We start from the raw sequence: 109472 nt of genomic DNA, 5'->3' as shown, positions 1-109472 counted from the left end.
CTTGTGAGGAGAATAATGACCGCAAGGGAAAGCGGTAAGCAAGACCGAATGCGACATGCCGTGGCGTAAATCGTACGTCGCATTTGGACCAACCAGCTCCGTGGTCACAGGAGGGCGCGCGGCACCCTCTCCTCGAAGCTACGCTCGAAAACGAGAGTTTCGCCCTCATAGGCCTCGATTCTGGCGCTGACGATGAAGTTTTGCGCGTCCGATCTCATTTCGGCGAATGTTTCGGTGCGCACCGACCATCCATTTCGCGACAGGGTCTGCGTCCAGTGCGTTTTTCCCGAGGCCGCCAGGGGATCGTCCGGATGGATCGTCCAGGTCTCGCGGGCGATGCTGCCATTGGCTAGGCCATGGGCAAGATCGCGCACCTTGCCGAAATCATCCGTTATGGAAAGCGTCACAATTCCGGTCTTCTCGTCGCGATCGACATGACGCTCGGAATTGGCGGCGCGGATCGTCTCGGTCGCCCAGGGAGTGGCGCTTTCCGGCTCGGCAAACGTCACTTCGTTGCCTGTCGCCAGCGGCCGCAGCGGCAGGGCCAGCACGGCGGCCGACAAGGCGAGCCGGACCGGCTCCGGCGACGGCCAGATCATCGGCCAATAGGCATTCGACACGGCGATGCGCAGATGGTGGCCTGCCGGCACGCGATAGGCGCATTGATCGAGCACCACGCGCGCCGACAGGGTTTCGCCCGGTACCAGCGCCTCGGGGAATTCGTGCGAATTGCGATGTGTCAGATTGAGCACGCCGTAGGAAATCAGTTCCGAGGCACCGTCAGGGTGCACGTCACACAGCCGGATCGCGATATTGGCCTGCGGGCGGTCGGAGGACAGCCGCACCTCGACTTCGGGCGCGCCGACGATGTCGATCGCCTCAGTGAGTTCCGGCTGGTCGAAACACACCGACAAAGCGTCGTCGGGGCGCTGGTCGCCGGGCAGTTCGGGGCCGAAGGTGAACGGAAAATACTCGCCGCCGGCAAGGCCGCAGCTCTGCGGCGAGGCAACGATGGCGGGCTTGCTACCGTCAGCGACAAGCTCGATCGATTGCGTCTTGATGGCAGGCGACGGCCATTCCCGCTCAGCCACCCAGCGACCGGGCCGCTTGGGATGCCAGCGCGCGGGGCGGACACTGTCCATGACATAGGCACGATAGGCTGGATCGGCCTCGACACCGGTGTCGATATCCTTCAGCCAGCGGTCCCACCAGCGCAGGGCCTCCTGCAGGAAACCGATGCGCGGTGCGGGTGCCGCGTAGTGCGGGTATTTGTGGATCCACGGTCCGATGATGCCCTTCACCGGCGCTTCGATGTTGGTGGCCAGATGCGAGACGGTGTTGCGGTAGCCGTCGTGCCAGCCGCCGATCGACAGCACCGCGGCCTGGATGGCGGAATAGTCCTCACAGATTGAGCCGCGCTTCCAATAGGCGTCGCGGTGCTGGTGCTTCAGCCACAGAGGCGCGAGAAAAGGCTGGTTCTCCAGCCGGGTCAGCCAAAGGTCGCGCCACCTTTTTTCGCCGGTGAAGAGCGGGTCCGGCGGCCGCGATGAATAGGACAGCATGGTCGACGCCCAGCCGAAATTCTCGATCAGCAGGCAACCGCCCTTGTAGTGGATATCGTCGGCATAGCGGTCGGAGGTCGAGCACAGGCTGATAACCGCCTTCAGCGCCGGCGGCTGCTTGGCCGCCACCTGCAGGCAGTTGAAGCCGCCCCAGGAAATGCCCATCATGCCGACATTGCCGTTGCACCAAGGCTGCGAAGCCGCCCAGGCGATGACGTCGCAGGCGTCCTGCAATTCCTGTTCGGAATATTCGTCGTCCATCAGTCCTTCGGAGTCGCCATTGCCGCGCATGTCGACGCGGATCGACGCATAGCCGTGGCCGGCGAAATAGGGATGCGTCAGCTGATCGCGGAAAATGGTGCCGTCACGCTTGCGGTAGGGCAGGTGCTCGAGGATCGCCGGTACCGGATCGTCGCCGGCATCTTCCGGCATCCACACCCTCGCCGACAGCCGGCAGCCGTCCGGCATGACAATCCCCATTACTGGAAATTCGACGACTTTGCGGGGGAACTCGGTGACGATTTTCATGCGGGACTCCAGGATCGCCAGATGATGGAGCCCGTGGCATCGCGTCGTGGGCCAGCCAACGAATTCGGCTGGTCAGTCCGCGTCAATTCAGCGGAATGTCGTTGTCGCCCTTGCTCGCCTGGTAGGCGCCGGACAGGTCGTCATAGCGTGCCGAGATCTTGCCGATGCGCGTTTCCAGCCGCTGGCGCTCGGCCTCGGGCAGTGACCGTACCAATCTGCGGATCGAAAAGCTCTTCCAGTAGGCGTTCTCGGCATTGTAGCCGCCGGGATCGAGGGTGAAGACCTCCTTCAGGATCTTCAGATCGTGCGGGATGGCGAAGCTGTCGCGCGAATCCTCATGGCTGAACAGATAGTAGAAATTGTCGAAGCCGGTCCAGGTGATCGCCGACAGGCAGAGCGAGCAGGGTTCATGCGTGGCGATGAAGATGGCGTCTTTCGTATCGACGCGCTCGGCCTTCGGCATTTCATAGAAGCGCTTCAGGCAATGCACCTCGCCATGCCAGAGCGGGTTTTCCATCTCGTTGTTGGTCTCGGCCAGCACCAGCGAACGGTCGTCCTTGCGCAGGATCGCTGCGCCGAACAGCTTGTTGCCGTAGGCAACGCCGTCGGCCGTCTTCGGCACGATGTCGTGCTCGATCACGTCGAGCAGGCGGTCGATCAGGGAAATGTCGGTCATTACAGGCTCTCGTCGGGGAGATGGATCTCGTAGGCGTGCGAGAAATGGAATTCTTCCAGGTTGGAACCGTCGCCGCCACGGTCGACGATCAGGAAATCCTGCGCCTCGCCGAGCGGCGTCAGCACGCCGTGCCAGAGGTTGCGGGAATAGTTGATGCCTTGTCCGGGCGCGGTGATGAAGGCCTGCGGTTCACCTGGTCCCCCATCGCCGTCGTGGCAGACGACGACAAGGAACGGCCGCGGCGACAGCGGAATGAAAGCCTGGCTGCCGAATGGATGGCGCTCGACCATGGTCAGCTTCAGCGGCAATTCATAAGGCGTGCCGCGCACCATCGAGATCAGCACGCGGGCGTTCGGCCCTGTCGCTTGCGCCGTGGCAAGATCGTGGTAGCGCTCGGCCTTGCCGCCATTGATCGGGTAGTGATTGTCGCCGCCCATGTCGATGACGTCGCCGAAGGCGGCAAAGCTCTCGCGGGTCAGCGGCCGCGCGACGATGCGGGTCACGGCGCCCGCCTAGCAATGCCGGCGCCGCCGAGCTTGGCGTGGCGGTTGACGTCCTTGTAGAGCAGATAGCGGAATTTGCCCGGGCCGCCGGCATAGCAGGCCTGGGGGCAGAAGGCGCGCAGCCACATGAAGTCGCCGGCCTCGACCTCGACCCAGTCCTGGTTGAGGCGGTAGACCGCCTTGCCTTCCAGCACATAAAGCCCGTGCTCCATGACATGCGTCTCGGCGAAGGGAATGACCGCGCCGGGCTCGAGCGTCACGATGGTCATGTGCATGTCGTGGCGCAAATCGGCCGGATCGACGAAACGGGTCGTCGCCCAGCGGCCTTCGGTGCCGGGCATCGGCGTTGGCGCGATGTCCTGTTCGTTGGTGAAGAAGGCTTCCGGCGCCTCTAGACCGTCGACCGCCTCGTAAGCCTTGCGGATCCAGTGGAAGCGGACGTCGGTCTTGCTCTCGTTGCGAACCGTCCAGCCGCTGGCCGGCGGCAGGAAGGCGAAACCACCCGGTCGCAGCACATGCTTCTTGCCGGCAAGCAGAACGGTCAACTCGCCTTCGACCACGAACAGGGCGCCCTCGGCGCCAGCATCGGGCTCCGGCCGCTCGCTGCCGCCACCGGGCGCGACCTCGACAATGTATTGCGAAAACGTCTCGGCAAAGCCGGACAGCGGCCGCGACAAGATCCAGACGCGGGTCTTGTCCCAGAACGGCAACGCGCTGGTGACGATGTCCTGCATCACCCCTCTGGGGATGACGGCATAGGCTTCGGTGAAGACGGCGCGGCCGGTCAGCAGCTCGCTCTGGCCGGGGTGGCCGCCACGTGGCGCGTAATAGGTTCGGTCGGGCATCCTGATCGTATCCATGGTTAAACCTATTGCGGAAGCATGTCCTTGAGGCGGAGCAGCGCGATGCGCTCGACCTGTTTGCAGGCGGTCTCGAATTCAACGCCGCGGCTGTTGCCGATGCGTGCCTCGAATTCCGCCAGGATCTCCTCTTTGGTCTTGCCTTTCACCGCGATGATGAACGGGAAGCCGAAGGTGGTGACGTAGGCGGCGTTAAGCTTGGAAAACAGTTCGCGCTCCTTGTCTGTCAGCGCGTCGAGGCCGGCCGAGGCCTGTTCGCGAGTCGATTCCGCCGTCAGCCGTTTGGCCTTGGCCAGTTTGCCGGCAAGGTCGGGATGGGCGTTGAGCACTGAAAGCCGCTCGGCCTCGCTGGCGGAACGGAAGATGCGGCAAAGCGCGTTGTGCAGGCCGCCGGATGAGTCATGCGCCGGGCCCAGCTCCAACTCGAAGGCGCGTTCGGCAATCCATGGCGAATGTTCGAAGACACCGCCGAAAGTGTGGACGAACCTCTCGAATTCCATCTTGGACGGTCTGAGTGCTGCGGGTCGATAGGGATGGTTTTCTTGCCAGTGGCGGGCGATATCGATGCGCCGCGCCAGCCAGACCTTGTCGTGCGACTTCACATAGTCGACGAAGCGCTTCAGCGCCGCCACCCGGCCCGGCCGCCCGACGAGGCGGCAATGCAGGCCGATGTTCATCATCCGCGGCCGGCCGGCCTTGCCCTCGGCATAGAGCGTGTCGAAACTGTCCTTCAGATAGGCAAAGAACTGGTCGCCTGAATTGAAGCCTTGTGGCGTCGCGTAGCGCATGTCGTTGGTGTCGAGCGTGTAGGGGATGATGAGCTGGGCGCCGCCTTCGTGCTCGAACCAATAGGGCAGCTCGTCGTCATAGGTGTCCGACACATAGGCGAAGCCGCCTTCCTCAGCCACAAGCAGCACCGTGTTGACCGATGTGCGCCCCGTGTACCAGCCGGTCGGGCGCTGGCCTGTCACCTCGTAGTGCAGGCTGATCGCCGCTTCGAGGTCTCGGCGCTCGTCCTCGGCGCTGTGGTCGCGATAGTCGATCCATCTCAGCCCGTGCGACGCGATCTCCCAGCCCGCTTCCTGCATCGCCGTGACCTGGTCGGGCGAGCGGGCGAGCGCGGTGGCGACGCCGTAGCAGGTCACCGGCACCTCGGCCTCGGTGAACAGCCTGAGCAGCCGCCAGAAACCGGCGCGGGCGCCGTATTCGTAGATTGATTCCATGTTCCAGTGGCGCTGGCCCACCCAGGGTGCGGCGCCGACGATCTCCGACAGGAAGGCTTCCGACGCCTTGTCGCCATGCAGCACGCAGTTCTCGCCGCCCTCTTCGTAGTTGACCACGAACTGCACCGCGACATGCGCACCGCCGGGCCATTTCGGATCCGGCGGATTGGCTCCATAGCCGCGCATGTCTCTGATGTAACGCATCGTCCCTCCCGCCGGGCATTGCCCGATGTATGATCAGGRTATCGAAAGGGCTGCTCGCGCATTCCCCCGAAAATTTTTGAAAGTGTTTTTGTCGCACTCCGCTCGACCGGGACTTATGCATCGCCTTTAATTGGCGCACAATTCATCAGCAATGTTCGACTGTACCGGGCCGGTTCGCTCGTACAGGAAATGGGAGGCGGCCAGTGGCAGAAACGTCGAAAGCCGATGGCGGGCGTCTGACGACCCATGTCCTCGACACCGCGACCGGCATGCCGGCGGCGGGATTGTCGATCGCGCTCTATCACCTCGAGGGCGACGCCCGGACACATCTGAAGACCGTTGTCACCAATGATGATGGCCGTTGCGACGCACCGCTGCTTGCCGGCGCCGAGTTCCGCGCCGGCGAATACGAACTGATCTTTGCCGCGGGCGACTATTTGCGCCAGCAGGGGACGAAATTGCCCAAGCCGGCCTTTCTCGACGTGATACCGATCCGCTTCGGCATGGCCGAACCCGTGCACTATCATGTGCCGCTGCTCGTCTCGCCCTACGGCTATTCGACCTACAGGGGGAGCTGACGCATGGCCAAGGCCCGTATCCGCAACGAGATCCGCTTCATTCTCAATGGCAGGGATGTCGCGCTGTCGTCGGTGGCGCCAGACGCGACCCTGCTCGACTGGCTGCGGCTCGACCGTTCGCTGCGCGGCACCAAGGAAGGCTGCGCCGAGGGCGATTGCGGCGCCTGCACGGTGCTGGTCGGAAAGCTCTCGGCAGGCGGTCTCGTCTATGAAAGCGTCAACGCCTGCATCCGCTTCCTCGGCTCGCTGGACGGCACCCATGTCGTGACCGTCGAGCATTTGCGCGGTCTTCCCGGCCAGTTGCACCCGGTGCAGCAGGCGATGGTCGATTTCCATGGTTCGCAGTGCGGCTTCTGCACGCCGGGCTTCGTCATGTCGCTCTATGGCCTGTGGATGAGATCATCAGACCCGTCGAATGAAGCCATCGAAAAGGCGCTGCAAGGCAATCTCTGCCGCTGCACCGGCTACGAGGCGATCATGCGCGCGGCCCGCGCCATCTCCAGCTACGGCAAGGCGGCGAAGGACCCGCTGGCGGTCGAGCGCAAGGCAATCACGGCAAGGCTCCAGGCCATGCATGACGGCGCTCGGATCGAGATCGGCGCCGGCAAGGAGCGGCTCGTCGTGCCGGCCAACGTCGACGATTTCGCCGCCGTGCTTGACAAGGAACCCGGCGCCACCATCGTTGCCGGCTCGACCGATGTCGGCCTGTGGGTGACCAAGCACATGCGCGATATTTCGCCGGCGATCTTCATCGGTGATCTCGACGGGCTTTGCACCATCGCCGAAGACAAGGGCGTCATCACCATCGGCGCCGGCGTCACCTACACCGAGGCGTTCTCGACGCTCGCCAAGCGCATCCCGGTGATGGGGCCGCTGTTCGACCGCATTGGTGGCGAACAGGTGCGCAACATGGGTACAATCGGCGGCAACATCGCCAATGGTTCGCCGATCGGCGATACGCCACCGCCCTTGATCGCGCTCGGCGCGCGCCTGACGCTGCGCAAGGGCAAGAAACGGCGGACGATCCCGCTGGAAACCTTCTTCATCGCTTATGGCAAGCAGGACCGGCAGCCTGGCGAGTTCGTCGAGGCGGTGCATGTTCCCATCCCCGCCAAAGGCACGAGATTCGCTGTCCACAAGATCACCAAGCGCCGCGACGAGGACATCACGGCTGCCCTCGGCGCCTTCTTCCTGAACCTGGCCAAGGATGGCACGGTCGCCGATGTGCGCATCGCCTACGGCGGCATGGCGGCGATACCGAAGCGGGCGTCGGCTGTCGAAAATGCGCTGGTCGGCAAGCCGTGGACCGAACAGACGGTTGTGACTGCGATGGCGAAGTATGCTGATGATTTCACCCCGCTGACCGACATGCGGGCCTCGGCCGAATATCGCGCCCTGGCGGCGCGCAACCTTTTGCTGCGCTTCTTCGCCGAGACCAGCGGTACCAGTGAGCCGATCCAGGTTTCAAGGCACGAGGCGGCATGATGAACAAGCACGCCACCCCCAATCCCAGGGCTGAAAAGATTGCCGGCGGCGTCGCCACCGACCAGCGGCATGATTCGGGCCACAAGCATGTCAGCGGCACCGCCGTCTACATCGACGACATGCCGGAACCAGCCGGCACGCTGCATGGCTGCCTTGGGCTTTCGGCTGCCACCCATGCCACCATCACCAGCATGGACCTGTCGGCGGTGCGCACCGCCCCCGGGGTCGTCGACGTGCTGACGGCCACGGATGTGCCAGGCGAAAACGACATTTCGCCGACGGGGCGCCATGATGAGCCGGTGCTGGCTGACGGCAAGGTGGAGTTCCACGGCCAGCCGATCTTCTGCGTCATTGCCGAGACGCGCGAGCAGGCACGCCGCGCCACCAGGCTGGCCAAGGTCGAATACAAGGAATTGCCTTTCGTCACCGACATCGGCGAGCTTGATCCCCGCAAGGACAGACTGGTCACGCCGCCACTGACCCTGAAGCGCGGCGACGCCGCGGCAGCGATCAAGGACGCGCCCCGCCGGCTCAAAGGCCAGATGCGCGTTGGCGGTCAGGAGCATTTCTATCTCGAGGGCCATATCGCCATGGCCGTGCCCGGCGAGGACGAGGACGTCACCATCTATTCCTCGACCCAGCATCCGAGCGAAGTCCAGCACATGGTCAGCCATGCGCTCGGCGTGCCGAGCAACGCCATCACGGTGGAAATCCGCCGCATGGGCGGCGGTTTCGGCGGCAAGGAAACGCAAGGCAACCAGTTTGCGGCATTGGCCGCCATCGCCGCGAAGAAGCACCATCGCGCCGTGAAAATCCGGCCCGACCGCGACGACGACATGATCGCAACCGGCAAGCGTCATGACTTCCTCGTCGACTACGAAGTCGGCTTCGATGACGAGGGCAACATTCTCGGCGTCGATTTCATGTTCGCGGCGCGCTGCGGCTTCTCCTCGGACCTGTCGGGTCCGGTGACCGATCGCGCGCTGTTCCACTGTGACAACACCTATTTCTGGCCGGCGGTGCATGCCCAGTCAGCGCCGCTCTACACCAACACCGTGTCGAACACCGCTTTCCGTGGTTTCGGCGGTCCACAAGGCATGGTCGGCGCCGAGCGCGTCATCGACGAGGTTGCCTTCGCCGTCGGCAAGGATCCGCTCGAAATTCGTAAGAAGAATTTTTACGGCACAAGCGACCGCAATATCACGCCCTACCACCAGACGGTCGAGGACAACATCATCCAGCGCATCGTCGCCGAGCTTGAGCAAAGCGCCAGCTATGCGCGGCGGCGGCGCGAGATATCGGCCTTCAATGCCAACAGCCGTTTCATCAAGCGTGGCCTGGCGCTGACGCCGGTCAAGTTCGGCATCTCGTTCACGGCCACGCACTACAACCAGGCCGGCGCGCTGGTGCATGTCTACACCGATGGCTCGGTGCATCTGAACCACGGCGGCACGGAGATGGGGCAGGGCCTCTACGTCAAGGTGGCGCAAGTGGTGGCGGAAGAGTTCCAGATCGATCTCGATCAGGTGAAGATCACCGCGACGACGACCGGCAAGGTGCCGAACACCTCGGCCACCGCAGCGTCATCCGGTTCCGATCTCAACGGCATGGCGGCGCAGAATGGCGCTCGCCAGATCAAGGATCGGTTGACCGATTTCGCGGCCGAAAAATATCAGGTGCCGCGCGACCAGGTGCTGTTCCTGCCCAACCGGGTGCGCATCGGCAACCAGGAGATCGCCTTCGCCGACCTCGTCAAACAGGCATATATGGCCCGTATCCAGCTTTCGGCGGCGGGCTTTTACAAAACGCCAAAGATCCACTGGAACCGTGACAAGGGCCAGGGCCGCCCCTTCTACTACTTCGCTTATGGCGCCTCCTGCTCGGAAGTCTCGGTCGACACGCTGACCGGCGAGTACATGGTCGAGCGCACCGACATATTGCATGACACGGGCCGCTCGCTGAACCGCGCCATCGATATCGGCCAGATCGAGGGCGGCTTCATCCAGGGCATGGGCTGGCTGACGACCGAGGAACTGTGGTGGGACGGCAAGGGCCGGCTGCGCACGCACGCGCCCTCGACCTACAAGATCCCGCTGGCGTCGGACCGGCCGAAGATCTTCAACGTCACCTTGGCCGACTGGCCGGAAGCAAGCGAGCCGACGATCCACCGCTCCAAGGCAGTCGGTGAACCGCCGTTCCCCCTCGGCATGTCGGTGCTGCACGCGCTGTCGGACGCGGTGGCCAGCGTCGCCGACCACAGGATCTGCCCGCGTCTCGATGCGCCGGCGACGCCGGAACGGGTGCTGATGGCGATCGAGCGGCTGAAGAACGAGGTCAAGACCGAATGAAATCGGCAAAACGTGCAATTCAGGCCGAAAAAGCCTACATTTCCCATTCGGGAACGTGAGAAATGAACTCGAAAGTGCAAAGTCTGAAAGCCTTTCTCAGTACCGCCGGCCGGGTTGCCCTGGTCGAAGTGGCGGGCACCAAGGGCTCGACGCCACGCGAGAAGGGCGCCTTCATGCTCGTCTCGCAGGCGACGATCTTTGGCACGATCGGCGGCGGCCAGCTCGAATACATGGCGATCGACAAGGCGCGGCAGATGCTTGTCTCCCCCTCAAGGGATGCCCGCATCGCGGTCGACGAGGTCTGCGCGACCCTAGACGTGCCGCTGGGTCCCGAGATCGGTCAGTGCTGCGGCGGGCGTGTCGAAGTGTTGATCCGGCTCGTTGACGCAGGGCTGGCAGCCGAGCTGGTCGCAGCGGCTGAGACCGAAGAGGCACACCTGCCCTATGTCTATATCTTCGGCGGCGGCCATGTCGGCCAGGCGCTGGCCTCCGCGGTGGCCCTTCTCCCTGTGCACGCCGTCGTCATCGAGACGCGGGCCGAGGCGCTCGAAGGCATGCCGCAAACCGTCGAGACCCGGTTGACGCCGATGCCCGAAGCGATGGTGCGCGATGCGCCGGCCGGCACCGCTTTCGCCATCCTCACGCACGACCACGCGCTGGATTTCCTGATCGTCGCCGAAGCGCTGAAGCGCAACGATACCGCCTATGTCGGCATGATCGGCTCGAAGACCAAGAAAGCGACGTTCAAGAACTGGTTCCTGAAATCGGCGGACGGCAGCGAGGCCGAGTTTGCCCGCCTCGTCTCGCCGATCGGCGGCGATGCCGTCAAGGACAAGCGCCCGCCCATCATCGCCGCACTCGCGGCCGCAGAAATCATGACCGCGGTGGTCATTCACAGCGCAGCGTCAAACGCGGGTCGTCAGGTCCAGCGTGACAGGGTGTTAGCCGGCTAATCTTACATCGCGGCTACATCGGCCGCTTCAAGCCCAGATGGTCGCGCAGCGAGCGGCCCTCGTACTCCTTGCGGAACAGGCCACGCCGCTGCAGTTCCGGCACGACCAGTGTCGCAAAGGCATCGAGTTCGCCGGGGAAATATGAGGGCATGACGTTGAAGCCGTCGGCAGCACCTCCTTCGAACCGCGCCTGCAGCTCGTCGGCGATCTCGGCCGCCGTTCCGACGATGCGCCAATGGCCACGCGCGCCGGCGAAATGCCGCGCCAGCTGGCGGATGGAGAGGTTGTCGCGGCGCGACTGCTCGATGACCAGCGCTTGCCGGCTCTGCATGCCTTCGCTGGGCGGCAGCTCGGGCAGCGGCCCATCGATCGGATAGCGCCACAGATCGGCGATGCTGAGGTAGCTGGACAGCAGTGCAACGCCGACATCGTTAGGGATCAGCTCCTGCAGTTCCTCATATTTTTCCTGGGCTTGCGCCGCGGTTTCAGCCACCACGGGAGCGACGCCGGGCATGATCTTGATGTCCTCAGGCTCGCGCCCATAGGCCGCCAGGCGCCCCTTGAGATCGTCGTAGAAGGCCTTTGCTTCCTCGAAGGTCTGCGCTGCCGTGAACACCACATCGGCGGTGCGGGCGGCAAGGTCGCGGCCGACATCCGAGGCGCCGGCCTGAACCAGCACCGGTGCGCCCTGCGGCGAACGCGGCAGGTCGAGCGAATCCCGAACCGAAAAGCTCTGGCCATCGTGACCGGAGCCCCCATCTGGGTTGCCGCGCCAAAGTCCGGTGACCACATCAGCGAACTCACGCGCCCGCTCGTAGCGATCGGCATGCGGCCGTAAGCCGGTCGAACCGAAATTGGCGGCCTCGATGGGACTGGCCGAAGTGACCAGATTCCAGCCGGCCCGACCCCCGCTCAGATGGTCGAGCGACAGGAAGGTCCGTGCCAGCCCGTAGGGCTCGTTGTAGCTTGTCGACGCGGTCGAGACGAGGCCGATGCGGCTGGTCTGGACGGCCAGTGCCGACAGTAGGCTGATCGGCTCGAAGCCGATCGAACGCGAGGTCTGGCTAGCGATGGCGACATTGGCTTCGCGCAGGCCGGCGGCATCCTCGCAAAAGACCATGTCGAACTTCGCGCCCTCCGCGGTGCGCGCCAGCTGGATGTAATGGTCGATGTCGATGCCGGCGGTCACATGTGCCTTGGGATGGCGCCAGGCGGCAATATGATGGCCTGTCGCCCACAGGAAGGCGCCGAGTTTCATCTGGCGGGAAGCGGCGGTCATAGGTCACCTCCACCGGCAATCCCAAGATGCGAGCGTAAATTTGTCCCGCGATAGCTTTCTCCAAACAGGCCGCGTCGCCGCAGCGCCGGCAAAACCAGATTGACAAAACTGTCGAGTGCCGAAAGCTGCGCCGGCATCTGCATGTTGAACCCATCGCAGCTTTTCGACCGGAACATGTCTTCGAGGCGGTCGGCGGTGACGGCCAGCTTGTCATCAATGACCGACGAGACATTCACCAGTACCTTCACGGTATCCGGGTCGCGTCCGCAGGCGGCAACGCGTCGCTTCAGATCGTCATAACGAGTTTTCGCGCTCTCGATCGGTTCGTCGTCCAGCAGGACGACATCGGCGGTGCGATCGGCAATATCCATGTCTGCCGCTGACAGGCCGGACAGCACCAGCACCGGCCTGTCCTGTGGCGAGCGCGCGACGTTCAGCGGCCCGCGCACTGAAAAGAATTCGCCCTTGTGGTCGAGCAGGTGCATCTTTTCGGGATCGTGGAAGCGGCCGCTGCTCTTGTCGAATTTGAGCGCGTCCTCGTCCCAGCCTTGCCACAAGCCCTGAACGATGCCGATATATTCCTCGCTGCGACGGCGAAAATCGTCGCCGGAAAACCCCTCCGGCCGGCTGAAATTGGCTGCCTCGCGCGGGGCTTGCGCCATGGTCGCGTTCCAGCCGGCGCGGCCATGGCTGATGATGTCGAGCGAAGCAAAACGGCGCGCCAGATTGTAGGGCTGGTGGGCAACAGTCGAGGCCGCCGCGACCAGCCCGATCCTTCTTGTCACCGTCGCCAGCGCGGCCACCAAGGTCGTCGCTTCGAAGGGCATCGTCGCGGCATCGCTGCCGGAAGCCGGCGCGGAATCGGCGAAAATCACCATGTCCAGACCGGCCGCTTCGGCCCTTTGGACAAACCGCGCCAGAAGGCTGAAGTCCGGCTCGGCTCCTGGCGATGGCTCGGAGATTCCCGGAAGCGGTGAAACGGCAAGATGCATTATGGCGCCGTTGTCCATCGATGGTCCCTGCAAGGCGAAATACCATCGGAACTATGTTCGTCGCGTCCAGCGATGGCAACCGCTGGCGCTGGGCCAACGGCCGGTCACTTGCCAGCCAGCCATCACTTGCTAGCCAGCCCTTGTTTGCCAGCCATTACTTGCCAGCGAGAAGATCTTTGATCAGTCGCTGGCAGCGCTCGGCCATGAAGTCGAGCAGCAGCCGCACCTTGGGGTCCTGCAGCTTCTTGTGCGGATAGACGGCGGCGAACTGCACCGGCGTCGGCGGCGTGTTGCTCAGGATCACCTTCAGCCGCCGGTCGCGGATGAACGGCTCGACCTCGAAGCGCGGCTTGTTGATGATGCCGCGGCCGGACAGCGCCCAGCCGGTCAGCACGTCGCCATCGTCGGTGTCGTAGGGCCCGTGCACCTCGAATTTCTGCTGGCCGGTGGGGGTCTGCAACGTCCACACATACTCGCGCGCGCCGGAATAGCGCAGCATCAGGCAGTCGTGCTTCTTGCCGATCAGTTCCTGCGGCTCAACGGGTTCGCCGCGCGCTTCCAGATATTTCGGCGCTGCCACCAGTACGCGTTCGCATTCCATGATGCCCCGCATCCTGAGGCTGGAATCCTCGATGATGCCGAGCCGGAAGGCGACGTCGATGCCTTCCTTCATGATATCGACATTGTGGTCCGAGAGCCTCAGCCGCACCTCGATATCGGGATATTTGTCGTGGAAATCGGGGATGCCCGAGGCCACCAGCCGGCGGCCGAGGCCGAGCGGTGCCGTCACGCGGATGGTGCCGCGCGGTTGTCCGGACAGTGCCGAAACGGCGGCTTCCGCTTCGGTGATCGCCTCCAGCACCTGCTTGGCGCCCGAATAGAACACCGTGCCATGCTCGGTCGGCATCAATTGCCGTGTCGTGCGGTTGAAGAGCCGCACGCCCAGATGCTTCTCCAGCTCCTTGATGCGGTTCGAGGCGACCGCCGGCGAAATGCGCATGTCTCGGCCTGCCGCCGACAGATTGCCGAGCTCGACGACGCGAACGAAGACGGCGATGTTGTCGAGATAGGCCATACGGTTTCGTGGCTCTCATCCAGCTGCGTCTAGCAACCCTAGTATTTTCCATTTTTTTTTGAAAGTCATCGCGCACCTCGCCTCTTTCCGTTTGCGCGCGACACCGTAAAGTCGCGTCATCGGCAGGGACGACTTCAATGATGGATTTCGCGATTTTCTGGGACTGGCTGAGCTTCGCCGTGCGTTGGCTGCATGTCATCACCGGCATCGCCTGGATCGGTTCGTCTTTCTACTTCGTGGCGCTCGACCTCGGCCTGCGGCAGCGCCCTGGCATGCCTGTCGGTGCCTTCGGCGAAGAATGGCAGGTGCATGGCGGCGGCTTTTACCACATCCAGAAATATCTGGTGGCGCCGGCCGAGATGCCTGAGCACCTGACCTGGTTCAAATGGGAATCGTACGCCACCTGGCTGTCCGGTTTTGCGATGCTGTGCGTCGTCTATTATGCCGGAGCCGATCTGTTCCTGATCGATCCCAATGTGTTGCCAATGTCGGTGCCGGTCGGCATCTTGCTGTCGCTGGCGACGATCGGCGTCGGCTGGGTGGTCTATGATCTTTTGTGCCGTTCGCCGCTGGGAAAAAGCGACACCGGCCTGATGCTGGTGCTCTACTGTGTTCTGGTGTTCATCGCTTGGGGGCTCACCCATCTGTTCACCGGACGCGCCGCCTTCCTGCATCTGGGCGCCATCACCGCGACGATCATGTCGGCCAACGTCTTCATGGTCATCATCCCCAACCAGAAGATCGTCGTTGCCGACCTCATTGCCGGCCGCAAGCCCGATCCGAAATACGGCAAGATCGCCAAGCAGCGCTCCCTGCACAACAACTACCTGACGCTGCCTGTGCTGTTCCTGATGCTGTCGAACCACTATCCGCTGGCGTTCGGCACGCAGTTCAACTGGGTCATCGCCTCGCTGGTGTTCATCATCGGCGTGCTGATCAGGCACTATTTCAACAGCGTCCATGCGCGCAAGGGCAACCCGACCTGGACCTGGCTGGGAGCCGTTGTCCTGTTCATCATCATCATCTGGCTGTCGACCGCGCCGAAGGTGCTGACCGGCGAACCGAAAGAATCGGCCGCGGCGCAAGTCTATGTCGCCTCGGCGCATTTCCCGGCCGTGCGCGATACGGTGCTCGGCCGCTGCTCGATGTGCCACGCGGCGGAGCCGGTCTATGAGGGCATCTACCACGCGCCAAAGGGGGTGATGCTCGACACCGACGCCGACATCGCCAACCATGCCCGCGAGATCTATCTGCAGGCCGGCCGCAGCCACGCCATGCCGCCGGCCAACGTCTCGCAGATTACCGACAAGGAACGGGCGCTGCTGGTGGCCTGGTTCGAAGGCGCAGGGAAATAGCATGACCTCGACACTTCTGCGCGGCCGCACGCTGTCCTTCGTGCGCTGGCCGCAAACCATCGATGACCATTCCGCCTGGCGCTACGAGGAGGATGGCGGCCTGCTGATCCGCGACGGCCGAATCGTCGCCGCCGGCGCCTACGCTGAAATTGCCAAGCAGGCAGGCGAAGCAGCGAAAAAGATCGACCATCGGCCGCATCTGCTGCTGCCGGGCTTCATCGACGCGCATGTGCATTTCCCGCAGATGCAGATCATCGCCTCCTATGGCGCCGAACTGCTCGACTGGTTGAACACCTATACCTTCCCGGAAGAGACGAAATTCGCCAACGCGCAGCATGGCCGGCGCGTCGCACGGCTGTTCCTCGACGAGATGGTGCGCCACGGCACCACGACGGTGGCCGCCTACTGCTCGGTGCACAAGGCGTCAGCCGAGGCCTTCTTTGCCGAATCGCATGACTGCAACATGCTCAACATCGCCGGCAAGGTGATGATGGACCGCAATGCGCCCGACGGCGTGCTCGACACGCCGCAATCCGGCTACGACGACAGCAAGGCCCTGATCGCGCAATGGCACGGCAAGGGCCGCCAGCACTATGCGATCACACCGCGCTTCGCCATCACTTCGTCACCGGAACAGATGGAGATGGCCGGCGCGCTGTGCCGGGAGCATCCCGACCTGCACATGCAGACGCACCTGTCAGAAAACCACGCCGAAATCGCCTTCACCCAGGAACTCTATCCGTGGTCGCGCGACTACACCGACGTCTACGAGCACTATGGGCTGTTGGGGACAAAGAGCCTGTTCGGCCATTGCATCCATCTGTCGGACCGTGAGGCGGATGCGCTATCGGACAGCGGTTCGGTGGCAGTGTTCTGTCCGACCTCGAACCTGTTCCTCGGCTCCGGCCTGTTCGACTATCAGCGTTTTCGCCGCCGCGGCAAGCCGGTCAGGATCGCCGCCGCCACCGATGTCGGCGGCGGCACCAACTATTCCATGCTGCGCACCATGGACGAAGGCTACAAGGTGATCGCGCTGAACGGCGAGAAGCTCAATCCCTTCCAGTCCTTCTGGCAGATGACACGCGGCAATGCCGAGGCGCTGTCGGTGGCGGAAAAGGTCGGCTCGCTGGATGAAGGCAGCGACGCCGACATCGTCGTACTCGATGCCAGGGCTACACCGGCGATGCGGCTCAGGATGGAAACGGTCGAGACGCTGGCACAGGAATTGTTTCTCTTGCAGACGCTGGGCGACGATCGCGCCGTGCGCGAGGTCTATGTGGCCGGGCGGGCCGCCAAATCCGATATGGCGATTTAGGCACCCTCCGATGTGTTTCCTTGCTTGACCCCGCGGCAGCCATCGGTCAAAGCGTGCGGCGAGGTTGACAGGGGAACGAAATGGCCGTTGCCGAAGACATCGCTCTGATCAAGAGACAGGAAGACGTTCTTGTCTTTCCCGCCTTCGATGAGGCCGTGGCCTTCAAGATCGGCTCGGTCATCCGTGATCGAGCCTTGGCCGAGAACCTGCCTGTTATCATCGACATCAGGACTTTCGACCGCCCACTGTTCTATGCCGCGATGCCAGGTTCGAACGCCTCCAATCCCGACTGGGCGCGGCGCAAGATCAATGTGGTCAAGCGGTTCCTGAAAAGCACCTACCGCATGGTGCTGGAACAACAGCGCCCCGATCGCACCTTCAAGATCGGCGAAGGGCTGGATATTGCTGATTATGTGCTGGCCGGAGGTGGTTTCCCGGTCACGGTCAAGGGCGCCGGCGTCATCGGTGTGATCGCCGTTTCCGGCCTGCCGGAGCGCCAGGATCACGGCGTCGTCGTCGAGGCGCTTTGCGATCATTTGGGCATCGACAAGCGCGGTCTGGCACTGCCCCCGGAAGAAAAATGAGCGACCCCAAGACCTTCCTCACCTCCATATTCAACGCCGCCGTCGCCGCCGCCGATCCGGAGCGAACCATCCGGGATCATTTGCCGGCGAAGCCCAAGGGCCGTACCATCGTCATTGGCGCGGGAAAAGGCTCCGCGCAGATGGCGGCGGCCTTCGAGAAGGTCTGGGACGGGCCGATCGAGGGGCTGGTCGTCACCCGCTACGGTTATGGCGCGACATGCGAGCGCATCGAGATCATCGAGGCGGCGCATCCGGTGCCGGACGCCGCGGGCCTGGAAGCCTCGCAACGCCTGCTCGCCAAGGTCCAAGGGCTGACAGCGGACGATCTGGTCGTGGCGCTGATTTCCGGCGGAGGTTCGGCGCTCCTGCCATCGCCGGCCGGCAGCCTGACGCTGGCCGACGAGATTGCCGTCAATGAGGCGCTGCTCGCGTCGGGTGCGCCGATCGCGGCGATGAACACCATCCGCAAACATCTTTCCACCATCAAGGGTGGACGGTTGGCGGCCGCCGCCTGGCCGGCCAAGGTGGTGTCCCTGGTCGTTTCCGACATTCCCGGCGACAATCCTGCCCTGGTTGCCTCCGGTCCGACCGTGCCGGATACCGGCAGCCGTCAAGACGCGATGGCGTCGATTGCAGCCTATGGGATGAAAATGCCGGCAGCGGTGATGGCGCATATCAGCACGCCTGCCGCCGATGCACCAAGCCCCAATGATCCCTGCTTTTCACGCAACGAGGTACATCTGATTGCCTCGGCCGGCGTCTCGCTCGAAGCAGCGGCCACTGAGGCGAAACGGCAAGGCATCGAAGCCGTCATCCTTTCCGATGCCATCGAAGGCGAGGCGCGTGAGGTCGGCGGCGTCCATGCGGCCATCGCGCGCGAAGTGGCGAMGCGCAACCGGCCATTCGCAAAGCCAGTGCTGATCCTGTCCGGTGGCGAGACGACAGTGACCTTGCGCGCAAAAGGCAAGGGCGGCCGCAATTCGGAATTCCTGCTCGCCTTCGCCATCGGCATCAACGGCGTGGACGGCATCCACGCGCTCGCCGCTGACACCGACGGCATCGACGGTTCGGAAGACAATGCCGGCGCTTTCGCCGATAGTTCGACCGTGTCGCGCATGCGCGCAGCCGGCGTCGACGCCAAGGCGATGCTGGCCGGCAACAATGCCTGGACGGCGTTCAATGCGGTTGGCGATCTGTTTGTGCCTGGCCCGACCGGCACGAACGTCAACGATTTGAGGGCGATCCTGATCCGGTAGACGACCGGTTCAGGCGGCCATAAGCCGCTTCACCTCTTTCATATCTCTGAGAAACCGGTCACGCTCCGCTTCCATGTCCGCGGGCTCTTGGATACGCAGGATAAAGGAGGGGTGGATGGTGATGAAGACACGCAAGCCGTCCTCGCGTTCGATCACCTGGCCGCGCATTTTTGTCACCGGGATCGCCTTGCCCAGCAGCGACAAGGCCGCCGTTGCGCCGAGTGCCACGGCCAGATTCGGCTTGATCAGCTCGAACTCCTTGTCGATCCACCAGCGGCAGGCCTGAACCTCGCCGGCATTCGGTTTGGAATGGATGCGTCGCTTGCCGCGCGGCTCGAACTTGAAGTGCTTGACTGCATTGGTGACGTAGACCTTCTGGCGGTCAACCCCCGCGTCGTCGAGGATCGCATCGAACACCTTGCCCGCCGGGCCGACGAAAGGTTTGCCGGCCAGATCCTCCTGGTCGCCGGGCTGTTCGCCGACGAAGATCACCTTGGCGCCGTCAGGCCCTTCGCCGAACACGGTCTGCGTGGCGTCGCGCCAAAGCGGGCAGCGCCGGCAACCTTTTGCCGCCTCTCGCAATTCGGAAATGGTCTTGGCGGCCTGATCTTCCAGGGCCTCAGCCGGCTCATTCTTCGGCCAATGCTTTGCCTGCAGCCTGGCGTGGTGCGGCGCGGGTGTCGTTGGCATTCTGGCAATCATGTCCTTGGCGGCCTTGTCCGCTCCCGAGATCAGTTCTGGAATGAGCGAGGCCTCGGGAAGGTTCCGCCAATATTTCTTCGGCATCTCCTTCTGCATGGCTTTCACCTTCAGCCGCGCCGGGTTGAAGATGTTCTCGAAATAGGTTCGCCACAGGGCTTCGGTATCGTCCTGCGCCGGCGCATCGCCCTTGACGGCGCCAGGCCCGATCGCCAGCCTGTCGCCATCCCAGTCGGCAGAGGCATGCGGCGTCAAAATGGTCCAGCGCATGCCGGTGAAGCGCCTGACGAAGAAAGCCGCGTTGCGCTCGACGATGAAATGATCCGGCTCGAACCAGGCAACATAGCGCTCCTCGTCACCGTCGCCGATCTTCCGGAAGCGTACGAAGGCGCGCATCTTGTGGATGTCGCGCCGCACCGCTTTCTCCATGGTTTCGAGACGCCTGATGTCTGGATCCGATGCAATTGCCAGCAGCTTCGGCTCGCTGCGCAGCCGCCAGAGCAACCGGTAGAGAAAAGCGAACCGGCCGGGGTCTGAATGGCAGAAGGCGATTTCGGCATGCTCGACGAAGTCGCGCGGCACCACCAGTTGCACGCCCGCAGGCACGTCCGGCAAATCGGTTTGATTGGAGCCCGGCTCGACATGCCAGCTGATGTCATCGGGCCCGACTTCATTCAGGGCCAGCCGGCGTGCCGCGTCGCGCCAGCCGGAAAAGTCGGTCTCCGCGTCGAGCCGCACCGTATATCTGGCAAGATCGAGCTGTGCCGGCCGCATCGTCAAAACAGGGACAGTTGTTCGCAGGAACGCACGATCTTACCGCGCAAACCTGCTTCGTCGGTGAGCGCGCCCGGCGACCAGTCTTCGGCGACGATGAATGGCCTGAGCTTGGCGATCGACTGGCAGAGACGGCCGATATCTTCCAGCCGCAGCCGCCGGTGACGTCGGGTCTCCAGGATTTTGGCGATCACCTTGGTGCCGAGACCGGGCACGCGCAACAATGCCTCTCGATCAGCGCGGTTGATATCGACGGGGAACCGTCCCCGGTTGCGCAGCGCCCACGCCAGTTTCGGATCGATGGCGAGGTCGAGCATGCCGTCGCTGCTGCCGGCCATGATCTCCGGCTGCGAAAATCCGTAAAATCGCATCAGCCAGTCTGCCTGGTAGAGCCGGTGTTCGCGCATCAGCGGCGGTTTCTGCAAGGGCAGGGACGACGACGAATCCGGGATCGGGCTGAACGCGGAATAATAGACGCGCCGCAGATGGTAACTGCCATAGAGCCGCGCGCTGGTATGAAGGATGCCGTCATCGGTGGTCCTGTCGGCGCCGACGATCATCTGCGTCGACTGCCCACCCGGCGCGAAGCGTTCGCGCTTTTTGGTCCTCAGCGTCGGCTCGGCCTTTTCCTCCATCTTCTGGCGCAGCCTGGCCATCGAAAGCCGGATCGTTTCCGGCTTCTTTTCCGGCGCCAGTCTCTTCACCCCTTCGTCGGTGGGCAGTTCGACATTGATCGACAACCGGTCGGCGTAGAGGCCTGCTTTCTCGACCAGTTCCGCTGAACTTTCCGGAATGGTCTTCAAATGGATATAGCCGGAGAACTTCTCTTCCAGCCGCAGCCTTCGCGCCACCTCGACCATCTCGCCCATCGTCTCGTCGGGCGAGCGGATGACGCCTGAGGACAGGAAAAGGCCCTCGATGTAGTTGCGCCGGTAGAAATCCATGGTCAGCTTCACCACCTCGTCGACGGTGAAACGGGCGCGCTGCACATTCGACGACGAGCGGTTGATGCAATAGCTGCAATCATAGATGCAGAAATTGGTCAGCAGGATTTTCAGCAGTGAAATGCAGCGCCCATCCGGCGCATAGGAATGGCAGATGCCCATGCCTTCGGTGGAGCCGATCCCGCCGGATTTCAGGGAATCCTTTTTCGCCGCGCCCGATGAGGCGCAGGAGGCGTCGTACTTGGCGGCATCGGACAGGATCGCTAGCTTTTCGCGGACGGTAAGTGCGCTCATATGTTCATGATATGTTCTTGAAGGCGGGCGCGCCACCTCATTTGATGGAGGCGGCGAAAAAGTGATCGCCGCCTGATCAAAAAGCTCTCAGACCTCGTGCAGGTAGAGGTGATAATCCAGTTCGCTCACCGTGCGCGCCACGCGCAGGTACTCGGACTGCTTTATCGCCACGAAGGTGCGGTGCAGGTCTTCGCCGAGCGCGCCCTTCAGGAAGCTGGATGCTCGCGCGGCCTCGATGGCGGCGCGCCAGTCGACCGGCATCGTCGTGCGCGTCACCGCTGCCTCATAGCCGTTGCCGGTGGTTTCCGGGCCGGGATCGAGACCTTCGTCGAGACCTTTGATGATGCCGGCGAGCACGGTCGCGGCGATCAGATAGGGGTTGGCGTCGACGCCCGACGGCCGGTGCTCGATGCGCCGGTTCTTCGCGTCGCCGGCCGGCACGCGCAGCGCCACCGAGCGGTTGTTGACGCCCCAGGTCGGCGCCACCGGCGCATAGGATTGCGACACGAAGCGCCGCCAGGAATTGGCATGCGGCGCAAACACCAGCATCGATTCGGCCATCGTCTGGATCAGGCCGCCAAGGCCGCGCAGCAGCGGCAGCGACCAGCTCTCGCCGCCGGCTTCGGCAAAGACGTTTCGGCCCGCTCTGTCCTGCAGCGAGACGTGGAAATGCATGCCCGAGCCGGCATATTTTTCGATTGGCTTGGCCATGAAACAGGCGGTGACGCCGTGTCGGCGCGCCTGTGCCCGCACCAGCCGCTTCAGCATGACCAGGTCGTCTGCCGCCCGCATCACGTCCTTGCGGTAATTCAGCGTCAATTCGTACTGGCCAGGCGCATATTCGGAGATCACCGTCTCGGCCGGAATACCTTGTGCCTTGGCAGCCGCATAGATGTCGGAAAACAGCGGCTCCATGCCGTGCAGGTGATCGACGGAATAGACTTCCGTCTTGCCCGAGACGCGGCCGTCGAGCACGGCGCGCGCCGGCTGCACCTTGCCGTCGGCATCGCGCTCGTTGGCCAGGAGAAAGAATTCCAGCTCGAAGGCGCCGGCGGGATGAAGACCCTTGGCGGCCAGGATCTCCACTTGCCGTGCCAGCGCCAGGCGAGGATCCGACGACATCGGCTGGCCGTCGAGGTGATACATCTCCATCAGCAGCTGGCCGCGTGGCGGGTTCGTGCCGTAGAGCGGCACCAGCGTGCCGGGGATAGGCCAGGCCCTGAGGTCGCCGTCACCGGTCGTCCAGATCAGCCCGGTTTCGTGCACATCCTCGCCGGTGATATCGAGGCCGAGGATCGAGATCGGCATGTGCCGGCCGCCCTCGAAGATGCTTTTCAGCTCATGCCGGCGCACGATCTTGCCGCGGCCGACGCCATTGGCGTCGGTCAGCACGATATCGAACGCCTCGATCTCGGGATGAACCTCGAGGAAGGCTTGCGCCTCGGTGGGCGTCGAGCCCGAAGGTGAGGTCATGATCTGTCCGGCTTTGCTTGGCGCGCCCATGTGTTAGCCGCTTGTCTCATGCCGCAAGCTTTGCCGCAACCGCGCCGAAGGCGGTGATCAGCCGGTTGACCTGAGCAGCGGTAGTCGCCGGCGAGATCAGCATCATGTTGTGGAAGGGCGCGATCAGCACGCCGCGATTGACCAGCGCGACATGGATGGCCGCTTCCAGTTCCGGCGCATGCGCCGTCTCGGCCTCGGCGCCATTCCGCAGCGGGCCGGGCGCACAGATGAACTCGACGCGGGCGCCGACGCGGGCAACATGCCAGGGCAAGCGATAACGGTCGATGACGCCGGTCAGCCCGGCGTCGAGCCGCCGCGCCAGATGGTCCATGCGGGCATAATTGTCTTCGGTCATCACCTCTTCGAGCGTGGCGCGCATCGCCGCAAACTGCAGCGGATTGGCTGAGAGCGTCGTGCCCATGCCGGAATAACCCGGCTCCTTCGCCCTGTTGTAGGCCGCATAGCGCGAGGCGACACCGTCGCTCATGCCCCACACACTGGCGGGCACACCGCCGGCGATCGGCTTGCCCAGCACGAAGAAGTCCGGGTCCAGCCCGTATTTCCTGGTGTAACCGCCCAGGCCTGTCGAGATGGTGTGCGTCTCGTCAATCAGCAGCAGCGTACCGGCTTCGCGCGTCAACCTGCGCAACGCGTCATGGAAGCCCGGATCGGCCAGCACCATGCAGGAATTGGTCAGTACCGGCTCGGCGATGACGCAGGCCACGTCCTTATCCCTAAGCGCGGCCTCCAGAGCGGCAACATCGTTGAACTCGATCACCTTCGCCGTGCGGGTCAGGTCGCGGAATTCGCCCGCCAGTCCTGGCCGGTTGACCGGAACACCATCCACCAGCCGCACCATCGTCTCGTCGACCGAGCCGTGATAGCAGCCGTTGAAGACCAGGATCTTTTCGCGCCCGGTGACGGCGCGGGCGACCCGCAGCGCAAAGCGGTTGGCATCGGTCGCCGTCGTCGCGATCTGCCAGAACGGCAGGCCGAAATGCTGCTGCAGCAGCGGGCCGATGGCGAGTGCGTCTTCGGAGGGTAGCATATAGGTCAGGCCCCGCCCGGCCTGGCGGCGAATGGCGCGCGCCACCGGCGTTGGCGAATGGCCGAACATCGAACCGGTGTCGCCCAGACAGAAATCGTCGAGCCTGATACCGTCGATATCGGTGATGGTGGCGCCCCTGGCTCTGTCGACCAGGATCGGAAACGGCGTCGGCCAGTCGTTCATCCAGTGCATCGGCACGCCGCCGAAGAAGCCGGGCAGGCCATTGCCGACCTTCGCCTGCGATTTCGGCCGCGCCTTGCGGAAGGCTGCCGCCTCGATCTCCAGCAGGTCGGCAATGCGATCGCGATCGATGCCGCCGATGGATGTCCTTGAACTGCCGCTATGCATGAAAACCCCTCTGGTCGTCTCTCATAGCCAATCCATGTCCGCGACCGCAATTGGCCGCGCGTCTATCCTGCATTGGCTCAGCCGCTGGTGGCAACGCTTGACGCTGCTGGCGAAACCAGCGCCAATGAGGGKCAATTGTGGGTGCGGGGGGGAAAAATGCGGACGATCATTTGCGCGACGGGGCTGCTTTTGTCGGCCAGTATGGCCTGCGCCTCAGGTGGCATCTGGTGCAACGTCGACGATGCGGCGGTGGCATTCGAGGTCGGCGCCGGTGTCACCAGAGGCATGGGCGGCCCGACTTTCAACTTTCGCGGCGACCTCGAAATCAAGGCAAGGTCCGCTGACGACCATCTGCGCAAGACCGTGTTCGAGGATGCCAACCTCACCCAGTACTGGCTCGACGACAAGGATCTGCGGCTGAACATCTATCATGAGCACGAGGTGGCCAAGACCTTCAGTTCCGTCGAACTGACGATCCTGACCAAGGCCAGCGATGAAGGTGTCTATGACGGGCAGTACACGCTTGCCGTCTATGACAGCACCGCCGACAAGGACGGCGATGGCAAGACCACCGATCTGACCGGCAAGGTATCCTGCGGCGCCGAGTGATCCCAGACCAGGGTGTGTTGAGATTCAGGTCAGGCCGAGCCGAAAATGATGGCTTTCGAGAACTGGAGCGGAGCGGACGTTCGGGTCCGTGAGCACCGGAAGCGCAGAGAGCTGTCGTTTGCAGGCCGGCCTCACCTGAATTTCAGCACACCTTACGCCGTGATGTCGATGACGCCGCAATCGCCGGCCGCGCTGCCGAAGGCGACGCGGCGCTCTTCCTTGTCCCACATCATCGAGGTTATGGCGCCCTTGCCCGGTCGCCGCAACAGCACTTCCTTGGCATCGGAAAAGCGTACCGCCATCACCATGCCGTCATCATAGCCGACGGCGACGACATCCTGGCTCGGGTGGCAGGCGACCGCCGTCACCATGGCGTTGCCGCGCGTGCCGAGTTCCAGGGGCGCCTTGCCCATCGGGCCGTCCTTGCCTGAAAACGGCCAGACGATCGCCGCCGGTGCACCGGAACTCGCCAGCCACTTGCCTTTCGCGCTCCATGATAGGCTTTTGACCTTACCGGGATAGCCGCTCATACGCATGTGTTTGCCGTCGGCAAGCTTCCAGCCGTGCAGGGCGTTCTCCTGCATCGTGGTGACTAGGAACGCACCGTCGGGCGAGAAGGTGATGCCGGTATGGGCGCCGGCCCATTCGAGCTCCGCCGGCTTGCCTTCGGTGGCCGGGAAATGCAGCGTCGCGCCATTGTAGCGGGCAACACCGAAGCGCATGCCTTTGGGCGAGAACGCCAACCCCTCGACCGAACGCGGATGGGCAAATTCCCTGGTCTTGCCGTCGGCGAAACGCACGAAGGCGTTCTTGCCTGAGGCATAGGCGATGGCGCCCTGCGGTCCGGCGGCGACGCTGGTGATCCATTTTTTCCCGGCTCTCGCCAGTTCCTGGAAGCTGCCGCCCGCGGTGACAGAAAAAATCTTGCCATCCTCGCCGCCGGTGATCAGCCGGTCATTGGTCGCATCGTGGAAGGCGGCGAGCAGCCCGTCATTGGCTTGAATTGTCTTGTGGCCATGGTCGAGCCGATGGACGGCACCATCGGCCAGCGCGAAATGCGGCACGTCGCCGAGGAAGACGGCGGCGACGCAATGGCCTTCGAGATCAAGCGGGGCGACGGTGGGCATGGGCTAGTTCATTTTCCTGCTTTTGGCGAACAGAGGTGAGTAGGTTTCCAGGTAGGCTTCATGCATGACGACGTAGAACCTCGTCCAAAGATCCGAAGTGTCGATGAAGTTGACGATTCGCCGATCGTCATCGTCATCAAAGGAACCCCAGGAAACCACGATATTCTCGCCAGACCGAGTCAACTCGGGAGCAAGGTCACCAAGACGGAAGAAGCGTCCTCTCTCTCGCGAAAAAAGTTGGATGACGTAAGGATAATATTCTATCTCGGTTGCGAAATTGGCGCACAAGTCCGACCTGCGCACTCGCTTTGTCATGAAATTTACCGGGCATCCGGCACGCAGTTTGCCAACAAGTCGTAAGGCTATCGGCCTTTAGACCGATAGCTTCTTTTTCACACTGCCCTGCTTGGCGTCAAGCTGCCGCCTGGCAGGCGTCAAAACTCTTCTTCAGCCGCTCGGCATCGAGTTCGCGGCCGATGAAGACCAGCCGGCTCTCATGCTTCTCGCCGTCCTTCCAGGCGCGCTGGTGATCACCCTCGATGATCATGTGCACGCCCTGGATGACGTAGCGCTCGTCATCGCCCTTGAGCGCGATGATGCCCTTCAGCCGCAGGATGTTGGGGCCTTCCATCTGGGTGATCTTCTCGATCCACGGGAAGAACTTTTTCGGGTCCATCTCGCCGCCGCGCAGCGACACCGACTGCACCGTCACGTCATGGATGTCGGACGGATGCGCGTGATGGTGGTGGTCATGCCCGTTATGGTCATGATCATGATGGTCGTGGTCATGGTCGTGATGGTCGTGATCGTCATGCGCCTCGAGGAAATGCGGATCGTTTTCCAGCGCCCTTGAAAGGTCGAAGGCGCCGCGGTCGAGCACTTCCGTCAAGGCGACGCCGGCGCGCGTCGTGCGATGGATCTTCGCCGCCGGATTGATGGCACGGATCGTCGCTTCGACCTTGGCGAGTTCTTCGGGGGTGACGAGGTCGCTCTTGTTGAGCACGACGACGTCGGCGAAGGCGATCTGGTCCTCGGCTTCCCTGGAATCCTTGAGCCGCAGCGGCAGATGCTTGGCATCGACCAGCGCCACCACCGCGTCGAGCCTGGTCTTGGAGCGCACATCGTCGTCCATGAAGAAGGTCTGCGCCACCGGCACCGGATCGGCGAGGCCGGTGGTCTCGACCACGATGGCGTCGAAACGGCCGGGCCGGCGCATCAGGCCTTCGACGACGCGGATCAGGTCGCCGCGCACTGTGCAGCAGACGCAGCCATTGTTCATCTCGTAGATTTCCTCGTCGGATTCGACGATCAGTTCGTTGTCGATGCCGATTTCGCCGAACTCGTTGACGATGACGGCGTAGCGCTTGCCGTGGTTTTCCGACAGGATGCGGTTGAGCAGCGTCGTCTTGCCGGCGCCGAGATAGCCGGTGAGAACGGTTACGGGGATCTGCGTCTGTGCGTCGCTCATGACTTGCCTCGAAAAATCTGGGCCTTGAAAAAAGCCTCGAAAAGGGATTGTCGGCTCCATATAGGACGTGTGCTGGGCTTTTGCACGAGGCAAACCGATGGGCCAAACCGGCTTGCCGGCATTGCCGAATTTTCATTTGGCGGGAGCCGCCGTCACAGCCTAGATCAGGAGACGGGGGGCCAATTCGAGAGGCACGATATGTCCGGAAAGCCATTCTCCATCTCATTGAGCCGGCGCAAGGCGCTCAGCTTGATCGCGGTGACTGCCGGCGGTGGTGCCTTCCTGCCGGCCGCGGCAATCGCTGCCCAGTCTTCGTCCTATGCCGGACTGACCCTGTTCCAATCCGGCGCCGGCGTTTGTGCCATCACGCCCGAGGTGACCGAAGGGCCGTTCTATTTCGACCCGAAACTCGAACGTGCCGACGTCACTGAAGGCAAAAAGGGCGTTGCCCTCACTGTAAGGCTGCAGGTTGTCGACGCGACCTGCCGGCCGCTTGCCGGCGCCCGCGTCGACATCTGGCATTGCGATGCGCAAGGTGCCYATTCGGGCTACCCGGGACAAGGTGACGGCCGTGATGTCGACACGTCGGGCCAGACGTTCCTGCGTGGCTGGCAGAAGACCGATGCAAGCGGCATCGTTTCCTTCGCCACCATCTATCCCGGCTGGTATCACGGCCGCACCACCCATATCCATTTCAAGGTCTTCCCTGACGAGAATTCGGTGATGACCGGGCAGTTGTTCTTCCCCGACAGCGTCAGCGACCAGATATTCACCACTGTCGCGCCATACAACGACAGGCCCGGCAAGCGTGACACCTCGAACGCCGGCGACGGCATCGCCAGGCAGGCCGGACCGCTGTCGCGGGCCGCACTGCGCCAGGTGGAGGATGCCTATCAAGCACTGATGATCGTGGCAGTGAAGCCCGGCTGAGCGACATTCCCTCACGCATCTGGTCCGCGGCGAAAACTCCGCTCGCGAAAAGTCGTTTGTCATCTAACTGAAATAAACATCTGGCATTAGCCACGGCGGACACCGCAATGCTTGCCGGCAAAGCTGTTTGGAGCGCCGGAATCTTTTTGATTGTCGATTGCCAACCGGCCGGCTGAGTCTATGCTGACCGCACCGGTACGGCCGAAGAGGGATGACCATGGCCAAGGCGGACAAGACTGCAACAATGAGCCGGCTGCATTCGGCGGCAAGGCTAGCAAGAACCGCGCTCGCGGCGCGGCTTCTGGCACACGGCTTCTATGCTGGCCAGGACCAGATCATGCTGGCGCTCGACCGTGAAGACGGCCAGACGCCGGGCAATCTCGCTGGACGCCTCGGCGTGCGCCCGCCAACCATCACCAAGACCATCAACCGCCTGCAGGCGCAGGGCTTTCTGGAAAAGCGCGCCTCCTCGGCCGATGCTCGCCAAGCCCATATTTTCCTTACCGACACCGGTCGCGACATCATCCACGCCATCGAGAAATCGGTGAAGAAGACCGAAAAGCAGGCGTTGAAGGGCCTCGACAAGAAGGACCAGAAGGCACTGTTCAAGCTGCTTGCCCGTATCGAGGCCAACCTCTCGAATGAGGAATTGGTGTTGATCGACGACGACGCCGAGACGGACGACTGATCGCCTGGTCCCGGCGTAAAAATCAAGCCGCCTCCGTTGCAGCGCCTTGGATCAGCGATGACCAGCGCCCCGGCGTCATGCCATACGCCTTCTTGAATTGCCTGATGAAATGGCTTTGGTCGCTGAAGCCGGCCTCGATGGCGATCTGCGCCAAGGGCTCGCCGGCGGCGATCATCCGCCGTGCGCTCTGAAGCCGGCGCATCACCAGGAAGCGATGCGGGCTGGTGCAGAAGGCGGCCCGGAAATGCCGTGACAAGGCATAGCGGTCGAGCCCGGTGATCGCCTCCAGTTCGCCCGAGCTGACGGGGCGGCCGAAATTCTCCGTGAGATAGTCGCGGGCCAGCGTAGCCGCCCGCCATGCCGTCCTGGCAATCGGCTTCGCCGGCTGGCCGGCATGCCGGGCCAGGCTTTGCATCAACTGGGTGAGGAAGTCGGCAACGAACAGCTCGTCAAGTTCCTCCTCCAGCGGCCCCAGCGCCGAAAGCAGCGTCGTGCAGAAGCTATCGTCCGTCAGCACGCCGTCCCTGACAAAGGGCAAAGACGCGCCGCCAAGGCAGTCGAGCATCAGCGACGGTTCCAGATAGAGCATCCTGTAGCGCAATCCGTCCTCGGTGCCAGCACCACCGTCATGCAATTCGTCGGGATGCAGCACGATGATCTGGCCAGGCAGGCTGTGGCGCGTCGCGCCGAGGTAGCGAAACCGCTGCACGCCATGCAGCGTCACCCCGATCGCATAGGTGTCGTGGCGATGCAGGTCGAAGGCGCTGCCATGGAACCGCGCCTCGATCCGCTCCATGCCGGCCGGATCGGAGGCGGAGATGATGCAGTTCTCCGCCGCGTCAACGCACAAACGTCCAAGACCCTCGAATGCCCTGCTGTTTAGATCGTGCGACATCTTCTCCTTCAGCCTCGCATTGGGGCACAAGCTCGAATGGTCAATGTCTCATGTTCGATACGAAATTTGCAATCGTGCTCAGGCAGGATCTGCCGGTCTGGCAGAAACTCAACGTCACCGCCTTCCTGACCAGCGGCATCGTTGCCCAATTCCCGGACATCATCGGCGAACCCTACCGCGACCACGCCGGCAATCTCTACAATCCACTGTCGATCCAGCCGGTCATCGTGCTGTCGGCCGACCAGGCGACGCTGGGCACAATCCACCGGCGCACGCTAGAGCGTGGCGTGACGACCTCGCTCTATGTCGAGGAGATGTTCGCGACCGGCCACGACACGGCCAACCGTGCAGTCTTTGCCGAATTCGCACCTGAAGAAGCCAGGGTGGTCGGTATGGCGCTTCGCGCCGAGAAGAAGGTGGTCGACAAGATCACCAAGGGCGCCCGCATGCACGACTAGGGTGCGCTGAATATGCCGGCCTGATCGGGGTTTCGACGCACCTTCGCTCCAAAAGACTAAGCCTGCCGGGCGCTGTTGTTGTGCCAGCCGGCTTTGGCGTGGTGGCAGCCGACAATTGGCTTGCCGGCAAGCGGCATTTCCCGCAAAGGTGGGCTCCAGCCCAGCTTCCCATCCGGCCTGCAAGTGAGTGCTCCCCAAAGACATCCAGAAAGCGCAACGCCCCCGGTGGCGATCCTCTGCATGCTTTCCACCTACATCTTCTTCACCTTCCTCGACACCAGCAGCAAATATCTCGTCCTGGCCGGCGTATCCGTACTGGTCGTCGCCTGGGTGCGCTTTGCCGTGCATGTGGTGCTGGTCGGCACGCTTTTGCGCAGCTGGCGCCAACCGGTACGGTTTCGCCCGGTCAACCTGCCGGCCCATGTTCTGCGCGGTCTGTTCCTGTTCGGATCGACCATGTTCAACATCCTGGCGCTACGGTCCCTGCAACTGGCCGAAACCACCTCGATCTATTTCTTCGGGCCGATGGTGATCACCGCACTTGCCGGCCCGCTGCTTGGCGAATGGGCCGGCTGGCGGCGCTGGCTGGCGATCCTGGCTGCTTTCGCCGGGGTTCTGATCATCACCCGGCCAGGTGTCGGCGTTTTCGGCATCGGGCATCTCTTTGCGCTCGGCTCGATGCTGTCGAACTGCTTCTATGTCATCATGACGCGCCGCATGTCGGCGAGCGAGACGTCGGAAAGCCTGATCCTGTTTTCGGCACTGGCGCCGGCGGTGCTGCTTTTGCCCCTGCTGCCGTTTTCGTTTTCCCTGCCGCATGATGGCTGGCACTGGTTCGTCCTGCTCATGCTTGGCGTGTTCGGCGGCGTCGGCCACTGGCTGCTGGTCCAGGCCTACCGGCTTGCGACCACCACCGCATTGGCGCCCTATCCCTATTCGCAGATGGTGTGGATGATCATTTCCGGCTGGATCGTCTTCAAGCAGTTTCCCGACCGTTGGACATTGGTCGGCGCCGCCATCATTGTCGCCAGCGGCCTCTACATCGTTCATCGCGAGCATCGGCTTCGGCTGCAGAGCCGCGCGGCCTCCGATGTCGAAGCGGAGGCGTTGGCAAAAAAACTTTGATTTACTGCCGATCGATGGCATAACCCCGCCTTTAAACTGTTTAATGCATGTGGGAACCGGTTTCGGGACAACGACATGCATAAGGACTGAAGCCGGTCGGGGAGCACAGGTCGCTGGCACAGAAAATCAAGCTTTCGACGATCGCGGATGCGCTCGGCGTCTCCACGGCCACGGTGTCACTGGCGCTGCGCGACAGTCCACTGGTCGCCGGCACCACCCGCGACCGCATCAAGGAACATGCCCGCGCAATCGGCTATATCTACAACCGGCGCGCCGCCAGCCTGCGCACCTCGCGTTCGGGCATTGTCGGCGTCGTCGTCCACGACATCATGAACCCGTTCTTCGCCGAGATCCTGCGCTCGATCGAAAGCGAACTCGACCGCAGCCGCCAGACCTTCATCCTGTCCAACCATTATGACCAGCTCGAGAAGCAGCGCACCTTCATCGATACGCTGCTGCAGTTGGGCGCCGACGGCGTCATCATGTCGCCGGCCATCGGCACGCCGGCTTCCGACATCCTGATGGCCGAGGAGAACGGCCTGCCGGCGGTGCTGATCGCACGCACGGTCGAGGGTGCCGATGTGCCGGTCTTTCGCGGCGACGATGCCTATGGCACCGGGCTCGCCACCAACCATCTGATCTCGCTCGGCCACAAGCGCATCGCCATGATCGGCGGCACCGACCAGACCTCGACCGGCCGCGATCGCTACCAGGGCTATGTCAACGCCATGGAGGCGGCCGGGCTTGAGGTCAGGCCGTCCTGGCGCATCGCCGGCCCGCGCACCAAGCAAGCCGGCTTCGAGGCCGCCGGGCAGTTCCTGGCGCTGAAGGACAAGCCGACGGCCGCCTGCTGCTGGAACGACCTTGTCGCCATCGGCCTGATGAACGGCATCGCCCGTGCCGGCCTGGTGCCGGGCGTCGACATCTCGGTCACCGGCTATGACGATCTCGAAGAGGCGGCGATTGCGACGCCGGCGCTGACCACTGTCTGGAACGGCCAGCGCGAGGTTGGACGCCGCGCAGCCAGCGCGCTGCTGGACAAGTTGAACGGGCAGACGGTGCGGCCGTCGCAGGAACTGATCAAGCCGGAACTGCATGTGCGCCAGTCGACCGGCAAGCCGGTGGAGCGTGCATGACCAAGGCCGAACAATTGCAGACCGTCGCCATTCTGGTGCCGGGCGACTTCAACGATCATGCGGTCAAGCGCATCGACAACACCTTCAACCCGGTCAGGATCGAACGAGCCGATCCGGCGCTGGTCACCGAAGAAATGCGCAGCAACGTGCGTGGCATTGCCTCGTTCGCCGGCATCAATGCGGCGATGATGGATGCATTGCCCAATCTCGAACTCATCGCATCTTTCGGCGTCGGCTATGATTCGGTCGATGTCGGCCATGCGGCTGCCAGAAACATCATGGTCACCAACACGCCCGACGTGTTGACCGAAGAGGTTGCCGACACCACGATCGGGCTGCTGATCAACACCATCCGCGACCTGCCGCGTGCCGAGACCTGGCTGCGTGACGGCAGCTGGCTGCGCAAGGGCAACTATCCCCTGAGCCGGCTGACCTTGCGCGGGCGCCGCGCCGGCATTTTCGGCATGGGCCGCATCGGCCAAGCGATTGCTCGGCGGCTAGAAGCTTTTGGCCTGTCGGTCGCCTACCACAACCGGCGCCGGGTCGAAGGCGTGAGCTACCAGTACCATCCGACGCTGAAGGGCCTTGCCGAAGCGGTCGACACGCTGATTTCGGTAGCGCCCGGCGGCGCCTCGACGGAGAGGGCGGTCAATGCCGAAATCCTGTCGGCGCTGGGCGCCAACGGCGTCTTCGTCAACATCGGCCGCGGCAGCACGGTCGACGAGGCAGCACTGGCGGCAGCGCTCGCCAGTGGCACCATCGCCGCCGCGGGCCTCGATGTCTTCGCCGACGAACCGAACGTGCCCAAGGCGCTGCTCGACGCGCCGAACACATCGCTGTTGCCGCATGTCGGCTCGGCCTCGGACCATACACGGCGCGCAATGGCGGATCTGTGCGTCGACAATCTGGTCTCTTGGTTCGCAGAACGTCGTCCGCTGACGCCGGTGCCGGAGACTGTGAATGTGAAGGCCAAAGCTATTCCAGGAAAAGCGTGAAGCGCCTTTCCGTCCGGACAGGCGGCAGGTTGCCACACTTATTAACGTCCGCTTAACCATCTGAAATCATTCTTCATCCTGTCCGTGTTCGAGGATGAAGAATGATAAAAACGCTTTCCCTCGTGACAGCTGCCGCCGCGCTGTTTGGGAGCTTTCATCTGCTTCACGACGGCGGCGGTGACAGTGCCGCCGATGCGGTCGCGCCATCCAACAGCTACAGGCTGGTGGCCAATGGCGACCAAGGCAACTGCGCGGTCACGCGCGGTGCGTCGGTTTCGGATGACCTGTCGCTGTTGACGATGGGGCCGAACTGCCGCCGGCTCTTGCCCGGTATCGAGCGGGCAAAGTTCTGGCGCCAGGAACAGGAAGGCACGGTCGCCTTCAGCGCCAATGGCGTCGATCCGATCGTCACCTTCGCGGTTGCTGACGGTGACGGCTACGAATCCTATGCGCCGGCCGCACCATTGCTGTCGCTGGCGGCGACAGGTGATTTTAGGGACTGATTATTCCGCTGCGGCGCGCGCACCCGCTTTCGCCACGGCGTGCAGCCGCACGGCATCGCCGAAGGCACGGAAAATCTTGACCGAGTTGCTGTCCGAGTTGACCCAATATTCCGGATGCCATTGCACGCCGACGGCGAAGGCGCGTGAGTCGCGCACCGAAACCGCCTCGACCGTGCCGTCACCGGCGACCGCCTCGATCTGCAGTTTCGAGCCCAGCCGGTCGATCGCCTGGCGGTGCAACGAATTGACCTTGATGTCTCCGGCGCCGAACACGCCGGCTAGGCAGCTGCCCGGCTTGATCGAAATGGTCTGGTGGATGGCGAAGCGCTCATCCTGATTGTCGCTCACCGGCGCGCGGTGGTCGAACGAACCCTCGCGCTCCTGGATCTCGGTGCCCAGCGTGCCACCGAGCGCCACGTTCATTTCCTGGATACCCCGGCAGATGGCGAGCAGCGGTACGCCGCGCTCTATCGCCCTGCGAATCAGCGGCAGCGTGGTGGCGTCGCGCGCCGGGTCGTAGGGCCCATTGGCCTCGCTGGCGTCGCCGTCATAGAGCGAGGGGTGCACATTGGATTTCGACCCGGTGACCATGACCCCGTCGACCGACGAGAGAAGTTCGTCGAAGTCGAGCCTGTCGCCGAACGATGGCACCAGCACCGGAAACACGCCGGCACCGGCAATCGCCGCCTCCAGATATTGCTGCGGGGCGGCATGCCAGGTGTAGTTGTCGAACTGACGTACGTCGGTCGATATGGCGACGAGCGGCTGATGCATTTTGGCTCTGTTTTCCATCTGCAAAGGATGTCCTGCCTCCAAAATAGGCGATCCGCCGCCATTTTTCCATGACAAGTTTCACGTGTCGCATGGGCCACGAAACAGCCTGTTAGACTATAGTTGCAAGGCGGCTGGGCTTCGCCGTCAAATCGGGCCGCCGCGCTGGACTCGACCTCTTGCCTGTGTATTGTTTCGCGCCAACCGACACGGAAGCGAGGATTTTCCGAACGTCGGTCTGTCTGGTCCAAAAGGGAGGAACTTCATGGATCGTCGTTCATTCATTAGCAAGGCTGGTGTTACTGGCGTCGGTGCTGCGGCGGCGGCGGCCACGCTCGCGGCGCCGGCAATAGCCCAGTCCAATCCCAAGGTGACGTGGCGGCTTGCGTCGTCCTTCCCGAAGTCGCTCGACACCATCTATGGCGGCGCTGAGGTGTTCTCCAAAATGCTGTCGGAAGCCACCGATGGCAACTTCCAGGTCCAGGTCTTTGCCGCCGGCGAACTCGTGCCCGGCCTGCAGGCCGCCGACGCCACCACGGCCGGCACGGTCGAGGCCTGCCACACGGTGGCATATTATTACTGGGGCAAGGACCCGACATGGGCGCTCGGTGCGGCGGTTCCCTTTTCGCTCAACGCGCGCGGCATGAACGCCTGGCACTACCATGGCGGCGGCATCGACCTATTCAACGAGTTTCTCGCCACGCAGGGCCTTTTCGGCCTGCCGGGCGGCAACACCGGCGTGCAGATGGGTGGCTGGTTCCGCAAGGAGATTAACACGGTTGCCGATCTGTCCGGCCTCAAGATGCGCATCGGCGGCTTTGCCGGCAAGGTGGTGCAGAAGCTCGGCGTCGTGCCGCAGCAGATCGCCGGCGGCGACATCTATCCGGCGCTGGAAAAAGGCACCATCGACGCCGCCGAATGGGTCGGCCCGTATGACGACGAGAAGCTCGGCTTCTACAAGGTCGCGCCCTACTACTACTATCCCGGTTGGTGGGAAGGCGGTCCGACCGTCCACCTGATGTTCAACAAGGCGAAATACGACGAGCTTTCGCCGGCTTACAAGTCACTGCTGCGCACCGCCGCCCAGGCTGCCGATGCCAACATGCTGCAGAAGTACGATTATCTGAACCCGGCAGCGGTGAAGCGGCTGGTGGCCGGTGGTGCGAAGCTGCGCCCATTCAGCCAGGACATCATGGCCGCCTGCTTCGAGAAGGCCAACGAGGTCTATGCCGAAATGGAAGCCTCCAACGCGCCGTTCAAGAAGATCTGGGAATCGATCAAGGGCTTTCGCAAGGAGCACTATCTCTGGGCGCAGGTGGCCGAATACAATTACGACACCTTCATGATGGTCCAGCAGCGCAACGGCAAGCTGTAGGCCCTGCAAACGACTCCAGTGCATTCATTCAAGGACCCCGGGCCCGTTCGCCCGGGGTCTTTCTTTCAGGCTGGCGAGGAACTCACCTCGATCAGTATTCCGCCTGRCGCAAGGCAGTAGAAGGTGGTCGAATTGACGCCGCCTCGCGTCAGCTCCTGGACTTCGCCAGGCGCGAGGCCCGCATCGGCAAGCTCGGCCTGCTTTGCGTGCACAGTGTCCGGTTTGCCGACGAAGAAGCCGACGTGAAAACCATCGGGATAGCTGGCTGCCTGTCCCTTGCCTGGTGTCATCAGGTTGAGGGAAAAACCGTCGGTGCCGCGTAGAACCGCGAAGGCATCCTTGCCGCGCATGGCGACAAGCTCGAAGCCGAAATGGCTGGTGAAGAAGCCGGCAAGAGCCGCGACTTCGGTGGCAATGAGATTGGCATGGTTCAGTTTCATGGTTCTTTGTCCTGTCGTTGATTGAAGCGCGGACAGGCGTGGCTGCAGACTGTGAACCGGCGGGCCGTGGCATCAGGAAATCCGGACATGACCCAACCGGCTCGCGGGCTTTGGCCTCGCTTGCCGGCCGTGGGTTCTCCCGCAAATCATGCGGTGAACAGGCCTCCGTTCAACAACGGAAGAGACCGGACTACCGAACCGGTCATGTCTTTTTCGGCGCGCACCCAATAACCGATCGATGGGTTGCCGGCAAGCGCGCACGGCCAAGCCGCAGCCGCTCAGCCAGCGTGCGGCACCACCAGCACCTTGACCTCGCCGGGCGCCGGCGGATTGGCGATCACCGCTGCCGCGTTTTCGAGCGTCACCTGCCTGGAGATCAGCCGGTCGATCTCGACTGTGCCCGATGCAATGAGTTCGGCGGCGCGGCGATGGGTGTAGGGATTGAGGAAGGAGCCGAGCACTTTCAATTCCCGGAACAGCAGGTCGAAGGGCTCGAATTCCGCTTTCATGCCTTGCGGCGTCACGCCGACGATGACCACCGTGCCGCCGGCGCGGGCCAGCCGCATCGACTGCTCGACGGTCTCCCGCACGCCCGCGCATTCGAAGACGACGTCGACACCGCCTGGCGCCAGGCCCGTTGGTCCGGCGACGGCATTGATGACATCGGCGGCGGTCGGATCGACCGTCGCCGTGGCCCCGAGATCTTCGGCGAGCGCGCGCCGCGAGGCCTGCCTGGTCGACAAGATGATGGTCGTGGCCCCGGCCAGGCGCGCCAGCTGCACGGTGAGCAGGCCGATCACGCCGCCGCCAAGCACGGCCACCGAGCTGCCTGGCCTGATCTCGGCCAGGTCCACGCCATGCAGGCAACAGCCGAGCGGTTCGCAGAAGGCACCATGCGTCGGCTTCAGGTCGGCAGGCAGGATGAAGGCCTGCTTCTGCGGCAAGGCAAGGTATTCGGCAAAGCCGCCATCGCGATGAATGCCGATGGCACGCAGGTTGCTGCAGAGGTTGACCCGCCCTGCATGACAGTGCGCGCAACGCCCGCAGGCGATGTTGGGGTCGCCGGTGACGCGGTCGCCAACGGCAAAGCCGGATACGGATTTTCCGAGTGCCTCGACGATGCCGGAGAATTCATGCCCGGGCGTCACCGGCGGCGTGCACGGGAATTCGCCGTGGAACAGATGCCGGTCCGTGCCGCAGACGCCGCAGGCTTCAACGCGCACCAGAAGCTCATCCGGCCCGATGTCGGGCTTGTCGACCTCGCGCAGCGTGATGCTGCCCACCGCTTCCAGCCGCACCGCTTTCATGATCCTGGCCATGCCGGGTTCAGTTGAAGCTTGGCGGTTGCGACAGGTCCGGCTGCGGTGCCGCCGGTTTGGCCGGCGGCGTGTCGCCGAAATTCGGTGGTTGCGACAGATCAGGGGCGGCAGGAGCGGCCGGCGCCGAGCCGCCGTCGGCCGGCGGTGTGCCAAGCGGCGACAGGCCGGGGACTTCCGGCACCTTGTAGTCGATCGTGCCGGGATCGACCACCGTGCCCTTGTAATGCATCACCATCTGCGGGAAGGCGATGGTCAGCCCGATCATGATCACCTGGATGCAGACGAAGGGCACCGCTCCCCAATAGATCTGCCCGGTGGTGACCGGTGCGATCTGTTTGCCGGTGATGCGGTCGAGATAGGGCACGCGCGCGGCGACCGAGCGCAGGTAGAACAGCGCGAAGCCGAAGGGCGGATGCATGAAGCTGGTCTGCATGTTGACGCCCAGAAGCACGCCGAACCAGATCAGGTCGATGCCGAGCTTGTCTGCGGCCGGCGCCAGCAGCGGCACGATGATGAAGGCGAGTTCGAAGAAGTCGAGGAAGAACGCCAGGAAGAAGACCAGCATGTTGACGCCGATCAGGAAGCCGACTTCGCCGCCCGGCAGCGAGGTCAGCAGGTGCTCGACCCAGATGTGGCCGTTGACGCCGTAGAAGGTGAGCGAGAACACCCGCGCGCCGATCAGGATGAACAGGACGAAGGACGACAGCCGCGTCGTCGAGGTCAGTGCCTGCTTGATCACGTCCAGCGACAGCCGCCCCTTTGCCGCCGCCATGATCAAGGCGCCGACAGAACCCATGGCGCCGCCCTCAGTTGGGGTGGCGATGCCGAGGAAGATGGTGCCGAGCACCAGGAAGATCAGCGCCAGTGGCGGGATCAGCACGATGATCACCTGCTGCGCCAGCCTGGACATCATGTTGAAGTTCAGGCGTTTGTCGGCAATTGCCACGACGTAGATGAAGAGCACGCCGGCGGTGGCGCCGAGAATGTCGGCATTGTCGCCATGCGCCGGCGCGAGATAGCGATACGCTGCGTAGGAAACCGCCAACGTGACCAGCAATGCCGCCAGCAGCGACAGAACGCCGTGGCCGAGCGTGCGGGCCTCCAGCGGCAGCGCCGGCACCGATGCCGGCCGGACGATCGACATGATCAGGATGTAGAGCGCGTAAAGGCCGGTCAGCACCAGGCCCGGGATCAGCGCGCCCGCATACATGTCGCCGACCGAGCGGCCGAGCTGGTCGGCCAGCACGATCAGCACCAGCGACGGCGGGATGATCTGGGCGAGCGTGCCGGATGCCGCGATGACACCGGATGCCAGCCGGCGGTCATAGCCGTAGCGCAGCATGATCGGCAGCGAGATCAGGCCCATGGCGATGACGGACGCCGCCACCACACCGGTGGTTGCCGCCAGCAGTGCACCGACGAAGATCACCGCATAGGCAAGTCCGCCGCGGATCGGTCCGAACAGCTGGCCGATCGTGTCGAGCAGGTCTTCGGCCATGCCCGATCGCTCGAGCACGATGCCCATGAAGGTGAAGAACGGAATGGCAAGCAGCGTGTCGTTCGACATCACCCGGCTGCCGTAGAAATTATCCGGCAGGGCGTGCAGAAGCGGCCAGGCGAGATTGATCGATCCACCGGAATAGGGCGAGAGAAGCACGCCGATGAAGAAGAACATCAAGCCGTTGGCGGCCAGCGAAAACGCGACGGGGTAGCCGATCAGCAGGAAGATGATCAGCGAGGCGAACATGATCGGCGCCATGTTCTGGGCGATCAACTCCATCATGAGCGCACCCCGTCGGCCAGCGCCTTGGCTTCGAGTTCGGCCTGCTCATGTGCCGATATGAACGGATTGGGGTCGTCCATATCGCCGCGCATGATGGCGATCTTCTTGATGATCTCGGAGATGCCCTGCAGAGCGAGTAGGAAAAAGCCGACCAGCAGGATGGCCTTGGCCGGCCAGATGATCAGTCCGCCGGAATTGTTGGACATCTCGCCGCTGCGAAACGACAGCGACACATAGGGAACGAAATAGATCACCATCAGCGTCACGAATGGCATCAGGAAGAGGATGTGGCCGAGCAGGTCGATCCAGTGCTGCACGCGGCGCGAAAACATGCCGTAGACGATGTCGATGCGGATATGTTCGTTCTGCTTCAGCGTATAGGCGGCAGCCAGCATGAAGGCGGCGCCGAACAGATACCACTGCAGCTCCAGCCAGGCATTCGAGGATATGTCGAAGATCTTGCGGATGATGGCGTTGGCGGCGCTGACCAGGATCGCCAGCAGAATTAGCCACGACACCCATTTGCCGATGAATTCGTTCGCGCGATCAATGGTCCTGGATAGAGCGAGAAGCCCTGCCATGCATTCCTCCCAGTGCCGGAGGCGTGCCGGCTTCCCCCTCAGGTCCGTCACGCCGCGTGGTCCAACGGTATGCCGCGCGTGGATTGACGGGTCAACAAGGTGGAGGCAGCAAACGTCATCGCATCGGAGGGCAGGTCCGGATATTGGCGCTCTGCCCCAGCGTCATGCAACCAAAGTCTGATGGTTTCAGGCGATTTTGCTGGTGTCGCGGCCGGCGCCGATCAGCACCAGCATGGCGACCAGGAACAGATACATCCAGGCGTCGCGCCATTCGACCGGGAAATACCCGGCCCACAGCGATTCGGCCATGCCGAAGGCGGCCGCACCGAGCGCTGCGCGCGGCGGCGAGAGATAGCCGCCGACCGCGGTCACGAACAGGATCTTCAAGCCGTAGACCAGGCCTGACCCGAAGCTGACGTTGCCGTAATAGAGGCCGGCCATGACGCCGGCCAGTGCAGCGCAGAAACCGCCGAACAGCACCGCATGCCGGAACACCGCGCGCACGTCGACACCGCACATGGCGGCCGCCTTGGGATCGTCGGAGACGGCGCGCCAGCGCCGGCCGAAGCTCGAACGGGCAAATGCCCACGCAGCCAGCACGATTGCAGCCAGCACCACCGCGCAGTCGATGAGCTGGATGAGCGTCAGCGTTGCCTTGAAGGTTGCGTCCTGCGCGAAAACGACGGGCTGTGCCAGCATCGGCGGCAGCCACAGATCATGCGTGTCGGCGGCGATACGGCTTGCTTCCGACAACAAAAGCAGGATGCCGAGCGTCGTCACCACGATCGCATTGGGCGAGCGGTCGGCCAACGGTTCGAAGACGCTGCGCGACAGCACGTAGCTGACCAGCGCGGAATACAGGAAAGCCGCGGCGACGCCGAGTCCCACCGCAGCCAGCAGCGTCAGCCACAGCACCTGATAGCCGAAAGCCGCGGTGAGGATCATCGTCTGGCCGCAAAACGCAAACAGTGCGCCATAGGCAAGATTGGTGCGGTGCAGGATGCCGTTGGTCAGCGCGTAGCCGAAGGCGAGCAGCGCGTAGAGCGCCCCCGAATGCAGCCCGTTCAGCACCTGCTGGAAAAAATAGAGCATGCAAAACCCTCGGATCATGCCGTCCCGAAGCAACGGTTTTGACGACGACATGTTCAAAAAGGCTGCGGGAACCGCATCCTCACGAAGGTTTGCATCGCTGAATCTAACTTGTCAAATGCGATTTATCGGTTAGATTTCGAGCATGACGGTATCCTGGACCCCGCACCGCTTCACCGGCGGCCTGCTTGCGCTCGACACGGCGAACACCGTGGTGCTGCGCGGCGATCCGGAGAAAACGTTCGACCGCTTCGATGATCTGGCCGAGATCGCCCGCTTTGCCGACGCGGCGAGCGGCTTTCGCGCCGCCGAACTGGGCGACCGGCAACTGGCGGTATCGTCGCCCGTCGCAATCGCGCCCGTCGTGCTGTCGATCCGCGAGGCGACGGACCGGCTGTTTCGTGGCGCGGTTTCGAAAGGCACGGTTGCCACCGCCGATCTGCCCGGGTTCTTGAGCGCCTGCGCGGAGGGGCTGGCTGGCAGCCAGACTGAAATCGGGGCGCCGGGGAGGCCGTTCGGCGACCCGGTGACACCGATCGCCTTCGAGGCGGCGCTGGCGGTTTCCGCCCTGTCGCTGCTGCGCGACGACACCGTCGCAAGGCTGAGGATCTGTCCCAACTGCACCTGGCTGTTCGTCGACAGAAGCCGCAATTCCAGCCGTCTTTGGTGCGACATGGCGGTATGCGGCAACCGTCAGAAGGCAAGTCGTCACTATCGTCGCCGCCGCATGGCGGCCAATGAGGTCAAGGATGCTTAGAAGTCTTTCCCGCTCGATCGTTGTCGGCGCTGCATTGATTGCCGCCGTTGCGCTCGGTGCCTGCCGCGATACCGGCAACGACGAAGGCAAGCTGTTCGAGATTTCCGGCAAGATATTCGTCTTCAACTACCGTCTCGCCAGGGCGACCTATGTCGTCACGCTGCGGCCGCTAAAGCCAATGGGAGACGGCCAGGTGGCGGTCGCCAGCTTCCAGGATCCCGCCGGCGGCGCGCCTTTGATGGTCGAGCAGAAGGTCTGGCCGAAGCTCGACAAGGTGACCCTTGAGAGCCCGGCCCTGACCTGCGTCGTCAAGAACAAGCCCTATGCGATCGCCATCAGCATCAAGGGCGCCGATGGCGCCATCCTGCAAAAGATCGACACCACGTTGATGTCGACGGAGGACCAGTCGGTGCTGCCCGACCGGCCGCTGGTCATCGATCAGCTCTACACGGCCAATCCCGATCTCGTCGGCCATCCCGACGGCAAGTTGCCGGGTGAACCGAAGCCGGATTGCTCCAAAGGCATCTGACGCGCAGAAATTTAGTGCGCTAGGCAGCGTCCGTGGAGTGGTTTCGCACCCAATTCGAGATCGCCTCGGACCGTTCGTTGCGGGTTGCCTGGTACCTTCGATTTTGTTTGACCTGCCTTGCAAGGGGAGAAAGGATGCGTCATCCGACTCCGAACGTTGGCTGCCTGCTCCCACGCGGCCTCCGCAGAGGAAATGCCTGATGACGCTGCACGATGTCGCGCTCGACGACAAGTTCGACCTCGCAAAGGAGCGCATCTTCCTGTCCGGTGCGCAGGCGGTCATCCGCATGCTTCTGATGCAGCGCGAGCGCGACCGTCGCGCCGGCCTCAACACGGCGGGCTTCGTTTCCGGCTATCGCGGCTCGCCGCTCGGCGGGCTCGACATGCAGTTGTGGAAGGCCAAGACGCATCTGGCCCAGGCCGACATCGTCTTCCAGCCCGGCCTCAACGAGGAGCTTGCCGCCACCGCTTGCTGGGGATCGCAGCAGGCGGAACTGCTGGGCGAGGGCACCCATGATGGTGTCTTTTCGGTCTGGTACGGCAAGGGGCCGGGCGTGGATCGTTCGGGTGACGTGTTCCGCCACGCCAATCTCGCCGGCTCGTCCAAACATGGCGGTGTGCTCGCCCTGATGGGCGACGACCACATGGCCGAATCATCGACCAACGCGCACGCCACCGAATTCCTGTTCGTCGACACCATGGTGCCGATCCTCAATCCGGCCGGCGTCCAGGAGATCATCGATTACGGCCTCTACGGCTTTGCCATGTCGCGCTTTGCCGGCACCTGGGCGGCCATCAAATGCGTCAAGGACAACATCGAATCGACGGCTTCGGTCGATGCCTCGCTCGAACGGCTGAACATCGTCGTGCCCGATTTCGACATGCCGCCCGGCGGTCTCAATATCCGCCACGAGATCGACATGCTCGGCCAGGAGGAGCGGCTGCATGAATACAAGCGCGCCGCTGCCTCCGCCTTTATCCATGCCAACGGGCTGAACCGCATCGTCTATTCGGGCGGCCGCAACCCGAAGCTCGGCATCATCACACTGGGCAAGAGCTATCTCGATGTCCGCCAGGCGTTGGAGGACATCGGCATCGACGAGGCGGCCGCCAACCGCATTGGCGTGCGGCTGTTCAAGGTCGGCTGTCCCTGGCCGCTCGACCTGCAGCATATCGCCGACTTTGCCCGCGGCCTCGACACCATCGTCGTCGTCGAGGAGAAGCGCTCGCTGATCGAGGTGCAACTGCGTGAAAGCCTTTACGGCACCGCCTCGCAGCCGGTCATTGTCGGCAAGAAGGACGAGCGCGGCGACTGGCTGTTTCCAGCCAAGGGTGCGCTCGACCCCAACGAGATCGCCATCGCGCTTGGCGAGCGGATCGTGCGGACGATCGGACCGTCGGACGAGATTTCGGCGCGGGTGGCAAAGCTGCGCCAGTTCCAGGCGATGTTGGCGGATGCCACCGACATCGGCTCGCGCACCCCGTTCTTCTGTTCCGGCTGTCCGCACAATTCCTCGACCAAGGTGCCGGACGGCTCGATCGCCGCTGCCGGCATCGGTTGCCACTTCATGGCGCTGTGGATGGACCGCAACACCCTCGGCTTCACCGCGATGGGCGGCGAGGGCGCGCAATGGGTTGGCCAGGCGCCGTTCTCGAAGCGCGACCACATCTTCCAGAATCTCGGCGACGGCACCTACAACCATTCCGGCACGCTAGCGATCCGCTTCGCACTGTCGACCGACGCCAACATCACCTACAAGATCCTCTACAACGACGCCGTCGCCATGACCGGCGGCCAGCCGCACGAAGGCGGCCTGACCGTCGACATGATCGCCAGGCAAGTGCGCGCCGAAGGGATCAACCGCATCGCGATCGTCACCGACGAGCCGGACAAATATGCCGGCAAGGCCGAATTCCCAGTCGGCGCCACCATCCATCACCGCGACGACCTCGATCTCGTCCAGCGCGAGCTGCGCGGCGTCAAAGGCGTGTCGGTGCTGCTTTACGACCAGACCTGCGCGGCCGAAAAGCGCCGCCGCCGCAAGCGCGGCACCTTTCCCGATCCCGACAAGCGGGTCTTCATCAACGAACTGGTCTGCGAAGGCTGCGGCGATTGCGGCGTGCAGTCGAACTGCGTTTCGATCCAGCCGGTCGAGACCGAATTCGGCCGCAAGCGCAGGATCGACCAGTCGAGCTGCAACAAGGATTTCTCCTGCGTCAACGGCTTTTGCCCGTCCTTCGTCACCGTGCACGGCGCCAAGATCCGCAAGGCCGAGGGGACGGCCGGCAAGGCCGACCCGCTGGACGGCGTGCCGACGCCCGCCGAATTCCCGCTTGGCGAGCAGGGCTGGGCGGCGATCATCGATGGCGTCGGCGGCACCGGCGTCGTCACCGTCGGTGCGGTGCTCGGAATGGCGGCCCATCTCGAGGACAAGGGCTGCGGCATGATCGACATGGCCGGCCTCGCGCAGAAGGGCGGCTCGGTGTTCACCCATGTCCGCATCGCCCGCACCCCGGACGACATCCATGCCATCCGTGTCTCGGCCGGCAAGGCCGATCTCGTGCTTGGCTGCGATCTCGTCGTGTCGGGCGCCAAGAAAGTGCTGACGGCGGTGCGCGAGGGCCACACCATCTTTCTCGCCAACACCGCCGAGATCATGCCCGGCGAATTTGCCCGGTCGGCCGATTTCTCGTTGCCGATCGAGCGCCTGAAGAAGGCGATCCGCGCCGCCGCCGGCGACGGCAAGGCGCATTTCTTCGACGCCACGCGCACGGCCACCGCGCTGTTCGGCAATTCGCTCGGCGCCAACATGTTCATGCTCGGCTTTGCCTTCCAGCACGGCGGCTTGCCGCTTTCGGCCGAAGCTGTCGAGAAGGCGATTGAGCTCAATGGCGAAGCCGTGGCGATGAACATCGCCGCCTTCCGCTGGGGCCGCCGTGCCGCCCATCAGCCGGATTTCGTGCGCGGCCTCGTCGCCCAGCCGGGCAAGACCGGGCAGGCCGCGGCGATCGCCGAGACGCTGGATGACATCATTGCCCGCCGCGTTGCTTTCCTGACCGCCTACCAGAATGCCGCCTACGGCAGGCGTTATGCCGAAAGGATCGCCGTCCTGCGCACCGCCGAAGCCAAGGCCGTGCCCGGTTCGACCGCGGTGTCGGAGGCTGCCGCCAGGAACCTGTTCAAGCTGATGGCCATAAAGGACGAGTACGAGGTGGCGCGGCTCTACACCGATGGTTCCTTCGCCGCCGAATTGGGCAAGCAGTTCCAGAGCTACGAGAAACTCGAATTCCATCTCGCCCCGCCGATCATGGGCCGCCGCGGCAATGACGGCACACCGAGGAAATCGAGCTTCGGCCCCTGGATGATGAAGGGTTTTCGCCTACTGGCGGCGATGAAAGGTGTGCGCGGCACCGCCTTCGACCTGTTCGGCTACACCGCCGAGCGGCGCATGGAGCGGCAACTTCTTGTGCAGTACGAGGCGGATCTGGACCTCGTCGCCAGATCGCTGGCGCCGGCCGGGGTCGATGCGGCAATTGCCCTGGCCTCGGTGCCGGCTCTCATTCGCGGCTATGGCCACGTCCGCCAGGCCAGCGCCGAAAAGGCGGCCGGCGAACGCAAAAGGCTGCTCGAACGTCTGTCGAACACGTCGGCACGGCCGAAACTTCAAGCTGCCGAATGATCGATACGCCTTGTTTACCTGAAGCCCAGTTTCCCAGCCGATCCTGCATCTGCGCGCCCTCGGCAACCGAGCCGAAACCACTGTTCTAAGCCTTTCTTAAGGCGGACGTGGCATGACAGGGCTTAGCGTTGGGCCGACGATATGGGCAGGACAAAGACCGAAAACATCCCACCGGATGTTTATATCCAGTTTGTGCGGTCGTTGTTCGACAACGCCCACATGCTGGTGATTGGCGGCGTGTGCTACTGGATCCTCGGATTCATGATCTACTTTCGCACGCACAATCCATTGTTCCTGGCTTTCTCCTTTACTCTACTGTCCATCAGCCTCTTCCGTTACTTCGGCATTCGCGCCTTCCGCAAGGCGGGCGGTGTCATAGCCAATGTCGACGAGGCGCGGCGGTGGGAGCGCAACTACATCCTCAAGGGCAGCCTGCAGGGCCTCGGGTTGGGCGCGCTCTGCTTCATTTCGATCTATGTGTACCCTGACCCCTTTGCCGAACTGGCCGCGACGTCGCTGGCCATTGCCACCCTGGTCACGGTTGTTGGCCGGAACTACGGATCTCCGCGCATGGTGCGGATTTTTTCCGTGACCTTCATTGGTCCGGCGGCACTTGCACTCTTGCTGCGCATGGATGTCCCTTCGGTCGTTCTCGGGTTGATGATCATCCCGTTGACTTTCATCACCATCAACAGCGCCGATCACGTCCGCAACGTGCTTTTCTCGGCCGTCATTGGCCACAAGGAAGCGAGGAAGCTCGCCCTCAGGTTCGATCGCGCCCTCAACACCATGTCGCACGGCCTTGTCATGCTCGGCCCCAACGGCCGCGTGGCGGTGGCCAATGCCGAGGCCGCGCATTTGATGTCGCTCAAGTCGCCGGATGCGCTGCTCGGGCGGTCGATCCACGGTCTGTTGATGCGCGGTGTCGCCGGCGGCATGCTGGCGCCGAAGGATTGCCGCTATATCGAGGCCCAGTTGACGCGCGCCCTGCGCGAAGGCCGCGACCGCAAGGTGCTGGTTTCGCTCGCCAACGGCCAGCACTATGAATTCTCGGCTCGCGAGGGCAGCCAGGAGTTGGGCGTCATTACCTTCGAGGACGTCACCGCCCGTGTCGAGGCGGAAGACAAGATCCGCTTCATGGCCCGCTACGACAACCTCACCGGCCTGCCCAACCGCGCCTATTTCCACGAACTGGTCGGCGAGGCCATGGCGTCCGGCGACGGCGACCGTCTCTGCGGGCTGGCAGTGCTCGACCTCGACGATTTCAAGAGCGTCAACGACACGCTTGGGCACCCGATCGGCGACGGGTTGATCTACGCCGTCGCCGAGCGCCTTGCCGCCATTGCCGGGCAAGGCATCACGGTCAGCCGTTTCGGCGGCGACGAATTCATGATCTTCTTCGACCGCGTCGAGGACGAGAGCCATCTGACCGGCCAGCTCGACGAGATTTTCGCCGGCCTGCAGGGGGAGGTCGACGTCGCCGGTCACGGGCTGCGCATCCAGGCCAGCGGCGGCGCGGTGCTGTCGCGGGTCAAGGATACCGATGTCGACGCCATGATCGTCAAGGCGGACCTGGCGCTCTACAAGGCCAAGGAACTCGGCAAGAACAGCTGGCGGCTGTTCGAGGCCTCGATGGATGCCGCCTTCCGCAACCGTCAGCTGATGAAGGCAGATCTGCGCACCGCCGTGGAAAGCAAGGCGCTGCGGGTGGTCTATCAGCCGATCGTGGCGATGAGCACCATGCGTATCGCCAGCTGCGAGGCGCTGTGCCGGTGGGATCATCCAGATCTCGGGCCGATCTCGCCCAGCATCTTCATTCCGCTGGCCGAGGAAATGGGCATCATTTCCGAGATCAGCACCTTCGTGCTGCAGGCGGCCTGCACCGAATGCGCCAAATGGCCGGACCAGACGACCGTCTCGGTCAATCTCTCCGCCAAGGATTTCCGCAGCCGCGACGTCGTCCAGAAGGTTCGTGATGCGTTGACCAGCTCCGGCCTCGCCGCCGGCCGGCTGGAGATCGAGGTCACCGAAACGGCGTTGCTCGACGACAAGTCGCTGACGCGCCAGTACATCGAGGAGCTGAAGCAGCTTGGCGTGCGCATTGCGCTCGACGATTTCGGCACCGGCTATTCGAGCCTGAGTTACCTGCACAAGCTGCCGCTCGACAAGATCAAGATCGACCGTTCGTTCCTGATAGACGTCACTCAGAACAGCCGCTCGCTCGAACTGCTCAAGGGCATTGTCAATCTGTCACGGCCGCTCGGACTTTCCGTGACCGTGGAAGGTGTAGAGACCTTCGAGCAGCTCAAGATCCTGGCCTTGCAGGTCAAACCGGATCTCGTGCAAGGCTTCCTCTTCGGCGCCGCGCTTAGTGCGTCGGGTATCGAGACGATGTCGAGTGCCACCTGGCCATTCGTCGCTGACCTGCGTCTCACCGGCAAGCGGACAGCCAGTTAGTATCCTGCTTTTCGAAGTTGGCTCTTGGCCTCCTCCTCCTCACGCGAGTTATTCATCAGTAGACATTTCCAAACGGACGTCCGGCCGTTAACGTTAACAGAAGGTAAATGAACAATATCGGAATTTCAGCTTGTGTCTCATTTCAGCTCGAATAGCCTATCCGCAGGCGGAATTTTCGAGGACAGACAATGGATGCTGCACGGGCTGTAGGGAGTGCGTCTGGCGGGGTCAGCACGGCTGGGGATTCGGTGTTGAACCGATCGATCATGCAACTGCTGGAGCATGTCGATTATCGCCTTATTACAGGAGGCGAGGATCTGGAGGCGATCTACCGACTTCGCTATAAATCCTACCTGCGCTCAGGCATGTGCGGTCCGATCGACAGCGGGATGTTCGAGGATCGCTGGGACAATCTGCCCAATTCCTACCGGTTCGGTGTCTATTGCTATGGCGAATTGGTCAGCACGATCCGCTTCCACTACATTTCCAGCGAGCACCCGTATTCGCCCTCCGTCGATGCCTATCCGGAAATACTGATCGAGCGACTTGCCCGCGGAGAAACCTTCATCGACGGAACCCGGTTCGCAACTGATCCCGACAGCGCGCCGGCGCCCGGAGTGCTGCCTTTTCTGACACTCAGGCTTGCCATGGTGGCCTCGCGCTACTTTGGCCAGGACTCGGTGCTTACGCCGGTCAAGATCGAGCATTCCAATTTTTATGCCCGTTACTTCAATGCCGTGCAGAGGACTGAGGGCAAAGAGTTTCCCGGCGTTCTTACTCCGATCGCACTGTTCGAAATCCCTGCCGGCGAAAACATGCGCCTGACACTCGAACGGTTCCCATTCTTCAGGTCGACGCCGACCGAACAGCGGCTGATGTTTGCCAATCCGGCCATCAACCGACTGACACCCTTGTCCATCGTGCCGACAGCGAAATATTATCGCGAAGCCGCCTGAGGCCGCGCGATTTTCGCGAAGCGCCTGGAGCTTTCCGGCCACTTCCGCGTTCTGGATGACGTCAAGGGCGCTGCCGCGCCCCGGGCGTCGCCGCGAAGTCTTTGAAGGAACCCGACATGCACATCTCGCAGCTCGCGCTCACGCCGCTCATCTCGCTGATCGCCGGCGTGCTGATTCTCATTATGCCTCGGCTGTTGAACTACATTGTCGCGCTCTATCTGATCGTCGTCGGTCTTCTCGGGCTTTTCCCCCATCTTGCCGGCTGAAGGGTCCGTCAGCCGGCGAAGAAACGCAGCGTCGCGGCGACGATCGCCTCGGGCGCATCTTCCTGCGTGAGATGGCTAATGTCGCCGAAAATGTGAAATTATCACAGCGCGTTCAGTTCTGCTGACAGGGTCGCCGGTGCCGCCTGTGGTCGGGCTCCGGGGAGCCGGCTTCAATTTTCCTTTGAGGCAGTTGTCGGCTGCGATGCGGCAATAGCGCCATTGCTCTCGGCCCGGCTTTTCGCTATGTGCCTGAAAGATGTCTTCGAAGGGGTATTGCAATGGCTGATCACACGCCGACCGGTCCTGTCGAACTGGGCGCGAAGATGGACTATGCCGAGCATGACCGCACCTATGCGGGCTTTCTCATGCTGGCCAAATACGGATCGCTCTTTTGCGGCGCCATACTCCTGGCGATGGCTTTCGGCTTCTTTGCGGGCGGCTTCTTTTCGGCGACCATCCTGTTCATTCTGATTCTGGCCGCCGGCGCCTTTATCCTCCGATAGATTTTTCCGACACCTTGTCCACGGCGCCGCCGCGAGGCCGGTCGGCGTCTTGCGGGAAACAGCTTCCGGCCGAAAGGATCATGCGGTGGGACAGACGGTTTTCATCCCTCGTGAACTCGATGCCAACGAGCCGCGCGTAGCGGCTTCGCCCGACACGGTGAAACGGCTGGCGGGGCTTGGCTTCGATATCATTGTCGAGACCGGTGCCGGCACGAGGTCGCGCATCCCCAACGAGGAATTCGCCAAGGCCGGTGCCGCCATCGGCAAGGCCGGCGATGTCGCAAAGGCCGATGTGGTGCTGAAGGTCCGCCGGCCGACGGATGCCGAGCTGAAGGGCTACAGGCCCGGTACGGCTGTCATCGCCATCATGGATCCCTATGGCAATGATGCCGCCGTCGCGGCCCTGGCCAAAGCGGGTGTCACCGCCTTCTCGATGGAGTTCATGCCGCGCATCACCCGGGCGCAATCGATGGACGTGCTGTCTTCGCAGGCCAATCTCGCCGGCTATCAGGCGGTGATCGACGGCGCTTCGGAATACGATCGCGCCTTGCCAATGATGATGACGGCGGCGGGCACGGTGCCGGCGGCAAAGGTCTTCATCATGGGCGTCGGCGTCGCCGGCCTGCAGGCGATCGCCACCGCGCGTCGCCTCGGTGCGGTCGTCACCGCCACCGACGTGCGCCCCGCCGCCAAGGAACAGGTCGCCTCGCTCGGCGCAAAATTCCTGGCGGTCGAGGACGACGAATTCAAGGCGGCCGAGACGACTGGCGGCTACGCCAAGGAGATGTCGAAGGAATATCAGGCCAAGCAGGCGGCACTCACCGCCGAGCACATCGCCAAGCAGGACATTGTCATCACCACCGCGTTGATCCCCGGCCGGCCGGCGCCGAAGCTGGTGTCGGCGGCCATGGTCGCCTCGATGAAGCCGGGCTCGGTGCTGGTCGATCTGGCGGTCGAGCGCGGCGGGAATGTCGAGGGCGCTGAAGCCGGCAAGGTCGTTACCACGGCCAACAACGTCAAGATAGTCGGTCACCTCAACGTGCCTGGCCGCATCGCGGCGTCCGCCTCGCTGCTCTACGCCAGGAACCTGTTCGCTTTCCTCGAGACGCTGGTCGACAAGACCACCAAGACGCTTGCGATCAATCGCGATGACGATCTGGTCAAGGCAACGATGCTGACCGATGGCGGCAAGGTGGTCCATCCGGCCTTCGCCAAGGCCGACCAGCAGCCTCATGTCGAGCCGGCCGCGATCCCGGCCACCACCATGGTCGCCGATGCTTCGGCCAAGCCGGCTGCAAAGAAGGCCGCGCCCAAGAAACCGGACGCACCCAAGTCGCCCTCGTCGAAGTCGAAAGGCATTGCGTGATGGATCAGACCCTGCAGAAAGCCCTCGATCAGCTCGACCAGGCCTCCGCCGCCGTTCGGCTGGCGGTACAGAACATGGCGACCGCGCCCGGTGGTGCCGAAGCGGCGGGTGATGCCGCGCACGCCCTGTCGGGCGGCGCCATCGATCCCTTCGTCTTCCGCTTCGCCATCTTCGTGCTGGCGATCTTCGTCGGCTACTACGTCGTCTGGTCGGTGACCCCCGCTTTGCACACGCCGCTGATGGCCGTCACCAACGCCATCTCCTCGGTCATCGTCGTCGGCGCCCTGCTTGCCGTCGGCATCGCCGCCTCTGGCATTGCCGCTGGCTTCGGCTTCGTCGCGCTGATGCTGGTGTCGGTCAACATCTTCGGCGGCTTCCTCGTCACCCAGCGCATGCTGGCCATGTACAAGAAGAAGGACAAGTAGAGCGCCATGAACGCCAACTTCGCGTCCTTCCTCTATCTGGTTTCCGGCGTCCTTTTCATCATGGCGCTGCGTGGCCTGTCGCATCCGACCACCAGCCGCCAGGGCAACCTCTACGGCATGATCGGCATGGGCATCGCCATCGCCACCACGCTGGCGCTGGCAACTCCGTCGGCCGGCCGTTTCGGCCTGATCGTGCTTGGCCTTGCCATTGGCGGCGGCGTCGGCGCCGTCACCGCGCGGCGCATCGCCATGACCTCGATGCCGCAGCTGGTCGCCGCCTTCCACTCGCTGGTCGGCCTTGCCGCCGTCATGGTGGCCGCAGCAGCCATCTATGCGCCGGAAAGCTTCGGCATCGGCACGGCTGGCGACATCCATGCCCAGGCCCTGATCGAGATGAGCCTTGGCGTCGCCATCGGCGCCATCACCTTCACCGGCTCTGTCATCGCCTTCCTGAAGCTCGACGGACGCATGTCGGGCAAGCCGATCATGATCGGCGGCCGGCACTTCATTAACGCCGCCCTTGGCATCGCTTTGATCGTGCTGATCGTGCTTCTGGTCGGCACGGAATCGAAGCTGGTGTTCTGGCTGATCGTCGCGGCATCGCTGGTGCTGGGTATCCTGCTCATCATTCCGATCGGCGGCGCCGACATGCCGGTCGTCGTCTCGATGCTCAACTCCTATTCCGGCTGGGCAGCCGCCGCCCTCGGCTTCACACTCGGCAACCTGGCGCTGATCATCACCGGCGCGCTGGTCGGCTCGTCCGGCGCGATCCTGTCCTACATCATGTGCAAGGGCATGAACCGCTCGTTCATCTCGGTCATCCTCGGCGGCTTCGGCGGCGAGACGGCGGCGGCCGCCGACGACGGCATCGAGCGCACGGTCAAGCAGGGCTCGGCCGACGATGCGGCCTATCTGATGATGAACGCGCAGAAGGTCATCATCGTGCCGGGCTACGGCATGGCGGTCGCCCAGGCGCAGCACGCGCTGCGCGAGATGGCCGACAAGCTCAAGGCCAACGGCGTCGACGTCAAATATGCGATCCACCCCGTCGCCGGCCGCATGCCGGGCCACATGAACGTGCTCTTGGCCGAGGCCAACGTGCCCTACGACGAAGTGTTCGAGCTCGAGGACATCAACTCCGAATTCGCGCAGGCCGATGTCGCCTATGTCATCGGCGCCAACGACGTCACCAACCCGTCCGCCCGCGACGACAAGTCGTCGCCGATCTATGGCATGCCGATCCTCGACGTCGACAAGGCGCGCACCTGCCTGTTCGTCAAGCGCTCGCTCGGCTCCGGCTATGCCGGCATCGACAACACGCTGTTCTACAAGGACGGCACCATGATGCTGCTCGGCGACGCCAAGAAGATGACCGAGGAGATCGTCAAGGCCATGGATCACTGATCAGGGGATCAGCACTGAGATGCGCCAAGAAACGCCCGGCCTCGCGCCGGGCTTTTTCTTGGCTTGACGGCGATTTCGGGGCTACGATGACGAATGCCCGTCCCGTCGACGGGATTGTCGTCAACGGAGACGTTGGTGCCCGACCCCATCGCATCGCAGGCCACCCCAAAAGCGCCGCGCAAGCTCAGCCAGGCGGTGGTGATCGTGCATGGCATGGGCGAACAGCGGCCCATGGATACGCTGCGGGGCTTTGTTCAGGCGGTCTGGAGCCATGACCCCGCCCGTGCGCCGTTTTATGCCCATGTCGCCGATCCGGTCGACCCCGCTGGCGCGAAGATCAACCAGAGCTGGATCACACCCGACAGCCGGACAAACTCGTACGAACTTCGCCGCATCACGACGCCTTACGATGTCGATGGCCGTCGCACCGATTTCTACGAGCTTTACTGGGCCGACATCACGCAAGGCACGACACGGGGCCGGCTCGCGGCCTGGGTGACGAACCTGCTGTGGCGCAAGCCCGCCGACATTCCGCGCGACGCCCGCAAGCTCTATCTCGTCACCCTCTTTGCGGTCATCGTCGTCCTGTGCGCGACGCTGGCGCTGGCGACGTCGGTTTGGCAAGGCTACATGTCCTGGGCCGCCGGCGTGCTCGTCACGATCCTGGCCTCATTCGTCATCTGGTCGGTCGACCGGTTCGGCCTTCCCTATTTCGGCGATGTCGCCGCCTATGTGCGCGCGGAAGCGGCGACAGTCGAGAAGCGCGCGCTGATCCGCGAGCGTGGCCTCAGGCTGCTGAAGCGCCTGATGTTGGACGATACCTACGACCGGATCGTGCTCGTCTCGCACAGTCTGGGATCGATGATCGCCTATGATCTCTTGCAGATATTGTGGGCCGATTTCAGGCCCCGAAAACTGGAGGCCATCCGCGACAAGGCGAAACTCAAAGCGATCCGCGCCATCGACAAGGCGACGCTCAGTTCCGACGGTTCCGCGTGGCCCGATAGGCTGGACGACCTCGCCGGTTTGCGGCGTGATCAGTGGGAGCTCTACCGACAGCTGCGCACGAAAGACGCCGACCATCCGCTGCCGTGGAAGATCAGCGATTTCGTCACGCTCGGCAGCCCGCTGACCCACAGCGAGTTTCTGGTGACGTATGACCTCGCCGAGTTCCAGCGCGGCATCGCGGAGCGCCTGTTCTCAGCCTGTCCGCCAATCGCCGAAGGGGCAGCAGCCGGAGGCACGATCCTCTATCAGGAAGGGCGCAGTCCTTCAGGCAAGCCGGAACGGGCGGTGCATCATGGCGCGGTGTTTGCCGCAACACGATGGACCAACATCTTCGACAGGGGCAATGGCTGGCTGACCGGCGACCCGATTTCCGGACCGATGACGGAGAATTTCGGCCCCGGCGTGGAGAACGTCCAGGTCGAACTGCACGGCTCCCTCGGCCGCATCTTCACGCATACGCTCTATTGGTCGCTGGCGGCAACCGGCGTCGAGGTCGCCGCGTCGGCCGGCGCCGAGCCGCGCACGCATCTTGCCGTGCTGCGCGACGCTGTCGACCTTGGCCGCAAGCTGGAGCCGAGCCAAGCGCCGGCGACTGCCAAACGATAAGAACAGAGAGATCCCACCGCGCTGCACGGCAATTCAAACAGAAATCCACTCCGGGCTTGGCCCGGAGTGGATTGATTTGCTTCGGCCCCAGAATCACCGGCTGGTCAGGAACACCGCCTCCTCGTCGTCGCGCTGCCTGCCGCCGAGGGCCGCCGCAGCACTTGCGATGAAGGCACCGATGGCCAGCGACAGCGCACCAAGCAGCGCAAAGGTCGCGCTCCCCTTCCTGGCGGTGTCAGCCGCCTGCTTGGCCTTGACCTTGGCGTCCTCGACCTTCGCAACAAGAGCATCGACACGCGCCTTGGCGTCGGCCTCGGACAGACCGGTGCGGGCAACGACCAGTTGCGACAGATAGGTCTTGTCGTCCGCCGAAATCTCGCCGGCAGCAGCGCCGGCGATCAGGATGCGCGAGGCTTGCCCGACCGCGGCGGCATTACTGTCCGGATTGGCTACTGCGAGCTTGCCCGCATCGGCCGGGCGGAACAGCGAATCCACCAGATAGGACGTCGCATTGTCGGTCGAAGCGCCGCCGGCGGAAGCACTGGCCGACGCGCCCATGACGGCGCCCGAGGCAACGGTCGAGACCGCCTGCACGCCGGACCCCAGCGCAGTGGACAGGGCCGAGCCAAGCACCCCGACGACGAGCAAGGTGGCCAACGCCCAGGCGAGGAAGCCGTGGGCGGTGTCGCGGAAATAGACCTCGTCGGTATGGATGCCTACCCATTTGGTGCGCAGGCGCCCTGCAAGGTAGCCGCCGACACCGGAGGACAGCCATTGCACGACGATCAGCCAGATCGCGGTGGACACCGCGAAGGTGGTGACCGACGCGCCTGAGCCCGACCAGGGTGACACCATGGTGAGACCGAGCCCTGAGCCGAGCAGCATCAGGATCAAGGTCAACGTCGAGGCCGCGAAGGCACCGGCGATGATCGGTCCCCAACTGACGGCAGGAGTGGAGGATTCAGTGGAAGCGGAAACGTCGACAGCCGATAGGGTGGACTGCATGAATTTCCCCCTACCGTACGAACAGCATGATCAGAATGATGATTGGAATCGGGATTCCAAGTAGCCAGAGCAAGATACCGCGTCCCATGAAGGCCTCCTGTGAGAAATTGTGATCGATACTGTCACAATGTCCCTCGGGAACTTCCGTTCCGGCGGGTTATGAAATGATTTTGTTTGCCTCGGATGGAACAAATTGGCGCGCCGCAGCGCGCCAATGCCGGAGATCAATATCCAGGGAGATCAAATATCCAGGTTGGCGACCGACAAGGCGTTGTCCTGGATGAACTCCCGCCTCGGCTCGACCTCGTCGCCCATCAGCCGCGAGAACAGACTGTCCGCGTCGGTGGCGTCATTGACCTTGACCTGCAGCAGCGAGCGCACGTTCGGGTCGAGGGTGGTTTCCCAGAGCTGCTCGGCGTTCATCTCGCCGAGACCCTTATAGCGCTGCATGGTCAGCCCCTTGCGGCCGGTCGCAAAGACCGCGTTGAGCAGCGCCAGCGGCCCCGAGATGGTTTCGGCGACATCCTTGCGGCGCAGCACCGGCGGCGTCCCGTAGACCTCGCTGAGGCGCTGTGCGTAGCGGTCGAGCTGACGGGCATCGGCCGAATTGATCAGCGCCAGGTCGAGATGCGCGTATTCCTTGACGCTGCGCACCGTACGCTCGAACACATAGCCGCCGACGCCTTCGTTCGAAGTCGACATGCGGCCGGTCCAGCCGCGCTCGGTATCCTCGGCGATGATGTCGAGGCGTTTTGCAATCCGCTCCGCCATGGCATCGGCGCGGCCGAGATCTGTGAAGACGTCGGGGTTGAGCCCGCCGGCGATCGCCGCCTGTTCGACCACGCCTCTGTTGTAGCGCGTGTGCAGCCCGTTGATCAGCTGCCGCACCGCCAGCGCATCGTCGATGGCGCTGCGCAGGTCCTGTCCGGTGCGAACTTCGCCCGAGCCCAGAGAAAGCGATGCTTCTTCGAGCCCCGAGCCGATCAGGAACTCCTCGAAGGCGCTCTCGTCCTTGATGTATTGCGAGCTCTTGCCGCGCGTCACTTTGTAGAGCGGCGGCTGGGCGATGTAGAGATGGCCGCGCTCGATCAGTTCTGGCATCTGCCGGAAGAAGAAGGTGAGCAGCAAGGTGCGGATGTGGGCGCCGTCGACGTCGGCGTCGGTCATCAGGATGATCTTGTGGTAGCGCAGCTTGTCAGCGTTGAACTCGTCCTTGCCGATCGAGGTGCCGAGCGCGGTGATCAGCGTGCCGATCATGTCGGAGCCGAGCATGCGGTCGAAGCGGGCCCGTTCGACATTGAGGATCTTGCCGCRCAGCGGCAGGATCGCCTGGTTCTGGCGCGAACGGCCGCCCTTGGCCGAGCCGCCGGCGGAATCGCCCTCGACGATGAAGATTTCGGATTTCGCCGGGTCGCGCTCCTGACAGTCGGCCAGCTTGCCGGGCAGCGAGGTGACGCCGAGCGAGCTCTTGCGGGTGATATCGCGCGCCTTGCGCGCGGCTTCGCGCGCAGCCGCGGCCTGGATGACCTTCTCGATGACCACCTTGCCCTCGCTCGGGTGTTCTTCCAGCCAGGTGCCGAGCGCTTCGTTGACCAGCCCTTCGACCACCGGACGGACCTCCGACGAGACCAGCTTGTCCTTGGTCTGCGAGGAGAATTTTGGATCGGGAACCTTGACCGACAGCACCGCCGTCAGGCCCTCGCGGCAATCGTCGCCGATCAGCGAGACCTTTTCCTTCTTGGTCAGGCCCGAGGAGTCGCCATAGCCTGTGATCTGACGGGTCAGCGCACCGCGGAAACCGGCCAGATGGGTGCCGCCGTCGCGCTGCGGGATGTTGTTGGTGAAGGCCAGCACGTTCTCGTGGTAGCTGTCGTTCCACCACATCGCCACCTCGACGGTGATGCCGTCGCGCTCGGCCTTGATGGCGACCGGCTTGTCGATCAGCGGTTTCTTGACGCGGTCGAGATATTTGACGAACTCTTCCAGCCCGCCATCATAGTGCAGCTCGTGGCGCACGATGTCGGCATGGCGGGCATCGGTCAAAACGATGCGCACGCCGGAATTCAGGAAGGCGAGTTCGCGCAGCCGGTGTTCCAGCGTGCCGAAGTCGAATTCGACCATGGTGAAGGTTTCGGCCGACGGGAAGAAGGTGATCTCGCTGCCGCTGCGCCCTTCATAGGTGCCGGCAACCTTGTGCTGTTCGTAGCTGCCCGTGGCCTTCAACGGCGCGTCGGCATTGCCGTGCGTGAAGCTCATCTCGAAGATCTGGCCGTTGCGGCGGATCTTGAGCTTCAGCCATGCCGAAAGCGCGTTGACCACCGAGACGCCGACACCATGCAGGCCGCCCGACACCTTGTAGGAATTCTGGTCGAACTTGCCGCCGGCATGCAGCTGCGTCATGATCACTTCGGCCGCGGAAATGCCTTCGCCGGTGTGGATATCGGTCGGAATGCCGCGGCCATTGTCGATCACGGTGACCGAACCATCGGGGTTGAGCGTCACCGTGACGAGGTCGGCATGACCGGCCAAGGCCTCGTCGATAGCGTTGTCGACCACCTCGTAGACCATGTGATGCAGGCCGGAACCGTCGTCGGTGTCGCCGATATACATGCCGGGGCGTTTGCGGACAGCATCCAACCCCTTCAAAACCTTGATGGAATCGGCGCCGTATTCGGCTTCAGCGCCGTTGTTGTTGTCGATCTGATCGCTCATGAAAACCTGTTGTCTGGATGCCGCTTGCACGGTGCTGAAAATCGGCACCGAATCGCGCCTCTGATATTGTCTAGATATAGGCGCTAAAGGCGGTTTTTCCAAGGTTTGCAGGCATTTCCGGGGTGAATCCCGAGCAGGCAGCCGGCTATTTTTTTCGAGCGCTGGATTTGGCGAGAAGGCTGCGCAAATGTTTGATCATGAATTTGTCTCCGGGCGCCAGGCGCCCCGTGCGGTCGAGCTCCAGCGTTAGGTTGAGCGCCGTGGTCAGCGCGGCCTTCGGATCCCTCGCCACATAGGCATAGGCGACGTAGGCGCGCGCCAGATCGATTTGCCAGATCGCATTGTTCGGATCGGACTGGGCCAATTTCTGGGCAATAGCGAGGCTGGCCTCGAAGGCCGCCTTGGAACCCTCAAAGTGACGTCGGTCGGTTTCCAGATACCCGATCTTCTGCAGGGTGATCGAAATATCGCGTTGCCAGTTCAAATTGGCAGAATCCAGCTTGGCCAGCCGGTCGGCAATAGCAAGGCTGTCCTGATAGTTTTGCAGGGCGCCGCTGGCATTGCCTTGCACCCTAAGCACCTCGGCGACCCGCTCGAGGCACACCGACAGGTCGCGCTGCCAGTCCGTGTTGCCGGGATCGATGGCGGCAAGGTCGCGCGCTGTGGCCAGCGCCTGCTGGTGGGCCTCCAGCGCGAGCGGCCAATCCTTCTGGTCGCTGTAAGCATTGCCGATTTTGGAGTAACCAATCGACAGGTCGCGCTTCAAGTCGGTATTGTTGGGGTCGCGGCGCGCCAAGTCTTCGGCGATCGCCTGGCTCTTGTTGAAGGCTACGAGCGCACCGGCGGCGTCGCCGCGCTCCCGCAGCAGATCACCGATCTTGGTTTGGCTGACTGAGACAGCGCGTTGGCGCCGCGTGTCATCGGGCTTGTTCTCGGCCAGCGCCAACCGAATTCTCAGGCTCTCTTCCAACGCTGTCTGGGCGCCATCCAACTGACCGGCAGTACGGGCAAGGTCGCCGATTTCGTCATAGGTGATTGTCAGATCATTGAGCAGATCGGCGCGGCCCGGCTCCGCATCGGCCAACTGTTGCTTGATCGAGAGGCTTTGTTGATAGGCTTGGGCCGCAGCGCTCACATCGCCTTGCGTCGCCAGAACGTTGCCGATCTTGTCGTTGGCCATGGCAAGATCGCCGAGCCAGTCCTTCTTGTCCGGCACATTTGTGGTCAGGTCCTGCAGCATGTCCCTAGCCGCCTCATAGTTTTCCAGGGAGGTTGGCAGGTCGCCTTGCGCCATCCTTATGTTTGCGAGCTTGATATGGCTGATGGCGAGATCGCGCTTGACGCTGGGATCGGTTTCCTGAAGCGATCGCTGCTCGAGGTTGGCCAACAGTGTGGAAAAGGCGCGGCCGGCCGCCTCGATATTGCCGACCGTCGTATAGAGAACACCGAGTTCCTCCAGCGTGCGGCTCTGGCGGTCGGCCTGTTTCAGGCTGAGCGAGGTCTGCCCGGCCTCGCCATACAGCGCCAGCACGAATTCGTAGCCGTTGATGGCTGCCGCATAGTTCAGGTCGGCGCGCGCCGCGCCTGCCGACAGGAATACCGTTGCGGCCTGCGACAGCGTGCGGTCGACGAAATTCACCTTCAGTGCGTTGCGCGACACCTCGTCGATATTGGCCGCTTCCGTCAGTTTTGCCTGCGCTGCGTCGAAGGCGCCGAGCGACAGCTGCTCTTCAGCCTGCCGACGCAATTCCGTCACTCGCGGATCATCGGCCGCGAGCGTCTTCATCTCGCTGCGCACCTTGACGAAGGCGTCGGCCGCTTCACGCAGCCGGGTATTCAGGCTGTCCGCTGACAAATTGCCGGTGTCGGAACCGATCAGCGCGCCATAGAGCGGCGCCAGCGGCATGTCGGCGTCGCTGGCGATCTGCTCGACCTGGCCGCGCATGTCCGGCGTCACGTCGGCCATGGCGAGCAGCAGGCGTTCGCGCTCCGGCAGCTGTTCCTTGGCCGCCGCGGCAAAGAACAGTTTGGGCAGGCCGCTCTCGACGTAAGGCAGCTGTTTTCCGCGCGACAGGTCATAGACCTCCTGCTGCACCAAAGTCAGCACCGAGCGGATCTCGAGACCGTCGGTGCCGAGATATTTGGTCAGTGCCGTCGTAAACGGCGAATTCTGGCCGGTTCCGTCGGCAGCCGTCTCGCCGGGGGCGGCCGAGAAGGCAAACAGGATGTTTTCCGCGCGGCCAATCCGGCCAAGTCCCGGCTTGACCTTGTCGGCAACATCCTTTGCCAGTGAGGTCGCGCCTCGCCCTTCGCTGCTGCTTCCCGAGAAGGGATCGCTGCGGCATGCGTCGAGCACGATCAGCCCGACCCTTGCGGTGGCGGCGACCGTGTCGCGCACTTCCTCCAGCGGCAGGCTGGTCTTCTGCAGCGCATCGAGCGAAGAGGCGTCGGCATCGATCGGCAGCAGCCGGTTGTCGCCTGAGATTTCGACGCCATGGCCGGAGAAGTAGACCAGCGCCACGTCGGCGCCTTTCGCATCCTCGCGAAAATCGTCGAGCGCGCGGCGCATGCGTCGGAGATCGCGGTTGGTTTCGAGAACGACCTCGAAGCCGAGCTTCTTCAGCGACGCTTCCATCGCCTCGCCGTCATTGATGGGATTGGCGAGCGGCCGGACCAGACGGTAGTCGTCGTCGGCGATGACCAGCGCCACGCGCCGCTCCGCCACCGCGGTGGCCGTGGTCGTAAGCATCAGCAGCAAGGCAAACAGCAAGCGCAAGTCGAACCGCCCCCGGCGCAGTCGTTCGCCAACCATTCCACCTCTTTATGGCGCGAGCAAGCCGGGTTTTTGGGCCGAAAACCGGCTCCTTCAGGCCGTCCGCATCGGCTTCAGGGCTTCACTCCAGCGCAACAGCTCGTCCAGCATGGCCGTGGTTGCGCCCTGCACCTGCTCGCTGGCCCGGTAAGAGCCGTCATGCTCGAGCAGTTTCTGATAGAGCGGCAAGGAAACCCCTTCGGAGATTGGCATTACGCCCACCGAAGTCAGCAGCGGCTTGAGCGCTTGCGCCGCGCGCAGGCCGCCGGAGACGCCACCATAGCTGAAGATGGCGGCGGGTTTGTATTTCCACTCGCGTGCGAGATAGTCGATCGCGTTGATGATCGCCGGAGCGGCGAAATAATTGTATTCCGGCGCCACGAAGACGAAGGCGTCGGCGGCATCAATCGCCTTCGACCAGGCCTTGGTGTGGTCGTTCTGATAGTTGCCGAGCTTGGGGTGATGCGGCTCGTCCAGAACCGGCAGATTGAACGCGGCAATGTCGGTCAGCACCGGGTCGAATTTCCCGTGCTCGCGCGCGAATGCCTCCAGCCATTTGGCGAAAACCGGTCCGGCACGGCCGGGCCGCGTGCTGCCGATGATGATGTTCAACTGGTGCTTCAAGGCAGGGCTCCTTCGATTGGCGGTATCTGTTGGTGACTGTCACTAGGGCAGAGCATCCTGTGGGACAAGGCGAGGTCGCCGGCGGAGCGGTCACGATCAGATGAACAGACTCTCTAAGTTCGCGTCTTGGGCGCCGAGGTTTCGGTCTGCGTTTCGGTCACATGGACGTCTGGATTGCCAGCCACTACATTGAGGGATCAGCGGAGCACTCCATGGACGTCCAGCCCGCCCCCTTCGTTCCCCCGGCGCCAAAGCCGCGCACGACGCCGCCCTCGACGCTGGAGATGATCCGCATCGTCTACCGCAATCCGCTCGAACTGTGGGGCGAGCATACCTACAACGAGCCCTGGATTTCGGTGAATGGCATTGGTGGACATCTGGTCGTCGCCAACGATCCCGGCCTCATCCGCCACGTGCTGGTCGACAACGCCAAGAACTACAAGATGGCGACGGTGCGCCAGAAGATCCTGCGGCCGATCCTGCGCGACGGCCTGCTGACCGCCGAGGGCGAGGTCTGGAAGCGTTCGCGCAAGGCGATGGCGCCGGTGTTCACGCCACGCCACATCTTCGGCTTCGCCGAGCCGATGCTCAGGCGCACGCAAGAGTTCGTCACCCGCTACGAGCGTGGCGGCACATCCGACATCGCCCATGACATGACGTTGCTCACCTATGACATCCTGGCCGAGACGCTGTTCTCCGGCGAGATCGCTGGCCAGCCGGGCAGTTTTGCCAATGAGATCGACCGGCTGTTCGAGACCATGGGCCGCGTCGATCCGCTCGACCTGTTGCGCGCGCCCGATTGGCTGCCACGGCTCACCCGCATCCGTGGTCGCAAGACCATGGCCTATTTCCGCAAGATCGTCACCGACACGGTCAAGCTGCGCGAACAGAAATTCAAGCGCGACCCCGATGCCGTGCCGCAGGATTTCCTGACGCTCCTGCTCAAGGCCGAAGGGCCCGACGGGCTGACGCGGGCCGAGGTCGAGGACAACATCATCACCTTCATCGGCGCCGGCCACGAGACCACGGCCCGTGCACTCGGCTGGACGCTTTACTGTCTCGCGGAATCGCCATGGGAGCGCGACAGGGTCGAGCAGGAGATCGACCGGGTGCTGGCGCGCGAGCCCGATCCGACGAAATGGCTCGACGCGATGCCGTTCACGCGCGCGGCTTTCGACGAGGCGCTCAGGCTCTATCCGCCGGCGCCGTCGATCAACCGCGAGCCGATCGAACCGGAAATGTGGAAGGATCTTTATATCCCGAAATACGCTGCGGTGCTGGTCATGCCATGGGTCGTCCATCGCCACAGGAAGCTGTGGGACCGCCCTGACGCCTTTATGCCGGAGCGCTTCCACCCGGGAAACCGCGAGAAGATCGATCGCTTCCAGTATCTGCCGTTTGGCGCGGGTCCACGCGTCTGCATCGGTGCCAGCTTCGCCATGCAGGAGGCGATCATCGCGCTCGCCATCATGCTGTCGCGCTTCCGCTTCGACACCACGGCCGAGACGAAACCCTGGCCGGTGCAGAAGCTAACCACGCAGCCGCAAGGCGGTTTGCCGATGCAGGTCACGCCGCGCTAGGGATGCACTGACTTATGCTGCGGGCTTGCGCTGTTGGAACTGGCCGGCGGCGCGGAAGCGCCAGAGGTAGCTGGGCAGGATCGTGGCGATCGATTGCGGCTGGATGCCGAGCCCGACCAATGTCCGGTTAGCCTTGGCCGCCGCGTCCGAAACGATGTTGTGCTCGCGCAGCTGCATCACCTGGTCCTTGGTCAGCAGCGGATTGGGTAGGAGCCCGAGGATCGAGGCCTGCATATTCGCCACCCACCACGGCACCGGCACCAGCAGGCGCTTGCGTTCGGTCACGTCTAGCAGTTCTTCCATGCACTCCTTGAAGGTCAGCACCTTGGGGCCGCCAAGCTCGTAGATCTGGCCGCCATCGACCTTGCCGTCGACGGAGCGGGCCACCGCTTCGGCGACGTCGCCGACATAGACCGGCTGGAACTTGGTCTGGCCGCCGCCGATCAACGGCAGCACCGGCGAATAGCGCGCCATGTTGGCGAAGCGGTTGAAGAAGCTGTCCTCCGGTCCGAAAATGATCGACGGCCGGAAGATCACGGCGTCCCTGATCGTCTCCAGGACGGCCTTTTCGCCAAGCGCCTTGGTGCGTGCGTAGTCCGATCCGGAGTCCAGATCGGCACCAAGCGCCGAAATATGGGTGAGGCCGGCGCCGGCGGCGCGCGCCGCTTCGGCCACCGCGCGGGCACCGAACTCATGCACGGTAGAGAATTTCTGCCGGCCGCTCTGATGCAGGATGGCGACCAGATTGACGACATGATCGGCACCTTGCACGGCGCGGTCGACGGACCAGCGGACGCGCACATTGGCCTGCACCGGCTGGATCTGGCCGACATTGCCGAGAGGCTGCAGGTGGCCGGCGAGATCAGGCCGCCGGCAGGCAACCCGGATGCGATAGCCGCGTTTGGCCAGCGCGCGCACAACATGGCGGCCGACAAAGCCTGAGCCGCCAAAGACGACGACGAGCTTTGGGGTCTGCAGGATTTCGGTCATGGCTGGCTCCGGCGCTCGCAAGCTTGGCTGAAGCCGTTTCATAATCCGTTTCGCGCCAAAGGCAAAGGGCGACGCGTGGTCGCGTCACCCCTGTTTCGATCTGTTAGAACGCCTTGCCGATGCGGGCGTCGACTGAGTGGCGGTTGCCGCCTCGAATGACGAAGAAGAGCAGGATCGCGGCCCACAAAAGCGACTTCTCGGCACCCGAAAAGCCCTGGCTCATGGTGACCCAGTGGAACCAGACAGTGACCAGCAGCACGAACAGGCCAGCAAAGGCGGCCGGCCGCGTCAAAAGGCCGATGGCAATGAAGATGCCGCCGAAGAATTCCGTGCAGGCCAGAAGCAACGACCACAAGGCGCCGGGATAGAAGCCGAGGCCCTCGACCATTTCGGCGGCGCCGAGAGGATTGGTGATCTTCTGCGAGCCATGGATGGCGAGGAACGCACCGGCGACGACGCGAAGAGCGGTTTCACCGGCGTCATGCAGCGACGAATACAGGCGGCCAAGCACTGGAACGATCAGCTTGCCGCGGGAGGCGTCAGTGGTCACGGACATCGTAGCTCCTGTTTTTGTGATAGTCCTTTGCAAACGCCCGATGGCTCCCATCAAGTCAAGTTAACAAAAGTTAACTTTCATCATCATGTTTTGGCGCCATAGAACGAAACACAGAAAACCCCGCCGCAGCGGGGTTTTCCGGGTGACATCATGCGAAGCCAGGGGCCGACGGAGCGGCCTGACCTGAGACGGTATCAGGAGGGCGTGAAGCAAGTACGCCCACCCCAGCCCTGGACATCCGACATGGTGCCGCCAACCTTCTTGCAGGCCGCGATGAAATCGGCGCTGCAGTTGGCGAATTTTGCATGGCCGTTCTTGCAGTAATGATCCTCGGTGGCGCCGCCGCTCGGAGCGGTGATCACGCCGGGCGCGGACGGCTTGACCGGCGCGGCCTTCAAGGAGGCAGCCTGTGTGGCGCCCATGAACGAGCCGAGAAGAAGGACGGCGGTCAGCATGGTGAGCTTGGTGTTGGTCATGGCAATTTCCTTTTGATTTTGGGTGGGTTTTCGAGGCGCAAAGGGACATCCCCTGCGTAAAACAGGCTTTCTCTTCCGTTTGCTGTTCCCCTCGGTGTGGATCGGGCAAGCTCGCCTTGCCCTGGACATAGCTGGGTCGCTGCGATGCGCGGAAAGGTTCAGCAGCACGCAAAGAAATTTGCACCGCAGCTCGCCTTGGGCGGGCAGTCTTCAGATAACTAGCTGATAAATAAGCGGATTGTTCAGGAAGAATAACGTGCGGCGAATTCGGAAATGCGCTGCACCACCGCCTTTGGCGCGGTGATGCCCCGCGCCTGCGCCTTCTCGGCGGCTTCGGCCCGGGCACGCCCGGGCACATGCACGCCGAAGCGCCGCCGCAGCCGGTCGAGCTGGTCCTTCATGCGCTGCTCGAAATCGGGATCGAGCAGCTTGGGCTCGACGGCAAGCACGAACAGCCCGGTTCCTGGACTGTCCGGCCCGCCGGTGAACCATGGCGCATCGAGCGACCAGTTGGCGCCCGACAGGCCCGCCGCCAGCACTTCGACCATCAGCGCGATGTTGGCGCCGCGCTGGCCACCGAAGGCAAGCATGGCGCCTTTCATGGCGGCGGCCGGATCGGTGGTCGGGTTGCCGCTGGCATCCAGCGCCCAGCCTTCGGGGATCTTTTTGCCGTCTTCCGCCGCCTTGCGGATGTTGACGAAGGCGGTAGCGCTCGACGACTGGTCGATGACCAGCGGCGCGCCGTCGGCGGCAGGTGCTGCAAACGACATCGGGTTGGTGCAGTAGACCGGCTTGACCGAGCCCGAGCCGGCGAGCACCGCCGGGCCATTGGTGGCAGCGAACGACACCAGCCCAAGTTCTGCCAGCCTGCCGGTGAAGTAGCCGAGCGCGCCGCATGTATAGGCATTCTTCTGCGAGAAGATGGCGACACCGAACAGCTTTGCCGCCTTGGCGAGGTCGTCGATGGTGCGGTCGAAGCCGGTATGCGCCAGCCCGCCGCGCGCGTCGGAGAGATAGACCGCCAGCGCCGGCCGGGTGATCACCGGGTCGGCATTGCCGTCGATGCGTCCGGCTTCGAGCGCCTCGAGATAATCGATGAAATGCGACAGCCCGACGGTCGAAAGCCCTTCCGACTCGGCGGCGATGATCGAGGCGGTGAGTGATTGCGCCGCTTCCTCATTGGCGCCGGCGCCAAGCGCCGCCATCCGGCAAAGTCCTTTTGCCTGGTCGAGACTGAGTTGCATCATGGCTGCCTCTAAGCGAGTAGGGAGTGGTGGCTAGTGAATAGAGGATGCGGCGCGCCGCTTCTACCCGCTATTCGCTGCTGGCTGCTCGCTAGCCGATCTTGTTGGGGATCCGCGCCTCGATCCTGCTGAAGGCGAAGACCAGGATGCCGGTGATCGTCATGTAGATCAGCGCCAGCAGCAGCAAGGGTTCGTAGGTCAGGTAGGTGTCCTGCCGCACCTTGGACGAAACGGCGAAGATATCGATGACGCTGATCGTTGCCACCAGCGGCGTCGACTTCAATTGCAGCACGGTTTCACCGGTCAGCGTCGGCAGCGCACGATAGAACGCTTGTGGCAGCCAGATGCGCCGAAATGTCTTCCAGCGGGTCATGCCGAAGGCGCGGGCGGCCTCGAGCTGGCCCTTGGGAACGCCGGCAAAGGCGCCGCGCATCACCTCGCCCTCATACCCGGCGAAAGACAAGGTCAGTGCCAGCACGCCATAAGGCCAGGCTTGCCGCAGATACGGCCACATCCAAGATTCGCGGATCCACGGATATTGCGGAAACAGCGAGCCCAGGCCGTAGTAGAGCAGCCACAGCTGGATCAGCAGCGGCGTGCCCCGGATCACCGTGCAGAAGACCTTAGCCGGTGCGGCGAACCAGAAGGAGCCGGTCGCCTGCGCCAGCCCCAGCGGCACGGCGAGCAGGAAGCCCAGCACGCAGGTGACGGCCAGGATCCACAGCGAGCGCCAGATGCCCAGCAATCCCATTTCATAATACTGCGGCAGCCAGTCCCACCGCATGAAAAAGGTGGCCCCCAGAACCAGCCCCAACGCCACAAGGATCAGCACGATGCGGTGCGGCTGCAACCACAGCGACGTTCGCGCGACGATATTGATGATGGCCGGTTCACCGGTCATCAGCGCGCCTCCTTGAGCGAAGGCATGCCGCGCCGCGACCAGGCCTCGATACGGCCGATGATCAGATTGGAAAACAGCGACAGCAGCAGATAGAGCACGCCGGCGGCGAAAAAGAAGGTGAAATAGGCTTTGGTGACGCCCGCGGCCTGCCGCGTTGCCAGCGCCAGTTCATAGAAGCCGACGACCGCCAGCAGCGCGGTGTCCTTGGTGGCGATCAGCCAGAGATTGGCGAGGCCCGGTATGGCGAAGGGCAGCATGGCCGGCAAGGTGATGCGCCGCAGCAGCAGGCCGGGAGACATTCCATAGGCGCGGGCGGCTTCGATCTGGCCTTGCGGAATGGCCAGGATCGCGCCGCGTATCACTTCGGTCGAATAGGCGCCCTGGACAAATCCTAGCACGGCGATGCCGGCGGCAAGGCCGCTGATGTCGACGCGCTGATAACCCATTGCCGTCAGCGCCTGGTTGATCAGGTCGGTTCCGGCATAATACAGCAGCAGGATCAGCACCAGTTCGGGCACGGCGCGCACGATGGTGGTGTAGACGGCCAGGAGATCGCGTACCACCGGCCCGCCATAGAGCTTGCCATAGGCGCCGCCGGTGCCGATCAGAAGGCCGAGGCACGTGGCGCCCAGCGCGATCTCGATCGAATGGAGCAGTCCAACCAAGAGAGCTCCGCCCCAGCCCGGCGGGTAGGGCGAGAGAAGCTCGATGATGCCGGCCGCGGAGGCCGAAAGAAGTGCGTCGATCAGCGTCGTCCCCGAATTGCTGGCGTCAGCCGCTGTCAATTCTCGTCAGCGGAAAGCGTGCGTGGACAGGTTCCGGCGAAACCGCACGGCGCGATGCCGTGCGGTTGTTGCTCATGCGTGGACGACGTCAGTTCGACTGCGTCGGGCCGCCGTAAATGTCGAAATCGAAGTACTTCTTCGAGATTTCGTCATACTTGCCGTTGGCGCGGATGGCCTTGATGCCGGCGTTGATCTTGTCCTTCAGCTCGGTGTCCTCCTTGCGCACGCCGGCGCCGACGCCCGGTCCGAGCACTTCATCGTCCGGAGCCACCATGCCCTTGAGGTCGCAGCACGCCTTGCCCTGGTCCGACTTGAGGAATTCGCCAAGCGCGATGGAATCGGCCTGCACCGCGTCGAGACGGCCGGCGGCAAGATCGTTGTTGGCCTCGTCCTGGGTCTGGTATTCCTTGATCTCGGCCGCCTCGGTGAAGTGCTTCTTGGCGTAGACGGCATGCACGGTCGAGACCTGAACCCCGACGACCTTGCCCTTGAGGTCCGCGGGCGCGGGCCCGAATTTCTGGTCCTTGGGACCGATGATCGCGGTTGGCGTGTTGTAATATTTGTCGGAAAAGTCGATCGTCTTCTGGCGCTCGGCGGTGATCGACATCGAGCTGGCGATGACATCGATCTTCTTTGTCGTCAGCGCCGGGATGATGCCGTCCCAGGCAACCGGGGTGATGACGCAGTCGAGTTTCTCTTCGGCGCAGACGGCGTCGATGAAATCGATCTCCCAGCCAACCCACTTGCCCGAAGCATCCGGCGAGGTGAAGGGTGGATAGGGCTCGGCGGCGACGCCGATCTTGACCGGATCGGCCTTGGCCACGCCCATGGCGGCCACGCCCAGCAGCAGCGCTGCGGCAAATGTCTTCAGAACAGTCTTCATTTCACGACTCCCAGTTTGTTGTTGGTTCCCGGTTTTCTTCCGTCTCGGCCTGTCCTAGCCGATGTTGCGGATGAACTGTTTGAGCCTTTCGGATCTGGGCGCGCCGAAGATCTGCTCCGGCGGTCCTTCTTCCTCGACCAATCCATTGTAGAGATAGACGACATGCGTCGCGACCTCGCGGGCGAACTTCATCTCGTGGGTGACCAGCACCATGGTGCGGCCTTCGCGCGCCAGGTCGCCGATCACCTTCAGCACTTCGCCGACCAGTTCGGGATCGAGCGCCGAAGTCGGCTCGTCGAACAGCATGACGCGCGGATTGATGGCCAGCGCCCGGGCGATCGCGGCACGCTGCTGCTGCCCGCCCGACAGATAGGCCGGATAGACGTCGCGCTTTTCGGCCAGGCCGACGCGCGCGAGCAGTTTCTCGGCCTCGCGGATCGCCACATCGCGCTGGACGCCAAGCACATGCACGGGAACCTCGATGACGTTCTCGATCAGCGTCATGTGGCTCCACAGGTTGAAGTTCTGGAACACCATGCCGAGCTTGGAGCGGATGCGCTCGATCTGCTTGCGGTCGGCCGGAACCGTGTGGCCGTGGCTGTCCGCCCTCAGCTTGATCTCCTCGCCATTGACTCGGATGATGCCGCTGGTCGGGTTCTCCAGGCAGTTGATGCAGCGCAGCAATGTCGATTTGCCCGAGCCCGAGCCGCCGATGATSGCGATGACCTCGCCGTCGCGGGCCGACAGCGAGACGCCTTTCAGCACATGCAGCTCACCGAACCGCTTGTGCAGGTTCTCGACATGGATGGCTTCGGCGGCGCCGTCCTGCGCCGTGTGTTTCAGTGCGGGGACGGCGCTTTGCGCCATCATCCCTTCGACGCTCCGAGGAGTGGTCGAGCCCGTCGCTGCTGGATTCTTTTACCCATTACCCGTCACTGGACAGAGTTCCCGTTCTCAAGATGGACCGTTCCGCTTGCCTCCGTCAACCATGGTTTTTGGACTATTGATCACAGCTTGCCGTAGTGGTTAGTGGCGGCAACGGACGTGTCGGGAGAATTGAGTGGGCAAATCATACGGGTCGCAGTCCATGGCCGGACCGCTGAAACGCGTGCTTATGCGGTCCGCCGCCAGCGCCATGCGTGATGCCAGGGCGCAGGAGTGGCACTACGGCCCGGGCTTCGAGCCGGGAAGAGCCGCTGCCCAGCATGAGCGATTGACGCAGCTGGTTTCGGCCTCCGGCGCCGAGGTCGAATGGCTGACGGATGCCAACGACGGGCTGGCCGATTCGGTCTTCACCCATGATCCTTCGCTGATGACCGATCACGGCGCGATCATTCTTGCCATGGGCAAGGCGCTGCGCCGGACCGAGCCCGGCCTGCACGAAGCAGCCTACAAGCGCCTGGGCATTCCCATCCTCGGCCGCATCGATGATCCGGGCCAGGTGGAAGGCGGCGACTGCGTCTGGGTGGATGCGAACACGCTGGCCGTCGGCCGTGGCGTGCGCACCAACCAGGATGGTATCCAGCAGCTCGCCAACCTGCTTTCGCCCAGGGGCATTTCGGTTTTTGGCTTCGATCTGCCGCTCTGGCACGGCGAGGAGGCCTGCCTGCACCTGATGTCGGTGATCAGTCCGCTTGCCGACGATCTGGCCCTGGTCTACGCGCCTCTGCTGCCGGCCGCCTTCTACCAGATGCTGAAGGGCCGTGGCATCACGCTGGTCGAGGGCGATGCCGATGAGTTCCATGCTTCCAACGGGCTCAGTCTCAACGTGCTGCCGACGGCGCCACGCCAGGTGATCGCCGTCGCCGGCTTCCCCAGGACGGCGGCTGCCATGCAGGCGGCCGGCTGCACGGTTTCCACCTTCGAGGCGGATGCGCTGTGCATCGCTTGCGAGGGTGGCCCGACCTGCCTGACGCGACCGGTGCTGCGCCAATGACCACCATTGGGACCACGACTGGGACCACCCCTGGGAACACCATAGGGACGACTGTCGGCGAGGCGCTCATTTCGCTGCTCGAAGCCCATGGCGTCGACACGGTCTTCGGCATTCCCGGCGTGCACACGGTCGAACTTTACCGGGGGCTGGCGCGCTCGAATATCCGCCATGTCACGCCGCGCCACGAGCAGGGCGCCGGCTTCATGGCCGACGGCTATGCACGCGCCAGTGGCAGGCCGGGCGTCGCCTTCGTCATCACCGGACCGGGGCTCACCAACACCATCACCGCCATGGGACAGGCGCGTGCCGATTCGGTGCCGATGCTGGTGATCTCAGGTGTCAACGCCACGTCGACGCTCGGCAAGGGCCTGGGCCATCTGCATGAACTGCCCGACCAGCGCGGCATGATGGAGAAGGTGGCGCTGTCTTCGCAGCGGGTCACCGACGCCAGTGAATTGCCTGGCGCACTGGCGCAGGCCTTCGCGCTGTTTTCATCGGCCCGGCCCGGTCCGGTGCATATCGAAATCCCGACCGACGTCATGGTCAAGCCGGCGGATGGCATCACCGCCATGCTGAGCAATGCAGCACCGCCAGCGCCTTCCGGCGCGGCAATTGCCAGCGCAGCCAAACTCATCGCCGCCGCGCGCGCTCCGTTGATCCTGGCCGGCGGCGGCGCCAAACGCGCCGAAGCGCCATTGCGGCGTCTGGCCGAACATCTGGGCGCGCCGGTCGTCGAGACAGCCAATGCGCGCGGCCTCCTGCATGCCCATCCGCTTTGCGTGCCGGCCAGTCCAAGTCTCAAGGCAGTGCGGGCGCTGATGGCGCAAGCGGATCTGGTCATTGCCGCCGGCACCGAATTCGGCCCCACCGACTATGACGGCTACAGCGATGGCGGGTTCGTGCTGCCAGCCAATCTCATCCGCATCGATATCGGCTCGGACCAATTGGCCCGCCGCCCGGCGGCGGTTTCGATTCAGGCCGATTGCGTCGAGGCGCTCGAAGCGCTGCTCCTGGAAATCAGCCATGTCCCGGCAAGCGAGGGCGGACCATCACGCGCCGCCGCAGCACGAGAGGCGGCCTTTGCCGAGATCAGTCCGACGATGCAGTCGCAGGTGCGCGCCGTGGAAGTGATCCGCGACGCACTACCGGGCGCGCTCATCGTCGGCGATTCGACGCAGCCGATCTATGCCGCCAATCTCTACTACGACCATGATCGCCCCGGCGGCTGGTTCAATGCCGCCACCGGCTTCGGCGCGCTCGGTTACGGCCCGCCGGCGGCGATCGGCGCCGCCCTTGCCGTGCCCGATGCGCCGGTCGTCTGTCTCACTGGGGATGGCGGCTTCCAGTTTACGCTACCGGAACTGGGCGCCGCACTTGATGCCCAGGCAGCGGTCATCTTCGTCGTCTGGAACAATCGCGGCTACCGCGAGATCGAAACCTCGATGCTCGATGTCGGCGTCGAGCCTGTCGGCGTGTCGCCGGCGCCGCCGGATTTCTGCAAGCTGGCCGAAGCCTATGGCCTTGGCGCCGAACGGCTTGCCGATATCGACGCCTTGGCGGACGCGTTGAAACGCGCCCGGGCAACCGGACTGCCGCGCGTCATCGAAATCACTGTTGACTGAAGAGTGGCGGCGCAACGTGCTTCATGTGCCTCAGCCGGCATGGACCCGGCTGGCCGACAGGCCGATGCATGCAAAGACGCAACAACTGCCATGTCGAGATATCAGTTGAGTGATGGTGCGAAAGGCGCGACGCTCTGCGTCGGGCGGCGTAACAAGCGACACAATCAAAAAAATAACAGGAGCGGTCCAGGATGACGGAAACACTTGAAGGCAGGCACATTGTCGTGACCGGAGGCACCGGGGCGCTCGGTGGTGCGGTCGTCGGCAAACTGCTGAGTGAGGGCGCGATCTGCCATGTGCCCAATGCCCATGCCGCGGCGCCCGGGCATTTCCCCTTTGCCGAGCACGACCGCGTCAAGCTGGTGCACAATGTCGATCTCTCGGACTCCGCCAAGGTCGAGGCGTTCTACAGCCAGGTTCCAGGTCTGTGGGGCTCGATCCATCTGGCCGGCGGCTTCACCGCGGCACCGGTGGAAAAGATCGAGTCGGCATCCTTTGCCGAGATGATGGACACCAACGCACGCACCGCCTTCCTGTGCTGCCGTGCGGCAGTGCGCTCGATGCTGGCGTCTGACATCGCGGGCCGCATCGTCAATGTTACGGCGCGCGCCGGGCTCGACCCGCGGCGCGGCAGCGGCATGGTTGCCTACGCCGCCAGCAAGGCCGCGGTAGCGGCGATGACGGTGGCGATGGCCGAGGAGTTGAAAGGCAAGGGCATCCTGGTCAATGCCGTGGCGCCATCGACGCTCGATACGCCAGCAAACCGCGCCGATATGCCGGATGCCGACGTCACCAGATGGGTCAGTCTCGAAGCGGCCGCCGAAGCCATCGCCTATCTCGCCTCGCCAGCCAATCAGGCGATGAGCGGAACGCTGGTGCCGCTCTACGGCAGGGCCTGATCAGAAGCCGTCGAAACAGGGCAGGTGGCCTCCGATCCGTCGGCGTTGCGGTAGCGGTAGAGCCGCAGCGGCGAGGAAGCATCCGTCGGACACTCCTTGAGCCATGATGGCGGGTGGCCCTCCATCAGCGCTGCCGCGAATGGATAGGTGTTTTCGAGTTCAAGCGACGGCGGGCCTCTCCACCCGCAAAGGGCGACATGTGTCGCCTTGGACGCATCGAGAAACGTGCGCGGGTCGGCGGTCGAGGGATCAAGGAAGCGATAGCTCCGTTCGATCCCTTGAGCCGACGGGTGGTTGGGGATTGTCACCACCTTGGGACCTTCGGCAAGAGCAAGAAAATGCGCTCCGATCAACGGTGGCGTCAGAACAACGGCGCCTGCCGGCCAACCCTGTCGCGGTTCAATGTGCCTGAGATCGCAACTGTCGGCGAACTCGGCGGCTGGAATGGCTGCGTGCGATGGCCTTGCCGACAGCTGGTAAAGCGCCATTGCCAGGGACAGAACGAGACCGGGCAGGATCAACGCGTATCTTCGCGATGCCACCGGCACGTGTGATTTCAAATAGCGCCCCAGTCCCGCATCCGGTGGCAGGAAACTCGCCAGCACGAAGGTCAGACCGATGCCGGAAAAAACCGGAAGATAGCGAAAGTAGCGGAAATAGCCGATCGCCAGCGCCAGCGAGAGCAGCGAGAACAGCGCCAGGATGACCAGCGGCCGGCTTCGGCTCCGCGTATTGAGGCAGATGACTGCCGGGGCGAGCGCGCCGAAGAACAGCAACGCCATGCTGGGAAAGCTGTCCGACAAAACGAAATCAGGGCGCCGGAACAGGCTCAGTTCCTGAGGGATCCTGTTGAGCATGTTGTCGCGTACATAGGCGTCGAGCGAAGCATAAGGGCCGGCCAGGCATTGCGGGAACAACACCACCAGCGCCGCCGCGCTGGCGGCCGCGAACATCAGCAAGATTGCCGTCCGCGTCGCCCATCCGCCGCGCCGGCCGACAAGCAAAGGCACCACGGCAAATGAAAGCCCGGCCGCGACGAGTGCCGTCACATGCGGCGTGGAATAGGTATCGCATCTGATGGCGGAATAGGCTGAAGGCGGCACGATCGCGGCGAGCAGGCCGACCCCGCCCAGGGCCAATGCCAGCCCGAAGCCAGCGATCCTGTCGGCACCCCGTTCGCGGCCGAAGATCCAGTCAAAGGCATAGACCGCCATCACCAGCGCATAGAACGGCGCGAACTCGGCGCTGATGGCAAGCGCCAAGGCCGCCAGTAGCCCGTTGATGAAGGCAGCGAAGCGGTTCTGCGACAACATCAAGACCAAGGCCGCGAGCAGAAGCAGTATTTGCAGATTGTGGTAGTCGATCCGTCCCGGGGCGTATTCGAAAAAGCTGCGCGCGGCAAAGATCAGAGCCAGCGGCAATGCAACGGCCGGGTTGGCAAAGCCCACTGCGATCACCAGCCGATTGTAGAAATAGAGCGCGGGCGCAAGCAGCAGCAGCGGCACGGCAAAGCTTGCCAGCGTCAGCGCCGGCTCGAAGCCGGCAAACGGCATCAGCAGACGCGCGAAGGCGGCATAGGGCAGGTCCACGATCCATGGCCAGTGCGAGACATAGGGCTCTGGCTGGGCAACACCGGGCAGCATCCGGTCGAAGATGTTGCCCGTTTCAAGCAAGGTGCGGACTTCATGCAGTTTGACCAGGTCGTCCACGTCGCCATTGAGCTGGAAACCCAGGGACCAGAGGACAGCCATCAAGATCGCCATTCCGCAAAAGCAGAACAAGGCCGGTGACCCGATGTAGAGACGCGGCAACCACGAAGAGCCCGTAGCGGGACGATCGTCGTCATTGCGCATGGAAAGCCTCTCCTCGGATTACTGGCAAATACCCGAGGAAGTTTATCTTACCGTAAAGAAAAACCCCGCCGGATCGCTCCGGCGGGGCTTGAACTGACCACCGCGCAAGGCGGTGGGGGCAGATGACTTAGCTGCCCTGCTTCTTCAGCGCGGCACCCAGGATGTCGCCCAGCGAAGCGCCGGAGTCGGTCGAGCCGTACTGGGCGACCGCTTCCTTCTCTTCGGCGATTTCCAGCGCCTTGATCGAGACCTGCAGCTTGCGGGTCTTCTTGTCGAAGGCGATGACGCGCGCGTCGACCTTCTGCCCTACGGTGAAGCGCTCGGGGCGCTGCTCGTCGCGGTCACGGCTCAGATCGGAGCGCTTGATGAAGGTCTCGATGCCGCTGTCGACCAGCCGCACTTCCAGACCACCATCCTTGACGCCGATGACTTCGCAGGTGACGACCGCGTTCTTGCGCAGTTCGCCGCTCGTCGCTGCTTCGCCGACCGTATCCTTGGCCAGCTGCTTGATGCCGAGCGAGATGCGCTCCTTGTCGATGTCGACGTCGAGCACCTGCGCCTTGACCATGTCGCCGCGATTGTACTCTTCGATGACCTGCTCGCCCGGACGGGTCCAGTCGAGATCGGAGAGATGGACCATGCCGTCCACATCGCCTTCGAGGCCGATGAACAGTCCGAACTCGGTCTTGTTCTTGACCTCGCCCTCGACCTGGCTGCCGACCGGATGGCTGCTGGCGAAAGCCTGCCACGGATTCTCAAGCGTCTGCTTGAGGCCGAGCGAGATGCGGCGCTTGGCCGGATCGACTTCGAGCACCACCACGTCGACTTCCTGGGTCGTCGACAGGATCTTGCCGGGATGCACGTTCTTCTTCGTCCACGACATTTCCGAAACGTGGATGAGGCCTTCGATGCCCGGCTCCAGCTCGACGAACGCGCCGTAGTCGGTGATGTTGGTGACGGTACCCTTGATCTTCTTGCCGATCGGGAACTTGGTGCCGATCTCGGACCACGGATCGCTCTCGAGCTGCTTCATGCCGAGCGAGATGCGGTGGGTTTCCTGGTTGATGCGGATGATCTGCACCTTGACCGTCTGACCGATGTTGAGGATTTCGGTCGGATGGTTGACGCGGCGCCATGCCATGTCGGTGACATGCAGCAGGCCGTCGATGCCGCCGAGGTCGACGAACGCACCGTAGTCGGTGATGTTCTTGACGACGCCTTCGACAACCTGGCCTTCTTCGAGGTTCTGCACGATTTCCGAACGCTGTTCGGCTCGGCTCTCCTCGAGCACGGTGCGGCGCGACACCACGATGTTGCCGCGGCGGCGATCCATCTTGAGGATCTCGAAGGGCTGCGGGTTGTGCATCAACGGGGAGACGTCGCGGATCGGGCGGATATCGACCTGGCTGCGCGGCAGGAAGGCCACGGCGCCGTCGAGGTCGACGGTGAAGCCGCCCTTGACCTGGTTGAAGATGACGCCTTCAACGCGCTCACCCTTGGTGAACTTCTCTTCGAGACGGACCCAGCTCTCTTCGCGGCGGGCCTTCTCACGGCTGAGCATCGCTTCGCCAAGCGCGTTCTCGATGCGCTCGACATAGACTTCGACGGTGTCACCGACCTTGAGGGTGGTGTCCTTGCCCTTGACGCCGAATTCCTTCAGCGGCACGCGGCCTTCGACCTTGAGGCCGACGTCGATGATGGCCATGTCCTTTTCGATGGCCGTGATCGTGCCCTTGACGACCTGGCCTTCGCCGGAATGGCCTGTTGTGAATGATTCTTCGAGCAGGCTCGCGAAATCGTCGCGAGTGGGATTTGCAGCTGACATTGTTTCTCCTGGAGTGCCCCGCTTCTGTCGCGGGACGGGCGCCGTGGGTTAGCGTTGCGTTGGCCTGCCGGCGTTCCGGGCTACAAAAGCCCTGGGCCGCTCTTTAAGCGGCAATTCCGGCGCATGAAGAATGCTGGCAGGCTGGTTGATGCCCGATATGGGTATTTTCTTCGCCTCCGGCAACGGAAACACGAGGGAAAAACCCGGCTCAGGCCTTGTTTCTCGTGGCTAAGACGTCGTCGATGATCGCCATGGCCGCAAGAAACGCGGCTTCTATAGCCATTTCGCTGGTATCAAGCAAGTGCGCGTCTGCCGCCGGCTTCAAGGGCGAGTCGGCGCGGCCCATGTCGCGCTCGTCGCGGCGCACGATATCGGCGAGGATCTCGGTGAAATCGGCGGTCCCGCCGATGCTCTCGATCTCGGCCAGTCGCCGCCGCGCCCGCACCTCGGCGCTCGCCGTTACATAGAGTTTTATGTCGGCGTCGGGGCAGACGACGGTGCCGATGTCGCGGCCATCGAGCACGGCGCCCGGCGGCGTCGTGGCGAATGCGCGCTGCTTTTCGACCAGGATGCGCCGCACGGTCGGGAACACCGCGACCTTCGAGGCCGCCTCGCCAACCGCATGCGCCGACAGCACCGCCCGGTCGAGCTTGGCCAGATCGACCTGGCGTGCCGCGGTTTCGGCCGCCGAGACATTGTCGAGCGGCAGCGCGTGCTGGATCAGCGCGTAGGCCACCGCGCGATAGGTAAGGCCGGTGTCGAGCAGGTTCAGCCGGTAATGGTCGGCCAGCCGCCGGGCCAGCGTGCCTTTTCCGGCGCCGGCCGGGCCGTCGATGGCGATGGTCAGGAGCCTCGTCATATGACGTCGTGACGCAAGCGCTTTGCGCCATTGTTGATCGAACTCGGCTGCCGTGATCTCCAGAGCTTCGAATTCTTTGTCCGAATTGATCTCTTCAACATCTGGAAAACCCTCGGTGGAGTTTGTTGTGCCGCCGATTTCAAGATCATCTGAGCCATCCGTGGCTTCGCCGCGAACGGCGAAACCGACCGACCCATCGGCATAGAACTCTATTGTTCGGTTCTGAAACTTATCGTCTGCGATCTCATACCAGAGATGAGACGGCTCCTCTGCCTTCTCATGCTTCCAATGAACGTAGACGTATTTCATACAATCTCCGCGCCCAGCCCCTTCATCAGCCCCATGAATTCCGGAAAACTGGTCGCGATCATCGCCTGGTCGTCGATGGTGACAGGCTTTTCCGTCGCCAGCCCCATGACCAGAAAGCTCATGGCGATGCGGTGGTCGAGATGGGTCTGCACCGTCGTGTCCTGGCCGTTGGGATGGCGGCCAAGGCCCTTTCCGCCCGGTTTGCCGCGCACGGCAAGGGAAGCCTCGCCCTCGGTGCAGTCGACGCCGTTGATCTTCAGCCCGTTGGCGACGGCCGACAGCCGGTCGGATTCCTTCACCCGCAGCTCTTCCAGCCCCTGCATCAGCGTTTCGCCCTCGGCGAAGCTGGCGGCAACCGCAAGCACGGGATATTCGTCGATCATCGACGGTGCCCGCTCGGGCGGCACGATGACGCCTTTCAACTCGGAGTAACGCACGCGCAGGTCGGCGACATCCTCGCCGCCGGCATTGCGCGGATTGAGGATCTCGATCTTGCCGCCCATTTCCTGCAGCGTCAAAAGCAGGCCGGTGCGGGTAGGGTTCATCAGCACGTTCTCGATGACGATGTCGGAGCCCGGCACGATCAGTGCGGCCACCAGCGGGAAGCCGGCCGAGGACGGGTCGCCCGGCACCGCGATCGTCTGGCCGGTCAGTCTGCCCTGGCCTTCGATGAAGATGTGGCGCACGCCGCGCTCGTCGGTCTCGACCGACAGATTGGCGCCAAAGCCCTTCAGCATCTTTTCGGTATGGTCGCGCGTCATGACGGGTTCGATGACGGTGGTGATGCCCGGCGTGTTGAGACCGGCGAGCAGCACCGCCGATTTGACCTGCGCCGAGGCCATCGGCACGCGGTAGGTGATGGGTGCGGCGTGCTTCGGCCCATGCAACGTGATCGGCATGCGGTCGCCTGGCGTCGCCTTCAGCACCTGAACGCCCATCTGGCGCAAGGGTTCGAGCACGCGGCCCATCGGCCGGCCCGACAGCGAGGCGTCGCCGATGAAGGTCGTTTCCATGTCATAGGTACCGACCAGGCCCATGGTCAGCCGCGAGCCAGTACCGGCATTGCCGAAGTCGAGCGGGCCTTCCGGCTGCAGCAGCGCGCCATTGCCGGTGCCGCGGATCACCCACTCGGCGCCGCGCTTCTCGATATGAGCGCCCATTGCCTTCATGGCCGCACCTGTGCGCATCACGTCCTCGCCTTCGAGTAGGCCGGTGATGCGGGTCTCGCCGGAGGCGAGGCCGCCAAACATGAAGGAGCGGTGCGAGATCGACTTGTCGCCCGGCACGCGCGCCGTGCCGGCAAGGGCTGGTGATTTGCGGGCGGTGGCCGACTTTGGGGCGGCGGTGTGAGACATGGAATTTCCCTGGACGGAATGCCGGCGAGCCGGCGCTTTTCATTTGTTGCGGCGGTCTCGTATCACGGCGGGCCGAAATGGTCATCCCCCATGGTCGTCATCGACGCGAGGCCTTTCATTGCATGGTTTTGTGACGCCGGCTTTTCGCTTTGACAGCGCTGCAAACTGTGGTTAAGGGGACCACTCTTTTATTGACGAGGCTTGCCGTGGCAAAAACCGAACTTGGCATAAAGCGCATCGACCCGGAGACGGGTCGAAAATTCTACGACCTGAACAAGGACCCGATCGTCTCGCCCTACACCGGCAAGACCTATCCTCGTTCCTATTTCGAGGAAGGCAAGATCGCCGCCCTCGAGGAGGAAGAGGAAGTGGCCGAGAAGGAAGTGGACGCCGAGGACGAAGAGGGCGTTGAAGTCGTCTCGCTCGAAGAGGCCGACGAAGACGTCAAGGCCGACGATCTGCCGGATCTCGGCGACGACGAGGACGATGTCGACCTCGGCGACGACGAAGATGACACCTTCCTTGCCGACGAAGAAGAAGAAGACGACGACGTTGCCGACATGATCGGCGTCGGCGACGACGACGACGAGGTCTGATCGGCCTTGAAAGCAGGCGTTTGCCAGCTTTCGTGGCCTGTGAAGAAAAAGCCGCTCTTGAAGGCTTGATATTGACGAAAGGCGGGGTTAGAAGCCGCCTGCACTAACGGCGCGGTCTCCAACCCACGCCGGATCTCTTCGCCGGAAACGGCGCCGGTTGACTGCCGGAAGTGGGGCCATAGCTCAGTTGGGAGAGCGCTTGAATGGCATTCAAGAGGTCGTCGGTTCGATTCCGATTGGCTCCACCAAGTTCCCTCTAGACCATTGATTTTCCTGGAAAGCCTTGATTTCAAGGCTCTATTCTACGGATGTGGTCGAAGCACATTCCCACCATCTTCGAAGCCGTTCAATCGGCTACTGAATGCGATCGATTTGGGATGAAATCTTCCCCTTTCGAGCAGGCAGACCAATTGAACAGCCGCGAGCGGGTATGCGGAGCGTTCGATTTCCTTCCCGCATGCGCTCATTTCGAGTAATGCTATGGCTGGGCGCCTTCCGATCGCGCGGGGACGGTGCTGTTAGGTGGCGGCTTCACCGTGATCGGCTTTGATTGCAGCGTCTGCCATCTAGGATTGCGTGCTTCGAGGCTGGAACATGGAACACAGGCTCGCGGCGGTGCTGGCAGCCGACATGGCTGGATACTCTCGGCTCATGGAAGCCGACGAGAGGGGCACGCTTGCGCGGCTCAAAACGCACCGGATCGAACTCATTGATCCGGCAATCGCCAAGAACCAGGGCCACATCATCAAAACCACCGGTGACGGCATGCTGGTCGAGTTCCAGAGCGTGGCAGATGCCGTGCGCTGCGCGGCGGAGGTGCAGATCCGTATGCGCCGCCGCAACGCCGACGTACCGGAAGCCGGACGCATTCAGTTTCGGATCGGCATCAATCTCGGCGACATCATCTTCGATGAGGGCGACATTTATGGCGACGGCGTGAATGTCGCCGCCCGGCTGGAACAGATGGCCGAAGTCGGCGGGGTGTGCGTCACCCAGGCCGTGTACGAACAGGTCTTCGACCGGCTCGAAATCAGGTTCGAGGACCTCGGCGAGAAGGCCCTGAAGAACATCTCTCGCCCGATACGGGTCTGGCGCGCGGTGCTGGAGGATGCAGCCGATCCGCGTACCGGGGACGGCTCGGCCCGGCGCAGCGCGGTGGTGAAGCCGTCGATCGCGGTCCTGCCATTCGCCAACATGAGCGGCGAATCCGAACAGGAATTTTTCGTTGATGGTCTGACCGAGGATATCATCACGGAACTTTCGCGCCGGCACGAACTGTTCGTCATCTCGCGCAACTCCACCTTCGTCTACAAAGGCCAGTCGGTAAACCTCCGTGAAATCGCCCGGAAGCTGGGCGCGCAATACCTGGTAGAGGGAAGCGTCCGCAAATCGGGCGGTCAGCTCAGGGTGACCGCGCAGCTGATCGATACTGCAACCGATACGCACATCTGGGCCGAGCGATACGACCGCAAACTCGACGATGTTTTCGCCATTCAGGACGAACTGACCGCAGCGATCGTGGCTACGCTGCCAGGCCGCGTCGAGGCCGCGCAGCAGGACCTCGTGGTGCGCAAAACACCTGCCAACATGGCCGCATACGAATGCGTGCTCGCGGCCAAGGTCCGCCACCACCGCAGCAATCGAGCCGAGAATGAAGAGGCGCTGAAGCTGGTGACCCGAGCGCTGGAACTCGACCCCGAATACGGGCATGCCCATGCCTGGCGGGGCTGCATCCTGGGGCAGGCTTGGGGCTACGGCTGGTGCGCTGACAAGGATGCCACTTTCGACGAGGTCATCCGCGAGCTTGAGTTGGCGCAAGAGCTGGACGTCAACGATGCGGACGTCCAACGGATATTGGCGGCCATCAGCATCAGCCGCAACGATCTGACGAAGGCTCGGCACCACCAGGAGCGGGCACTCGCCCTCAATCCAAACTACGATCTCGTCGTGGTCCAGCACGGCGAGCTTTTGACTTGGCTCGGTCACCCCAAGGAAGGGGCCGACTGGATTCGCAAGGCGATGCGGTTGAACCCTCACCACCCGGAACGCTTCTGGAGCCATCTTGGGAAAGCTCACTTTACAGCCCACGAATATCCCGAAGCAATCGAGGCCTTCATGCATCTGTCGAAGATGGATGCCAACCAACACGCTTTTGTCGCGGCGGCCTATCACTGGCTGGGCGATCGGACCGCTGCGTCCGCTCACCTCGCTCAGATCGACAAGGTCGATCCGGAATTTACGATTGATGCGTTGGTCTCTACCCTGCACTACGAGAACGAGGCGGATCTTCATCACCTGGTTGATGGACTGAAGTCTCCTGAAGCGGCGCAGGTGAAAGCATAGTCATCACCACTCGGCGAAGGAACCGTCCTTGTGGCGCCAGATCGGGTTGCGCCAGCGGTGGCCTTCCTTGGCGCGCTCCTTGACGTAGTCCTCGTCGATCTCGACACCGAGGCCCGGGCCATCGGGAATGGCGACATAGCCGTCCTCGTAGCGGAAGACATCCTTGTTGGCGGCGTAGTCGAGCAGGTCATTGGCGGCGTTGTAGTGGATGCCGAGGCTTTGCTCCTGGATGAAGCAGTTGTAACTCACGGCGTCGAGCTGCAGGCAGGCAGCGAGCGCGATCGGCCCGAGCGGACAGTGGGGCGCCACCGCGACATCATAGGCCTCGGCCATCGCCGCGATCTTGCGGCATTCGGTGATGCCGCCGGCATGCGAGAGGTCGGGCTGGATGATGTCGACGACGCCTTCCTCGAACACCGACTTGAAGTCCCATCGGCTGTAGAGGCGTTCACCCAAAGCAATCGGCGTCGAGCCAAGGGCGGCGATCTCCTTCAGCGCCTCGCGGTTCTCGCTCAGCACCGGCTCCTCGATGAACATCAGCCTGTAGGGCTCCAGCTCCTTGACCAGGATGCGCGCCATCGGCCGGTGCACGCGGCCGTGGAAATCGACGGCGATGCCGATATTGGGGCCGACGGCCTCGCGCACCATGGCGACCCGCTCGACCGCGGCATCTATCCTGTCATGGCTATCGACGATCTGCAGTTCCTCGGTGCCGTTCATCTTGAGCGCCAGGAAGCCGCGCGCCACCACTTCCCGCGCACCGGCGGCGACCTCGGCCGGACGGTCGCCACCGATCCAGGAATAGACCTTGATGCTGTCACGCAACTTGCCGCCGAGCAGTTCATGCACGGGCACGCCGAGCGCCTTGCCCTTGATGTCCCACAGCGCCTGGTCGATGCCGGCGATCGCGCTCATCAGGATCGGTCCGCCACGGTAGAAGCCGCCGCGATGCATCACCGTCCAGTGGTCCTCGATCAGGCGCGGGTCCTTGCCGATGAGATAATCACCAAGCTCCTTGACCGCCGCCTCGACGGTCAGCGCCCGGCCTTCGACGACCGGCTCGCCCCAGCCGGTGACGCCGGCATCGGTCTCGATCTTCAGGAACAGCCAGCGCGGTGGAACGATGTATGTGGTGAGCGAGATGATTTTCATGCGCTGTCTCAGTTGTTCTTGAGTTTCTTGGCGCTGACGAGGTCGCGCGCCGCAAGGTCGAGGATCTTGTTTGCCGCCCCACGCGCCGCCTCGGCGTCGCGCATGCGCAGCGCCTCGACCACCTCGCGGTGTGCCGCCACCGCTTCCAGGCGCCGCTCGAGCGAAATCGTCGCCGTCGCCTCCAGCGAGAACTTCAGCCCCGTGTCGATCAGATTGCCGATCTGGCGAAAGATCGGGTTGTGGCTCGCGGCATAGACGATCTGGTGGAAAGCGATGTCGCTGCGCGAGAAAGTGGCACGATCCTCGCCGGCGCCTGCCATGCCGCGCCAGGCCGCTTCGAGATCGGCGATCTCCTGCAGTGTCGCGCGCGTCGCGGCAAGCTCGGCGACCAGCGGTTCGATGGCCCGGCGTGTCTCCAGGATGGCGTCGAAGAGCTTGTCGTCCAGCGCGTGCGGCGCGTGCCAGGCGAGCACCTGCGGGTCGATGATGTTCCAGTCGTCCTCGTTGCAGACGACGGTGCCGACGCGCGGCCGCGACAACACCAGCCCCTTGGCGGCCAGCACCTTCAGGGCCTCGCGGATGACGGTGCGGCTGACACCGTACTCGACGCCAAGTTCGTTTTCGGTCGGCAAGGAGGATCCGGCCGGGTAGCGGCCGGAAAAGATGTGCGAGGCCATCGCCTTGGTCACGTCGGGCATGACGCGCGGGCGACGGGTGGTCGCACCCTCCGGGGCTTTCTTCGAAATTTCGGTCACCTTAGCCCTCCTCCAAGGCGGCGAACCTGCGAGTTCGCGCAACCGGCCCGGCATTAGCGGATGCAAACGAGTTGCGCCAGCGATCGTTGGTCAGAGCATGTACCTTAATTATCATACCAGATCAATTGACGAGTATGATAAAAGCGAATAGAAACGCCGACACCCGGGCTGAGCGCCCGGCCTATCGCTGGGAGGTAATCATGCGACTTTTGAAGACCGCGCTCGTCGCGGGCGCTCTTGCCGTGCTGTCCGTCACGACGATCGCTTCTGCCTATGCTCAGGACACCAAGATCGGTTTCATCGTCAAGCAGCCCGAGGAGCCGTGGTTCCAGGACGAATGGAAGTTCGCCGACCAGGCAGCCAAGGAAAAGGGCTTCACCCTCGTCAAGATCGGCGCCGAGGACGGTGAGAAGCTGATGTCGGCGATCGACAATCTCGGCGCCCAGGGCGCCCAGGGCTTCATCGTCTGCACGCCGGATGTGAAGCTCGGACCTGGCATCGTCGCCAAGGCCGCCGCCAACAATCTCAAGCTGATGACCGTCGACGACCGTCTGGTCGGTGCCGACGGCAAGGCGCTGGAAGACGTGCCCCATATGGGCATCTCGGCCACCAAGATCGGCGAGGCCGTCGGCCAGGCGATCGTTGATGAAATGAAGGCGCGTGGCTGGAAGGCCGACGAGGTCGGCGCCATCCGCGTCTCCTATGATCAGCTGCCGACGGCGGTCGATCGTGTCGAAGGCGCCATCTCGGTGTTGAAGGCGAACGGCTTCAAGGCCGAGAACATCTTCGACGCGCCGCAGGCCAAGACCGACACGGAAGCCGCGCTGAACGCCGCGACGGTCGTGCTCAATGCCCATGCCGACATCAAGAAATGGATCTCCTTCGGCCTCAACGACGAAGCCGTGCTGGGCGCCGTGCGGGCCTCAGAAAGCGTCGGCATCCCGGCGGACGGCATGGTCGGCGTCGGCATCGGCGGCGCGGATTCGGCAATCAACGAGTTCAAGAAGCCGGCCGCCACCGGCTTTGTCGGCACCGTGATCATCTCGCCGAAGCGCCATGGCTATGAGACGGCGCTCAACATGTACGACTGGGTTGCCAACAACAAGGAGCCGGAGAAGCTGATCCTGACCTCCGGCGCACTAGCCAAGCGCGACGACTATCAGAAGGTCCGCCAGGGTCTCGGCATCGAATAATCCTCCCTGTACAAACAGGCGGCGGCTCATCCCGCCGCCTGTTTGTCATGGCACAACAAGGATCGACGCCCGTGTCCTTTCTCGACTTTTCGCGCATCACCAAGACCTATCCGGGCGTCAAGGCACTGTCGGACGTCTCGTTCGGCGTCGACAAGGGCGCCGTGCATGGCCTGATGGGCGAGAACGGCGCGGGCAAATCCACCCTGATCAAGATCCTCTCCGGCGACCAGCATGCCGACGCGGGTGAGATAAGCATCGACGGCAAGGTCCAGGCCTATGCCTCGACCCGGGATGCCTTCGACAATGGCGTCATCGTCATTCACCAGGAACTGCAGCTCGTTCCCGAGCTCACCGTTGCCGAAAACCTCAGCCTCGGTCGCTTTCCCGCCAGCGCCGGCATCATCGCGCGCACCAGGATGCTGGACGACGTCGGCGCCAAGCTGAAATCGGCCGGCATCGACATCGACATGCGCCGCAAGGTCAAGACGCTGTCGATCGGCGAGCGCCAGATGGTCGAGATCGCCAAGGCGATCATGCTCGACGCGCGCGTCATCGCGCTGGACGAGCCGACCTCGTCGCTGTCGTCGCGTGAAAGCGAAATCCTGTTTGCCCTGATCGATCGGCTGCGCGGCGAGGGCAAGGTCATCATCTACGTGTCGCACCGATTGGACGAGGTGTTCCGGCTTTGCGACAGCCTGACCGTGCTGCGCGACGGCAAGCTGGCGGCGCACCACGTTTCGCTCAAGGACGTCACCCGCGACCAGGTCGTCGCCGAAATGGTCGGCCGCGAAATCTCGGACATTTGGGGCTTTCGCCCCCGCAAGGCAGGCGATATCAGACTGAAGATCGAGGCCCTGTCAGGGGCAAAGCTGAGGACGCCGGCCAGCTTCGAGGCTCGTGCCGGCGAGATCGTCGGCTTCTTCGGCCTGATCGGCGCCGGGCGCTCGGAACTGATGCGGCTGGTCTTCGGCGCCGATCCGCGCTCGGGCGGCGCCATCACAGTCGACGGCAAGGGGATCCACGCCTCCGATCCGCATGGCGCGATCCGGGCCGGCATCGTGCTGTGCTCGGAAGACCGCAAGCATGACGGCATCATCCAGGGTCGCTCGATCGAGGAGAACATCAACATCTCGTCGCGCCGCCATCACACACGCTTTGGTGTGCTCAACCGGGCCAGCGAGATCGCGACGGCCGAAACCTTCATCAAGAAGCTCAAGGTGCGCACGCCGTCGCGCAAGCAGGACATCATCAACCTCTCCGGTGGCAACCAGCAGAAGGTCATCCTCGGCCGCTGGCTGTCCGAGCAAGGTGTGCGGGTTCTCATCGTCGACGAGCCGACGCGTGGCATCGACGTCGGCGCCAAATCGGAAATCTACGAACTGCTCTACCAGCTTGCCGAGGACGGCATGGCGATCGTCGTTGTCTCGTCCGAATTGCCGGAGGTGATGGGCATCTGCGACCGCATCCTGGTGATGTGCGGTGGCCGCATCAGCGCTGAACTTAACCGCAACCAGTTCGCCGAGAAGGCGATCCTGGCCGCCGCCCTTCCCGACAAGAAAACCCCCGACGCGATCGCATCCTGAGGACCCTGCCATGACCGACCGGTTGAAGAAGATCCTGCTCGGCGAACAGGGCCTCGTCGTCATCTTCGTCGTTGCCTTCGCGCTGGTGTCGGCTCTGGTGCCGAACTTCCTCACCGACCGCAACATGCTCGGCCTGCTGCAGTCGGTGGTCACTGTCGGCATCGTCGCCTGCACCATGATGTTTTGCCTCGCGGCGCGCGACTTCGACCTGTCGGTCGGCTCCATCGTCGCCTTTGCCGGCATGGTCGCGGTGATGGCGTCGAACGTCACCGGTTCGATCCTGCTTGGCCTTCTGGCGGCAATCGCCTGCGGCGCCTTCGTTGGCTTCATCAACGGCATCGTTATCGCCAAATTCCGCATCAACGCGCTGATCACCACATTGGCCACCATGCAGATTGTTCGCGGCCTTGCGCTGATCGCGTCCGACGGCCGCGCCGTCGGCATCAACAGCCCGGACTTCTACCAGCTGGCGCTGTCGAAACTGCTTGGCATACCGACGCCGATCTGGGTGCTGGCCGTTCTCTTCGGCATCTTCGGCTTCGTCCTCAACCGCACCGTCTTCGGCAAGAACACGCTGGCCATCGGCGGTAATCCGGAGGCCTCGCGGCTGGCCGGCGTCAATGTCGACCGGACGCGCATCTGGATATTTACCCTCCAGGGCGTCGTCTGCGGCATCGCCGGCATCCTGCTCGCGTCGCGCATCACCTCCGGCCAGCCCAACGCGGCGGTCGGGCTTGAGCTTTCGGTCATCTCGGCCTGTGTGCTCGGCGGCGTCTCGCTCGCCGGCGGCCGCGCCACCATGTCGGGCGTCATCGTCGGCGTGCTGATCATGGGCATCGCCGAAAACGCCATGAACCTGCTCAACATCCCGGCCTTCTACCAGTACATCGTGCGCGGCGTTATCTTGCTCCTGGCGGTGCTGCTCGACAATCTGCGCTCGTCGGCACTGGGCCGACGTTGACCGTCCTCGACTGGAGCAAGAAAGATGGCTGAGCGCCTGTCCGGCAAACGCATCTTCCTGACGGGGGCCGCGCAAGGCATCGGGCTCGCCATTGCCGAAGCCTGTTTGGCCGAGGGAGCAAGACTGTTCCTGGTCGACCGCGACGGCGCGCTGCTGGACAAGACCGTCGCGAGCCTCGTCGCACCGCAAGGCCATGTCGGGCATACCGCAGCCGACATCAGCGATGGGGCGGCGATTGCCGCGGCGGTCAGCCGGGCAAACGATGAAATCGGTACGATCAACGCGCTGATCAACAATGCCGGGGTCAATGTGTTCTCGACGCCGCTCGACACCAGCGAGGAGGAGTGGAACCGCAATTTCGATGTCAACGTCAAGGGCGCCTGGAATTGCAGCAAGGCAGTCTTGACGGGCATGATCGCAAGCGGCGGTGGCGTCATCCTCAACATCGCCTCGACGCACAGCTTCACCATCATTCCGCATACCTTCCCCTATCCCGTCGCCAAGCACGCTCTGCTCGGCCTGACCAAATCGCTGGCGCTCGAATATGCGGCGCAGGGCGTGCGCGTGAATGCGCTGGCGCCGGGCTATGTCGAGACGCAGAAGGCCATCGACTACTGGAACAGTTTTCCTGATCCGGCCGTGGCGCGCGCCGACACCATGGCGCTGCATCCCGGCGGCCGCATCGCCTCGACGCACGAGATCGCGCTCGCCGCGGTGTTCATGATTTCCGACGAGTGCCCGTTCATGAACGCGGCCACCCTCGTCGTCGATGGCGGGCTGAGCCAGCTGCAGCATCCCGCCTGAGTGCCGGGGAAAGATCATAGCCAAGAGACGATCGCAGCACGGCTTCGGCGATTTGGGCAAGGGTTGAACCGGGTCGGCGCCACCACCTGAGGAGAGAAATTCTAATCGCCGTCGCGGATTTGGAATAAACTAACTCTACAGAATTTATAGAATAAGCAATCTGCACTGGCGATCTGGTTTCCACACGGACAGGACCCCGCCATGCCCAACCTTTTGCGCTCGCCCTCAATTCCGTCTGGCATAGTCGGCCAATGTCGTCAGACCGCGGGAGGCAGATCATGACCCGGGACATCCCTGACCGCATCAAGGTGCTCTGGTTCCTGCCGACGCATGCGACAGCCGCTATCTCGGCACATCGGAAGGCGGCAGGGCCGTCGACCTGCCCTATCTGACGCAAGTGGCAAAGGCAGCCGACACGCTGGGTTATTACGGCGTACTGTTGCCGACCGGCCGGGCCTGCGAGGATTCCTGGGTGATCGCCTCGGCTCTGGTGCCGGCGACCGAGCGGTTGCGCTTCCTTGTCGCCGTGCGGCCCGGCCTGCAATCGCCGACGCTCGCCGCGCGCATGACCGCGACGCTCGACCGCATCTCCAACGGCCGTTTGCTGATCAACGTCGTCACCGGCGGTGACCCGCTGGAGAACAAGGGGGACGGCATCTTCCTGTCGCACGCCGAGCGCTATGAAGTGACGCAGGAATTCCTGCAGATATACAAGCGCGTGCTGAGCGGCGAGACGGTCGAGCACGAAGGCAAGCATTTCCGCATCGAGGATGGCCGGCTGCTATTTCCGCCGGTGCAGACTCCATACCCGCCGCTTTATTTCGGCGGTTCGTCCGACGCAGGATCCGTGGTGGCGGCGCAGGAGATCGACAAATACCTGACTTGGGGCGAGCCGCCCGCCGATGTCGAGCGCAAGCTGGACACGGTGCGTGAACTGGCCGAGAAGGCCGGCCGCAAGCTCTCCTTCGGCATTCGCCTGCATGTCATCGCGCGCGAGACGACCGAACAGGCCTGGGCCGCGGCGGACAGCCTGATCAGCCGGCTCGACGACGCGACGATCGCCTCGGCGCAGAAGGTCTTTGCCCGCATGGATTCGGTCGGCCAGGCGCGGATGAGCGCACTGCACGGCGGCAACCGCGCCAAGCTCGAGATTGCGCCCAATTTGTGGGCCGGCGTCGGCTTGGTACGCGGCGGCGCCGGGACGGCGCTTGTCGGCGACCCCGACACGATTGCCGAGCGCATCGACGAGTACCGGCGCCTCGGCATCGATACTTTCATCCTGTCTGGCTATCCGCATCTCGAAGAAGCCTACCGCTTCGGCGAATTGGTGCTGCCGAAACTGCCCACCGATCATCCGGTGAAGGCCGCCGGCTCGTCGGTCAACACCGGCCCGTTCGGCGAGACCATTGCCGGCGATCACCGGCCGAAGTCACTCGCCAGCGTCTCATGAACGCGCTCCCCCCGACCCGTCGGTTGCGCGTCGCCATCATCGGTGGCGGCTTTTCCGGCGCTGCGGTGGCCTGGCATCTGGCGCGGGCATCTCGGTCGGAGCGCCTGTCGATTTCCGTGATCGAGCCGCGACCGGCGCTCGGCGGCGGCCTTGCCTATTCCAGCGAGGAGCCCGCGCACCGGGTCAATGTCCCGGCGGTCAGGATGAGCATGGCTTCCGATGATCCGCAGCATTTTGCGCGCTGGTTGGACCGTAATGGGGAACTCGAACGCGATCCGGACGCCATCTGGAAGAATGGCGACGTCTATCCGCGTCGGCGCGTGTTCGGCCGCTACGTCGCCGAGCACCTCGCACCCTGGCTCGGTTCGGGCGCGGTGCGTCATGTCGGCGGTCTCGCCACACATGTGGCACGTGGCGCGGATGGCAGGGGCTGGACCGTGCACACCACCAGCGGGCCGGTCGCCGCTGACATCGTCGTCCTGGCGGCGACGCATCCGCTGCCCAATATTCCCACCGCATTGACCTCGCTGGCGGAGGCGCCGGGGTTCATCGCCGATCCGTACGCTCCTGCAGCACTTGCCGGGATCGGGCGGGAAGCGTCGGTGCTGATCGTCGGCTCCGGACTGACATCGGCCGACACGGTTGCCGAACTCGATCGTCGCGGGCATCGCGGCCGCATCCTGGCGCTGTCTCGCCGCGGGCTGCGGTCGCGCGGCCACCCTGACATCAGGGGTGAGCCCTTCGGCGACTTTGCGTCCGAGCCTGCCACGACGGCGCTGCTTCTGCTCAAGACGATCCGTACGACGCTGGCAGCGGCACAGGCAGCCAATGTCAACTGGCAGTCCGTCTTCGACCAGCTGCGCCAGCAGGGACCGGTGCTGTGGGCAGCACTTGCCCCGCCCGAGCGGGCAAGGTTGGTCCGCCAGCTGCGCGTATTCTGGGACGTGCATCGCTTTAGGATCGCACCGCAGGTCGCGGCCGTGCTCGACCGCCGCCATGCAGCCTGCACATTTGACAACATCGCCGCCAGGCTTGTCGCATCGAACCATGAGGACGGCAGCCTGGCGGTCAGCTTTCAACGGCGCGGGCAGACACGGATCGAGACGGCCCGCTTCGACGCGGTCATCAACACCACAGGCCCGGCGCATGGGCAGGCACTACAGAACAACCCGGCACTGCGCTCGCTGACCGAGGCCGGGCTGATCGGGGCCGACCCCTACGGGCTCGGTATCGAGACAAGTCGCGACAGCCGCGCCGTTGCCCGGGACGGCAGGGTGGTCACGACTCTCTTTGTCGCCGGTCCGCTGGCGCGAGGGACTTTCGGCGAACTCATGGGCCTGCCGGAGGTTGCCCGCCATGCCCAGGCGGTCGCGGCCGAGATTACAAAGCTGCTCGACACGCCAGCCGAGGCCATCGGCGCCACTGCCGGGCACGGTCTGGTCACGGACTGACAACCGGAAGCCGGGTTGGCCGCGCAAAATTGGTATTTCCGTCCCGAGAGGGCTTCAAAAACGGAAAATCCTTCTTTGTATATATATTCTATAAACATAATAAATATTGGCGAAAACCGGCTGCGGTCGGATCGATCAACGACACGGCCTGAAGGGGAGACAGTTCATGGCACACGCAGAGACCGACGCGATCAAATTCGCCTATTGGGTGCCCAATGTTTCGGGTGGCCTGGTGATCTCCAACATCGAGCAGCGCACCAACCATTCGGCTGAATACAATCGCAAGCTGGCGCAGATCGCCGAGAAGGCCGGCTTCGACTACGCGCTCAGCCAGATCCGTTTCACCGCCGGCTACGGCGCCGACGAGCAGCATGAATCGGTGGCGTTCAGCCATGACCTGCTGGCGGCGACCACCACGCTCAAGGTCATCGCGGCGATCTTGCCCGGACCGTGGAATCCGGCGCTGGCGGCCAAGCAGATTGCCACCATCAGCTATCTGACCAACGGCCGCGTCGCCATCAACCTCGTTTCCGGCTGGTTCCGTGGCGAGTTCCACGCCATCGGCGAACATTGGCTCGACCATGACGAGCGCTATCGCCGCTCGGAGGAATTCATCCGTTCGCTGCGCGGAATATGGACGCAGGACAGCTTCACTTTCCGTGGCGATTTCTATCGCTTCAACGAATATTCGCTGAAGCCGAAGCCGCCGCATCCGCTGCCCGAAATCTTCCAGGGCGGCTCGTCGCGCGCCGCGCGCGACATGGCATCGCGCGTTTCGGACTGGTACTTCACCAATGGCAACACACCGACCGAGATCGCCAGGCAGGTGGATGACATCCAGGCCAAGGCAAAGGCCAACAACCATTCCGTCAAGGTCGGCGTCAATGCCTTCGCCATCGTCCGCGAGACCGAGGACGAGGCCAAGGCGGTGCTTGCCGAAATCATCGCCAAGGCCAATCCCGAAGCGGTCAACGCCTTTGGCCATGAGGTCAAGAATGCCGGCAAGGCCTCGCCGGAAGGCGAGGGCAATTGGGCGAAATCGTCCTTCGACGATCTGGTCCAGTACAATGACGGCTTCCGCTCGAACCTGATCGGCACGCCGAGGCAGGTCGCCGAGCGCATCGTCGACCTGAAGCGTGCCGGCGCCGATCTCATCCTGCTCGGCTTCCTGCACTTCCAGGAAGAGGTCGAGTATTTCGGCAAGCATGTCATCCCGCTTGTCCGCGAGCTGGAAGACAGCGAGGCAGCAGCCTCGCTGGCGGCGGAATAGTCACCCTGAAAGGTTGGCCGGACAGGCGCCGGCCAACCCACGAATGAAGCTTGCCCGGCGCGCTCGATCCTTCGAGCGGCAACGAGGATTTGCGCGCCTGAGGGTGCAATCGAGGACGATTGGAATGCCGTTGCCAAGTTATGCCCTCGGAGTGATGGAGGCTTCGGTCTATGCGCCGGAAGTCCTGGCGCGCGGCCTGCCGTCAGCTCTGCCGCCAGCGCAGCCATCCGAAGGCCGCGCCGGGCTTGCCGCGCAAGCCGCCCCGCTGCTTTCGCTTCAGGGCATCGGCCTGTCGTTTGGCGGCGTCGTCGCACTGGCCGATATCGACCTGTCGGTTCTATCAGGCGAGATACGCGCCATCATCGGCCCGAACGGCGCCGGCAAGAGCTCGCTGATCAACGTCATCAGCGGCGTCTATCGACCGGATCGCGGTCATGTCCTGCTCGACGGGATCCGTCATGCCCATGTCCCGACGCAGCGGCTGGCGCATCTCGGCGTCGCCAGGACCTTCCAGAACCTTGCCCTGTTCAAGGGCCTCAGCGTTCTCGACAATGTCGCCTCAGGCCTTGCCTACAAGGTCCGCTCCAACTTTGCCGGCCAGGTGCTCGGCATCGGCCGCTCGCGCGGCGAGCAGCGCGACACCTTGAGCCGCGCCGATCAGATCCTCGAATTCCTCGACCTCAGCCCCGTTCGCGATCGTCTTGTCGGCACCTTGCCATACGGACTGCAGAAGCGGGTCGAACTGGCCCGCGCGCTGGTCGCCGAACCGCGCCTGCTTTTGCTCGACGAACCGATGGCCGGCATGACCGCGAGCGAAAAGGGCGAGATGGCGGGCTTCGTGCGTGCCGCGCGCGACCGCTTCGCCACCACCGTCGTGCTGATCGAGCATGACGTCGGCGTCGTCATGGGCCTGTCCGACCGCATCGCCGTTCTCGACTATGGCCGCAAGATCGCCGACGCCACGCCCGACGAAGTCAGGAACGACCAGCGGGTCATCGACGCCTATCTCGGCGTCGCCTCGGACAATGAGGACGGGGCAGGCATATGATCGCCGACTTCGATTATCAGTTCTTCATCGAAGTGCTCGTCGGTGGCCTGCTCTCCGGCGTCATGTACTCGCTGGTCGCCATCGGCTTCGTGCTGATCGACAAGACCTCAGGCGTGCTCAATTTCGCGCAAGGCGCGCTGCTCCTGTTCGCGGCGCTCACCTTCGTCAGCCTGGTCGAACGCGGCGTTCCGTTCGCGCTGGCGCTGGTGGTCACCTTCGCCATCATGGTGGCGATCGGCATTGCCATCGAGCGGACGGTGCTGCGGCCTCTCACCAACAAGCCGCCGATCACGCTGTTCATGGCGACGCTCGGCCTCTCCTACATCATCGAGGGCGCGGCCCAGTTGATCTGGGGCACGCAGGTCCATGGCCTCGATCTCGGCATCGAGGACGTGCCGTTGGAAATCGGCGGCGTGCTGATCAGCCAGTTCGATATCTTCGCCGCATTGGTGGCCGCCGGCATGGTTCTGCTTTTGTCGTTGTTCTTCCGCTACACCCGCATCGGCCTCAGCTTTCGCGCTGTCGCCGACGACCAGTTCGCGGCCCTCGCGGTTGGCCTGCGCCTGCCCTTGATCTGGGCGACCGTCTGGGCAGCTGCCGGTCTCGTCGCACTGGTGGCGGGATTGCTTTGGGGGGCTCGCCTTGGCGTGCAGTTCTCGCTGTCCCTGGTGGTCCTGAAGGCGCTGCCGGTGCTGGTGCTCGGCGGCTTCGATTCCATCCTCGGCGCCATCGTCGGCGGACTGCTTATCGGCGCCAGCGAGAAGCTCGCCGAGGTCTATATCGGCGACTATTTCGGCGGCGGCATCGAGAGCTGGTTCGCCTATGTCGTCGCGCTCGTCTTCCTCTTGATCCGTCCTTCCGGCCTGTTCGGCCAGAAGCTCGTCGAAAGGATCTGAGCCATGACCGCGATATCAAGCGATTTCTCCTCCGCACCGGTGCTGCCGAAATGGATCGCGCCCGTCCCGCTGCTCGCCTTCGCCTACGGCGTCGTGCCATTGATTGGCTCGAGCTACCTGTTCGAGGCCATCCTGCTGCCGTTCCTGGCGCTCAGCCTCGCCGGCGTGGGCTTGAATATCCTGACCGGCTATGCCGGCCAGGTTTCGCTGGGCAGTGCCGCCTTCATGGCGGCGGGCGCCTTCGCCGCCTATAATTTCAACCTGCGGGTCGAGGGCCTGCCGCTGATCGGCAGCATTGTCCTGGCCGGCCTGGTCGCGGCCGCGATCGGCATCGTCTTCGGCCTGCCGAGCCTGCGGCTGAAGGGGTTCTATCTCGCGGTTTCGACGCTTGCCGCACAGTTCTTTGTCCAGTGGGCGCTGACTAAGTTCAGCTGGTTCTCCAACGACTCGGCGTCCGGCGTCATCGACGCGCCAAGACTTTCAATAGCCGGCTTTGCTCTCGACGGCGCCGTCGGCCGTTATCTCTTTGCGCTGACCATCGTCGCCATCGTGACCTTCCTTGCTTATCGGCTGGTGTCGTCGCAGACCGGGCGCAACTTCATCGCCATCCGCGACAATGAAACCGCCGCCCGCATCATCGGCATCCCGGTCCTGAAGACCAAGCTTCTGGCCTTCGCCATCTCGTCCTTCATCATCGGCATCGCCGGCGTCATCTGGGCCTTCGCCTATCTGCGGACCGTCGAGCCGGATGGTTTCGACCTCGATCGCTCGTTCCAAATCCTGTTCATCATCATCATCGGTGGCCTGGCCTCGATCCGAGGCGCCTTTTTCGGTGCCGCCCTCATCGTGGTCTTTCCGCTCGCTCTGTCTCGCCTCGGCGGCTTTCTGCTCGGCGATCACTTTGACTCGGGCGTGCTCGACATGAGCCAGCGCATCGTGCTGGGCGCGCTCATCATCCTGTTTCTGATCCTCGAACCCGACGGGCTGGTGGCGCTGTGGGACAGGATCCGAAGACGGCTCCTGTTCGCCTGGCAGTCGACTTGAGCTGATCCGGGGCAACCGCCCCGAACTGAAAATGAACCAGAGGCCGGACCCAAGACGGCCCATACCGGGAGTACCTAGCCATGACCTTCCTGAGCACCATCAAGGCGGCGGCGCTGTCCGCGGCGATGATCGTGTCGGTGGCCTTGCCCGCCGCCCACGCCGACGAGCAATATTTCCCGCTGCAAAGCTACCGCGTCGGGCCCTATGCGGCCGGCGGCACCGGCTTCTTCGGCGGCTTCATCGACTATCTCAATCTCATCAACATCCGCGACGGCGGCGTCAACGGCGTCAAGCTGACCTGGGACGAATGCGAGACCCAGTATGAGGTCGAGCGCGGCGTCGAGTGCTACGAACGGCAGAAGAGCCATGCCGGCGCCGCCGCCTGGAACCCGCTCTCGGTCGGCATCGCCTATGCCATGATCGACCGCATCACAGCCGACAAGGTGCCGCTGATCACCGTCAACCATGGCCGCACCGACTCCACCGACGGCCGTGTCTTCCCTTACGTCTTCCCGCTGCTTCTCAATCCCTACAGCGAGACGTCCGGCATCGTGAACTACATCGCCTCGAAGGAGGGCGGCATCGACAAGCTCAAGGGCAAGAAGATCGTCGTGCTCTATCACGGCTCGCCTTACGGGAAGGAGACCATCCCGATCTACGAGTTGCTGGCGCAGAAATACGGCTTCACCGTGCAGCAGATCGAGGTGCCGCATCCCGGCAACGAGCAGCAGTCGCAGTGGCTGACCATCCGCCGCGCCAAGCCGGACTTCGTCGTCCTGCGCGGCTGGGGCGTGATGAACCCGGTGGCGCTGAAGACGGCAGTCAAGGTCGGTTATCCCGTCGACCATATCGTCGGCAATGTCTGGTCGAATTCGGAAGAGGACGTGATCCCGGCCGGCGACGCCGCCAAGGGCTACACCGCCATCACCACGCAGGCCTCCGGCAACTCCTATCCGGTGGTGCAGGAGATCGTGAAGACGGTCTACGACGCCGGCAAGGGCAATCTGGAAGACAAGTCGCGCATCGGCTCGGTCTACCACAACCTCGGCATCGTCAACGGTATCCTTAATGTCGAGGCCATCCGTGTCGCGCAGGAGAAATTCGGCCATCGCACGCTGACCGGCGACGAGGTCCGCTGGGGCTTCGAGCACCTCAAGCTTGATCCGGCCAAGGTCGAGGCGCTCGGCGCCAAGGACCTGTTCCACTCGATCAATGTCAGCTGGGACAATCACGAGGGTGAGGGCTACGTGACCTTCCAGCAGTGGGACGGCAAGAAATGGAATGTCGTCTCCGACTGGATCGCGCCGGACTGGGCTCTGCTGCGGCCGATCATCGAGAAGTCTGCCGAGGCCTATGCCGCGGAGAAAGGCATCAAGTTGCGCACAGCCGATGACGCCGATGCCGTGACCACCAACTGATCAATCCAAGCCGGGCGTCACGGCCAGTTTTCCGCGACGCCCGGCCCATTTCCGGTTTTCGAACCACGGGAAGTAAGAGCTCATGCCAAACGATGACGTCATCCTTGTCGTGGACGCAGTTCATGCGACCTACAACCACGCCATCACCGCGTTGCACGGCGTCAGCTTCGAGCTCAGGCGCGGCGAGATCCTGGCGCTGCTCGGGGCCAACGGCGCCGGCAAGACCACCACGCTGAAGGCCGTCTCCAACCTGCTGCCGGCGGAGCGCGGCCAGGTCAACGCCGGCACCATCCGCTATGACGGCAGCGATGTCTCGCGCCGCCAGCCGGGCGATCTGGTGCGCGCCGGACTGGTGCAGGTGCTGGAAGGCCGGCACTGCTTCAAGAGCCTCACCGTCGAGGAGAACCTGGTCGCCGGCGGCATCGGCCGCAGCGGCCGCCGCGCCGAGATCAACGGGGATCTCGAGCGGATCTACGGCTATTTTCCCCGTCTCAAGGAGAAGCGCCGGACCCTGTCCGGCCTCACCTCTGGGGGCGAGCAGCAGATGACGGCCATCGGCCGGGCGCTGATGTCGCGGCCGCGTCTGCTGGTCCTCGACGAACCGTCGATGGGGCTGGCGCCGCTCATCGTCCAGGACATCTTCCAGACGCTCCGGAAACTGAATCGTGAGACCGGCCTGTCGATCCTGGTCGCCGAGCAGAACTCGGCGGTCGCTCTTGGATATGCCGACCACGCCACGGTGCTCGAAAACGGCGTCTCCGTTCTCTCTGGTGCGGCCGCCGAGCTTCGCCAGCGCGAGGATGTGCGGGCCTTCTACCTGGGGCAACAGGCATCGCCGGCCGCCAAGCCAGCCCATCTCCATGCCGTTGCCTGAACCGAAATCCGAAGGAGCAGTAAAATGACCGATTCGACCGTCAAGACCGACCATGCCTCCGCCGCCGTGCCGCCAGTCGCACGGCCAACCGCGTCGGCGCACATCATCAAGGACGACGCCGAGGCGATCGCCATCGCCCAAGCGCTCGCCGCCGAATTCGCCAGGGATTCTTCCCGGCGCGACCGCGAGCGGATCTGGCCCGTTGCCGAACTCGATGCGTTTTCGCAAAGCGGCCTGTGGTCGATCAATGTGCCGAAGGCATTCGGTGGTCCCGAATTGTCCTACGCCACGCTCGCCAGGGTGATCGAGATCATCTCGGCGGCGGATTCCTCGATCGGCCAGGTTGCGCAGAACCATCTCGGTGTCGTCGCCGCCATTCGCACGGTGTCGGATGCGGATCAGCAGAAGCTGCTGTTCGCCGAAGTGCTGAAAGGCACGCGGTTCGGCAATGCCTTTTCCGAGTTCGGCTCCAAGCGCGCCGCCGATTTCGAGACCCGCTTCACCGATGCCGGCGATCATGTCGTCGTCAACGGCCGGAAATTCTATTCGTCCGGCGCGCTGCTTGCCCATCTGGTGCCGATCGTGGCGCTCGATGACGAGGGCCGTGCCTGGTATGCGATCGCCGACCGCGCCGCGCCCGGCCTGACGGTCATCGACGACTGGTCGAGCTTCGGCCAGCGCACGACGCTGTCCGGCACCGTCATCATCGACAATGTCAAGGTGCCGAAGACGCATCTGGTGCCCGGCTACAAGGGCTATGACAAGCCGACCGCCGACGGCGCCATCTTCCAAATCATCCAGGTGGCGGTGGACACCGGCATCGCCCAAGCGGCGATCGACGAGACGGTCAGTTTCGTCAGGACCAAGAGCCGCGCCTGGATCGACAGTGGCGTCGACAATGCCTGGGACGATCCCTACACCATCCAGGCCATCGGCGACCTGACGCTGCGCCTGCATGCGGCGCAGGCGCTGCTGGAAAAGGCCGGCCTGGCGATAGACCGGGCGGTGGCCGAGCCGACCGCTGAGACGGTGGCGCATGCGCAGATCGTCACCGCCGAGGCGAAGATCTTGTCGACCGAGATCGCCATCGCCGCCACCAACAAGCTGTTCGAACTGGCGGGAACCCGCTCGACGCTGGCCGAGCACAATCTCGACCGGCATTGGCGCAACGCCCGTACGCACACGCTGCACGATCCGGTGCGCTGGAAATACTCCATCCTCGGCAAGTATTTCCTCAACGGCGAAAATCCGCCGCTGCACGCCTGGAGCTGATTTTCCACCGGCGGGCATAGGTTCGCCGCATCAGACATCGATCATCAAGAGGCCCACTGCCATGTCAAATCCAACAGTCGTCGGCTTTTCCGGCAACATCACCCGGCCGTCAAAGACGCGCGCCTTCGTCGATCTGGTCACCAGGGACATAGCAGCCCGTCACGGCCTGTCGGCGAGCACCTATGATATCGAGGATCTCGGTCGGTCGCTGGGAACGGCAAGATGGGCTCGCGATCTCGACAGCCAGGCGCACCCAATCCTCGAGGAAATACTCGCTGCCGACGTGCTCGTCGTCGGGTCGCCAACCTACAAGGGCAGCTATACCGGCCTGTTCAAGCACTTCTTCGACCTGATCGATCCGGCCGCCTTGCGGGGAAAACCCATCCTGTTGACCGCGACCGGCGGTGGCGAGCGCCACGCCTTGATCGTCGAGCATCAGCTGCGGCCGCTGTTCGGCTTCTTCGAGGCCTTCACGCTGCCCACCGCCGTCTACGCCACCGACAAGGATTTTACCGACGGCGTGCTGCGCTCCGATGCGATCCTGAAGCGTGCGGCGCAGGCGGTGGACGAGGTCGGATTCGTGCTGGCCAACCGCTCGGCAGGCAGGATCGCCGCCGAGTAGCATTCCGTCGGCGGATTGCGACGATAATTCCTGTGGGCGGTAGCCTCGCTTACGCGCAATTTACGACCGCCCGCTACATCTGTTCCTGTCTGATTCGTCTGGGACAGGAACGTCATGAGCAAAGCCCTCACATCCTTCGCACTGGTCGCGGTGCTGACTGCCTTGCTCATGGCGTTGAGCCTGGCTGTCGCCAGGCACGGCTATCCCTATGGAGCCATCGGCGTCAGACGGCTCGATGGCATTGCCGATGCCGGAACGTTCATTCCGCTTGCCGCGGTCTATTTCTTCAGCGCCCTGCTGATGATGATCCTGCCGATCAGGGCGGCCAGCATCGTTCTCACCCATGCCGCCGATGCGGTCTTCTGGACCGTGATCGTGCTGTTTGCCGCCATCGTCGGCTGTCTCGCCGCCAGATGGGCCTTCGGCCAGGGCAGCGCCGTGTGGGCGCTGCTCAACTGGCGGTTCCTGTTTGCAGCAGCGATCGTCGGTTGCCACTTCGTCATGAACGAGCTGCGCCGCAATGTTCTGCTGCGCAGCCTGTTCTTTGTGGTTTTCGCCGCCGCGACGCTGGCCTGCCTGTTCTGGTCCTTCTCGCTCTGAGCCGGCTAATTCTATGATCCAGCGCTGATGTTGCTGGCCGCCGTTGCCATCCATGTCCAGAGATAGGCGGCAAGCCCGCGATCGACATGAATGCGCAGCCTGCCCTGATGGCGATAGACGATGGCGCTTATGCCGGCGAAGGAAAGCGCTGCGCTGGCACTCGCTTGCTTGGCATCGAGTGTCGTCCCGCGCGCGATGAAAGCGTCGAGCGCCGAGCCCTCAACCTCGAACACCTGCAGCCCGGCGCTGACCGCCGTCACCGCGAAGCCTTCTGCGTGCCAGCCCATCGCGACGGCGAGTGGGCTGTTCGACACGACGAGCAGCCGGTCGCGCGCCAGCCGCGCCGCATAGCGGTCGCCTTGCGCCGTGCCAAAGGCACCGACCCCATTTGCGTCCTGGCCGGACGCCCGCGACCAGGCATCGAGGTCGCCGCTGACCAGCAACTGATTGAGGCCGGCGGTCGCGCGCACCACGAGGCCGGGTGCCGTGATGACCGCCGACTGCCAGTCGGGCGCGACAGACCATTTTTCAGCCAGATCACGCATGCAGCCGGTCTCCTACGGGGTCGAAGGCGCAAGGCGCGGTAATCGTCGCCTTGCTGACCTTGCCGAGGTGCTGGATGTCGATCGTCTCGCCGTGGCGGGCGGCGCCGCGTTCGATCAGCCCAAGTGCGATCGGACGACCGAGTGCTGGGCTCTGGTAGCTCGAGGTGACAAAGCCCTGGCTGCGCAATCTGCCATCGCTCCACCTGACGCCATGCGCGCCGGTCGGCAGCGGCGCTTCGCCAGAGGGCACCGTCAGTCCGACAAGCTGCATGCGGTCGCCGCGCGATGCCTCTTCGGTGAACAGCGAGCGGCGGCCGACGAATTCACCCTGACGTTTGGCGCGCGGACCCTCGACGCCGAGATCCTGCGGCAGCGTGGTGCCGTCAGTGTCCTTGCCGATGACGATAAAACCCTTCTCGGCCCGCAGGATCATCAATGCCTCGAGGCCGATGACGACGGCGTCGAACGCCTGGCCGGCATGGCGTAGATGCGCCCACAGCGGCTCGGCGCGATCAGCCCGGATGGAGATCTCGTAGCTCCTGTCGCCGGTGAAGCTGACGCGGGCGATGCGGACCTCGTCACCTGCATAGGAGCCATGGCTGACCGCCATATGCGGCAGGTCGGCATCGTCGAGCGAGAGACCGAGATCCAGCGTTTCGAGCAACTTCCGGGCGTTCGGCCCGGAAACGGTCAGCGTCGCCATTTCGGCGGTGGCGTTGTGGATGTAGACGGCGCCGCGCCCGAAGCGGTCCTGGCGCCATTCCTCCAGCCGCGCATGCACGGCAGCGACATGCGAGGACGAGCACGACACGACGAAGCGATGCTCGTCGAGCCGAACCAGCACGCCGTCATCGAAGACCACGCCATTCTCCGACAGCATGAAGCCATAGCGGCAGCGGCCGGGTTTCAGCGTCGACATGGTGTTGTAGTAGATAAAATCGACGAATTCGGCCGCCTTGGGTCCGATCACCTCGATCTTGCCGAGCGTCGAACCATCGAACAGCGCGACCGACCGGCGAGCGCGCCGCGCCTCGTCCGCGATGGAGCGTTGCGCGTCGGCGTTGCCACCATAGTGAGCCGGGCGCAGCCAGCCACCATACTCCTGGAAGACGGCGCCGCTGGCACGATGCACGCTCTCCAGCGGCAGCCGGCGCACCGGCGCCATCAGTTCGCCGCTGCGGGCGCCGGCAAAGCTCGCCAGCGGCACCGGCGTGAACGGCGGGCGATAGGTGGTGGTTCCGACCTCCGGCACCGTCCGGCCGGTGATACCGGCCATCAGCGCGAGGCCCGGCAGGTTGGAGGTCTTGCCCTGGTCGGTCGCCATGCCGAGCGTCGTGTAGCGCTTCAGATGTTCGACCGAGACGAAGTTTTCGCGTGCCGCCAGTTCGACGTCCTTCACCGTCACGTCGTTCTGGTAGTCGATCCAGATGCGTCCCTTCGAGCCGGGCATCGGCCATACCGCGAGAATGCCGCCCGTCGCTTCCGGCCCGGTGCTGCGCGGCACCGCTGTCGTGGTCTGGCCGAGCGATGCAATCGCCTTGCCGGCGCCTGCAAACACCTCCGACAAGGAAACCGCACCGGCTGCGGCGCCGGCCACGGCGATACCATCGACCGGGTCGCCCGGCAGGAAGGCGGCGCGCGCCTCGCTCCAGGCGAGCTTGCCCCTGGCCTGGCCGAAGAGATGAATGGTCGGCGTCCAGCCGCCCGAAACCAGCACGCAATCGGCATCCAGCCTGGTGCCGTCGTCGAGCGTCACGGCTTGGACACGCAACCTGCCATGCGCGGCGGCGAGGCTATGTCCAGCGATCAGCCTGACGTTGGCAGGTGCGGCGGGCGTGCCGTCGCGCCTGATGTCGACAAGCGTCACACCGGCGCCTGCCGTGGCGAGCGCCTCCGCCACTTCATAGGCGCTGTCATTGTTCGTGGCGATGACGATCCTGCGGCCGACCAGCACCGCATGCAGCCTGAGATAGGCGAGTGCGGCATCCGCCGACATGATGCCCGGCAGGTCGTTGTTGGCGAAGGGCAGCGGCCGCTCGATGGCGCCGGTCGCCAGCACGATCTGGCGCGGCCTGGCCCGCCACAGCGTGTCCGGCCGTCCGTCGCGATGGCGCTGGTTCAGGCCGACCAGATTGTGGTCGTATATGCCGAAGGCGGTGGTCGAAGGAAGGATCGGGTGACCACCCGCGGCAAGCTCCGCAACCGTCTCCTTGATCCAATCGGCGACCGGCTTGCCGTCGATCTCACCAGCCCGGTGGCCGAGCGAGCCGCCTGGCCTCTGTTGGTCGTCGACCAGCGTGACGGACAGACCGGCGCCGGATGCCAGCCTTGCCGCCGCCAAGCCGGCCGGCCCCGCCCCCACCACCAGCACGTCGCAATGGTGGTTGATCTGGTCGGCTGTGCCCTGCGATGTCCAGTCCGTATCGACCGTGCCCAGCCCCGCCATGGCGCGGATGCGTGGCTCGAACATGTGCCAGTCCGGCCACATGAAGGTCTTGTAGTAGAACGCCGCTGGAATGAAGCGCGAGAAGCGATCGAGGAAGGCGTTGCGGTCGGCCAATGCGGTTGGCATGGCGTTGACGCTTTTCGCCACCAGCCCGTCGCGCGCCGCCTCGGTAGTGGCTCGCGTGTTCGGCGTCGCCGGCACGCTGCCACCGATATCGACCAGCGCGTTTGGCTCCTCGACGCCGGCGCCCCAGATGCCGCGCGGCCGATGATATTTGAAGCTGCGACCGACGACCGCGACATCGCCGGCCAGCAGCGCCGAGGCGATGGTGTCACCGGCAAAGCCGTGCACTGTGGCGCCGTCGAAGCTGAAGCGGATCGGCCGCGACCGGTCGATGGCGCTACCGCCGGTGGCGAGGCGCGAGGCGGTCACGCCGCGTGCTCCCCACCAAGAGCGGTTGAGGACACCACCGTGTGGGTGACGGTGTCACGTTCCATGACGAAGAACTCGCCGCAGTTCATATGCACCCAGATTTCGCGCGCGGTGCCTTTCGGGTTGGAACGCAGATAGAGGTAATCAGCCCAGCGCCCGACCGGCACATCGACGCCATCCGGCCGCGTGTTGCCAGCATCGCCGCCATAGTGGAACTCGGTCTCGTCGCGCGGGCCGCAGAACGGGCAAGGGAAAAGCTGCATAAAGTCCTCTTAATGCGCGATGCCAGAGCCGGCCGCTTCGTCGATCAGCCGCCCACTGGCGAAGCGATCCAGGTCGAACGGACGGCTGATGTCGTTGTGCTTGCCTGTTGCCAGCAATTGCGCCAGCAGCGTGCCGCCGGCGGGGATGGCCTTGAAGCCCCCCGTGCCCCAGCCGCAATTGAGGAACAGGCCGGGCAAGGGCGATTCACCGATGATCGGCGAGGAGTCCGGCACGACATCGACGATCCCTGCCCATTGCCGCATCAGCTTCAACTGGCCGAAGATCGGGAACATCTCCAGCACGCCGGCAATCACCGTCTCCAAGGTGGGCAGATTGCCGCGCTGTGCATAGGAGGGGATGCGGTCGAGCCCGCCGCCGATGACAATCTCGCCCTTGTCTGACTGGCTGACATAGACGCCTGTGCCGGGCGACAGCACCACCGTGTCGAGGATCGGCTTGACCGGCTCGGAAACGCAGGCCTGCAGCGCGTAGGAGTTGATCGGCAGGCGAAAGCCGGCCTTGGCCGCCAGCACCGAGGAATGACCGGCGACCGCCATGCCGATACGGTCAGCACGGATCGCGCCACGCGTCGTCTGGACGCCGCGGCAGCGGCCGCCCTCGATGATGAAATCGGTGATCTCACAGTTCTGGATGATGTCGACGCCGAGCCGGCTCGCCGCCCGCGCGTAACCCCAGGCGACCGCGTCATGGCGCGCCGTACCGGCCCGGCCTTGCCAGATGCCACCGAACACCGGGAAGCGCGCATTGGCTGAGAAATTGTAGATCGGCGCCACCCGGCGCACATCGTCTGGCGAAAACAGCTCCGCATCGATGCCGTTGATCTGCATGGCGTTGACGGTGCGCGCCCCAACCTCCATTTCGGCGGTGCTGTGACAAAGATTGACCATGCCGCGCTGCGACAGCATGACATTGTAGTTGAGGTCCCTGGACAACCCCTCGTAGAGCCGGTGCGCCAGCCCGTAGAGCTCGACGCTTTCCGGATAGTAGTAGTTAGAGCGCACCACGGTGGTGTTGCGGCCGGTGTTGCCGCCACCGATCCAGCCCTTTTCCAGCACTGCAACCCGGCTGATATTATGGTTCGTTGCCAGGTAGTAAGCCGTCGCCAGCCCATGGCCGCCGCCGCCAATGACGATCGCGTCATAGGATGGCTTCGGCTCGGGCGAGCGCCAGGCCGGCTGCCAGCCGGTCTGGCCGGCCAGCCCCTCCTTGAAGAGCGACAAAGCGGAATAAGTTCTGGTCATGGCGTGCCGGGCAAGGCTGATTTCTCAGGGTAAAGCGTAATGGTATTGTACATATATGTCTAGTAGGCCTGTCCATCGTGCACGTAGCGGATAGTGCTAGCGTTTGCGCGAAATCGTCTCCTCGACGTAGCGCGAGAACGCCTCGACATCCTCCGCCAAAGGCTCCTGGCCGGTGAAGCTGCGCAGATACAAGGCGACCTGGGCCAGGCGGCTGCTCATCGGCTCGTTGAGTTCGAGCGAGTAATAGCCGATCTGCATGAAATAGAGCACGCGGGCGCGCACGAACGCGTCTTCTTCGTCATAGCCATGACGCACGAACATGTCGCGAATGGCATCGACGCGCTCCTCGTCCGCCTCGTCGAGCGCGCGCCTGATGGCAGGCGAGCGACGGGCCCAGGCCCTGATCGCGAAATCGAGCTGCGGATCGAAGAGCCTTTCGTCCACCCAGCATTCGAAGATGCTCATCACCCCGCGGATCACGGTCGCGGAGGGTCGCCTGGCGCGTTCGACGATGAACCTGGTGTTGGTCTGCCGCCAGTAATCCAGCAACTGGTCGAGCAGGTCCTGACGACTCTTGAAATACCAGTAGAAGCTGGAGCGCGAGACGTCGAGCTTCTGGCCAAGGGTCAGCACGCGAACGCGTTCGACACCATCCGAGATCAACGTTTCAAGCGCAAGCTTCAGCCAGTCTTCGCGGGTGGCCTTGATGTTTCCGGTGGCGCCCGCGCGCTGGATCGTCGTATCTGTGGCTTCCATAGGCACGACGCATGACACGCTGCATCAGGCAAATCAAGGCTATGGACACTTCTGTCCAGGTCAATTCGGCCTAGCCCGGATGATGCCTAGCGGATGTTAGCCGGACTGGGGATCGTATGGCGCTGTCGCCGCCGCGCCATCGGCATGATGCCAGGCCTGGGATTTTGTCGCGGGCGGCTGGCCCACTGCATGCTTTCCCGCAAGGCAATTGTCTGGCAAATACCAATTCAGACAGACGCCGCCGCGCGGCCAACCAGCAGGAAGACAAGACATGACCCTGTTTCGACAGAACCTCATCGATGGCGAATGGGTCGGCGACGCCGGCTCCCGCAACATCAACCCTTCGGACACCGGCGATGTCGTCGGCGACTATGCCTCGGCGGGTGCCGCGCAGGCGGGGCAGGCAATCGCCGCCGCCAAGGCTGCGTTTCCAGCTTGGTCCCGGTCCGGTCCGCTGGCGCGCCACGCGGTGCTGAAAAAGGCGTCGGACGAGATCATGGCGCGCAAGGACGAGATCGGCCGCAATTTGGCGCGTGAGGAAGGCAAGACACTGGCCGAGGGCATTGGCGAGACCATTCGCGCCGCCCAGATATTCGATTTCTTCGCCGGCGAAACATTGCGCCTGTCAGGCGAGGTCGTGCCAAGCGTGCGGCCGGGCGTCGGCGTCGAGATCACCCGGGAAGCCGTCGGCGTGGTCGGCATCATCACGCCGTGGAATTTCCCGATCGCCATTCCGGCATGGAAGATCGCTCCGGCGCTCGCCCATGGCAACACCGTCGTCTTCAAGCCGGCGGAGCTGGTTCCCGAGAGCGCCTGGTCCATCGTCGACATCCTGCATCGCGCCGGCCTGCCGAAGGGCGTGCTCAATCTCGTCATGGGCAAGGGCTCGGTCGTTGGTCAGGCCATGCTCGACAGTCCCGACGTCAACGCCATCAGCTTCACTGGTTCGGTCGGCACCGGCAAGCGCGTCGCCGCCGCAAGCGTCGAGCACATGCGCAAGTTCCAGCTCGAAATGGGCGGCAAGAACCCGCTGGTCGTGCTTGACGATGCCGACCTTGCGGTCGCTGTCGATTGCGCGCTCAACGGTGCCTTCTTCTCGACCGGCCAGCGCTGCACGGCTTCGTCCAGGCTGATCGTGACCGACGCCATCCATGACCGTTTTGTCGATGCCCTCAAGGATCGCATGGGCAAACTGGTCGTCGGCGACGCTCTCGACGCGCAGACCCAGATCGGCCCGGTCGTCGACGCGACCCAATTGAAGCAGGACGAGGATTATATTGCCATCGGCGTCAGGGAAGGCGCCACGCTCGCCTTCGGCGGCGAACGGCTCGACCGCAAGACGCCCGGCTTCTATCTCAGCCCGGCCCTGCTGACCGAAGCCACCAACGCCATGCGCAGTTCGCGCGAGGAGATTTTCGGCCCTGTGGCCAGCGTCATCCGCGTCAAGGATTATGACGAGGCGTTGGCAGTCGCCAACGACACACCGTTCGGGCTGACCTCGGGCATCTGCACGTCGAGCCTCAAGCACGCCACGCACTTCAAGCGCAATTCGGAGGCCGGCATGGTGATGGTCAA

Annotated in this window: 94 protein-coding genes, 1 tRNA gene and 2 pseudogenes (1 of these 97 only partly in view); 52 read left to right on the top strand and 45 right to left on the bottom strand. The window is 63.6% G+C overall.

The window, feature by feature from the left end:
* Positions 1 to 104: 104 nt before the first annotated feature.
* The 5 genes from AC1D0I_RS06305 to puuE all read right to left on the bottom strand — a co-directional run bounded on the left by AC1D0I_RS06305 (position 105) and on the right by puuE (position 5556).
* Positions 105 to 2090, bottom strand: a complete 1986-nt coding sequence (locus AC1D0I_RS06305) for a CocE/NonD family hydrolase (RefSeq protein WP_477393756.1) — start codon at positions 2088 to 2090, stop codon at positions 105 to 107.
* 82 nt (positions 2091 to 2172) lie between these two features.
* Positions 2173 to 2766, bottom strand: a complete 594-nt coding sequence (locus AC1D0I_RS06300; RefSeq protein ID WP_477393754.1) for a nucleoside deaminase — start codon at positions 2764 to 2766, stop codon at positions 2173 to 2175.
* The gene (locus AC1D0I_RS06295; protein ID WP_095083037.1) at positions 2766 to 3269 is read right to left on the bottom strand and encodes an ureidoglycolate lyase; all 504 of its coding nucleotides are present in this window, start codon (positions 3267 to 3269) and stop codon (positions 2766 to 2768) included. The genes AC1D0I_RS06300 and AC1D0I_RS06295 overlap by 1 nt, the downstream gene beginning before the upstream one ends.
* Entirely contained in the window at positions 3266 to 4129 is an 864-nt protein-coding gene (locus AC1D0I_RS06290; protein ID WP_095083034.1) for a bifunctional allantoicase/(S)-ureidoglycine aminohydrolase, read from the bottom strand. Before AC1D0I_RS06290 ends, AC1D0I_RS06295 begins: the two co-directional genes overlap by 4 nt.
* Before the next feature lie 8 nt (positions 4130 to 4137).
* Positions 4138 to 5556, bottom strand: coding sequence for an allantoinase PuuE (puuE, locus tag AC1D0I_RS06285; protein WP_477393752.1), 1419 nt, complete (start codon positions 5554 to 5556; stop codon positions 4138 to 4140).
* A 203-nt stretch (positions 5557 to 5759) separates the two neighbouring features.
* Between puuE and uraH the strand changes: the two genes are divergently transcribed.
* From uraH to xdhC, 4 genes are all read left to right on the top strand, one after another.
* A complete protein-coding gene (gene uraH / locus AC1D0I_RS06280; protein WP_095083031.1) occupies positions 5760 to 6134 on the top strand; it encodes a hydroxyisourate hydrolase in 375 nt (124 codons plus the stop codon).
* A gap of 3 nt (positions 6135 to 6137) precedes the next feature.
* A complete protein-coding gene (gene xdhA, locus AC1D0I_RS06275) occupies positions 6138 to 7619 on the top strand; it encodes a xanthine dehydrogenase small subunit (RefSeq protein WP_477393750.1) in 1482 nt (493 codons plus the stop codon).
* Positions 7619 to 9967 carry a xanthine dehydrogenase molybdopterin binding subunit gene (xdhB, locus tag AC1D0I_RS06270; protein ID WP_477393772.1) on the top strand — a complete coding sequence of 783 codons (2349 nt, stop codon included), beginning with the start codon at positions 7619 to 7621 and terminating at the stop codon, positions 9965 to 9967. Before xdhA ends, xdhB begins: the two co-directional genes overlap by 1 nt.
* A 62-nt stretch (positions 9968 to 10029) precedes the next feature.
* A complete protein-coding gene (xdhC, locus tag AC1D0I_RS06265; RefSeq protein ID WP_477393748.1) occupies positions 10030 to 10920 on the top strand; it encodes a xanthine dehydrogenase accessory protein XdhC in 891 nt (296 codons plus the stop codon).
* A gap of 13 nt (positions 10921 to 10933) precedes the next feature.
* On the opposite strand, the gene AC1D0I_RS06260 is transcribed toward xdhC, so the two are convergent.
* The 3 genes from AC1D0I_RS06260 to AC1D0I_RS06250 all read right to left on the bottom strand — a co-directional run bounded on the left by AC1D0I_RS06260 (position 10934) and on the right by AC1D0I_RS06250 (position 14266).
* Positions 10934 to 12199, bottom strand: coding sequence for an LLM class flavin-dependent oxidoreductase (locus AC1D0I_RS06260; RefSeq protein WP_477393746.1), 1266 nt, complete (start codon positions 12197 to 12199; stop codon positions 10934 to 10936).
* Positions 12196 to 13209 carry an LLM class flavin-dependent oxidoreductase gene (locus tag AC1D0I_RS06255; RefSeq protein WP_477393745.1) on the bottom strand — a complete coding sequence of 338 codons (1014 nt, stop codon included), beginning with the start codon at positions 13207 to 13209 and terminating at the stop codon, positions 12196 to 12198. Before AC1D0I_RS06255 ends, AC1D0I_RS06260 begins: the two co-directional genes overlap by 4 nt.
* A gap of 136 nt (positions 13210 to 13345) precedes the next feature.
* The gene (locus AC1D0I_RS06250; RefSeq protein WP_095083019.1) at positions 13346 to 14266 is read right to left on the bottom strand and encodes a LysR family transcriptional regulator; all 921 of its coding nucleotides are present in this window, start codon (positions 14264 to 14266) and stop codon (positions 13346 to 13348) included.
* A 137-nt stretch (positions 14267 to 14403) separates the two neighbouring features.
* On the opposite strand from AC1D0I_RS06250, the gene AC1D0I_RS06245 reads away from it, so the two are divergent.
* The 4 genes from AC1D0I_RS06245 to AC1D0I_RS06230 all read left to right on the top strand — a co-directional run bounded on the left by AC1D0I_RS06245 (position 14404) and on the right by AC1D0I_RS06230 (position 18776).
* Positions 14404 to 15621, top strand: a complete 1218-nt coding sequence (locus AC1D0I_RS06245) for a urate hydroxylase PuuD (RefSeq protein ID WP_477393743.1) — start codon at positions 14404 to 14406, stop codon at positions 15619 to 15621.
* A gap of 1 nt (position 15622) precedes the next feature.
* On the top strand, positions 15623 to 16936 hold the full coding sequence (gene guaD / locus AC1D0I_RS06240; protein ID WP_477393741.1) for a guanine deaminase: 1314 nt from the start codon (positions 15623 to 15625) through the stop codon (positions 16934 to 16936).
* A gap of 80 nt (positions 16937 to 17016) precedes the next feature.
* Complete coding sequence (locus AC1D0I_RS06235) at positions 17017 to 17520, top strand: heme-degrading domain-containing protein (protein ID WP_477393739.1); 504 nt, start codon at positions 17017 to 17019, stop codon at positions 17518 to 17520.
* Positions 17517 to 18776, top strand: coding sequence for a glycerate kinase type-2 family protein (locus AC1D0I_RS06230; protein WP_477393737.1), 1260 nt, complete (start codon positions 17517 to 17519; stop codon positions 18774 to 18776). The genes AC1D0I_RS06235 and AC1D0I_RS06230 overlap by 4 nt, the downstream gene beginning before the upstream one ends.
* Positions 18777 to 18785: 9 nt before the next feature.
* Here the strand turns inward: AC1D0I_RS06230 and AC1D0I_RS06225 are convergent, their stop codons facing one another.
* The 4 genes from AC1D0I_RS06225 to AC1D0I_RS06210 form a co-directional block, all read right to left on the bottom strand.
* A complete protein-coding gene (locus tag AC1D0I_RS06225) occupies positions 18786 to 20249 on the bottom strand; it encodes a UdgX family uracil-DNA binding protein (RefSeq protein WP_477393735.1) in 1464 nt (487 codons plus the stop codon).
* A 2-nt stretch (positions 20250 to 20251) separates the two neighbouring features.
* The gene (locus tag AC1D0I_RS06220) at positions 20252 to 21487 is read right to left on the bottom strand and encodes a putative DNA modification/repair radical SAM protein (protein WP_477393733.1); all 1236 of its coding nucleotides are present in this window, start codon (positions 21485 to 21487) and stop codon (positions 20252 to 20254) included.
* Between the two features lie 87 nt (positions 21488 to 21574).
* Positions 21575 to 22960 carry a glutamine synthetase family protein gene (locus AC1D0I_RS06215; protein ID WP_095084312.1) on the bottom strand — a complete coding sequence of 462 codons (1386 nt, stop codon included), beginning with the start codon at positions 22958 to 22960 and terminating at the stop codon, positions 21575 to 21577.
* A gap of 46 nt (positions 22961 to 23006) precedes the next feature.
* Positions 23007 to 24386, bottom strand: coding sequence for an aspartate aminotransferase family protein (locus tag AC1D0I_RS06210; protein WP_477393731.1), 1380 nt, complete (start codon positions 24384 to 24386; stop codon positions 23007 to 23009).
* A gap of 156 nt (positions 24387 to 24542) precedes the next feature.
* Here AC1D0I_RS06210 and AC1D0I_RS06205 point away from each other — a divergent pair, with 156 nt between their 5' ends.
* Positions 24543 to 24995, top strand: coding sequence for a hypothetical protein (locus AC1D0I_RS06205; protein ID WP_477393729.1), 453 nt, complete (start codon positions 24543 to 24545; stop codon positions 24993 to 24995).
* A 152-nt stretch (positions 24996 to 25147) separates the two neighbouring features.
* On the opposite strand, the gene AC1D0I_RS06200 is transcribed toward AC1D0I_RS06205, so the two are convergent.
* On the bottom strand, positions 25148 to 26122 hold the full coding sequence (locus AC1D0I_RS06200) for a WD40 repeat domain-containing protein (RefSeq protein WP_477393728.1): 975 nt from the start codon (positions 26120 to 26122) through the stop codon (positions 25148 to 25150).
* 60 nt (positions 26123 to 26182) lie between these two features.
* Between AC1D0I_RS06200 and AC1D0I_RS06195 the strand changes: the two genes are divergently transcribed.
* Positions 26183 to 26482: a hypothetical protein gene (locus tag AC1D0I_RS06195; protein ID WP_477302391.1), complete on the top strand. Its 300-nt coding sequence runs from the start codon at positions 26183 to 26185 to the stop codon at positions 26480 to 26482.
* Positions 26483 to 26534: 52 nt separating this feature from the next.
* On the opposite strand, the gene AC1D0I_RS06190 is transcribed toward AC1D0I_RS06195, so the two are convergent.
* Positions 26535 to 27590, bottom strand: a complete 1056-nt coding sequence (locus tag AC1D0I_RS06190) for a CobW family GTP-binding protein (protein WP_477393726.1) — start codon at positions 27588 to 27590, stop codon at positions 26535 to 26537.
* Between the two features lie 198 nt (positions 27591 to 27788).
* Here AC1D0I_RS06190 and AC1D0I_RS06185 point away from each other — a divergent pair, with 198 nt between their 5' ends.
* Both AC1D0I_RS06185 and AC1D0I_RS06180 read left to right on the top strand, forming a co-directional pair.
* Complete coding sequence (locus AC1D0I_RS06185; RefSeq protein ID WP_477393724.1) at positions 27789 to 28520, top strand: intradiol ring-cleavage dioxygenase; 732 nt, start codon at positions 27789 to 27791, stop codon at positions 28518 to 28520.
* A gap of 217 nt (positions 28521 to 28737) precedes the next feature.
* Positions 28738 to 29208 (top strand): MarR family winged helix-turn-helix transcriptional regulator, encoded by a 471-nt coding sequence (locus tag AC1D0I_RS06180; RefSeq protein ID WP_095084311.1) that lies wholly within the window; start codon positions 28738 to 28740, stop codon positions 29206 to 29208.
* Positions 29209 to 29230: 22 nt separating this feature from the next.
* On the opposite strand, the gene AC1D0I_RS06175 is transcribed toward AC1D0I_RS06180, so the two are convergent.
* Positions 29231 to 30103 carry an AraC family transcriptional regulator gene (locus tag AC1D0I_RS06175; protein WP_477393722.1) on the bottom strand — a complete coding sequence of 291 codons (873 nt, stop codon included), beginning with the start codon at positions 30101 to 30103 and terminating at the stop codon, positions 29231 to 29233.
* A gap of 50 nt (positions 30104 to 30153) precedes the next feature.
* Here AC1D0I_RS06175 and AC1D0I_RS06170 point away from each other — a divergent pair, with 50 nt between their 5' ends.
* The 5 genes from AC1D0I_RS06170 (at position 30154) to AC1D0I_RS06150 (ending at position 34320) form a co-directional block, all read left to right on the top strand.
* On the top strand, positions 30154 to 30561 hold the full coding sequence (locus tag AC1D0I_RS06170; protein WP_477393720.1) for a DUF2000 family protein: 408 nt from the start codon (positions 30154 to 30156) through the stop codon (positions 30559 to 30561).
* A 240-nt stretch (positions 30562 to 30801) separates the two neighbouring features.
* Positions 30802 to 31686 (top strand): DMT family transporter, encoded by an 885-nt coding sequence (locus AC1D0I_RS06165; RefSeq protein ID WP_167392024.1) that lies wholly within the window; start codon positions 30802 to 30804, stop codon positions 31684 to 31686.
* A gap of 113 nt (positions 31687 to 31799) precedes the next feature.
* Positions 31800 to 32822, top strand: a complete 1023-nt coding sequence (locus AC1D0I_RS06160) for a LacI family DNA-binding transcriptional regulator (protein WP_184873355.1) — start codon at positions 31800 to 31802, stop codon at positions 32820 to 32822.
* Entirely contained in the window at positions 32819 to 33817 is a 999-nt protein-coding gene (locus AC1D0I_RS06155) for a 2-hydroxyacid dehydrogenase (RefSeq protein WP_477393719.1), read from the top strand. The genes AC1D0I_RS06160 and AC1D0I_RS06155 overlap by 4 nt, the downstream gene beginning before the upstream one ends.
* A gap of 101 nt (positions 33818 to 33918) precedes the next feature.
* Positions 33919 to 34320 carry a hypothetical protein gene (locus AC1D0I_RS06150; RefSeq protein ID WP_477393717.1) on the top strand — a complete coding sequence of 134 codons (402 nt, stop codon included), beginning with the start codon at positions 33919 to 33921 and terminating at the stop codon, positions 34318 to 34320.
* Here AC1D0I_RS06150 and AC1D0I_RS06145 read toward each other — a convergent pair whose 3' ends face one another.
* Positions 34321 to 35094, bottom strand: coding sequence for a gamma-glutamyl-gamma-aminobutyrate hydrolase family protein (locus AC1D0I_RS06145; RefSeq protein WP_477393715.1), 774 nt, complete (start codon positions 35092 to 35094; stop codon positions 34321 to 34323).
* 262 nt (positions 35095 to 35356) lie between these two features.
* On the opposite strand from AC1D0I_RS06145, the gene AC1D0I_RS06140 reads away from it, so the two are divergent.
* Positions 35357 to 36466 (top strand): TRAP transporter substrate-binding protein, encoded by a 1110-nt coding sequence (locus AC1D0I_RS06140; RefSeq protein WP_477393713.1) that lies wholly within the window; start codon positions 35357 to 35359, stop codon positions 36464 to 36466.
* A gap of 65 nt (positions 36467 to 36531) precedes the next feature.
* On the opposite strand, the gene AC1D0I_RS06135 is transcribed toward AC1D0I_RS06140, so the two are convergent.
* From AC1D0I_RS06135 to AC1D0I_RS06115, 5 genes are all read right to left on the bottom strand, one after another.
* Entirely contained in the window at positions 36532 to 36906 is a 375-nt protein-coding gene (locus AC1D0I_RS06135; RefSeq protein WP_477393711.1) for a VOC family protein, read from the bottom strand.
* A gap of 278 nt (positions 36907 to 37184) precedes the next feature.
* Positions 37185 to 38213: a zinc-dependent alcohol dehydrogenase family protein gene (locus AC1D0I_RS06130; RefSeq protein ID WP_477393771.1), complete on the bottom strand. Its 1029-nt coding sequence runs from the start codon at positions 38211 to 38213 to the stop codon at positions 37185 to 37187.
* Between the two features lie 19 nt (positions 38214 to 38232).
* The gene (locus tag AC1D0I_RS06125; protein WP_477393709.1) at positions 38233 to 40008 is read right to left on the bottom strand and encodes a TRAP transporter large permease; all 1776 of its coding nucleotides are present in this window, start codon (positions 40006 to 40008) and stop codon (positions 38233 to 38235) included.
* Positions 40005 to 40589, bottom strand: a complete 585-nt coding sequence (locus AC1D0I_RS06120; protein WP_477225154.1) for a TRAP transporter small permease subunit — start codon at positions 40587 to 40589, stop codon at positions 40005 to 40007. Before AC1D0I_RS06120 ends, AC1D0I_RS06125 begins: the two co-directional genes overlap by 4 nt.
* Before the next feature lie 186 nt (positions 40590 to 40775).
* Complete coding sequence (locus AC1D0I_RS06115) at positions 40776 to 41681, bottom strand: branched-chain amino acid ABC transporter permease (RefSeq protein ID WP_477393707.1); 906 nt, start codon at positions 41679 to 41681, stop codon at positions 40776 to 40778.
* 142 nt (positions 41682 to 41823) lie between these two features.
* Between AC1D0I_RS06115 and AC1D0I_RS06110 the strand changes: the two genes are divergently transcribed.
* The 11 genes from AC1D0I_RS06110 (at position 41824) to AC1D0I_RS06060 (ending at position 55634) form a co-directional block, all read left to right on the top strand.
* Positions 41824 to 42435 (top strand): CGNR zinc finger domain-containing protein, encoded by a 612-nt coding sequence (locus AC1D0I_RS06110; RefSeq protein ID WP_477393706.1) that lies wholly within the window; start codon positions 41824 to 41826, stop codon positions 42433 to 42435.
* The gene (locus AC1D0I_RS06105) at positions 42428 to 42964 is read left to right on the top strand and encodes a hypothetical protein (RefSeq protein WP_477225157.1); all 537 of its coding nucleotides are present in this window, start codon (positions 42428 to 42430) and stop codon (positions 42962 to 42964) included. Before AC1D0I_RS06110 ends, AC1D0I_RS06105 begins: the two co-directional genes overlap by 8 nt.
* Before the next feature lie 199 nt (positions 42965 to 43163).
* Complete coding sequence (locus AC1D0I_RS06100) at positions 43164 to 46643, top strand: indolepyruvate ferredoxin oxidoreductase family protein (protein WP_477393704.1); 3480 nt, start codon at positions 43164 to 43166, stop codon at positions 46641 to 46643.
* 141 nt (positions 46644 to 46784) lie between these two features.
* Positions 46785 to 49100: a putative bifunctional diguanylate cyclase/phosphodiesterase gene (locus AC1D0I_RS06095; RefSeq protein WP_477393702.1), complete on the top strand. Its 2316-nt coding sequence runs from the start codon at positions 46785 to 46787 to the stop codon at positions 49098 to 49100.
* Positions 49101 to 49348: 248 nt separating this feature from the next.
* Positions 49349 to 50056 carry an N-acyl amino acid synthase FeeM domain-containing protein gene (locus AC1D0I_RS06090; protein ID WP_245331037.1) on the top strand — a complete coding sequence of 236 codons (708 nt, stop codon included), beginning with the start codon at positions 49349 to 49351 and terminating at the stop codon, positions 50054 to 50056.
* Between the two features lie 116 nt (positions 50057 to 50172).
* Complete coding sequence (locus AC1D0I_RS06085) at positions 50173 to 50322, top strand: DUF3096 domain-containing protein (RefSeq protein ID WP_019862764.1); 150 nt, start codon at positions 50173 to 50175, stop codon at positions 50320 to 50322.
* 278 nt (positions 50323 to 50600) lie between these two features.
* Positions 50601 to 50825, top strand: coding sequence for an aa3-type cytochrome c oxidase subunit IV (locus tag AC1D0I_RS06080; protein ID WP_095082965.1), 225 nt, complete (start codon positions 50601 to 50603; stop codon positions 50823 to 50825).
* 85 nt (positions 50826 to 50910) lie between these two features.
* Entirely contained in the window at positions 50911 to 52191 is a 1281-nt protein-coding gene (locus tag AC1D0I_RS06075) for a Re/Si-specific NAD(P)(+) transhydrogenase subunit alpha (protein WP_477393700.1), read from the top strand.
* The gene (locus tag AC1D0I_RS06070; protein WP_091581083.1) at positions 52191 to 52616 is read left to right on the top strand and encodes a proton-translocating transhydrogenase family protein; all 426 of its coding nucleotides are present in this window, start codon (positions 52191 to 52193) and stop codon (positions 52614 to 52616) included. The genes AC1D0I_RS06075 and AC1D0I_RS06070 overlap by 1 nt, the downstream gene beginning before the upstream one ends.
* A gap of 6 nt (positions 52617 to 52622) precedes the next feature.
* The gene (locus AC1D0I_RS06065) at positions 52623 to 54020 is read left to right on the top strand and encodes an NAD(P)(+) transhydrogenase (Re/Si-specific) subunit beta (RefSeq protein ID WP_477302363.1); all 1398 of its coding nucleotides are present in this window, start codon (positions 52623 to 52625) and stop codon (positions 54018 to 54020) included.
* Between the two features lie 135 nt (positions 54021 to 54155).
* Positions 54156 to 55634, top strand: coding sequence for a hypothetical protein (locus tag AC1D0I_RS06060; protein ID WP_477393698.1), 1479 nt, complete (start codon positions 54156 to 54158; stop codon positions 55632 to 55634).
* 93 nt (positions 55635 to 55727) lie between these two features.
* Here the strand turns inward: AC1D0I_RS06060 and AC1D0I_RS06055 are convergent, their stop codons facing one another.
* From AC1D0I_RS06055 to AC1D0I_RS06040, 4 genes are all read right to left on the bottom strand, one after another.
* A complete protein-coding gene (locus AC1D0I_RS06055) occupies positions 55728 to 56639 on the bottom strand; it encodes a hypothetical protein (protein WP_477393697.1) in 912 nt (303 codons plus the stop codon).
* 240 nt (positions 56640 to 56879) lie between these two features.
* On the bottom strand, positions 56880 to 59351 hold the full coding sequence (gene gyrB, locus AC1D0I_RS06050) for a DNA topoisomerase (ATP-hydrolyzing) subunit B (RefSeq protein WP_477393695.1): 2472 nt from the start codon (positions 59349 to 59351) through the stop codon (positions 56880 to 56882).
* 145 nt (positions 59352 to 59496) lie between these two features.
* Positions 59497 to 62163: a caspase family protein gene (locus tag AC1D0I_RS06045; RefSeq protein WP_477393693.1), complete on the bottom strand. Its 2667-nt coding sequence runs from the start codon at positions 62161 to 62163 to the stop codon at positions 59497 to 59499.
* A gap of 54 nt (positions 62164 to 62217) precedes the next feature.
* Positions 62218 to 62787 carry an NADPH-dependent FMN reductase gene (locus AC1D0I_RS06040; protein WP_477393691.1) on the bottom strand — a complete coding sequence of 190 codons (570 nt, stop codon included), beginning with the start codon at positions 62785 to 62787 and terminating at the stop codon, positions 62218 to 62220.
* Positions 62788 to 62999: 212 nt separating this feature from the next.
* On the opposite strand from AC1D0I_RS06040, the gene AC1D0I_RS06035 reads away from it, so the two are divergent.
* On the top strand, positions 63000 to 64367 hold the full coding sequence (locus AC1D0I_RS06035) for a cytochrome P450 (protein WP_477393689.1): 1368 nt from the start codon (positions 63000 to 63002) through the stop codon (positions 64365 to 64367).
* Positions 64368 to 64379: 12 nt separating this feature from the next.
* Here the strand turns inward: AC1D0I_RS06035 and AC1D0I_RS06030 are convergent, their stop codons facing one another.
* The 8 genes from AC1D0I_RS06030 to AC1D0I_RS05995 form a co-directional block, all read right to left on the bottom strand.
* A complete protein-coding gene (locus AC1D0I_RS06030; RefSeq protein WP_477393687.1) occupies positions 64380 to 65357 on the bottom strand; it encodes a complex I NDUFA9 subunit family protein in 978 nt (325 codons plus the stop codon).
* Between the two features lie 103 nt (positions 65358 to 65460).
* Positions 65461 to 65913: a DoxX family protein gene (locus tag AC1D0I_RS06025; RefSeq protein ID WP_477393685.1), complete on the bottom strand. Its 453-nt coding sequence runs from the start codon at positions 65911 to 65913 to the stop codon at positions 65461 to 65463.
* A gap of 194 nt (positions 65914 to 66107) precedes the next feature.
* A complete protein-coding gene (locus tag AC1D0I_RS06020) occupies positions 66108 to 66389 on the bottom strand; it encodes a hypothetical protein (RefSeq protein WP_095082943.1) in 282 nt (93 codons plus the stop codon).
* A 242-nt stretch (positions 66390 to 66631) separates the two neighbouring features.
* Positions 66632 to 67633, bottom strand: coding sequence for an Ldh family oxidoreductase (locus AC1D0I_RS06015; RefSeq protein ID WP_167392072.1), 1002 nt, complete (start codon positions 67631 to 67633; stop codon positions 66632 to 66634).
* A gap of 91 nt (positions 67634 to 67724) precedes the next feature.
* Positions 67725 to 68534 carry an ABC transporter permease gene (locus tag AC1D0I_RS06010; protein WP_477393683.1) on the bottom strand — a complete coding sequence of 270 codons (810 nt, stop codon included), beginning with the start codon at positions 68532 to 68534 and terminating at the stop codon, positions 67725 to 67727.
* Entirely contained in the window at positions 68534 to 69247 is a 714-nt protein-coding gene (locus AC1D0I_RS06005) for an ABC transporter permease (protein WP_206073704.1), read from the bottom strand. The genes AC1D0I_RS06010 and AC1D0I_RS06005 overlap by 1 nt, the downstream gene beginning before the upstream one ends.
* 160 nt (positions 69248 to 69407) lie before the next feature.
* Positions 69408 to 70202 (bottom strand): transporter substrate-binding domain-containing protein, encoded by a 795-nt coding sequence (locus AC1D0I_RS06000; RefSeq protein WP_095082937.1) that lies wholly within the window; start codon positions 70200 to 70202, stop codon positions 69408 to 69410.
* A gap of 54 nt (positions 70203 to 70256) precedes the next feature.
* Positions 70257 to 71069: an ABC transporter ATP-binding protein gene (locus tag AC1D0I_RS05995; RefSeq protein ID WP_477393769.1), complete on the bottom strand. Its 813-nt coding sequence runs from the start codon at positions 71067 to 71069 to the stop codon at positions 70257 to 70259.
* A gap of 220 nt (positions 71070 to 71289) precedes the next feature.
* Here AC1D0I_RS05995 and AC1D0I_RS05990 point away from each other — a divergent pair, with 220 nt between their 5' ends.
* The 3 genes from AC1D0I_RS05990 (at position 71290) to AC1D0I_RS05980 (ending at position 74659) form a co-directional block, all read left to right on the top strand.
* Positions 71290 to 72138: a dimethylarginine dimethylaminohydrolase family protein gene (locus AC1D0I_RS05990; protein ID WP_477393767.1), complete on the top strand. Its 849-nt coding sequence runs from the start codon at positions 71290 to 71292 to the stop codon at positions 72136 to 72138.
* Positions 72135 to 73760 (top strand): 5-guanidino-2-oxopentanoate decarboxylase, encoded by a 1626-nt coding sequence (locus tag AC1D0I_RS05985; protein WP_477393682.1) that lies wholly within the window; start codon positions 72135 to 72137, stop codon positions 73758 to 73760. Before AC1D0I_RS05990 ends, AC1D0I_RS05985 begins: the two co-directional genes overlap by 4 nt.
* Positions 73761 to 73951: 191 nt before the next feature.
* Positions 73952 to 74659, top strand: coding sequence for an SDR family NAD(P)-dependent oxidoreductase (locus tag AC1D0I_RS05980; RefSeq protein ID WP_095082930.1), 708 nt, complete (start codon positions 73952 to 73954; stop codon positions 74657 to 74659).
* Here the strand turns inward: AC1D0I_RS05980 and AC1D0I_RS05975 are convergent.
* The 5 genes and pseudogenes from AC1D0I_RS05975 to aroA all read right to left on the bottom strand — a co-directional run bounded on the left by AC1D0I_RS05975 (position 74644) and on the right by aroA (position 80860).
* Complete coding sequence (locus tag AC1D0I_RS05975) at positions 74644 to 76410, bottom strand: hypothetical protein (RefSeq protein ID WP_477393680.1); 1767 nt, start codon at positions 76408 to 76410, stop codon at positions 74644 to 74646. The two genes, AC1D0I_RS05980 and AC1D0I_RS05975, sit on opposite strands and share 16 nt — an antisense overlap.
* Before the next feature lie 229 nt (positions 76411 to 76639).
* Entirely contained in the window at positions 76640 to 78337 is a 1698-nt protein-coding gene (gene rpsA / locus AC1D0I_RS05970) for a 30S ribosomal protein S1 (protein ID WP_013528183.1), read from the bottom strand.
* Positions 78338 to 78545: 208 nt separating this feature from the next.
* Positions 78546 to 79196, bottom strand: a complete 651-nt coding sequence (gene cmk / locus AC1D0I_RS05965; RefSeq protein ID WP_477302924.1) for a (d)CMP kinase — start codon at positions 79194 to 79196, stop codon at positions 78546 to 78548.
* Positions 79197 to 79226: 30 nt separating this feature from the next.
* A pseudogene (locus AC1D0I_RS05960) lies at positions 79227 to 79505 on the bottom strand (DUF6881 domain-containing protein); the annotation flags it as partial.
* Entirely contained in the window at positions 79502 to 80860 is a 1359-nt protein-coding gene (gene aroA / locus AC1D0I_RS05955) for a 3-phosphoshikimate 1-carboxyvinyltransferase (RefSeq protein ID WP_477393678.1), read from the bottom strand. The pseudogene AC1D0I_RS05960 and the gene aroA, both read right to left, overlap by 4 nt.
* A gap of 206 nt (positions 80861 to 81066) precedes the next feature.
* Here aroA and AC1D0I_RS05950 point away from each other — a divergent pair, with 206 nt between their 5' ends.
* The 3 genes from AC1D0I_RS05950 (at position 81067) to AC1D0I_RS05940 (ending at position 83799) form a co-directional block, all read left to right on the top strand.
* Complete coding sequence (locus AC1D0I_RS05950) at positions 81067 to 81456, top strand: TIGR02300 family protein (RefSeq protein ID WP_457150112.1); 390 nt, start codon at positions 81067 to 81069, stop codon at positions 81454 to 81456.
* Between the two features lie 172 nt (positions 81457 to 81628).
* Positions 81629 to 81704, top strand: a tRNA-Ala gene (locus AC1D0I_RS05945).
* A 346-nt stretch (positions 81705 to 82050) separates the two neighbouring features.
* Positions 82051 to 83799 (top strand): adenylate/guanylate cyclase domain-containing protein, encoded by a 1749-nt coding sequence (locus tag AC1D0I_RS05940; RefSeq protein ID WP_477393677.1) that lies wholly within the window; start codon positions 82051 to 82053, stop codon positions 83797 to 83799.
* 3 nt (positions 83800 to 83802) lie between these two features.
* Here AC1D0I_RS05940 and dgoD read toward each other — a convergent pair whose 3' ends face one another.
* Complete coding sequence (gene dgoD / locus AC1D0I_RS05935; RefSeq protein ID WP_111544911.1) at positions 83803 to 84951, bottom strand: galactonate dehydratase; 1149 nt, start codon at positions 84949 to 84951, stop codon at positions 83803 to 83805.
* 8 nt (positions 84952 to 84959) lie between these two features.
* Positions 84960 to 85649, bottom strand: a complete 690-nt coding sequence (locus AC1D0I_RS05930) for a FadR/GntR family transcriptional regulator (RefSeq protein ID WP_477393765.1) — start codon at positions 85647 to 85649, stop codon at positions 84960 to 84962.
* Positions 85650 to 85906: 257 nt separating this feature from the next.
* Here AC1D0I_RS05930 and AC1D0I_RS05925 point away from each other — a divergent pair, with 257 nt between their 5' ends.
* The 15 genes and pseudogenes from AC1D0I_RS05925 to AC1D0I_RS05855 all read left to right on the top strand — a co-directional run bounded on the left by AC1D0I_RS05925 (position 85907) and on the right by AC1D0I_RS05855 (position 102192).
* Positions 85907 to 86899: an arabinose ABC transporter substrate-binding protein gene (locus tag AC1D0I_RS05925; RefSeq protein ID WP_477393675.1), complete on the top strand. Its 993-nt coding sequence runs from the start codon at positions 85907 to 85909 to the stop codon at positions 86897 to 86899.
* A gap of 71 nt (positions 86900 to 86970) precedes the next feature.
* Entirely contained in the window at positions 86971 to 88482 is a 1512-nt protein-coding gene (araG, locus tag AC1D0I_RS05920; RefSeq protein WP_477393673.1) for an L-arabinose ABC transporter ATP-binding protein AraG, read from the top strand.
* A gap of 10 nt (positions 88483 to 88492) precedes the next feature.
* The gene (araH, locus tag AC1D0I_RS05915) at positions 88493 to 89443 is read left to right on the top strand and encodes an L-arabinose ABC transporter permease AraH (protein ID WP_477393671.1); all 951 of its coding nucleotides are present in this window, start codon (positions 88493 to 88495) and stop codon (positions 89441 to 89443) included.
* 24 nt (positions 89444 to 89467) lie between these two features.
* The gene (locus tag AC1D0I_RS05910) at positions 89468 to 90247 is read left to right on the top strand and encodes an SDR family oxidoreductase (RefSeq protein ID WP_477393669.1); all 780 of its coding nucleotides are present in this window, start codon (positions 89468 to 89470) and stop codon (positions 90245 to 90247) included.
* Positions 90248 to 90525: 278 nt separating this feature from the next.
* Positions 90526 to 91697, top strand: a pseudogene (ssuD, locus tag AC1D0I_RS05905) (FMNH2-dependent alkanesulfonate monooxygenase).
* Complete coding sequence (locus tag AC1D0I_RS05900; protein WP_477393667.1) at positions 91694 to 93148, top strand: FAD/NAD(P)-binding protein; 1455 nt, start codon at positions 91694 to 91696, stop codon at positions 93146 to 93148. Before ssuD ends, AC1D0I_RS05900 begins: the two are co-directional and overlap by 4 nt.
* A 166-nt stretch (positions 93149 to 93314) precedes the next feature.
* On the top strand, positions 93315 to 94418 hold the full coding sequence (gene sfnG, locus AC1D0I_RS05895) for a dimethylsulfone monooxygenase SfnG (RefSeq protein WP_477393665.1): 1104 nt from the start codon (positions 93315 to 93317) through the stop codon (positions 94416 to 94418).
* Positions 94419 to 94542: 124 nt separating this feature from the next.
* Complete coding sequence (locus tag AC1D0I_RS05890; RefSeq protein ID WP_477393663.1) at positions 94543 to 95466, top strand: ABC transporter ATP-binding protein; 924 nt, start codon at positions 94543 to 94545, stop codon at positions 95464 to 95466.
* Positions 95463 to 96362: a branched-chain amino acid ABC transporter permease gene (locus AC1D0I_RS05885; protein ID WP_477393661.1), complete on the top strand. Its 900-nt coding sequence runs from the start codon at positions 95463 to 95465 to the stop codon at positions 96360 to 96362. The genes AC1D0I_RS05890 and AC1D0I_RS05885 overlap by 4 nt, the downstream gene beginning before the upstream one ends.
* A 3-nt stretch (positions 96363 to 96365) precedes the next feature.
* Entirely contained in the window at positions 96366 to 97406 is a 1041-nt protein-coding gene (locus AC1D0I_RS05880) for a branched-chain amino acid ABC transporter permease (RefSeq protein WP_477393659.1), read from the top strand.
* Between the two features lie 80 nt (positions 97407 to 97486).
* A complete protein-coding gene (locus AC1D0I_RS05875) occupies positions 97487 to 98824 on the top strand; it encodes an ABC transporter substrate-binding protein (protein ID WP_136618300.1) in 1338 nt (445 codons plus the stop codon).
* Positions 98825 to 98906: 82 nt separating this feature from the next.
* Complete coding sequence (locus AC1D0I_RS05870) at positions 98907 to 99698, top strand: ABC transporter ATP-binding protein (RefSeq protein ID WP_477393657.1); 792 nt, start codon at positions 98907 to 98909, stop codon at positions 99696 to 99698.
* Positions 99699 to 99722: 24 nt separating this feature from the next.
* Positions 99723 to 100970: an SfnB family sulfur acquisition oxidoreductase gene (locus tag AC1D0I_RS05865; RefSeq protein WP_477393655.1), complete on the top strand. Its 1248-nt coding sequence runs from the start codon at positions 99723 to 99725 to the stop codon at positions 100968 to 100970.
* Between the two features lie 61 nt (positions 100971 to 101031).
* The gene (msuE, locus tag AC1D0I_RS05860) at positions 101032 to 101592 is read left to right on the top strand and encodes an FMN reductase (protein WP_095082897.1); all 561 of its coding nucleotides are present in this window, start codon (positions 101032 to 101034) and stop codon (positions 101590 to 101592) included.
* Positions 101593 to 101706: 114 nt separating this feature from the next.
* The gene (locus AC1D0I_RS05855) at positions 101707 to 102192 is read left to right on the top strand and encodes a hypothetical protein (RefSeq protein WP_095082895.1); all 486 of its coding nucleotides are present in this window, start codon (positions 101707 to 101709) and stop codon (positions 102190 to 102192) included.
* Positions 102193 to 102203: 11 nt separating this feature from the next.
* Here the strand turns inward: AC1D0I_RS05855 and AC1D0I_RS05850 are convergent, their stop codons facing one another.
* The 5 genes from AC1D0I_RS05850 to AC1D0I_RS05830 form a co-directional block, all read right to left on the bottom strand.
* Positions 102204 to 102737, bottom strand: a complete 534-nt coding sequence (locus tag AC1D0I_RS05850) for a hypothetical protein (protein WP_477393653.1) — start codon at positions 102735 to 102737, stop codon at positions 102204 to 102206.
* Positions 102730 to 105615, bottom strand: coding sequence for a sarcosine oxidase subunit alpha family protein (locus tag AC1D0I_RS05845; RefSeq protein WP_477393651.1), 2886 nt, complete (start codon positions 105613 to 105615; stop codon positions 102730 to 102732). The genes AC1D0I_RS05850 and AC1D0I_RS05845 overlap by 8 nt, the downstream gene beginning before the upstream one ends.
* Positions 105612 to 105878 (bottom strand): sarcosine oxidase subunit delta, encoded by a 267-nt coding sequence (locus AC1D0I_RS05840; protein ID WP_477393650.1) that lies wholly within the window; start codon positions 105876 to 105878, stop codon positions 105612 to 105614. Before AC1D0I_RS05840 ends, AC1D0I_RS05845 begins: the two co-directional genes overlap by 4 nt.
* A gap of 9 nt (positions 105879 to 105887) precedes the next feature.
* The gene (locus AC1D0I_RS05835) at positions 105888 to 107141 is read right to left on the bottom strand and encodes a sarcosine oxidase subunit beta family protein (RefSeq protein WP_477393648.1); all 1254 of its coding nucleotides are present in this window, start codon (positions 107139 to 107141) and stop codon (positions 105888 to 105890) included.
* A gap of 96 nt (positions 107142 to 107237) precedes the next feature.
* Positions 107238 to 107897, bottom strand: a complete 660-nt coding sequence (locus AC1D0I_RS05830) for a TetR/AcrR family transcriptional regulator (RefSeq protein WP_477225190.1) — start codon at positions 107895 to 107897, stop codon at positions 107238 to 107240.
* Positions 107898 to 108168: 271 nt separating this feature from the next.
* Between AC1D0I_RS05830 and AC1D0I_RS05825 the strand changes: the two genes are divergently transcribed.
* Positions 108169 to 109472: the 5' portion of an aldehyde dehydrogenase family protein gene (locus tag AC1D0I_RS05825; RefSeq protein WP_477393647.1), read on the top strand. It continues 136 nt past the right edge of the window; 1304 of the gene's 1440 nt are visible here — the first part of the coding sequence; the start codon lies at positions 108169 to 108171; the stop codon falls past the right edge of the window.

The organism is Mesorhizobium sp. P2_D1, from assembly GCF_056404455.1.
The sequence above is the reverse complement of the archived record's forward strand: the minus strand, read 5'-3'. Positions and strand labels throughout refer to the sequence as shown.

Excerpts from the sequence above, each read along its gene's own strand:
- AC1D0I_RS06305 (WP_477393756.1), bottom strand. The coding sequence starts at position 2,090 with ATGAAAATCGTCACCGAGTTCCCCCGCAAAGTCGTCGAATTTCCAGTA.
- AC1D0I_RS06300 (WP_477393754.1), bottom strand. The coding sequence starts at position 2,766 with ATGACCGACATTTCCCTGATCGACCGCCTGCTCGACGTGATCGAGCAC.
- AC1D0I_RS06290 (WP_095083034.1), bottom strand. The coding sequence starts at position 4,129 with ATGGATACGATCAGGATGCCCGACCGAACCTATTACGCGCCACGTGGC.
- puuE (WP_477393752.1), bottom strand. The coding sequence starts at position 5,556 with ATGCGTTACATCAGAGACATGCGCGGCTATGGAGCCAATCCGCCGGAT.
- xdhA (WP_477393750.1), top strand. The coding sequence starts at position 6,138 with ATGGCCAAGGCCCGTATCCGCAACGAGATCCGCTTCATTCTCAATGGC.
- xdhB (WP_477393772.1), top strand. The coding sequence starts at position 7,619 with ATGAACAAGCACGCCACCCCCAATCCCAGGGCTGAAAAGATTGCCGGC.
- xdhC (WP_477393748.1), top strand. The coding sequence starts at position 10,030 with ATGAACTCGAAAGTGCAAAGTCTGAAAGCCTTTCTCAGTACCGCCGGC.
- AC1D0I_RS06260 (WP_477393746.1), bottom strand. The coding sequence starts at position 12,199 with ATGACCGCCGCTTCCCGCCAGATGAAACTCGGCGCCTTCCTGTGGGCG.
- AC1D0I_RS06255 (WP_477393745.1), bottom strand. The coding sequence starts at position 13,209 with ATGGACAACGGCGCCATAATGCATCTTGCCGTTTCACCGCTTCCGGGA.
- AC1D0I_RS06250 (WP_095083019.1), bottom strand. The coding sequence starts at position 14,266 with ATGGCCTATCTCGACAACATCGCCGTCTTCGTTCGCGTCGTCGAGCTC.
- AC1D0I_RS06245 (WP_477393743.1), top strand. The coding sequence starts at position 14,404 with ATGATGGATTTCGCGATTTTCTGGGACTGGCTGAGCTTCGCCGTGCGT.
- guaD (WP_477393741.1), top strand. The coding sequence starts at position 15,623 with ATGACCTCGACACTTCTGCGCGGCCGCACGCTGTCCTTCGTGCGCTGG.
- AC1D0I_RS06235 (WP_477393739.1), top strand. The coding sequence starts at position 17,017 with ATGGCCGTTGCCGAAGACATCGCTCTGATCAAGAGACAGGAAGACGTT.
- AC1D0I_RS06225 (WP_477393735.1), bottom strand. The coding sequence starts at position 20,249 with ATGCGGCCGGCACAGCTCGATCTTGCCAGATATACGGTGCGGCTCGAC.
- AC1D0I_RS06220 (WP_477393733.1), bottom strand. The coding sequence starts at position 21,487 with ATGAGCGCACTTACCGTCCGCGAAAAGCTAGCGATCCTGTCCGATGCC.
- AC1D0I_RS06215 (WP_095084312.1), bottom strand. The coding sequence starts at position 22,960 with ATGACCTCACCTTCGGGCTCGACGCCCACCGAGGCGCAAGCCTTCCTC.
- AC1D0I_RS06210 (WP_477393731.1), bottom strand. The coding sequence starts at position 24,386 with ATGCATAGCGGCAGTTCAAGGACATCCATCGGCGGCATCGATCGCGAT.
- AC1D0I_RS06205 (WP_477393729.1), top strand. The coding sequence starts at position 24,543 with ATGCGGACGATCATTTGCGCGACGGGGCTGCTTTTGTCGGCCAGTATG.
- AC1D0I_RS06200 (WP_477393728.1), bottom strand. The coding sequence starts at position 26,122 with ATGCCCACCGTCGCCCCGCTTGATCTCGAAGGCCATTGCGTCGCCGCC.
- AC1D0I_RS06195 (WP_477302391.1), top strand. The coding sequence starts at position 26,183 with ATGCATGACGACGTAGAACCTCGTCCAAAGATCCGAAGTGTCGATGAA.
- AC1D0I_RS06190 (WP_477393726.1), bottom strand. The coding sequence starts at position 27,590 with ATGAGCGACGCACAGACGCAGATCCCCGTAACCGTTCTCACCGGCTAT.
- AC1D0I_RS06180 (WP_095084311.1), top strand. The coding sequence starts at position 28,738 with ATGGCCAAGGCGGACAAGACTGCAACAATGAGCCGGCTGCATTCGGCG.
- AC1D0I_RS06175 (WP_477393722.1), bottom strand. The coding sequence starts at position 30,103 with ATGTCGCACGATCTAAACAGCAGGGCATTCGAGGGTCTTGGACGTTTG.
- AC1D0I_RS06170 (WP_477393720.1), top strand. The coding sequence starts at position 30,154 with ATGTTCGATACGAAATTTGCAATCGTGCTCAGGCAGGATCTGCCGGTC.
- AC1D0I_RS06165 (WP_167392024.1), top strand. The coding sequence starts at position 30,802 with ATGCTTTCCACCTACATCTTCTTCACCTTCCTCGACACCAGCAGCAAA.
- AC1D0I_RS06155 (WP_477393719.1), top strand. The coding sequence starts at position 32,819 with ATGACCAAGGCCGAACAATTGCAGACCGTCGCCATTCTGGTGCCGGGC.
- AC1D0I_RS06150 (WP_477393717.1), top strand. The coding sequence starts at position 33,919 with ATGATAAAAACGCTTTCCCTCGTGACAGCTGCCGCCGCGCTGTTTGGG.
- AC1D0I_RS06145 (WP_477393715.1), bottom strand. The coding sequence starts at position 35,094 with ATGCATCAGCCGCTCGTCGCCATATCGACCGACGTACGTCAGTTCGAC.
- AC1D0I_RS06140 (WP_477393713.1), top strand. The coding sequence starts at position 35,357 with ATGGATCGTCGTTCATTCATTAGCAAGGCTGGTGTTACTGGCGTCGGT.
- AC1D0I_RS06130 (WP_477393771.1), bottom strand. The coding sequence starts at position 38,213 with ATGAAAGCGGTGCGGCTGGAAGCGGTGGGCAGCATCACGCTGCGCGAG.
- AC1D0I_RS06125 (WP_477393709.1), bottom strand. The coding sequence starts at position 40,008 with ATGATGGAGTTGATCGCCCAGAACATGGCGCCGATCATGTTCGCCTCG.
- AC1D0I_RS06120 (WP_477225154.1), bottom strand. The coding sequence starts at position 40,589 with ATGGCAGGGCTTCTCGCTCTATCCAGGACCATTGATCGCGCGAACGAA.
- AC1D0I_RS06115 (WP_477393707.1), bottom strand. The coding sequence starts at position 41,681 with ATGCTCTATTTTTTCCAGCAGGTGCTGAACGGGCTGCATTCGGGGGCG.
- AC1D0I_RS06110 (WP_477393706.1), top strand. The coding sequence starts at position 41,824 with ATGACGGTATCCTGGACCCCGCACCGCTTCACCGGCGGCCTGCTTGCG.
- AC1D0I_RS06105 (WP_477225157.1), top strand. The coding sequence starts at position 42,428 with ATGCTTAGAAGTCTTTCCCGCTCGATCGTTGTCGGCGCTGCATTGATT.
- AC1D0I_RS06100 (WP_477393704.1), top strand. The coding sequence starts at position 43,164 with ATGACGCTGCACGATGTCGCGCTCGACGACAAGTTCGACCTCGCAAAG.
- AC1D0I_RS06095 (WP_477393702.1), top strand. The coding sequence starts at position 46,785 with ATGGGCAGGACAAAGACCGAAAACATCCCACCGGATGTTTATATCCAG.
- AC1D0I_RS06085 (WP_019862764.1), top strand. The coding sequence starts at position 50,173 with ATGCACATCTCGCAGCTCGCGCTCACGCCGCTCATCTCGCTGATCGCC.
- AC1D0I_RS06080 (WP_095082965.1), top strand. The coding sequence starts at position 50,601 with ATGGCTGATCACACGCCGACCGGTCCTGTCGAACTGGGCGCGAAGATG.
- AC1D0I_RS06070 (WP_091581083.1), top strand. The coding sequence starts at position 52,191 with ATGGATCAGACCCTGCAGAAAGCCCTCGATCAGCTCGACCAGGCCTCC.
- AC1D0I_RS06065 (WP_477302363.1), top strand. The coding sequence starts at position 52,623 with ATGAACGCCAACTTCGCGTCCTTCCTCTATCTGGTTTCCGGCGTCCTT.
- AC1D0I_RS06055 (WP_477393697.1), bottom strand. The coding sequence starts at position 56,639 with ATGCAGTCCACCCTATCGGCTGTCGACGTTTCCGCTTCCACTGAATCC.
- AC1D0I_RS06045 (WP_477393693.1), bottom strand. The coding sequence starts at position 62,163 with ATGGTTGGCGAACGACTGCGCCGGGGGCGGTTCGACTTGCGCTTGCTG.
- AC1D0I_RS06035 (WP_477393689.1), top strand. The coding sequence starts at position 63,000 with ATGGACGTCCAGCCCGCCCCCTTCGTTCCCCCGGCGCCAAAGCCGCGC.
- AC1D0I_RS06030 (WP_477393687.1), bottom strand. The coding sequence starts at position 65,357 with ATGACCGAAATCCTGCAGACCCCAAAGCTCGTCGTCGTCTTTGGCGGC.
- AC1D0I_RS06025 (WP_477393685.1), bottom strand. The coding sequence starts at position 65,913 with ATGTCCGTGACCACTGACGCCTCCCGCGGCAAGCTGATCGTTCCAGTG.
- AC1D0I_RS06020 (WP_095082943.1), bottom strand. The coding sequence starts at position 66,389 with ATGACCAACACCAAGCTCACCATGCTGACCGCCGTCCTTCTTCTCGGC.
- AC1D0I_RS06015 (WP_167392072.1), bottom strand. The coding sequence starts at position 67,633 with ATGCAACTCAGTCTCGACCAGGCAAAAGGACTTTGCCGGATGGCGGCG.
- AC1D0I_RS06010 (WP_477393683.1), bottom strand. The coding sequence starts at position 68,534 with ATGACCGGTGAACCGGCCATCATCAATATCGTCGCGCGAACGTCGCTG.
- AC1D0I_RS06000 (WP_095082937.1), bottom strand. The coding sequence starts at position 70,202 with ATGAAGACTGTTCTGAAGACATTTGCCGCAGCGCTGCTGCTGGGCGTG.
- AC1D0I_RS05990 (WP_477393767.1), top strand. The coding sequence starts at position 71,290 with ATGGCCGGACCGCTGAAACGCGTGCTTATGCGGTCCGCCGCCAGCGCC.
- AC1D0I_RS05985 (WP_477393682.1), top strand. The coding sequence starts at position 72,135 with ATGACCACCATTGGGACCACGACTGGGACCACCCCTGGGAACACCATA.
- AC1D0I_RS05980 (WP_095082930.1), top strand. The coding sequence starts at position 73,952 with ATGACGGAAACACTTGAAGGCAGGCACATTGTCGTGACCGGAGGCACC.
- AC1D0I_RS05975 (WP_477393680.1), bottom strand. The coding sequence starts at position 76,410 with ATGGCTGTCCTCTGGTCCCTGGGTTTCCAGCTCAATGGCGACGTGGAC.
- rpsA (WP_013528183.1), bottom strand. The coding sequence starts at position 78,337 with ATGTCAGCTGCAAATCCCACTCGCGACGATTTCGCGAGCCTGCTCGAA.
- cmk (WP_477302924.1), bottom strand. The coding sequence starts at position 79,196 with ATGACGAGGCTCCTGACCATCGCCATCGACGGCCCGGCCGGCGCCGGA.
- aroA (WP_477393678.1), bottom strand. The coding sequence starts at position 80,860 with ATGTCTCACACCGCCGCCCCAAAGTCGGCCACCGCCCGCAAATCACCA.
- AC1D0I_RS05940 (WP_477393677.1), top strand. The coding sequence starts at position 82,051 with ATGGAACACAGGCTCGCGGCGGTGCTGGCAGCCGACATGGCTGGATAC.
- dgoD (WP_111544911.1), bottom strand. The coding sequence starts at position 84,951 with ATGAAAATCATCTCGCTCACCACATACATCGTTCCACCGCGCTGGCTG.
- AC1D0I_RS05930 (WP_477393765.1), bottom strand. The coding sequence starts at position 85,649 with ATGCCCGACGTGACCAAGGCGATGGCCTCGCACATCTTTTCCGGCCGC.
- AC1D0I_RS05925 (WP_477393675.1), top strand. The coding sequence starts at position 85,907 with ATGCGACTTTTGAAGACCGCGCTCGTCGCGGGCGCTCTTGCCGTGCTG.
- araH (WP_477393671.1), top strand. The coding sequence starts at position 88,493 with ATGACCGACCGGTTGAAGAAGATCCTGCTCGGCGAACAGGGCCTCGTC.
- AC1D0I_RS05910 (WP_477393669.1), top strand. The coding sequence starts at position 89,468 with ATGGCTGAGCGCCTGTCCGGCAAACGCATCTTCCTGACGGGGGCCGCG.
- AC1D0I_RS05900 (WP_477393667.1), top strand. The coding sequence starts at position 91,694 with ATGAACGCGCTCCCCCCGACCCGTCGGTTGCGCGTCGCCATCATCGGT.
- sfnG (WP_477393665.1), top strand. The coding sequence starts at position 93,315 with ATGGCACACGCAGAGACCGACGCGATCAAATTCGCCTATTGGGTGCCC.
- AC1D0I_RS05890 (WP_477393663.1), top strand. The coding sequence starts at position 94,543 with ATGCCGTTGCCAAGTTATGCCCTCGGAGTGATGGAGGCTTCGGTCTAT.
- AC1D0I_RS05885 (WP_477393661.1), top strand. The coding sequence starts at position 95,463 with ATGATCGCCGACTTCGATTATCAGTTCTTCATCGAAGTGCTCGTCGGT.
- AC1D0I_RS05880 (WP_477393659.1), top strand. The coding sequence starts at position 96,366 with ATGACCGCGATATCAAGCGATTTCTCCTCCGCACCGGTGCTGCCGAAA.
- AC1D0I_RS05875 (WP_136618300.1), top strand. The coding sequence starts at position 97,487 with ATGACCTTCCTGAGCACCATCAAGGCGGCGGCGCTGTCCGCGGCGATG.
- AC1D0I_RS05870 (WP_477393657.1), top strand. The coding sequence starts at position 98,907 with ATGCCAAACGATGACGTCATCCTTGTCGTGGACGCAGTTCATGCGACC.
- AC1D0I_RS05865 (WP_477393655.1), top strand. The coding sequence starts at position 99,723 with ATGACCGATTCGACCGTCAAGACCGACCATGCCTCCGCCGCCGTGCCG.
- msuE (WP_095082897.1), top strand. The coding sequence starts at position 101,032 with ATGTCAAATCCAACAGTCGTCGGCTTTTCCGGCAACATCACCCGGCCG.
- AC1D0I_RS05855 (WP_095082895.1), top strand. The coding sequence starts at position 101,707 with ATGAGCAAAGCCCTCACATCCTTCGCACTGGTCGCGGTGCTGACTGCC.
- AC1D0I_RS05850 (WP_477393653.1), bottom strand. The coding sequence starts at position 102,737 with ATGCGTGATCTGGCTGAAAAATGGTCTGTCGCGCCCGACTGGCAGTCG.
- AC1D0I_RS05840 (WP_477393650.1), bottom strand. The coding sequence starts at position 105,878 with ATGCAGCTTTTCCCTTGCCCGTTCTGCGGCCCGCGCGACGAGACCGAG.
- AC1D0I_RS05835 (WP_477393648.1), bottom strand. The coding sequence starts at position 107,141 with ATGACCAGAACTTATTCCGCTTTGTCGCTCTTCAAGGAGGGGCTGGCC.
- AC1D0I_RS05830 (WP_477225190.1), bottom strand. The coding sequence starts at position 107,897 with ATGGAAGCCACAGATACGACGATCCAGCGCGCGGGCGCCACCGGAAAC.